Origin of the sequence: Bradyrhizobium sp. BR 1432 (genome assembly GCF_051547705.1) — a bacterium.
Classification (GTDB): domain Bacteria; phylum Pseudomonadota; class Alphaproteobacteria; order Rhizobiales; family Xanthobacteraceae; genus Bradyrhizobium; species Bradyrhizobium zhanjiangense.
Map to the genome: position 1 here is coordinate 230,687 of NZ_JBPUGF010000003.1, position 115,343 is coordinate 346,029.

Below are 115,343 nucleotides of genomic sequence, written 5' to 3' on the forward strand. Positions count from 1 at the left end.
GCCTCAAAGCAGAATCTCATCGCTTCCGGTGCGACGTGACCGAGCACGCCGATCTCGAGGCAGACGGCCTTCACCTTCGAGAACGGACGGTTGCGCGCCTCCTCCTCGACGATCCCGATGATGCCCTCGCATAGCGCCATTTCATGCATGGCGGACCTCGCGGAAGGTCAGATTGAAGCCGACGCAAGGGTCAAACGACCCGACGAGGGTACGAACCGCGACCTCTCCGGGCCGGCCGGCGGCGAGCAGTGAGCCCTTGAGGCTCCGGACCAGTGGTCCGCGGGCGTGAAAATTCCATTCGGTTGGCGCCAAGTATTCGAAGCGCACGATACGGTCGTCGTCGTCGAGCTCGACGGCATGGTAAAGCCGGCCGCGTGCAGATTCGACCGCGGCCGCCCCCCGCCGTGGGCCGAGGCCATAGCTTGCGATAACGCCGCCTTCAAACTCCCGCTCGCCGTCATCGAGCCAGGCCAAGAGACGAGCCACTTCGGCGATCCGGGCCTTGAGGCGCCCGGCTGGACCTGAGTGCGGCGGCAGCATCGGCGCGCGGTCGGCCCTGCGTGCCCAGACGCCGGTCTCCGGAATCCGACCGTGAAGTTCGGGCGCGTCGGAAAAGCTCACGCCCTCGGTGAGCAACTTGACAACGACGTCCAGGTCGTCAGCAGCCGACAGGAATGATTGCTCTGCGGCCGGAAGTGACAACGCCTTACCATTTAAGTTCGCGAGATGCGCAGCCAGTGCACTGCCTGGCCGAGGAGGTTGATCTTCACGAATGATCCCGAGCGCACTCAGCGCGGAGCTGATCTGCGACACCGCCTCACGCCCCGCTATTCCCCATGCGCCTTCGCTGGCAACACCGGCAAGAATGGTGACTGCTTGCATCAGGACGCGCACGGCCACGGCGCTGGTGCCGTCGGACGCAAGCCGCCCTACGAACAGGCCTCGTAACAATTCAGCCAATCGTTCCGCGATGACCACCATGACGCGGCGCTGCACCGTATCTGCAGCGGCGCCTTCACCCCGCGCAGCTTCGACCGCCGACAGATAGGCCACCTGGTGGGCGACCGAGCAAAGCGAGAACAGCCGGGGCAGCACCGAGCGCAGCGACGAGGCCGGCTTGCCCGCAAACAGGCGTATAACGGGCGGCCGGCTGCGTGGCAAGATCGCGACGTCGGCGATGGTGCGCCCGGCGAGCCACACTGTGATGTCGATCTCGTTGCGAAAAACCAAGCTCATGCGCGCAGCTCCGTCAGGACACCGCGCAGGAAGTTACGCCCTACGATCCGACCTATCGCGGGCGCACGGCAACAGACGGCTTCCTCACAGTCGGCCGGCAGGCTCAGCTCGGCCCGCCCACCCTCCGCCGCCCGCGCGACGGCCAAGTCCGCATAGTCGAACATCGGGGAGAACAGCGAGCAGCTCGCGATAAGCGCGACCTCGCTGAGCGCGAGCTCGATGGTTCCGGTCGGCAGATGCACGAGCAGGCTCGATCCGGAAGCTGCACGTGTGATCTCATCCCGCGGCATTACGGCGTTCGTGTAACCGGGCGCCACCATGATGCCAATGATAGTAGTGCTGAACGGGCGGAAGCCGACCGCCTCCACACCCAGTGCGTCATAGCGGATCGATGCATCGCGCATCGCGCGCAGGCCGGTCGCGCGATAGGCGTCAGCAACTCGCTCGCGCCGGGGATCGGCGTCAGCCGTGAGCGTTTGCGTGTCAGGCACCATGACTCAGATCGCCATAAATTTCGATTTCGAGGCATCGCAATTCGGGCAGCGCCAATCCTCCGGCAGCGCGGAAAACGGCGTGCCGGGCGCGATCCGCGCCACATCATCGCCATTGACGGGATCGTAAACGATCCAGCAGATGCCGCACTCTAGCCGCGTGACTTCAGTGACATTCTGGCGCAAGCCAACATTCTCGAATCCGCTCATTTGAAATAGGCCTCGATGATCTCCGTGAGTCGTTCGGCTGAGTCCTCGAAATCCTCATCGGCCGCGACCGCAACCGTCGGCACACCGCCGATCTCGATCGTGTCGAGGATGATCGCGTCCATCGCATTGAAGAACTGCACCGACCAGACATTGCGGATTCCGGTCGCAAGCACGCGGCAGGTGCCGTAACCGCGCGAGACGAGCTGGATTGGTCCGTTTCTGATCGTCTCATGCAGGAAGCTTAAGTCGACCGGACTCATCGGCAGAAGCGTGAAATTGATGATCTGCGAGGGGATACCGGGCCGCCAGGCGAGCGCATGCTCGCGTATCTCGGCTAGCACCGGCAGCACGTTCATGGCGCCCTCCGGCGGCCGGCTGATCTCAATGTCCGCGGCTGTCAGGTCCGTGGCCGCGCGCTTGATGATCTCCGGAATCGCGCCGACCTCAAGATATTCGTGCAGAGTGTCGGTCTTGATCCGCACACGCCAGAGGCCTGCAAGCGCCGCTTCCTGGATCTGCACCACCGATCCATCCGGCAGGGCGACGAGGCCGGTCACCTCGCCTTCGCCGATCACGTCAGCGACGAGCTTGCGTTCGAGAGCTTCCAGATCGCCAAGCCGGAACAACCGCGTCGGCGCGTCTGCCTTCTGGCTCGCGATGGCGTCAGCCATCTTCGACAGGAGCTCGACCCCATTCGAGCAGCTCTTCGCGAGCTCGGCACTGTCGAGCATTGCAAGTTTTGCCAAGGCGCCAGCGGCGCTCCGGGCGCCAGCAGCCGCATCGGGATTCATCTGGGCCCAAATTGGCTGCTCCTTGTCTTCAGCCGTTGTCCGGAAACTCGTCTTCATGGCCCGATATCCTGTGACCTTTGGTATGTGACGACGGTTGCTACGACTGCGTCGCGGGGGCGGCTGATCGGCGTCGACGTGCGGTCGATCGCACCCGCCTCACCGGGCGCGGCTTGAGAACGACCGGCGGGGCTCTTATCGAGCACGGAAGGGCTGCGTCGTGAGAGATCCGGCGTCCCGTGCTCAAATTCCATCAATCCTCCAGATCTGAGCCAGATTAGTTATGCTACGAAGCTCTCGAGATGGAACATTCGCGCTCATGAACAGCTGACAGTTTGGATCAGAGCTTGTTTTGGAGCTTCGCTGGTCGTTTCACCAGTACTTGTCACGCGGTCTGTCATGGAATGTCGAAGCTGGTCAGGCCTTGTGGAGCCGGAGATGCTCAGGCAATGTCGGCTCGCGGTCGATCAGGTCGGCGAAGAAGCGATCGCAATCCTCGCCGTTGATCGCTGCGCCGATGGCTTCAATAGCATTGCCAATTTGCTGCGCTTCCTCATCATCCAAAAGGCGGATCGCAGTGTCGACATGGACAAGTACCTTGGTGCGGGGAGACGGACTGGAGAGCAAGAGCACCGAGACACGCCGCCGTTTGCCGCGAAATTCGCAAAGCGCAGAGATACCGTCGGTTTCGATAATCGTCATTGGCAAACCAAGACACATCTGCCATGTCTCCGACACCTTGATGGCCATTCAGGTCCGCACTCTCATCTCGTAATGCAGGTGATCGATACCATTGGCGAGCAACCACTCGGATTCCCGTAACGGTGTGCTGCGCGGCGTCACCTGAATTCCCCACGCTGCTAAAATGGAGCTGGCAAGCTCGACCGCAGGGTCGATCTGATTACGCACGGCCGGTGTCAGGGGCCCACCCCAGTCCTCGAGATCAAGCGGCTGGCAGCCGATCAACACGAGATGTTTCGGGCAATGTCCGAGCAGGTCACATGCACTGACAACTTCCTGAAAACCGGTATGATGTAGGCTCATCTTCCTAACGCCGGTGAAGCGTGGCACGTCCTCGTCGCGCACGAGCTTCAACTGTCCAGGCTCCAGGCCATAATCGATCGCGTCGAATACGATCACGCAGTCAGATTCCTGAAGATAATTCACAAGCTGGAGCCCCTGCGTGCCCCCGTCCAGGATGATGACGTTATGGGGCACGGCATAGCGGCGATGAAATTCTTCCACCGCTCGCACCCCAAAGCCTTCATCTGCCCAAAGAATATTACCGATTCCGAGCACCAGGACACGCCTTGACTGTAAACATGTCGGCATAAGCCTGCTGCCCTCCGGGTCCCGGCACTGACGCGCACCCGAGATCATGGAGGAGATGATGCCCTCGCGCGTCATGACGTCTTCGCGAACGACGGCGTAAATGTGGAACATCAAAAATATGATCAGCCCCCACATGCCAAGATGGTGCCAAGTGCGCACATCCTGGCTGTTGGGCCAGATCGCGAACACCTGGCCAAACAGCTGGTGCTGCCAGCTGTCGATCCCGGCGCCTTCCGAATAGAGGGCAAAGCCCGTGACGATCATGAAGGCCCCCATCAACGTAAAGCCCGTGAAAATCGCGGTCTGCGCCAGCGGATTGTAGCCGCCATACATCTTCGGCTCTCGCTCCAGGAAGGCGTACCAGCGGATCTCGTGCAGCATCCCCTTCCAGAACTGCTTGCGATGCACCGGAACGTAGAATATCTGCCGGGAGTGGTAGTTCCCGGCCAACGCCCACAGGATGCGCGCAAGGAAGAACACTGCAAGCACCTGCGCCGCCGCGAGATGGGCAAACCGGATGTCGCCCATCACGAAGTTTTCGGACGCCGCGACCGTCGGCAGCGGCGTGCCAATCAGATAACCGCTCACAATAAGCACCAGGATCGTCAACGCATTCACCCAGTGGCAGATCCGCACCGGCGCTTCGTAGACATAGACGGTGGGCTGAGCGGCGGCGTGTTCGCCGGCGGCATCGACCGCGATTGCGGCGGGAGCCGGCTCGGTTTCTGCCGGATGCGCTACGACATCAATCATGGCGTTCCTCCCTCATTACCTGACCTTGGCGGTTGCCATTTCTTGGCCTTCGGGGCTCATCACGTGGGTCGAGCACGCGAGGCAGGGATCGAAGGAGTGGATCGTGCGCAGGATCTCCAAAGGCTTTTCCGGGTCCGCCATCGGCGTATCCATTAGCGACGCTTCAAAGGCGCCGCCGTTGCCGTTGGGATCCCTTGGCGACCCATTCCAGGTGGTTGGCACCACACACTGGTAGTTGTCGATCTTGGTCTCCTTGATCTTGATCCAGTGCGCGAGCGCGCCGCGAGGCGCCTCGGTGAAGCCGTAGCCCTTGGCCTCCTTCGGCCAGCTCTCCGGCTTCCACTTGTTGGTATTGGCAGTCGAGGAGTCGCCGGCTTTGATGCGCGCGACCAGCTTGTCTTGGAAGTAGCGCATCTGGTGCGCCGCCCATTCGCATTCCAACGCGCGTGCCGCGGTGCGGCCGAGCGTGGAAAACAATGCGGAAACCGGCAGGCCTAGCGTCTTGAGCAACTTTTCGGCCGGTTCCTTGAATTCCGGCTTGTTCTGTGCGCAGCCGATGATGTAGCGCGCCAGTGGCCCGACCTCGACGGCATTTCCGCGCCATCGCGGAGCCTTGATCCAGGAGTACTTGCCGCCTTCGTCGAGCTCCTTGATGTCCGTCTTGGTGCCCTTGGCATTCGGACCAAGCACGTAATTCGGTTCGGTGATGCCGTCCCAGGGATGCCGGCCCCTGGAACTCGTCAGCATATTTGTACCAGGAGTGAGTGACGAACTCCTGTATCTGCTCGGAATCGGCATGGTCGACGGGCAGCACCTCGTTGAGATTGCCGTTGATGATCACGCCGCGCGGCAGTTTCAGGTTCTTCGCAGAATAGTCGTTGGCGTCCTCCGGAATGTCGCCATAGGCCATCACGCTTCTGCCAGAGAGCCCGCCGCCATAGAGCCAGTCCTTGTAAAACGAGCCGATCGCAACGATGTCGGGCAGGTAGACCTTTTCGGTGAACTCGATGCAGCGATCGATGACAGAGGAGACGAGGTTCAGCCGCTCCATGTTGATGGCGCCCACCGCGCCGGTGCCATCGATATTGATTGCGCAGGGCACGCCTCCGACCAGCCAGTTCGGATGGGGGTTCTTGCCGCCATAGACGGCGTGAATCTTGACGATGTCCTTCTGAAAATCGAGCGCCTCCAAATAATGCGCAACCACCATCAGATTCGCTTCGGGCGGCAGCTTATAGGCGGCGTGGCCCCAATAGCCGTTTTTGAACGGTCCGAGCTGACCGGACTCGACGAACCTCGTCAGCCGGATCAGGAGGTCCTTGAAATAGCCGGGAGAGGACAACGGCCAGGACGAGATCGATTGCGCCAGCGCCGAGGTCGCCTTCGGATCAGCCTTCAGCGCCGAGACCACATCAACCCAGTCCAGGGCATGAAGGTGGTAGAAATGCACCAGATGATCGTGCACCTGGAGACAGAGCTGCATGATGTTTCGGATCGAGTTGGCATTCTCCGGAATAGAGATGCTTAGCGCGTTCTCGACCGCACGAACCGAGGTGAGCGCATGCGTTCCGGTGCAGACGCCGCAGATCCGCTCGGTGAAGGCCCAGGCGTCGCGCGGATCGCGGCCCTTCAGAATGATCTCGATGCCCCGCCACATCGTGCCCGAGGAGACCGCATTGCGGATTACGTTGTCGGAGTCGACATTGACCTCGACCCGCATGTGCCCCTCGATCCGGGTCAGCGGATCGACGACAATACGCTTGCCAGAATTTTTAGGCATGACGTCTTTGGATGTGCGGAGGCCCACTCTTGTCTTACCTCAGAACGCTCAGTGGCTTCGGTTCGCATCTTTACGTTTGCCGGCGAGGCGCTTCAGCGCCGTCACCGTCGCATGTGCCGCGACCACTGCGCCGACCGCGCCTGCCGCCGCCATGCCGATCTGATCGGCATTCTTCTCAATTCCGTACTGCTTGATGTTGGTCAGGCGATCGTAGAACGAGCCCTTGTCCCAGAAGCCATCTTCTGAGCAGCCGATGCAGCCGTTGCCCGACTGGATCGGAAACGAGATACCGCCGTTCCAGCGCACCGACGAACAGGCGTTGTATGTGGTCGGCCCCTTACAGCCTATCTTGTATAGGCAATATCCTTTGCGTGCAGCCTCATCGTCCCAATCCTCGACGAACTGGCCTGCGTCGAAATGCGCCCGTCGGTAGCATTTGTCGTGAATGCGCTGCGAGTAGAACATCTTCGGCCGACCGTGCCGGTCGAGCTCGGGGCACTTACCAAAGGTCGTAATGAAGGTCACCACGCCCGTCATCACTTCCGCGATCGGCGGGCAACCCGGTACCTTGATGATCGGCTTGCTGGTGATAACTTTGTCGATGGGCGTTGCCTGCGTCGGATTGGGCGCTGCCGCTTGAACGCAACCCCATGAAGCGCAGGAGCCCCAGGCGATGATGGCCATCGCATCCTCGGCCATCATCCTCAACTTCTTTACGAACGGCTTGCCACCCTGGATGCAGAACATGCCGCCCTCGTTCAGCGGCGGATTGCCCTCCACCGCGAGCAGATACTGCCCCTTATATTTGGCGCGGGTCTCTTCGAGGATCGCTTCGGCCTGATGGCCAGCAGCGGCCATGATGGTGTCGTCATAATCGAGCGAGATCATGGACAGCATCGTATCCTTCACCAGGGGATGGGCTGAGCGGATGAAGCTCTCGGAACAGCATGTGCATTCGAGCCCGTGCATCCAGATCACCGGTATGCGTGGCTTTGTTTCGAGCGCATTTGCAATTCGGCTCGCCGCCAGAGGCCCTAGCCCGAGGCTCGTCGCCGTCAGGCTGCAGAATTTATGAAAGTTTCGACGGGTGATGCCTTGCCGCCTGATCACCCCATAAAACGTTTCCGTCGTCGCGGCCATGAGCCTCCCCACCGACTGTGCCGGTTGATGAGTTATCGATGACGAGAACAGCAAGAAACAGGCCAATGGATCCGTGCGTTCACAAATGGAGAATTCGGCAGGATTCCGATCGACCATAATCCCGCGACGACGTTGGAATCGTGACAAACCGGCACAGCAATTGGCAATTGGCCGACTCCGAGCATTGGTTCTACGCGGTGCAGACATTGCAAACGATGCAAGGATATCTTGGCGCAGGAACGTCGGACTCTTCCGTATCAATAGCGGCTTCGCTTCACGTCCCTTGGTCTCAAATTGGGCGGTTGAGCGTACGTGTGGAGCAGGACCTCAGGCGCCCGAAAGCTGTGACGGTTTTTCGACAACAATCTGGCCTTGGCGATGCGAACTGGTATCGCCCTCGGCGTGTCGTTGATATATGCGCTTGCCGACTGCGCCCGCGCTGCGGGACTTCGCGATCGATGTTGTCTCAAGAAACCCTACTCGCCAGCCCTGGACGACGCCTCGTCTGGCTTAAGGTGCCGTTTGCGAATATTGTAACTGATCAGCCAGATCACGCCGACGGCGATCGGGACGAAAGCCGCCGTTACGGACGCAGGCTCTACGTGCAGTCCGACATCCTGCGCGCCTTTGGCAAGATAGGCAAATAGGCTGACCACATAATATCCGATGGCCCCGACTGACAATCCCTCGACTGTGGACTGCAGGCGAAGCTGTTGCCTCGTTCGTTCGTTGATCGAGCGCAACAGGTCGCGATTCTGTTGCTCGATTTCAACGTCTACACGTGTTCGCAATAGATCCGCAGCGCGTGCCAGCTTATCCGATAGATTTGCTTGACGCTCCTCCATCGTTGCACAAGTTCGTATCGCAGGCGCCATTCGGCGCGCCAGGAAGGACGACCAAGTCGGATAATCTGCGATGCCGTCGCCTTCAACGATCGACAATCGCGATTGCACTAGCTCATTGTATGCTCTGCTGGCACCGAAACGGAACAAACTTCCGGCCACGTCTCTTTCAAAAGAGACTGCCAGCTCTGTCAGTTCTTCAAGGAGATGGTTGCTGACCTTTAGCCCTTGTGCGCCCTGCATCTCCTCGAGCACCTCGACGAGACGGCGATCTATTCGATCGACCGGTGGCGCAAGCTCCAACGCGGTCGATAGACCAAGCAGCGCCAGGGATCGGTAGGTCTCGATTTCTAACAAACGCTGCACCAGCGCACCGAGATCGTGTGGCGTCAATCCGCGATCGTGGACCAGAATTCTCGTGAAACCCTTATCGTCAGCGCGAAAGTCGGAGGCCACAACACCCGCCCCGCCTTTGACGTTGACCATCGCCAGGCTGCTTTCATCAAAGATCTCCTCGGCCCGCTCGGCCGGACAAGTGCCCCGCTCTACCTCTAACTTGATCGCGGCGAGCAATTCTCCAGTCTGCGGTAGTGCACGGATGAGTGAATGCGCGGAGTTATGGACGTCGCCGAATTGACGAGCGGCTGGACTGTTCGTGGTTCTCCAGATCCAAGTGAAGGTTGCAAATTCCGAATGCTGCTCCCAGCGTAGCACCACCGGCCCGAGCCCGATCTGATGATGCTTCGCGGATGGACCGGGCGGGGTTACCTTGTGCGCCGACAGAAGTCTATAAACCGACGGCGATCGTTTGTCGCATCGTCGCCCTTCGCAAGGAATACAAAACGCACCATGCCGAGGGACGAAACTATGCCGGTAAACGGTCGCGCATGCACTTCGCCAAGGACAGCTTCCCGCTCGGGGTGCAGTTTGAATAATGCCAAATCCATTTGATCGCCCATCGAGGCCTCCCGAGCCAGCAACACTCGCATCACTGCGAGCGGCATGGTCGGCGCCGCCAAGTCGGTGCGCCCGCCAGCAAGGAATCAATGTCGGATCGACGGCCGTCTCGCAAACGAGACCTTGCGCGAGCCAGATCGCCCGCCGATTGTCCTCGAACGAGGTCATCGAGGCTTCTGCTGAAGTTGTCGGGACGATGCGCCTTGCGTCCTCCAGGCTTTTGGGCAAATTGCCACCATGTTTCACCAGCAGTGGAGACACATCCGCAGCGTCGCTTTACTACATCGAATTTCAAATGGGCCTCCGCTCCGTAAGCCTTGGGCGTCGCTTTTTTGTGCGGTGCAGGATTTGGGCCAGTGGGACGCAGGCACGCGTGTTGCCTTTCCGACAAATGTCAGTTCTCGCGACAACTTGGTCACTGCTTGACATCGGCACCTATGGTCGGACATCAGACGCACGACATCGAGCAGAACGGTCTGTACGATTATTACCCAGCCACGTGGTCTCGAACCGGCTCATCAAGTCCTGGCATAGCTGCGCTTCATCGGATGATTAATCACGCATCGCGGATTGTGCGCCCCAGAGAGCTCGGTCAGCTAATCGCCGACGATTCCGCCCTGCAATCTCTTGCTTCGATCTCAGCTTGTTCGAGGCGCAGGAGCGAGTAACGATTACACCGCACACCGAGACAAGCCCCCAGGCCGCGGAAGCTTTCCTGTTGACGAACTGAGACTGATCGGCCGCGCCAAGGGGCGTCACGTTCCTAGAAGGCACGGCTCGTGCGTTTCGAGCTGCACTCGAACGAACTGGGGAATGCGATCGTCGATGGCCCACACACGGTCATGGCCATTTTGATGTCTAAAAGACGCGTGCAATATCGGCGCTTTGCAGCGGAGCTGGCCTTACATTCGCCTCCCATATGCCGCGCACAGAACGCCCCCGGGTCGATAGCTTGCTCGGGACTACTCAATTAGCGGGTCTCGCAACGACGGTAGATAGGCATCGCCTCCGGCGCATGCATAACTGACAGATCAATACCAGGAACATAGGTGTCGCACCACACCACTAAACCGCTGCGGCTTCCTTTCTAAGGGGGACGCATTTGTCGTGTGCCGCTTCTGCGCCGCAAAGCTTTGCGGCGACAGGTCAAGTTGATCAAGAGGACAAGGTCAGGAGCGTTTTGCCACCTGGAGCGCCGTTTCCACGCAGCACGGATGGCTTCAGTTGACGAACGACTCAGTCTGTAAACTCAAGCTTGAATTGACCAAAACCGGCTGGCTTTGCTTTGAAGTTGACCGTCTTGTCTGTGAGACACTCCAAGGTACCCAATGCGAATTTAAACGACGTCTTACCGTATGCCTCGACTCCAACTGCGTTGTCGTCTTCTAGGACAATGTTCCCCACGCCTTCCAAAAGCTGCTCGGCTGCAAAACCATGGGGCGAGCGGTGAAGACCGAAGGAAGCCAAAAGGTTTCCCTCCTCGTTTTCAAGTTCGACGACAGCGATTGCTGTCACTACGGCTTCTTTGAATACCCCATCAACGCCAGTGCACGTATATTGAAAGCTGACAACGTCGTGTTCATTGCGATCACCGACTGGATATCGAGTTGAAGCGACTATGGTGCAATCGTAGCGTCCGATTGTGCCAGCGAGCGTGGCTCCGCCCATCCCAATCAAGCCGAATGCGGAACATAGTATAGTAGCAAGGAAGGTTCGTGTCATCTTGGTTAGGTCTTCTGATACGCGTTTCTCGCATCCCATGTACAACTTGACGCAACGTCCGATTCAACCCTTTTCGGAAGGGATTCTCCTCCTCACGTTCGCGCGGTCACGACCGACGACTTACGTCAGGCACTTATCACTGTCGTGCCGACTATTTCGACACAGAATGGCTCAGAGACGAGAACTTTTCGAGAGCGGTGGCGCTTGCCGCCGGTTGAGATGCAGCTCGGCATACTGCTTGCTTCTTGAGGCACAAACCGCCAACTCCCGTCTAGTTGGATTCGCGCATCTCCGGGCCGGTATCAGGCCGCCGCTAGCCTCAGTTTCTTCGATCAATCAGCACGGAGGCAACGTGAAACACTGTATTCGGGCAGCCGCAGCCGCTGTCGCTTTGGCTCACAATCTCGGGCGCCTTGTCATTAGGGTTTACGACCACGAGACCAACGCCTACAACAGGATCAGCGTCTCCGTACGGGACGGCAGAGTGAGCGGATATGACTACATCAGCCATTGTTACGTCAGTGGCGAGTTAGCGAACGTCTACCACCATGGTGAGAGATCGCGTTTTAAGCTCACGCCGAACGGCTCCGGGGCGTACAGCGGCTTTGATCGGGACACGTCGTCCCGTTTCTCCGTGAAAGTTACGCGTCGTGACGCCCATCTTTTCGACTACAACGACGACTCGTACTTCGCATACAGCGTTTAATCGTCTCTGGCAGCATCTCTGATTTCACTGAACGCGAGCGAGGCGCCGCAGGCGCCATACTCAGAACTATATAGGCTTGTAAGCTAGCTGGTGACGGGGACCCCGTTGCAAAACGAACAAAACTCACAACGTTTGGATGCGACAACTGATAGTCGTTGCCGCAGAAGAGAACGGCATTGAGGCGGCAGCGGTCCTGGCGCCTTTGGTCAAAGGATAGCGCCCTGCGCCGCTGCTGAAACAGACGTCTGTCGGTCAGCGAGATGTTGGGTTTCGAACACTAGCGGAAAGCTACAGGCCACCAAGGCGTCGAAAGCACTACGCTCATCGCCAAACCGTCGCTCGAGATATAGACGCTCGGGCCCATTTGGCTGGGCCTTTAGCAAACGGCGATATCGATGGATCCGGTTACGGTGAGTGCGCAGGGCAGCAAATTCTTCGCTCATCATCCTTTTCACGCTTTCGTCTTTGCGTACTTGAATTTGTGCAACGCGCTGGTGAGCGGACGCTGACGAGCCTTTCGTAGCGCCTCCTTTGCTGCGGATTGCTGGCAGTGCGCCCGGCAACGGACGGTCCAGCAGCACTCCCAACGTCATGCACTGACGAACCATCATCATGCGTTCTCAAACCATCGTGAAGCCTCGTTTGAAATACCAAGCGACAGGCTGCACTTTCACCGCCTCCGTCCCCACGCTTGGAAGATACGCGGTAGCCCGACAGTCGTGTCAGGTCGATCAAGGAAGGCTTCGAGCTCAGACGTAATGGTCCCGATCTCCTCGATGCTGGTAAGTCCGAGCTGCATCAGCGCGTCGCGAAGAGCTGCGAAAGTCAGCAATGGAACGCGTTTGATGTCACCGTTGCGACCGTACGGCTGAACCACTGAAGAATGAACGTCAGAGAAGCCTGCCGCTTCGAGGAGGCCGACAAGGCTGCGGCCAATCAACGGATCTCCGCCGCGCCGACGCACGGCTTCAATGAAGAGCTCGCCTTTGCGACGAAATGCAGCCGACGCCGGATCGCAGAACTCGCCTTCGCAATCGATCTCCTGCACCACGACGATGCCCCCCGGGCTAAGTGCCTCGTATGCTCGTTTGAGCGCATCGGCAGGATTGGCGAGATGGGTAAGAACGAACCGCACGCTCACCAGGGATACCCCGCTCTCCGGCCAATGATGCGTGATGTTTGCGCAGCGGAATTCCACATTTGGGACACCGCGTCGCTTGGCCTCTGCTCGCGCCAGGAGGATCTTGTCTTCGTCGAAATCCAGACCGATGACTCGACCGGCATTACCAACCCTCTTTGCCAGATCGAACGTGACATCGCCACCGCCGCACCCTGCATCGATGGCCATGCGCCCCTCGAGCGGTTCCGATTGATCGAGCAGCAAGCGTGTCGGCTCGGCCAGCACGCGGGCGAGTACTGCAAGACGTGCCCGCCCCTCTTCTCCACCCTTTAAAACGTAGGAGGGGAGATGTTCGGCCCTCATCGAAATCCTCCGCGATGCTCGAAATAGGTCTGCTCTGATCGCACGCCGAGAGCCTGCTTTCGCCCGAAAGCTCGTCATCCTCGGACAGTTTCACGGCCCCCTGGGGCCCTCGATCGGAACTTGATAACTGCTGAATCTCGCCGTTCATTTTTGTCTTAGCCGAATTTGAACAGCACGCCGTAACCGCCTCGAGGATAGCTCCATTCAATGTCGCCGCCCTCCTCGCAAATTATTCGGCAAGTACCGCATTCGATGCAGCCATCGACGGTTGCCTCAACCTGGCCATGTTCGTTGAGCTCATAGCAACGCGCTGGGCAGGCCTTGAGCATTGATAAAAGCTGCGGCGATGGCTTGGCATGGGGACGCACCTTGATATGGGGGCGGCCCGTATCGACGAGATAGCGATTATTGAATAGCTTGTCCTCGACGCGCGTGGATAGCTCGATCGACATAGTTCAGTCTCCGTCTTTGACGTCGCGGTCTTCCATTCACCGCCATGCGCGCACGAGGCGAAAGGCGTCGCCAAACAGGCCGCTCCGCGAGCGCGCGTTTGTAAACGACTTGAGTGCGAGCTTCTCCTTGTCGATCTTAGGCGTGCCATCGACGCGCAGAAAGTTCTGCATAGCCTTGGATACGAGCTGCGGATAGGTCAGGAAGAAGTTTTGCGAGCGGGTGTGCATCAGCGCCGGCATATCCTTGTACTTCCTTAGATCCTTTATCACGAAGGATTCATCGAGCATCTTCTTGTACAGCGCGAGGTTCTGCGGGATCAGCGGTTGATTCCGCGACTTGATCTTAAGAATCGCTTCCGCTGCAATCCGGCCCGAGGTCATCGCGAGGTTTGATCCTTCGCGATGAATTGTGTTGTTTAGCTGAGCGGCGTCGCCGACCACTACCCAGCCCTTGCCGTAGAGTTGCGGTATCGCCTTGAACCCTCCCTCTGGAATGAGATGGGCGGAGTATTCCTTCACCTCGGAGCTTTCTATCAGTGGGGCGACCGAAGGATGACGCTTGAAACGATCAAGCAAGTCATAAGGCGCCTCGCCGGTCCGCTGGAAATCGGCGACCAGGCAGCCGATGCCCAGCGAGATGCATTCCTTGTTGGCATAGATAAAGCCCATGCCGGTCATCCCGCGAGAAATGGTACCTACGGCCTCGATCACGACGCCTTCGTCACCCCTAAGATTGAAACGCGCCTCAATAGTCTCGCGCGGCAGGAAGTGCATTTCCTTGACTGCGAGCGCAACCTTCTCGGGCTTCGGCCGCTCACGCAGGCCAGCTCGCGTACCGAGCATGCCATTCACGCCCTCCGCCAGTACGACGACGTCGCCGTGGATTTCCCCATCGCGGCGATCGGTCTTCACGCCGATGACCTTGCCGGAGGCGTCTCGCGCGAGGTCGGTGACCGTCGTTTCGCATAATACCGTGGCGCCGGCCTCGCGAACCTTGTGCGAAAACCATTTGTCGAATTGGGCTCGGATGATGGTGTAACGGTTCGGCTTCTCCTCGTTAAAATCCTCGGACCGGTAATGCAAGCCGGTGTGCGAACGATCATCCATCATCCAGAAGCGCTGCTCGACCAAGTGTCGCTCAAGCGGAGCGTCCTCACGGAAATCGGGGATCAGCTTTTCGAGCATGTCAGCGTAGAGGATCGCTCCCTGCACATTCTTCGAGCCCGAATACTCACCGCGTTCGAGCTGCAGCACCTTCATGCCACCCTCGGCCATGGTGAGCGCGGCCGCATTGCCGGCCATGCCTGCGCCAACGACGATGGCATCGAATTTTTCCTCGATCATGGTCGTACTCCTTTAACCTGCTATCCGATCGCGGGAATACGGCGACAGCCGCTCGCGGAACGCAGCGATGAGGGGCGGCAAGAAATGAATGGCGTCGGTAACGATGCCTATATGAGCGAAGTCGAAGATTGGCGCGTTCTTATCGGTGTTGATAGCGACGATAAGATCGGCCCCCTCGACGCCGACTCGGTGCTGGATTGCTCCCGAAATGCCGGCGGCGATATAGAGTTTTGGTCGGATCGTCTTGCCCGTCTGGCCGATCTGACGATCGGAGGTGACCCAGCCCTTCTGCACCAGCGGCCGCGAACTGCCGTATTCGGCACCGAGCGCGGTCGCCAGTTGGTGTACCAGCTGAAAATTCTCGGGTGATCCGAGCCCAAGGCCGCCGGCGACGACGGCGTCTGCATAAGCGAGGTTGGATTTTGCTGAGTTGCGGTCGGGCAGGAAATCGAGAACTTTTGTAATGATGTCGTGTTCGACGAGACCGAGTGAGTGCGTGATAATGCGACCGACAGGGCGCGTGATGCGCTTTGGCATCGGCATCACACGTGGGCGGACGGTTGCCATCTGCGGGCGAAAGTTCAGCGTATAGATCGTGCAGAGTAAAGAGCCGCCGAAGGTCGGCCGCGTCGCGGCGAGCGATCCGTCGGCGTCGACGTCGAGCTCTGTGCAATCGGCAGTAAGTCCCGTGAGCAGCGTGGTTGCGACGGAGCCTGCGAGATCCCGGCCGAGCGTAGTGGCACCCAAGAGCAGGATCTCCGGCTTGTAGCCGTTGACGAGGTCAGTCAGAGCCTTCGTGTAGGACTCGTTGCGATAGTCGGCCAAAAGATTGTCTGGAACCATGTAAACGAGGTCAGCGCCGTAGCAGAAAGACTCGGAAGCCGCCTGCTGTGTCGCCTCGCCTTCTGGTCCGATGATCACTGCCGCGAGATCCACCTTGAGCTTATCGGCAAGCCTACGGCCGGCCCCCATGAGTTCCCACGACACGGGGTGCACAATTCCGCGTTCCTGTTCGATAAAGACCCAGACGTGCTTGTAGGCCTTAAAGCGCTCAGGCAACTCCTTCTTGGTCGCGGCGCGTCCAGAAGCAGCGGCCGGAGCGCGGCTTTTAGAGGTGGTGCTCATGGTATTGGTTTTCCTTGCTGTACGAGCCACGCGCCAACGCCGCGAAATCGGCTTTCGAGTTCGTCTGGCCCGCGAGGATCACCCCTTTAAGCGCCGCGGCCGGGTTGCTCGCCGAACTTCGATTAGAAATATCCCACTGCGTGACCCAGGCCCGAATAGGCGCTCGGCATAGACGCCGAGCGGCGGAGGCCGCATTCCAGGAGTGCAAACGGGTCGTCGAGGTTGGCCCTCTCAGTCTGTGGTATGATCGTCTTCTTCACAGGGTGCACTCGCATCTGCGCGGAAACAGGGACTTGCTTAGTGCAGACTACGATGTGCATGCGCTTCTCCAAGGCTTCGCTGCGAATAGAGACAGCAAGTGTCGTACCAACTGGGCACACAATCGAATTCGGTGTTAATATAGAGACTTACAAGATCCGCGGCGTGCCCTTCTTCCGTCAGAGGCCCGAGGCCTGACAAAGATAGGCGGACGACGCGTCGGAAACCGAACAGAGGCACTGGAGCCGTTCTGATGCTCGTCGCAGGCGAACATCGCCACGACCAGGAGTGTTAGCATGATGTCGCAAACCGAACGTTCGCCTCAAGAGCTTTCAAGCAAATCCGGGCTCCCGCACCCTGTGCCTCCCAGGACGAGCAGCGAATGGAAGCGAGGTGAGGTGACGTAAAGTACTGTCACTTCAACCTTTCAGTTGCACGAAGGGTCCTTTCTTCGGCTGTGGCGCGACAGCTTCCTTGAGAACTTTGAAAACGCGTTGATCGATTGGAGAGGAAGTCACGAAGTCGGCGTAGGCCCGTTCCAGCACCGCCTTACACCGTTCCGCGACTTCCGCATCGTTTTCTGCAGTCAAGTCTTCGCCTGCGAGATACTGCCCCATGCGCCGCAGAATATGGAGCCGCGCCACATTCACGATTTTAGGATCGTACTTGACACCCAGCAGTTCAAAAAACTCTTCGGCCGCAGCGGCCTTGCTCAATTGAAAAAGGATTCCGCTAGCCATCGTTTCCCTCCGCGCCTCTAGCGTTGTGCAGTGCTGGGTACGGCCAGCACGCGGGTCATCAAGGCGCCAACATCCTGGCGTGCTGACTTAACCACCTGTTCAAGGACCGAGATGACGCGATTCGTGACATGCCGGCCTTACGTTCCGTTAAGCAGCGAGCGCTCGCGGACCTCCCGCCAGATCGTCATCACAGTCTCGCGCGCAACCCCGCCCTTGTGCTCAATGGCATGCTTCCGGACGCGCGCAAGTATCGCCCTGCTTTCCTCCTTGGTGACCGAAAGCTGCAGTTCGGACAGCAACGCCGTGATAGCAGACAGCCCGGAGTGTTTACCTATCACAAAGCGGTTTGAGCGACCGAGCAGTCGTGGATCGAGTGCCTGATAGCTCCGCTGATCCTTCCGCAGACCATCGACATGAATGCCGGACTCGTGGGTAAAGACATGCTCGCCGACGATCGCCTTGTTGAGCGGAATGGCGCGGGCGGCGGCACCCGCGACGAGGGCCGCAACAGTCTCGAGCTCCGACAGCGCGACGCCCGTATCGCATCCATACAGCTGTTTGAGCGCGACGGCGACCTCTTCCAACGGCGCATTGCCAGCACGTTCACCGAGGCCGATCACGGTGACTGACGCGTGAGTTGCGCCGGCCTTGATTGCGGCGAGCGTGTTAGCGGTTGCGAGGCCCAGATCGTCGTGGCCGTGGAATTCGATCTCAAGATCGGTGGTTGCACATAACTCCGATACCAGCGCAAAGCTTGCATCTGGATCGAGTACGCTGAGCGTATCGGCGACACGAAAGCGCCGGGCGCCGGCACTTTTCGCCGCGGCAATTAGCTCGACTAGGAAGTCGACATCCGCACGCGAGGAGTCTTCGCCTCCAACTGCGACATCGAGCTCCCTGTCGCGAGCGTAGCCCACGACCCGCTTCAATTGCTCGAGCGCGGCGACCCGACCGGTACCGAGCTTGGCAGCTAGTTGCAGGTCAGAGGATGGGACGGAGACATTCACCATAGAGACGCCGGAATCGATTGCCGCGTCGACATCTGACGTTTTCAGCCTACACCAGCCGATGATTGTCGCTGCCAGGCCGGCTTCGACAATTGCGCGGATTGCGCTGACTTCTTCATGGCCCATCGCTGGCGTGCCGGCCTCGATCTCGGTGATCCCAGCCTTTGCGAGCACACGTGCAATGGATACCTTTTCCGCTGTTGTGAAGGCCACGCCGGGGGCCTGCTCACCGTCGCGCAACGTGGTGTCATTTAGGACTATCTGTCTTGTCTGCAACCAGCCAGACACAGTCGTTCCAAAGGCCATGCGCGGATCCCGTCTCCCCGCTCAATCGTGAGCAACGGCTGTGCCAGCGAAATGGATGACGCAGGCTCCTGAAATTGAAGTACTTATGGGCAGCAACCGGTTGGTCGCAAATACAACAATGTAGGAGACCTGACGCATCAGATGTCGGGGCGCCTACGGCGGATGTGGACGACGATGTCGAGCCGGGAAATCTCATAGCCCGGTAAGGCCGTCGGCGTCCGCGCGAACAGAAGCTTTTCGGGGATATCGATCAAGGTGCCTTCGCCGATGAGATAGAAATGCGGATGTATGCTGGTGTCGGTGTCAAAGAATGATTTTGAGCGGTTGGGCATGATTCGGCGTAATAAGCCAGCTTCCGTGAACTGGCTTAGCGTGTTGTATACGGTCGCAATCGCGACTTCGATGTGGGCTTCGATCGCCTCGTTGAAGAGCATTTCGGTTGTGACGTGGCGCTTGCCCCTTGCGAAGAGTAACTGAGCCAGCAGTACGCGCCGGCGCGTCTGCCGCATGCCCGCCGCACGCAGTCGGTGCATACACGGTTTCGCTGAATTTTCGGTGCAATGCGATCGCGCAAGTTCAGGCTGCGCAGCCTCCGGGGCTCCTGCGAGTTTGTTGGCGGAGCGCCCGTCCATAATCTTCACTCAGCCTTGTGAATTGCTGGCGGCACCGACATGCCTTCATCTCCGCGCAGCTAGTCGCGGCGGCGCGGCCATCCGGCTCTCGCCGCCCTCCTCACCGAAACAGTGATTGAAATCATTGCATTGCGTACATACAGGCGTCGTGCACATGACCAAACCATCGTCCTCACACAATCTGCGATAGAAGAAACGCTTCCAGCGCATGTTCTTGGTATTTTGCGCTGCCAAGGGAGCAAAATGGCGGGCCAACAGGCGCGACAACTCGGGCCGCTCGCGCAATCCGAGATCTTCCCACAAATGATTCGGCTCCATCGCTCGCCGTGCGATCATGGCCGCCAACCAGCGGCTGATGTCGCCTTCCGTCGATCGCTGTGCAAGCAGAAGATCACGCACCATGATCTCCTCGTCGCTGGTCGAACCGGCATTCTCCATTGCAACGACGGTGGGAACGGGCGCCGATGAGAAACACTGCGCCAGCAATTCATTGAGATCCTCCGCGGTCAGGCCCGCTCGCTCGGGGAGCGGCCCGCCATCCATCACAGCGGCACAAAGGACGGAGGCGAGTACATGCCGGTCAAAATCTCGGTCGTCTCTTACGTCGGCATCCGCCGGATCGCAGCCAGTTAAAAGATTGTAGAGTTCAATTCCGGCCTGCCGTGTACCCGCAGGGAGGCCGCCTAACGGAGCTGACATCAAATCGATTGGCCTATGTTCTACAACCACGAACAACTCCAGCGCGTTAGGCTTTCAATTTCGATGCCGGCCTTTGCTCGCAAGGTCTCGGCAGAGGCGCCGGCATGCCCAGCGCTGCTGCAGCATCCAATTAGCAACTGGCGTGCCATTCGCGGCGCGTGCGTTAGGTGCTTGATCACGCTCAAAGAACTGTTGAAGTTCACGGCTGCCAGGCGCCCCGACCGATAACGGCCCCGTTAATAGCGGTCCTGTTAGAAGCAGGACAAAGCCGGTCGCGAAAGTGGAATTCTGCTGCGGATCCAACCGTCAACCGCGCGGAACAGAAATTGCTGGCCCTTGCCAAGCGGCGATATGAGGACAACCTCGACATACAGATCGCGTCTCGGGGCAACCAGAGCAGTTGACCAGCGGTGCGTCTCGTGATCGCTGAGCACGAGATCACGCACGGCATTGCAATAGGGAGCTCATGACAAGTTCAGCACCATCAACTCGCTCGCCCCATACGCCTGCTCGGCTCTCCTTACTGAAAAGCGGCGAGTTGGACCCAATCGGCAATTCGCCGGGAACCTGGAAGCTGTCTGCATTTTGATCGCCTAGACAAATCCGACGAGATGATCGCACCGACGGGAACAACAGCTGCGGTGATCAACCCAAACGCTCGACGCATCCGAAAAACGGATCGACACGGCGCCACTGATCCAGCTCAGCGCAATGGAATAGGGATTTTGGACATGGCTACTGTTCTGATTTGGGAGAAGCCTGGTTGCGGCACGAACGCGCGCCAGATTCGCGCGCTGGAGTCGGCGGGCCATCAGGTCATTGCAAAGAACTTGATGACCGAGCTCTGGACCGCGCCAACTCTGCTCTCTTTCTTTGGTGACTCGCCGGTTCGATCATGGTTCAATCCCGCCGCGCCGCGGGTGAAATCGGGTGCCGTTGACCCGGCGGCCATCAATGCAATCGACGCGATCGCCTTATTGCTTGAGGATCCGCTGCTGATCCGGCGTCCACTGATCGAGGCCATTAACCTGAAATGTGCCGGATTTGACCGGGAGCCGGTACTGTCACTCCTAGGCGCAAGCCCGAAGCGGGAGCTTCAGGGCTGCACGCGCACAGAGACGTCACCGCCTTGTAAGACCGAATGAAAGCAGCATTTCTGGGCAGCGGAAAGACGCGCAGCATCGTTCCAGCAGGCCGCCGCTGAAGTGCGAGGAGAGGGGTTTCCTCCCCGCGCCAACGCAGCGGCGTCCGTCTTTATACCACACGGGGCGCTAACTTCGCGTGAGCACGATCACGAGGCGGTCAACGCGGTGGCCATGCGTCAGATGCGAGTCAACAATCTCGTCAATGTCTTCCGGGGTACGCGGACGATACCAGACACCGTCAGGATAGACGACCATCAGTGGACCGGAGCTGCAGAAGCCGAGACAGCTGGTTGCAGTGAAACCGACATCGGTGAGGCCTCTCGTCTCGATCGCTTTGCCGAGCCGCTCCCACAACGGTCCACCGCCCGCCGTCCCACAGCTACCATGTGGATGGTCGGGTGGGCGTTCAGTGTGGCAGGCAAAAACGTGATGCCGGTAGAGCTGGGGGATTTCACACTCGTTCATGTTGCTGCTCATACTGCTGTTACCCTAATCCACCATCGTCAGACGTGTTAGGCTGACCTCTCTGGACATCTTGGGATCACTCTCGCAGCCGCCGAGAGTTTCTGTGTTAACGTAGAGCGGCAGGATAATCGGCCAGTTCGAAACACTTTTGATGTCGCCTCCAGCACTGACGTGTTTAATGCATTGATGAGTTAGGTCACCCATTAAGTCTTTCCTTGCAAGTGGCTCATTGGAACGGCGGTTTCGAGCACGAGCGGGTGGACCGTATCGGTTATCTTTCCCTTTAGCGCCTCATAGATCATCTGATGCTGTTCGATGCGACTCTTGCCGGCAAAGGCCTGCGACACGATTCGTACCCCACAATGGCGCCCGGTGCCTGCGAGCTTGGTCACAATCACATCTGCGTCCGGAAACGCTTCGCGGATCAACGTCTCAATCGCCGGTCCTTCCATCGCCATGGTCGTTCACTCCTGCTCTCGCACGGCTCCATGCAAGCTCCGAACCAACTTCAACGACCGTCATTCGACGAGATGGCCGATGGTGCCGGTCAGTACCGCAACGGCATGCTTGCGCGCGAGATAGGCGGCGAATTGCGCTTTCCATTTTACCGTGAACACGCCATCCGAGAGCGCTTGTGAGCGCAACACGCGATCGACTGCCGCGATTTCGGCCTGGGTAAATGACGACGGAGCCTTCGGGTCTCCTTGAACCCAACTCTTCGTCCGCCTCTATAGCGTAGCCGTAAGCTAGGCGTGGTCCGTCACGGCCCGGCCACCCTCTTGGCCAGAACAATCCCGGTCGCACGTCTCGGGTCGTCCGTGATCCGCACACAATGATCAGCGCTATCGAGCAAATGCAGGTCGAATTGCCTGATACTGCAGAAGGGTGTTTCGGTGAGGTCGGAGGAGTCGCAGCGGACCCAAGCCAGATGCGGGTATCTCTGTCGCAAAGCCGCGTAGGCTTGAGACACATCATCGAATGACTCGAGTTCCTGCTCGATACTTGCGATTTCAACTGCCGCCAAAGCCATCGATTGTCTCCTTACTGCCAGAACAGCCGTTCCGGATCGGCGTTCAAGAGATCGGTAACCGCTGCCAAGCGCCGGTGCGTCGAGTGCAGCTTCCAGACGCATTGCTTATGATCCTTTCGGAACACCTTCCACCAACCGCTTGCGCTGTCGTGGCGCAGCAGGGCCACCTCAATGATGCCGCCTTCGGTGTCGATGTTACGCGAGCAGCATGGGCTTTTGATCAAGTAGCCGCCGGCAACCAAGGTGATACTCGCTGAAACATACCGGTAGCGGTCTCTCGACTTCAGCGCACGCTCGATTCGCCTGCGATCGATGTCGTTAGGGTGCGCCGGTCGCCTTGGATTTACGCCTGAGCCGACGATCATGCGCCCTCTTCCTCGATCAGGCCGATTTCTCTTTCGAGGCAGCCGACGACCAATTTATTACGGAACTCGACCAGATAGATCGGCAGGTTCGCCTCGCTGCGCCGGAGAACTCGGACGATCTTGCCAATGTCGCGGAGACTGACCAGGACGCCTTGGGGTCGAGCATCGGAAAAGGACCCGTCATTGATCAGATCGAACATCGCCTTGACGCGCTGGCCCCGCTGATATTTTGGCGGTTTGGCTTCGATCATCGTGATTCAGCTCCCGCGCAAGAGCAGGTCTTCGGCCCCGTCGCGTGGTACGACCCGATCAAGTTCCTTACGCTTCATGCCGACTCTCGTTGCCGGATTCGATGAATTCGACTCCGTAGATGTAGAACTGCTGCAGGAAAGTGCCTATCGATACGACGTAGCCGACCTCGCCCTTCTTGGCCAGGATGTCGCCGATCTCCTTGCCAGCATAGGTCCCGTCATTGCGGATGGTACGATTGGCCCGCACCTTCTCGCCGAAGTCGAACGCGGGTGCAGCGATCAGCTCGACGAGGTCATTATCAGGAACACCACTGCTCATGCCGGTGCCCCCGGTCCTCGTCCTGGCTCGAGGACAAGTCGCGAGCGCGCGACGTCACGCACTAGGCTGTATGGGTCATCGATAAGGCCTATGAGTTCGGAGGGTGCGATCCGGCTCGCCACCTCGTGCCGGATGCGCCAGTCTTGGTCGTGGCGCAGAAGCGACAATAACTGCGGCGACAGTCGTTGGGCTATCGTCAGCCTCACCGACGCGTCGCGGTCGTCGACCATGCGAAGCAGCCATTCATCCGGGATCCGTCGCGCTACCACACGACGAACCTCGGCTTCCTCATCGTGGACCAATCCGCCGAGCAGCGATGGCGCGATCCGCCGCGCTACCACAAGGCGGACGTAATATTCTTTATCCGAAACGACCAGCAGTAGATCATCGCCTTCGATCCGAGTTGCGACCCACATCCTGACTTCATCACAAGGATCATTGCGTAGTTGCAGGGCGTAGCGTCCAGGCAGGCGGCGGACAGCGCTTGAACGTACGGTTTCATCGTCATCGGCGAGCAATGGAGGCAAAAGAAAGAGACTGGCGAATTTCGCCGCGGTCGCGCGCACCTCAAAATACGGGTGAGCTAGGTACGTGTCCGCGAGTTCTGGATTCCAGTCGAAGAAGCGATCGACCCGTTGAGTATAGCGGTCGTCCACGCAAGCGTGCTTTGGCTGACAGCGGCCAGAGGCCTTCAGATCGGCATGCGCGCAGCGCGCACAATCGACCTGTTTGTCCTGCCAATTTCGGGCCTCGTCGATGTCGTCACTCATCGTATTGCCCCATGCGTTGCAGCACATGCAGGAGGACCTTGGCACCAATCTTATCGCTGGGATCGAGCTCCAAGAGCTTTTGAATAGCTGTGCGCCCTTCCTCGGTTTCACCGAGGCGCATTTGTAAATAGGCATATCCTTTCAGAGAAAATAGAAAAAAGCGCGGCAGAATGCTTTCATATCGCCCGAACTCCGCGTCACCCGCTCGCACAAGGCGCCAGTCTGTCGAAAGACTATTCACCTCGGCCGCCTTGGTTATGCAGCGCTGAGCGACCTGCAGCGCCTCGGGAAGGCGCGCCTTGTAGAAATAAAAGCGAAAGAGGCCAATCAGCACCGCCGCGTGCCCTGGTGCGAGCGCCTCCGCCTGGCGCAAGTGGCTTTCGGCAATGTCATCGAGATGATAGAAAAGGCTCGCCTCCCAAAGGTGATGCTCAGCTTCGCTGGGCAACCCATGTCCGAGTAAGGTGCTGGTGAGAAGCGCATCATTGATTTCGGATTGTGGGCTGAACGGAGCATCTGGCATCGCTGGCAGCCTCCTCCAATCAATCGTTCGCGCAGGAGACTTTCCGGCGCTCTGATAATGCGGACCAGGTAGGCTTCAGCTTATCGGCGTCGACCGTCCCACCGCCGCGCAGCACAGCGGTCTCTTCCGGCCCATGAAGAGCCTGACGTGATCAGGCTCGGCCCCGGCGTCAAAGACGCGCGGCTCCTGAGCACGCGACAGGCAAGCCCGGAGCATCCGCTAGGGCTAATCGCAAGACAAGAGTCGCAGCCGGCGAGCCCATTGGAGTGGAGAATCATGCGGACCATTCGTCGTACAGCTTCTATAAGCCTGCGCTTCATATGCTGTCTCCTGCTCATGCGGGCACCTGGTAGCGCGCAAGCGTCGTGTCGATGACACAAGTGTTGTCGACTGGACAGACCGCCGCGCATTGCGGCTCATCGAAATGGCCGATGCATTCAGTACACTTTTTTGGATCAATCACGAACGTTCCGCCCTTCTCTGTGATCGCGACGTTCGGACATTCTGGCGCGCACGCGGAGCAGCCCGTGCACTGAGAGGCAATAATCTTGAATGGCATTGTTTCTCCTATCTCACGCCGCGGAGATTGGCGTGCGTCGGCAGATCGCAGGATCGCCGTGTTCTACATGTTTGATCGCGCCGCTGCTCACCCTGTTGAGATAGGCTTCGAACCAAGCGCTCGTCGACTTATCGATTGGCTCATGAGCGTATTGATCGACTGGCTCAACGCCGGCCCTAGTCAATTCGGCTTTAGGGCAGCCGCCGATCTTGGCGATGAATACCGCGTGGCAATCGTTGATGCTGCGGATGATGGTCCCGAGGCTTCCTTCCTCGGCATAGCCACCCTGGCAATACACATCGACGCGGCGATGGCCAACGAATTTGGCGCCGCCTGTGGAGAGCTCATATATCTGGAATTCCTTGGCATGACCAAAGTGCTCGTTGATCAGACCTGACCCCTTGGTCGCGACTGCCACCAGCACTTTAATGTCGTTACCGCTCTCTGCGCGTTTCGTAAGCTCCGCGCCCTCGGCAACAGTCTTAGCGGAACGCCCCTCCTCGATCTTGATCTGGTAGCCCTTCCGGCTCTCGACATCGTATTTGACATCCATCTGCATGATCTTCTCGGTGGTGAACTCCGCTCTGCGGTCTTCCCCGAGAAGGCCGACCGCGTCGGCGCGGCACTGACGGCAATGGCGCATCATCTGCATCTCACCCTCGCAGCTATCCTGCAGCGCCTTCAGTTCCCGTGTGGTCGGGCCACGCTGGCCATTCAGGCCGAACACGGTTCCGTGTTCGGGCGAGGAAATCAGCGGCACGATGTTGTGCAGGAAAGCACCGCGGGATTTCACGGCCTTGTTGACCTCGATGAGGTGCCGATCATTTATCCCGGGGATCATGACCGAGTTGATTTTGCAGAGGATTGCGCGCTCTGCGAGCATCTCAAGCCCTTGGAGCTGGCGATCGCTGAGAATTCTTGCGGCTTGGATGCCGGTGTAGCGTTTGTGCTTATAGAAGATCCAGGGATAGATCTTTGCGCCGATCTCGGGATCGACCATATTGATCGTAATCGTGACGTGCTCGACATTTAATTTTGTGATGGCGTCGATGTGATCGGGTAACGCCAGACCGTTCGTCGACAGACACAGCTTGAGATCGGGTGCTACTTCATGCACGAGCTCGATCGTCTTGAAGGTCTTTTCGGAGTTGGCGAGCGGATCGCCAGGACCGGCGATGCCGACCACGGTCATCTGCGGAATGGTAGAAGCAACCGCCATCACTTTCCTAGCGGCCTGCTCGGGCGTCAGCCTCTCGCTCACCACACCCGGACGCGATTCATTGGCACAATCATATTTGCGGTTGCAGTAATTGCACTGGATATTGCACGCTGGTGCGACCCCGACATGCATGCGCGCGTAGTGATGATGCGCTTGTTCACTGTAGCACGGGTGGTTTTTTACTTTCTCCCATGTCTCGGCCGGCAGATCGCCACGGCCCGCTCGCGAACCGCAACCAGCCGTGCCGCAGCCCTTTTGCCCGCCAAACAGTTGCCTGATCTCGCCGATCTCATGATCGCTGCTCGATGCTTCCTGTAGCGTTGGAGCATCCATATGCCCAGTTCTCCCTTCAGGCCTGAAACTCATGGTGTAGCCAGATCTTAGCAACCGGCATGCCATGGCACCGGCAGGCGCTTTTTTGTCGTCGTGTTCAAAGAGTTAGAAAACGCAGGGATAGAGGGTTGCCGAGGCATGTCGGAAAGCCGACATGCTTTGTGGCGACGGCGTGAGCAGAGATGTTGACAGACCCATCGCCTCATTCGTCTCTATTTTTCCTGGAGGGATGCCTCGCCAGGTGGCGGCCATGCAGTGACGACGATTCCTTGCGAACTGCCGAAAAGAATGATTGCGCGATGCGTCCGCTAACTGGCCGAGAGGATCTCCACGGCCTGGGTGAGCGGAATTGCGATTGGCGTCACGCCCTGCTCAAGCAAGAAACGGCGTTCATTCTTGGAGAGCGTGCCTGGCTCGACCACCGCGTAGTGTACATCGGATGAGCGCTTCGACAGCTGCCGCGCATAGGTCCGTAGAAGCTGGTCATTGAAACGGCAGCCAAGAAATAGGAAGCTGCGATCGGTACGGCGAGCCATCACCTCTTCCGGAATCGGCGTCTGTATGTCGATTTCGGTTAGCACCTCAACATAATCGGCGTCGGAGACCAGAAAATTCTTGGCCGGGGCGACGCTGCCGTGCGGCTTGTAGAGGATGGTTTTCCAATTCCTTGCCGAAGAGCGATCGACTTCGGTACCTGGGGCATCATAGAACCGATACCAGCGGCGCTCACCGAGACCGGCGCGGCTGATTCCCTGGATCTCGCCCCAATTGCTATACCCAGTCAGGGCATTTCTCATCGCGCCATCGTACCAACTATCCACGATGAGCGGCAGCGGCAGCATTGCAAGATATTGGTGCAACTGCGTTGGTTCGACCGGCCTGCTAAAGGCGTCCGCCATCATCGCTGTCAATGTCGTACGGTGCCTCGTTCTTTCGATGTACTGCGCAGACGCCCAGGCGTTCCCTCGCGCGCGCCTTGGCAAGGCCACCTTGGCCGCGAAGAATACCGCTAGGTCCTCCGGATTCATCGGCACACTCGGATTCGACAACTTCGCTAAGCCGGGCCCCAGATAGGGAACAACATTGCCATGACGAAGCCCCTCACTAACCTTGCGGAGCATGGCTTCGGCAGCCCGCAGATGAACGAACGCGATGCATGGATCGGGAACGTTCATGCTTCCTCTCGGTCCCCGCCGCGCTTCTTTGCGTTGACCGTAATCGGCAACGTTGTGTCGCTCCTCATCTGCGGCAGATCGAGCACCCAGCCGTTGGCAATTCTGATCCAGCCGCCCCACAGCGTCTCGTATTCGGATTCAACAATCGGCTCTTCAAGATCCTTCTTGGGGACGTAAATCGAAAGACCACTTTCAGGGGAACGACGAATAATAATTTTCATAGAATAGACTCATTGTATCGTGAGGTCGCTCTTGTACGCTCCAGCCATCCGGGAGATGCCTCTCTCAGTTTCGTAATGATCTTCCGGAGCGCAACCAGGACATGATCGATCTCGTCGCTGGTGGTCTCGCGAGAGAGTGAGAAGCGGATCGCGCCGCGCAGCCGGGCCGACGGTACGTTCATCGCGCGTAGCACATGCGATGGCTCCATAGAGCCAGACCTGCACGCTGATCCCAGGGACGCGGCAACGCCAGCGCGATTCAAATGGTGAGTGATTGCTTCACCTTCCATATGTTCAAAGGCAATGTTTGATGTGTTTGGCAGGCGGTTCTCTTCGTCCCCGAGCACCACGCAATTGCCGAGATCAAGGACGCCTTGCTCAAACCGATCGCGCAGCGCGGCAATTTCCATCCGCTCCCGTCCGAGCTCCACCGCAACGAGCTCCGCAGCCCTACCCAGCCCAATGATGCCGGGCACATTCTCGGTGCCAGGACGTCGGCGACGCTCCTGCGGTCCGCCGTAGATCAGCCGCCTAAATTTAGTGTCTTTGCGCACATAGAGCGCGCCAATGCCTTTTGGACCATGCAGCTTGTGACCAGAAAGCGACAGCATGTCGACCGCGGTCGTCTTCACGTCGATTGGAATTCGACCCACAGCCTGCACGGCATCAGTGTGGAAGAGCGCGCCGGCAGCGCGCGCCATCTTGGCGAGGATTTTGACTGGAAAGATCGTGCCGGTCTCATTATTGGCCCACATGACGGAAGCAACCGCGGTACGCTGAGACAAGGCGCGGCCATAGGCATCAATGTCCAGTCGTCCGGCGCAATCGACAGGAATTAGATGGCATTTGTTGCCGCGGCGGCCGAGCTCGTCTACGAGCGAGAGCACGGCGGGGTGTTCTACAGCCGTGGTGACGATCTCGTCGCGTTGTTCCTGTATAGCGAGCGCCGAGAGGATCGCGGTATTGTCCGATTCGGTACCGCCTGAGGTAAAGACGACCTCGTGATCAAAGGCGGCACCGATCAGCGTCTGCACGCTCCTGCGAGCCGCCCTTATGCTTTCCGCGACTTTCCTGCCGACCGCATGCGCTGAGGAGGCATTGCCGAACTGCTCGGAAAAAAATGGCAGCATGGCCGCGACGACCGACGGATCCGTGCGTGTGGTTGCGTTGTTGTCGAGGTAGATCGGCCGCACCGTTCGTCTTCCTTAGTTTCCATTTCTGGCAGAACCCGCGACCGGGATCAGGCGGACGAACTCGCCCAGCCGCTCGATCAATCGCGCCCGAATGCCTTCGAGGGTCGCATTTGCGAGCTTGCAGAAAACGCACGCACCTGTGAGCTTGACCATGATCTTATCGCCGTCGATCCCGACAAGCTCGCAATCTCCGCCGTCACGCTTCAGCCTAGGCCGGATTTCGTCAAGCACGGCACGGACGATCCGCTCACGCCCCGAAGGCTCGTCGGCTCTCAGTTGTCTCGATTGTTCGGACTCAACGAGCATTTGTCGGCTCTCTGTCGTGTTCTTCGCAAGTCAGCCCTAGCTAAATGACTTTCCACATGAGCAGTTCGACTTTGCGTTTGGATTGTCAAAGGTGAAACCTGAGCTATCGAACGCCACCACAAAATCGATCGTGGTTCCGGCAAGATGCTCGTGACTATCGTTGTCGATAAACAGCTTGATGCCGCCTCGTTCGATCACAGTGTCGTCGGGCTTCGGTGCCGCGGCAAGTCCCATCGTGTATTTGAAGCCCGCACAGCCGCCCCCTTCGACCATTATCCGCAAGCCGCTCACTGGCTGCGCTGCCGCGGAGATTGCGCTCTTCAGCGCATTTTGCGCGCTCTCTGTCAGGTTGATCATCGGTTTCCCTCTGCGCTCTTTGGCGAAAATGTTGGCAAGTCCCATGCCAAGGATCGCGCTCCTGACAGCGCTTGGCTTCTGCCGCCTGAAGGCGTTGCAAGGGATGTCGGGCTTCCGACACAAGGCTTTGCAGCCTGGGACGGCTCTGCCACGATTGTCGCGCTAGGAAACACATGTCTGGCTAAGCACAGACAAAGGGCCGCTTTTCTAGCGTTCGCTGCACACTTTCGAAGCGGCAAACAATTTGCATGCAGGCCAAGGCGATTTCACGCGGTGCGACATTTGCACCGGCTACATCAAACGAGGGGATTCATGACGTCCATTAACAACACCGTTCTCGGTCGGCTCGACAAGGAAGGCCGTCTACTAAATGCGGTGCTAAAGGGCGAAACCACAAAACCCGGCCGCTTCGGCTTCCGCGGCGATATCGCCCTGAAGTTCCAGGCTCAGGTTGCCGACGAGAAGCGTCCGCCCGACTATTCGCTCGAGCAAGTACTGACTATCGCAGACGAGGGAGAGGCAACGATCCCCGTGCTCGCCGGCTACCTGCATTCTTTTGCTTATCTTTCCGATGTCGCAAAAGTGCTGGATGGTGCCTTGAGCCAGAAGGGTAGCTACTTCATTTTCTGCAACAACATCGACTTATTGGCGAGATATCGTACCAAGATCGGTGATATCACATTCCGCGTGCTGCCATGTGACGAATCGACGGTATGGAAGGAGATGATGGATCTCGCCCGTGTCGACAAGAACGACATCAAGAAGCTAGATACCGGAGGCAAGCTCGATTATGTGCTCGATGCCGCCAAAAACGTCGACGCCTGTTATGCCGAAATCTCCTACGAGGAAGGTCTCGCTAAGATGAAGCCCGTGAAGAATCGTAACGAGAACCGCCCTGTTTAGCGTTTCGCGTCAGAATTGTTCGCTGTTCTCGTGCCGCCAGGCTCGTTTGCTTGACAATGAACTTCTACGCTGGGGCCAGCCAAGCACGAGTCGGAAGTTGCGGAAGTCTTCTTGCATGCAAGATGCGCTGCTGAAGATTGGGGTCTTTCAATCATCACTGAGGACGGCTGGAATGGCCCGACAACGACAATGTCCGCCAACTCCGGGCTTCGCCAGGCCGATATTTCTGCCGCGTCCAAGGAGCGGGTGCGAAGATGGGTGAAGCGCCAAAAGGTGTCGGTTTGACGCGACGGGATTCGAGTTGCTGGCCTCGACAAAGCTGCCCGATTCTGCGCTGCGGTCCAACGCAGCCTCCCATTGTGGATCTGCCCCCCGGATACCTCATGCTTTCAACCGAGTTGCCGCGCGGTCTGACAGACCACCGCGCTTCGAGCTCCGGCCGTGCCTTGACGCCACCTCTGGGAACGCCTGGCTATATCTGGTTTGCAGCGCTGGAGACCGAACAGAAATGGCAACGCTGATCAAGACCACGCAGGACGGCCGCAAGCTCGAGGTTGTGGGGCTCGCAATCATGCTTGGGGGCAGGCTTGAAGCTAGCGAGCTCATCGAAGTCAAGGATCACCCATACCGCCGAGCGATTCGGGCCATGGTGCCAGAGGCCACCCACATGGCTGGCCGCGTCCCGCTAACGCGCGAGGAAGCGGAGATCGTTCTCGCCGCTTTCAACAAGGCGCAGGCCGATATGCTCGGCAATCGCCTCGCTATCCACGAACGGTTTCGCATTGCTGCGATGACGAAGGCCCGTGAACAGGGGATCGAGTAGCAAGAGTTGAATGCCTCGGAGCTAGCACTAAGTACCTAACTGCCGAGTTGCCTGCTGCATGCCGAACCGCCGCGGACTAAGCGCCGATCTCCTACCCTTTGTTAGAATTATTCCAAGCCGCCGGCGAGAGGAGGAAATGTCACTCGTACTCTCGTTAAGAGCCTTCCGGGCTAACAGCGCTTGGCCCACTTCCGAAGAACCTAAGCGATCATCGCTTCGCCTGTCGCGATGGCTACATTCAAGCGGCTGGAGAGTGGGTCTGGCAATTGGCCGGGCACACCCGTGCACAGGCGCCGCAGCCGATGCACGCTCCTTGATCCTTCAGCACCATGACCTTCTTTTCGATCTCGTCATCATCATCTTCTAGATCGATAATCTCGCCGGCCTCATTGAGGCCCTTCAGCATCATGACTTCGCGCCCGCATACTTTGTAGCAACGGCCACAGCCAATGCACTTCTTGGGGTCGATGGAAATCAGATACTCGGGCGTCCAATTGCGACCGTCGCGCGTTGCAAATGACATGTCACGATCCGTATTCTTGTTCCTGCGCCTTGAGATCCTCTCGCTTGCGCTCGAGCTCGTCGAAGGCATCGTGAACCTGTTGGGCAACGCTAAGGATCGACGTCCAGTTTGCGGGCAGTTCCTCAGCCAGGTCGTGGAGATCCATCTTTGCCTGAGTAGCCTTGGCCGAGAGCTTCTTGATCTCGGCTTCCAGTGCTTCCAGGTTGCTCATCCATCACCTCAGTAGTTTGCAACTTCCGGGAACTTTCGTATCATCTCGATTCCGCTGTCGACATGTCTGTCAGCTTCCGTAACGAGCTTTGAGAGATTGTCAAAACCGAAACGATGCACGTCGCGCAGCTGCTTATTTACGACAATCAGTCGACCGCCTATCAGCACTATGCGGCCAAAGCCTTCGTGGTGCATTTTCAGCATCGGCGAAATCATGACGCCGGTAGCCTTCTCGATGGATATCGCAACAGCGTTGAAGAACAATTCCAATCGCCAGATCGTGTCCGGATCGGGATCGCCCACAATCGGCAAGGCGCGGCGCTTCTCCCTGTCGAGAATATAGGGCTCGAGCAGCTCGAGGTCCCTTTTGCCCTCCCAAGCGCCGTGGCCGTCCTCGGCGCGCCAGATCTTGACGAGCTCCTTCACAAAGGGTGCCCCCTCCGCAGGGCCGGTTTGACTCAATTCACCCGCCTCGTTCATAGTCGTTTTCCCTCAGTCCTCGAAATCAAACGAGCGATCCTGGCCTTTGGCCAGCACCTTGCGCAACCAGGGTGGCGGCGAGCCTTTCAACACACCTTCGAGCTTGATACAGAGATCGTCGATCGCTTCGGGTTGGGTCACTTTCATCGGATGGATATTGTTTGCCACGACACGTGCGGCACCAGAGCCGCCGATCGCGGCAACGTAGAGGATGGCGCAGTCTTTGATGGCCTCGATCTTCGGCGCAAGCTTGTCCTCATTGCCGTCCTCCTTAAGATCGCCGTCGAACTGGATGGCCTCGATCAAGCGGTGCCCTTCCGGCCTGACGTCGTAGATGGCGATGTTTTTGGCCCAGCCAAAATGTGCATCGACGCGCTTTAGATCCTGGGTGGCGAATGCAACCTTCATCGGCTCTGATTCCTATTTCGCGTCAATTTAGTTGTGGCGGAACGACATGCAGACCGGTGTCTGCGATCCGCCACGTTGTCGGCGTGGGCTGGCGGTTGTCCTCGCGGTCAGCAATGATGAGGTTCGCGAGATCAAAGATAAGATCGCGCGTACCGCGATAGCCCACGCTCATCCGGTGACCTGCGCCTAGGCGATCGAACATCGGAAAGCCGGCGCGGTAGAACGGAATTTCTAACCGTGCGGCCGCTTGCCGGCCGTGCGAATGAGAGATCAGCAGGTCGCACTGCCGCGCCTTGGCAAGATCCTCCAAATCTCCGAGATCGCCGATGACGACTTCTTGCGCCTTGACCTGTTCGAGCACCGGAGATGCCGTTGTCGTCACCGCCGCGGTCACCTGCGCACCCATCTCGTACAGCATGCTCGAGATATCGAACAAGAGGTCCGGCTCGGCCCCAATGGCGAGCTTTCGACCTCCGATATGGAAATGCGCATCCAGCATGGCGTCCGCGAGCTGGCAACGTTGCCGGCGATATTTTTTCGGCACCGCCTTGCCGCTGATCTCGCTCAAGAAAGTGATAAATTCATCATTGGGAATGAGGCCACAGAGCCGTTCGAATAGCCGGAACGGCACGCCAGTACTGGCCTGCATCGCCTCGGCCGCACGCCTCATCTGCGCTCCGATAGCAATCGTCCAGGCCGCCTGCCCCATAGTCGCGATCTCGTCGACCCCGATCCCGCCGATCGTAGTCGGCGTGAATTCGTCGGGGATGTGACCGTCGAGCGAACCTGAGATATCCGGCAAGAAGGACGGTCTCAGCCCGAAGTCCTCAAAGATCGTCCGTAGCTCGTCCAGGTCGCCAGGGGTGAGGTGGCAGCCAGGTAGGACATTAACGCGCGAGGAATCACGCGGCGCGGCCACATCAACGGGATCAACAAGCACTTCGACCACTCGGGCTACAGTTTTTTCCCAGCCATCCTGAAAGGCATCCTTGAAATCGGGCGTCGAAACGTAGACGAGCGGCAACTTTTTGAGATGCGGGTGATTCTGCCGAATAAGGCGGATGAACGCCTCCACGTCGTCGCCCTTGGTCTCCGTGACACCTGTCGAATTGATGCCGATGATCTCCGGCTTGACGCGCTTGTGGATATTGAGAATTGCCTGCTCGACATTCTCGTAGCCACCGAGCACGGTCGACACCTCGCTCATCGCGGTGGTCTGCAGCGGTACCGCTTCCTTGAAATGTCGGACAAACAGGGTTAACCCGAAGGACGTGCAGCCCTGAGGACCATGTAAGAGTGGCATCGCCCCCCGAAGTCCCAAGAAGGCGAAGGAGCCGCCGATCGGTTGGCTCATCTTGAGCGGGTTGATCGTGCAGGCCTTGTCGGAACACGTAACGATAGCCATGGCTTGCACTCTGCTTGTCGCCCTACTCCGCCGCCTGCAGTCCGAACGTCGGCTGGGCCGGCATGTTGTCAACGGTCTGACGCATACAGGCGGTGGAAGCCTTGGCATCATGGCCGATGGCATCGGTAGCGGTCGAGCCGTGAGCGGTAATGCGATCCTTGATGATGCTGGGATCGACCGTTTTGCACGACTCGGTTTTCTTGCCGCGCGCGGCCTTCTCGGCACCGAGCGAATTCAGCCCGCCTCGAGCGACGGGCACATCCATTTGCCCAAGCGCTTCAGCTTGCCAGTTGACCTCAGCGACATCCCACGGCGCTGGCCTACGGAGCTGATCCCACATCGGATTGTAAAGCGCCTTATCGATCTCTTCCATGAGCTTGACGATGCCCACATAGCCCATGTAGGCGTGGCAGCGCTCTTGATTGATGTCGAGCCATGGCATGGCCGTTTTCAGAGCGACAAATTGCGACTTGCCGCCCGAGAGCATGATGTCCGCTTTAGCCTCTCTGAGCATCTTGTACATTTCAAGTGGCGTAAGATCGTCGATCATGTGGGCATCATGCCCCATCAACTTCTGAATGCGCTCCTTGTCCTGGCTCGTGGATTTCTTGACAGAAGTGCCGACGATCTCGAGCCCTGCTTCCTGCAGAGCCGCGACCACCGACCATGACTTCACGCCCCCGGTGACGAGCAGCACCTTCTTGCCGGCAAACCGCGGCTTGAAGCGCTCGATCGCCGCCCAAGCCTTCGCTTCCTCACGAGCGATTGCTGCCTCAGTGCGCTCCATTAACTGGGGCGGCGCACCGCGCTCGATCAGCATACGCGCGATGGTTCGCAGAGCCTCGCTCGTGTCCTGGATGCCGTAGAATGATCCTTCGAAGAATGGGATACCGAAGCGCTCTTTCATACTACTCGCAACGTTAATCATGGCCTTGGAGCACACCAGCATGGCCCCGCGCGCACGATGTGAGGAGGCGACCTCGCGATATTTGCCATCGCCGGAGATGCAGGACAGGACGCGGATGCCGATTTCGTCCAGCAGCGGCTTGATCTGCCAGAGCTCGCCTGACAAATTGTATTCGCCGATGAGATTGATATCGTAGGGTGTTGTGCAATCGGGCTCCTGCGTGCCAATCACGTACTCTAGCAGCGCTTCACCGGCGAGCTTATTGCCGAGGTTTTTCGAACCAACAAAGCCCGGCGAGTTGACGGGAATGACGGGCTTGCCGAATTTCGCTGCCGCGATCTTGCAGACCGCATTGATATCGTCACCGATCATGGACGGCACGCAGGTCTGGTACACGAAGATCGCGGGAGGATCATACTTCTCGATGATTTCCTTGATGGCCTTGTACAGCCGCTTTTCGCCGCCGAACACGACATCAATCTCATGCATATCCGTCGTGAAGCTTCTGCGCCACAGATCAGACCCTGAGGAGACAGAGCCGCGATTGTCCCAGGAATTGCCTTCGCACGCGATCGGGCCATGAACGAGATGAGCGACATCCGTAAATGGCTGCAGAGCAATCTTGGCGCCATCAAAAGAACACCCTCCGGCCGCCCCGCCCGGCTGCAGCTGCTTGGTGCAGCCTTTCTTTCGTTCAGCCTGCGATTTACTGGCGTTCTTGGCGCAGTCCGCCTCGTTGAAGACGTGTTGGATCGTGGCTGACAGCGAAGTCACGGTTGTCTCCTTCCGCAGACGCCTTTTGTCTGCATGAATGGTAGCGGGTGTGTAGATCCCCACCTCAAGGCTGCGACATGCGGCGATGAGGTGGAGAGACGCTCGCATTAACGGATGATGTCAAAGCTGTAGTCGGTTTTACCCACGACGTTGGTGCTCTTGTCTATCTCCTCGAATATCTTATCGAGTATCTTCACCAGCACATTCATGCCGCCCTGATAGCCCCATACTGGATAGCGGTGATGGTGGTGCCGATCGAACACGGGAAAGCCGATGCGGATCAGCGGCGTGCCGGTGTCGCGCTCCAGGTACTTGCCGTAGGTGTTGCCGATCAGAAAATCGACCGGCTCGGTGAACAGCAGCGAACGCATGTGCCAAAGGTCTTTCCCCGGATAGGCATGGCAGTCCTTGCCGAACTGCGAATTGGCAAACAACGCCTGCATCTTGTCTTCCCACGCCTTGTTGCCGTTGGTTGACAGGACGTGGGTGGGTTCGGCGCCGAGCTCGAGCAGGAAGGCCGCTAGGCCATAGCAGAGGTCGGGATCGCCATAGATTGCGAACTTTTTACCGTGAATGTGCGCACTGGAGTTGGCCATGGCATCGACGAGACGGCCCCGCTCCTGTTCTAGGACCTTCGGGATTGTTTTGCCCGTAATGCGCGACAGCGTCATCAGAAAGTCGTCGGTCGCGCTGACGCCGACCGGATGATTAAACGAAACGACCTGTTGGCCATGACTCTCGATGAAAGCTAGCGTTTTCTCTGTACAAGACTGCTGCATTGAGATGGTCGCCTTGGCGTGGATGGCATTTGCGGCGTCCGCCAGCGTTGTCCCTCCATCATACATTCGAAACTCACCGTCCGTCGGCGTGTCGAACACGTCACTGTTATCAGCGAGAATCGTGTACTCGACGCCCATCAATTCGAAAATGCGCTTTATCTCACGGATGTTGCCTACGGTGTAGCCGTCGAAGCCGCCAATGAAGTTGATACTTTCGTTCGGTTGGCGCTCGAGCTTTGGCTCAGAACCCGCTTTGCCGTCCCAGAAATGCTCGATGATGCCTTTTAGGGCGTTGTCATAGCCCGTGACATGGCTGCCGACGAAGGCGGGCGTGTGGGCGAAGGGAACGTCAAACTCGGCGGGAACCGAGCCTTTTTCCTTTGACGTCTTGATGAAGGCGTTGAGATCATCGCCGATTACTTCCGCCATGCAGGTGGTCGAGACCGCAATCATCTTCGGCTTGTACATATTGTAGCTGTTGGCGAGCCCGTCGATCATGTTATTGAGACCGCCGAATACAGCTGCATCTTCGGTCATTGACGAGGAAACGCAGGAGGTCGGCTCCTTGAAGTGGCGCGACAGGTGGCTTCGATAATAGGCGACGCAGCCCTGTGAGCCGTGCACGAAAGGCAACGTGCTCTCGAAACCGACGGAAGCAAACACGGCACCCAACGGCTGGCAAGCCTTGGCCGGATTGATGGTCAGCTCCTCGCGCGCGAAGTTCTTCTCGCGATATTCGGGTGTTTTGGCCCATTCGCGGATACGTTCGACCTCCGCAGGATCATGCGCATTCTCGAAGAGCGCCCGTTTGTTCGCCAGCATTTGCTGGTATTCCGGGCCTCGGAACAGCTCGAGATGATCGAGCACGTTTTCGGCATTCTGTGTCATCGTGGCGTCCTTATTGGATTCGTGTTCGATCGTCTGGCCCTGCTCGTTTATTCCGCCGCCATCAGGCTCGGCCGCGGAGCGTCCTTCCACGGCGGCCTGGTCTTCTTCCAGACCGGAGAATTGACTGCCATATCCATGTCGCGGGCGAAGATCGCGAACCCATCATAGCCATGATAGGGGCCCGAATAGTCCCAGGAGTGCATCTGCCGGAACGGCACGCCCATCTTCTGGAAGACGTACTTCTCCTTAATGCCAGAACCAACGAGATCGGGCTGGATCTTCTCGACGAAGCGCTCGAATTCGTAGCCAGTGACGTCGTCGTATATTAATGTGCCGTCCTTGACGTAATGCTGGGCCGTACGCTGATAATCGTCGTTGTGACCGAATTCGTAGCCGGTCCCGATAACCTCCATACCGAGATCTTCATACGCGCCAATCACGTGCCGAGGTCGCAAACCACCAACGAAGAGCATCACGGACTTGCCTTCTAGACGTGGCCGGTACTTGGCGATGACAGCATCGACCAAAGGCTGGTATTTCAGCTATGACTCGCTCGGCCCCTTCGCTAATCTTCTCATCGAAGAAGCTCGCGATCTTACGCAGCGACTCCGCGATCTTGGATGGGCCGAAGAAGTTATATTCGCACCAGGGAATTCCGAACTTTTCCTCCATATGGCGAGAGATGTAATTCATTGAGCGATAGCAGTGCAGGATATTCAGCTTCGCTTTCGGCGTCGCTTCAAGCTCGGCGAGGCTGCCATCGCCCGACCACTGCGCGATCACGCGCAGGCCCATCTCCTCCAGTAGGATGCGAGATGACCAGGCGTCGCCACCGATGTTGTAGTCGCCGATGATGGCAACGTCATAGGGCGTGGATTCGAACCGCCGCTCGGCTTCCGGACTGATCTTGTCGAAAATCCAGTCGCGTACAGCGTCATTGGCGATGTGGTGGCCAAGCGACTGCGATACGCCGCGGAACCCTTCGCAGCGCACCGGCACGATTGTCTTGCCATCATATTCCTTCGACTTTGCCCTCGACACTGCTTCTATGTCATCGCCTATGAGGCCGATCGGACATTCCGACTGGACGGTGATTCCGCGGTTGAGCGGAAACAAGCCCTGGATCTCGTCAATCACCTTGGCGAGCTTCTTATCGCCGCCGAAGACAATATCCTTCTCCTGGAAGTCGGAAGTGAACTGCATGGTCCCGAAGGCATCGATGCCGGTGGTGCCGACATAATAGTTGCGTCGCGATCCCCAGGAATACTGGCCACAACCGACCGGGCCGTGGCTAATGTGGATCATGTCCTTGATCGGACCCCACACGACCCCTTTCGAGCCGGCGTAGGCGCAGCCTCGGATGGTCATTACACCAGGGATCGATTTGAGATTCGATTTAACACCGCAGTCAGGCTTGCCAGCCTCGTGGACATTAAGGTGCTTGGCACGCCGTTTAGCGGTCTTCTCGGGGTAGACCTTCAAGACCTCGTCGATCAATTCCTTGTTGCGGGCCTTGATCTCTGCAACGCTCTGGGTGGATGCCAGACTCATGCGAATGTCCTTATTGCTCTCTGCGCCTTTGGACCGACGCTTTCTTGTGCTGAATGTGAGGTATCGGTTCAGGCCGAAACGGCGGCGAGTTCGGAAGCAGTCTTGCCGACCTGGCTTTCGTCGATCGGCTTCATGATCCCGTGCTCCATCAGCATGTCCTCAAGTTCGTCCATGCTGATCGGCGTCGGGATGATACCCTTGCCGCCGTTGTTGTGGATTTTGGTCGCGAGGTTGCGATAGTGTTCCGCCTGCTTGGAGTCCGGCGCATATTCCAGCACCGTCATTCGGCGTAGTTCGGCGTGCTGGACGACGTTGTCCCGGGGAACAAAGTAGATTAGCTGAGTGCCGAGCTTCTTGGCCAGCGCCTCCGCCAGCTCCAGCTCCTTGTCGGTCTGCCGCTCGTTGCAAATCAAGCCGCCGAGCCGCACGCCACCGGAGTTGGCATATTTCAAAATGCCTTTTGAGATGTTATTGGCGGCGTACATCGCCATCATCTCGCCGGACATGACGATGTAGATCTCTTGCGCCTTATTCTCCCGTATCGGCATCGCAAAGCCGCCGCAGACGACGTCGCCGAGCACGTCGTAGGATACGTAATCAATGTCCTCGTAGGCGCCGTTTTCTTCCAAGAAGTTAATCGATGTAATGACGCCCCTGCCGGCGCACCCGACGCCCGGCTCCGGACCACCGGATTCAACGCAGCGAATATCCTTATAGCCCACCTTCAAGACATCCTCGATCTCGAGGTCCTCGACGCTGCCGGCGTCGGCCGCGAGACTCAAGATCGTGTCCTGGGCCTTGGCATGCAGGATCAAGCGGGTCGAGTCGGCCTTCGGATCACAGCCGACGATCAGGATTTTGTGGCCCATCTCGGCAAGAGCTGCCAGCGTGTTCTGTGACGTCGTGGATTTTCCGATACCACCCTTGCCGTAAAACGCGATTTGTCTCAGCGAAGCCATGTTGTTCTCCATCAATCGATTGACGATCTGCGTCTGCGCTCTCTCGTAATCCCATCACTCGGCTCGCCGCATTCGCAGCTCGGTGAGCTACAAAGGCCGACAACCGCGCCCCTGCACAACGACTTTTGCAACGAGCGTGCCAGCGCTCGCCTAAGACAAATAGCAGTGCAAGAGTAGATACATACCGGTTCAGAGGGTGGTGCTGTCGCAAGTCCGACATCGGAACTTCTCGACATGAGCGGTCGCATTCGCTTGTCTGAAACAAGGCAATGCTTTGCTTTACCTCCTCCGAAAACGACAGCTTTCGTCCGCACACAGCTGGAGAGGCGACGGTACGGAGCTTGCTTGATGCGTTCCGATCAATGCACGGAGGCAATTATGCTGTTCGACACCGAGGCTTATACGAGTAGCGAGCGTCCGACCATTTTCCTGATCGAACCTGATCAGGTCGTGCGTTCCGCGCTCGATTACATCCTACGTGAAGGGTACCAGACACATGCTTTTGCCAATGTGGATGAGGCCATGACGTCGCCAATTAAGACTCCCGACGTAATCCTAGTCGGCATTGCTATTCTGCGCGACCGAGGAGAGGCAGTCGTGGGAGAGCTCGCCAGGGTATTCGTGCGCACCAAGATCCTGCTCGTAGCGGAGCGGAAATCCGATCCTCTGGTGCAGACTGGGCTTGAACGAGGTGCACACGGGTACACCAGCAATCCAATCTCCTTCAATTCTGTTTGCGGAGCCGTCAGGACAGCGTTGGGTGCACCAGTCTTTCCAAACCGCCCCCCATTCTGATTCCACCTAGGTTCGATTGAGGAGTTCCTTGCGCAGTTTCGGATGGTGCAGTCCCAGCTCGGGATACTCTCGGATGCCCTCCCAATTGCCATAAGCTTCACGCGGGCTCAGCGTATGAGGGTCCGGGCCATAAACACCGTCTGAAGACTGCTTCCACCGTGATTTCACAGGACTTATCGCCAGCATCGCGACGTCGCGCAGAGTAATAGCAGCTTTCTCGTCGGTCTTCCGGATCTCAATCGGTCGTGCCGAGGCGAGACGCCCGAGGCCTTCGATCTCAGTGTCACCAAGCAATGGATCTGCCGAACTTCCGATCTCGGAATGGACGCGCACCTGGACACGGTCATCATCAGCGAGCGGCAATAGCCCTCCAGCTGCCATTGCTAGCACCTTGGCGAGCTCACTTCTTCTCTGGCAGCTTTCGTTCCTTCAGGACCTTCTTGTGGTGCATCAGGGCTAACGATCGATCGACATCGAAACCGCTTCCTCCGCTCGACTTTTTGTGAGCCCTGGCTATCCATTACTCCGCTTGTCAACCGACGTATCGCGTCCTACTTCGACCACGCGATCTGGCTACAGTGACGACGCCACGCAATTTCAAGATTGATCACGCCGCTCCGGTGGACGCGCGCCGACGATCGACCGATTGAACCCATCGGCGCCAGAATCTTGCTCGGCATTGTCAGGCAGGAACGCATGTGCCCTCGATCGGACAGACGATCGCGCATTGCGGCGAATCGCAATGCCCCTCGCACTCTGTGCACTTTTCCGGATCGATCACATAGATGTCGCGCTTTAGGCTGATCGCGCCGTTCGGACACTCGAACTCACATGCACCGCAAACCGAGCATTGCGAGGCGACGATCTTGTAGGCCATGGATTGCGACTCCTAGGGTTGGGCGGTACGTTCGACATCTCCCTTCAAGCCTCATGCCACACGCCGAGACTAGAACTCTCGACACCGACTTTCCCGGTCGTCGCCAGCGATACAGCACTTGCACCTGTGCCTGTCCCATCATCAGCGCTCGAATTCGGCGACAAATGTCTTCCGCGTGTCGTCGATCTGCGAGCGGCCATTCGCGGGGCTGCTGGCTTGGCTCGGCGGGTCTGCTCGCAGCGCCAGCTGTCACCTTCGGAAAGGAATGTCCGACGAGACTAGACTTTCCCTGCTTCGTGCTGCGCTACGCTGGAAGGCCACATTCACGTTATCGGCCTACCGTAAACCTCTTGTCGCCTTCGTACTTGGCCAGTTTGCAACACTAGAGTTGACATTGCACGACGGACACCGACATCTTGTCTTGATTAGCGCAGCAACCCGCCACTAGCCACTCCGGCAGTATCAAACGTGTTGTCCGCCATTGATCGGCACTTCCGCACCTGTGACGTAACTCGCGGCGCTCGAGCAAAGGAAAAAAATAACCTTCGCGACTTCGTCCGGAGTGCCGACACGGTGTAGCGGTATGACCGGCGCCAACTTCGCTTCAGTTTCAGGTGACAGAATGTCGGTCTTGATCTCGCCCGGCGCGATCGCGTTGACCCGAATACCATACGGAGCGTAGTCATGCGCCATCTCGCGCGTGAGGCAGGCCAGCGCCGCCTTGGAGGTCGCATAGGCAGTTCCTGCGAAAGGATGCACACGAGTGCCAACGATTGAGGTGACATTGACGATCGAGCCGGATGCCACTTTCAATTCTTCGAATAGACCTTGGGCAAGTAAAATCGGAGCGACCAAATTGACGTGAAACACCCTCATCCACGTTTCGACAGATGTTGTTAGCGAACTCAGCCGACTGCCGTCTGGTGCCTTGGGAGAAATCCCAGCATTGTTGACTAGGGCGTGAAGCGGGTCTCCGTCGAGTTGCGCTCTGATCTCGGTAATCGCCCGCGGCAATGCGGCATGATCGCTTAGTTCCACCTGCACGTGATTGTTGATTCCGGAATCCCATGGACATCGACTGCTATCGAAAGGCTGTCGAGAGCAGGAGATAATTCGCCAACCGGCTTCGGAGAACAATCTACCTGTAGCGTGACCAATGCCGCGCGAGGCACCGGTCAGTACAACAGTCTTCCGTTCGCCAAGTCGCGCGTGCGACTTATCGTCGTGAAATGGACACAGCGCCAGATTCGGCGCGGAGGTCGGACCAGTAACACTGTTTCCATCTAACCTATGAAGAGGCAAGCGAGCTCCCTAAAACATGATGAGATAAGCAACGTTGGCATCTTTGGCAGGAAGGTTTGCAAAAATTGGACCATGGCAGGTAATGCGCGAAACCATTCTGTCTTTTCGGATACTTTCTCGGTTTGAAGCAAAGAGCTCCATCTGCCTTTCACACTACATTCAGTGCCAGAACTCGGCGCTCTTCGAAGCACCTGAAAAGGCGCGTTTACTCCAAAGCTGCTTAAATTTCATGGCATGCTGCTAGAGGCAGCACTCAAATCCCATCAAACGCCCTATGAGAATGCGATCGATAGGACATCCACACATCGGCTCGCAGCCAACCGAGGCGCCCGGCGCACTTTTACCATTCGTAAAATGCGCCGGGTCCCGCCTCTGCACCACCAGTACATCCGTGATGATGCTGCTCTGACTGACGCGAGCAGCGTGGCGAAACTGAGGCTACTAGACCGGCTCTACAGCGCTGAGAGACAATTTGAGATAACACTTCGAAAGAGCTTGAATCGCACGTAGCGTAAATTGGTACAATCTCAGATTCTGCGTTTGCACGCCAACAAGACTGGCTAGGGGCAAAGATCAGGCTGACGTACGTCAACGAATCCACTGATCGAGCTAGAAAGATCCGTCGCTACTTTCGGATCGACGACGCTAGCGCAACGAGCAAGTTTGAGATCACCGTCAATCCGACGTTCACCGCGATCCGGCGCTGCAAAGTCATGAGATCGCATCTGGCGGTGTCGCCTATTTTCTGTCGAGCACCACGACGATTGACGCACTCTGGGAATTCCACGATTGCCGATACGAAAGCGTGCGACCGCTTGTGAGTGGCCTCACTATCATTCGGTACATGCGGCGCATGGATTTGGCTAGCACTGTGCGGGTGCATGCTTTGGCTCCGAGGTCGTCGAGCCAACTGTCTTCCGGCATTACGCGCCGACCTATGGAACGTGGGCTCCCGACGACACGATCGAATATCTGATCCGGCAGCCAGTGCCCACAAGGAGACCACCTCCCTAACCGCAAGGTGTCCAGGACGTGGAGAAAATTACGGCGCTATGACTTCATGGCGCCGTGCGTTCGCACCCAACTTGCGAACGCGACGAAGGAAAGCAGGCACCACATCACAATGGCCAGCGGCCATAGGGAAGAATGGGTCGTTGCGACTTGTTCTGTTTGCGCCTCTGGCTCTCTGTCTCCTCTCCAAGCTTTCCACGACCGCAAGGCTTGAGGCGACATCGCTTCATCAAAGTCACGAAGGCTAGTTTCGTCCACGGCTAAATTCCCTTTTGTCGCCAAACCTGATCAGAGTCGTGAAGCCTGTCTTCGGCTATAGGTGATGTAAAGGCCGCCTCACGCATTTGCGTACCCGGCAAGACGGCTTGAGCCGCCTTGTTGATTCTTTGTGCGAGCAACGGCTGGGCAATCAGAGGCCACGCGAGCATACAAGATCCACCATTGCTACAGAGGCAGGAGCGAGGGCGATTGGCAAAGTTCAGCGAGCCCGGAGGATAACCCTCATGAACGCGTACGAGGGACTTGCGGCTCCTTGCCTTTACCAGCACTTTCCGCCACGAATTCGGTGTATGCACCCCGATCTACTCTGAGCTTGCCGCTGAGTGACAGGAGAAGCATCCGTTACTCAGAGGTCCATCGATGGCTTATCGGCTATCGCACCTACGGCACCCAGAAAATGGACGTTGGGAGGATATCAGACGACGCCCCCATTCCGGCACGGCAGAGGTCTTCCGAAGCTAATCCAGAAGAAGGAACTCAGACGGAGGAGAAACCGCTTTCCCGTCTAGGGCGAGCAGCAAACGCAACCCACCCGCGACGCATGCGCGGCTTGATTCGCGCCCCCGCACACTGTGAGAAATCATATCTTGCTCACCTTTCGCCAAGTCCGAACCGCCTACGGCAGGTTATACAACGTGACGTTACGTGAGATTCAAGCTCCATTAGGTCTGCGCGCAAATGCTGCAGAGGCGGCTTTGACAGACGAGCGTCGCCTCAGATTCGCCATGCTGCTTGATTCATTGGAGACGACGTTGCCATGAATGCATTGGCAATGTCTCGCGGACCGGCGCACTTTCATCCTGGCGAGGTGCGACGGTCCGCTTCGACGTTTTGCTCCTGCGGCACCTTCTCGCGTCGCACGGACTGACCGTGATGCTGGCTCCGTGTCGACGAGCGTGATCGGTAAGTTGGTCCAGCAAGCTGGCTGTGCGATCGGCGTTCGCGTCGCGCCGCACGACCACTCGCCTATCGCTGTCGTTAAGAGCGGATCCTGGAGGAGAAAAGCTGAGAAACGCTCGTAAGAGACAGGTTTATGCTCAACGTCCGTCATATTCGGCCCAGGCATCAGACGTTTCATAGACCCGGACGCACGAGATCTGGGGAAATTTGCGATGCAATCTTTCCCAGATCCAAACAGCAAGGTTTTCTGCCGTAGGATTATACAATCCTTCGACCTCATTCAGATATCGATGATCAAGTGCATTTACGATTTCGACAAAGGACTCCTCCAGGTCAAAAAAAATCGACGATGAATCCGGTGACCGGGTCCACGGGCCCATCTAGTTGCACCTCAATTCGATAGGAGTGCCCGTGCATGCGGCTGCACCTGTGCGTGGCCGGCACGTTGGGGAGGCAGTGGGCTGCCTCAAACTTGAACGCTTGTGATATCCTCATTGGTTCTCAGATGCGACACGCACTGTCGCGCCATCAATCACCACCGGTGGCACCATGCAACCCGACTTTTCGGGTCACTTCACACTGATTGGCACAGCTCTTGTCCCCACAAGCGGTGCTGCACTGCCCCGCTGTTCAAGCTGACGAGAAGCCGAACTTGTCAGAGCATGGCCCGGACCAGCCGGTGAGTTTTTCATCTGAACTCACCGCCAGCGACTGCAACAAGGCTATTGTCGTTGACGGGCTCTTGCCGTCTACGAGCAATGGGCGTGCCATGCCCTGCAAGCAGCCGATTGGAAGAAAAACGCAACGATTTTCGTCGACCAGCGAAGGAGTTTCACCCTAATGTCGTGTTTCCGACATGAACATCCGGCGCGATCATGCATTCACGAAGCTGCTAGGAAGATGCGGGTACATAAGGTTTGAATGAGCATCGCGTCCAGATCAATCCTAAGCGCCCACAGTAGAACGCTTAGCCTTACGAAGAGAGAGCGTTGTGCGACTTTTCTTGATGTACGTCGCCGTTCTGGCCAGCTGGTTCCACGTTTCGGACGCACATGCTGAGCGACTTTTGGTTTCGCAAACCGGCCACGTGGGCTATCGCTCCGTTCAGGAGGCGGTAGACGCGTTGCCGCCTCGAGGCGGCGACATTTTAATCGCGCCGGGCATCTATCGCGAGAAGGTCAAGGTTGCCAAGCCTGGTGTTCACATCAGAGGCGGCGGCGACGAGCCGGAGGACACGGTGGTCGTCTACGGTGACGGCGCCATTAAAGTGGGTGGAACCGTTCATTCAGCCACCATGGAAGCATCAGGCGATGACTTCCGGCTCGACAATGTGACGATACAAAACGAATACTCCTTGGATCCGGCGAATCCGCCGTCGCAGGCGGTGGCGTTGTCTCTTACCGGCGACAAGGACGTTATCACCCGCGTCCGGCTGCTCGGCGCACAGGATACACTGTTCGCCAACAAAGGGCCGCACGGCCGCCCTACACGGCAATACTTTTCGGACTGCTACATTGAGGGACATGTCGACTACATATTTGGCAACTCCAAAGCCTATTTCCAGCGTTGTGAGCTGCACGGCATCGCCAACCAGGCTGTGGTGTATACAGCACAAAGCAAAGACTCGCCGGGCGAAGACAGCGCCTACGTTTTCGACCATTGCATCCTGACCGCCGATCGCGCCGCACACAGCATCGCCCTTGGCCGGCCTTGGCGCTCTTACGCTACAGTGATCTTTTTATCCACCCGGATGAATGCGCCGGTCATCGCCGAGGGCTGGAGCGAGTGGGATCGCACCAAGACCAACAGGCTGAAGACCGCTTACTATGCCGAATACAAATCCACCGGTATCGGCGCCAATCCCAAAGGACGGGAACCTTATTCCCATCAGCTGACCGACGATGAAGCCAAGCAATGGTCGCTCAGAGCGTTCTTTGCTGATGACACGACCTGGCTGCCGAACCCACCATCAAGATAGGGAAGCTATGAGGCGTTCGTGGAATTCTGGTCCATCTACACTGGATCTGCCGCACACACCTGTGCACCGCTCCCCTCGTGAACTTCGTCAGCTAATCGGAAGCGCCGATCATATCCGATGAGACGATCGGGCCGGGACGGTATCAGATAGCCCAGCTACCTTTAGAGCCCTGCTACTCTGGTTGGTCCAGTGCACCGAAGCAACAGGTTCTATGGGGGGCGTTGCCGATCGTGCGTTTGCTGGCTGTTTTGAAGAATGCCTTTGCACAGCCTTTCCATGCGCTAAACGATACTTGGCCTTGGCCACCCCGCAAGGGCGGCCAAACGTCTGAACCTACCACATTTGCATTTTCCACCTGCCAAGTCGCGCTATCGGAAAATCGCACATCATCGAGCTCAATCTCGAGCGGATGGTCTCCATCGAGTTCCGTGCATCACCAGCGCACCAGCCCCGCCACGCACGTGGCGCAGAGCGATTTGTCGATAGACCGGAATTTCGTCGCCGTGCGCCTGGGGATCATAGCGTGTATCGAAATAAATAGGCCATCGGTTCTTCCGCAGGCACACGTCTTCATAGGTGACCCTCTCCACCAGGCCACCCCGGCTGACATCACTCTTAATGCGCAGGCCAGATGTCGTGCCGTCCAGGGTCAGGCCGTGCACCAGTATGTCGCTGACACCTGAGTTAACCTCGCTACCGATGGACATACCATGCCCCCAGCCGAAGTAGTTGTCGATGATGGAAATATAGCGGGCGGGACCATTGCTTCCGGCTTTGATAGCGACATTGTCGTCTCCAGTACGGATCTGACAGTGGGCAATTGTCACATCCTGGCTGGCGCCAGGATCGATGCCGTCTGTGTTGCGGGCATCCGCCGGTGTATCGATTGTCACGCCCCAAAAGGTCGCGCCTTCGACCCGGTTCATCGCCACATGGAAATTGGGCGCATTACGCAGTGTGATGCCATGGAAAGTAATGTCCTGGGCATGGTCGATCTGGATGAGGCGCGGGACGTTCTGTTTGCCACCTTCAGTTTGTGCGCGCCGTGCCAGCTGCCACCAACTCTCGCCCGCGCCGGCCATGAGCGCGCCGCCCTGGCCGTCGATGATGCCATCGCCATAGATGCCGCCTCCCTGCGTTTTGAAGAAGCTAATGAATGGCCGGCAGCCGTCGCCCTTGCCTCCGATGCGACCACAATTTCCCAAGCCTCTGTCATAGGCCTTCGGCTGAGCGAGAGCGATAAGCGTGGCGTTACGCTCGATCCATAGCATCACTCCGGATTTCATCTCGAGGGGGCCCGACAGGAAGATACCGCCCGCCAAATAAACCGCCGATCCAGAGGGACAGTGAGCAATGGCATCTTGCAGTCTATCAGTGACGCTTTCGTTCGATGGCGCCAGCCGAGTGCAGATATGGCTAGGTGCGATGGGCTCGGCGACAGTGCGCCTATCCTTGGCTTGTGCAAGACCCATGACGGCAAGCATCGACAGGAAAGCCCAAGAGTGCAAACGGCCCAACATAAGAACTCTCATCTTGCGGACTCTGCCTACGTCGTCGATCTACTCCGAATGCCGAACCCACAGCTGCCGTAGCCTTCCGTCTGAAGAGCTAGAACGGACGAACGTGTGGCACGTCCACGCGACACAGAAACAAAAGGCGGGTCTGCGTCAGGCGGCGCCCGCCAGCAACTTAAACTTCTGTCGCCCTCAAACGATGTGAAATGCGCAGTCATGAGGGTCCACAAATTTGAAGACCAGGAAGAATCGGCCCGATCTGTCGGCTTATTCGACGGTCACGGATTTGGCGAGATTACGCGGCTGGTCGACGTCGGTGCCCATCACAACGGCCGTGTGGTAAGCGAGTAGTTGCACCGGGATGGCATAGACCATCGGCGTGACGGCGTCCGCCATATCAGGCATGATGATGGTGGCGAGCGAATCCACCGTCGCCTCCGCTGCGCCCTTGGAGTCCGTCATCAGGATGATGTTGCCGCCGCGGGCGGCGACTTCCTGCATGTTGGAGACGGTCTTCTCGAATACGCGATCGTGGGGCGCTATCACCACGACCGGCACGGTCTCGTCGATCAGCGCGATCGGTCCGTGCTTGAGCTCGCCGGCGGCGTAGCCCTCGGCATGGATGTAGGAGATCTCCTTCAACTTCAGGGCGCCTTCGAGCGCCAGCGGGAAGCTGGTGCCGCGGCCAAGATAGAGCACGTCGCGCGACTTGGCGATCCTGTGCGAAAGCTTCTCGATCTGCAGCTCTGTGGTGAGCGCGTCCGCCATCAGGCGCGGAACCTCGACCAGGCCGTGCACCAGCTTGGTCTCGTCTTCCTCGGACAATTCGCCGCGCGCCTTGCCGGCCGCGACGGCGAGCGAGGCGAGCACCATGAGCTGGCAGGTGAAGGCTTTTGTCGAGGCAACGCCTATCTCGGGACCAGCGAGCGTCTGGAGCACCGTCTCGCTCTCACGCGCGATCGTCGAGGTCGGCACGTTGACGACTGCGAGCGTGTGCACGCCTTCGGCCTTGGCGTAGCGGAGCGCGGCGAGCGTGTCGGCGGTCTCGCCCGACTGCGAAATGAAGATCGCCAGATCGCCCTTGCGCAAGGGGGACTCGCGGTAGCGGAACTCGGACGCGACGTCGACCTCGACCGGCAGGCGGGCCGTGTGCTCAAACCAGTACTTTGCGACATAGCCAGCGTAGCTCGCGGTGCCGCAGGCCGTGATCGTGACGCGCTGGATGTCGCGGAAGTCGAATGGCAGCTTCACCGGCAGCGACACGCGCTCGGTGGCCATGTCCACATAGCGGGCCAGAGTATGGCCAACAACCTCGGGCTGCTCGTGGATTTCCTTCGCCATGAAGTGCCGGTAGTTGGCCTTGTCGACCAGCGAGGTCGAGGCCACATGCTTAATCTTGTCGCGCTGGACGGCGCAGCCCCCCTTGTCGAAGATGACAACGCTGTTGCGAGTCGGCACGACCCAGTCGCCGTCCTCGAGATAGCTGATCGTGTCGGTGAACGGGCCGAGCGCGATTGCGTCCGAGCCCAGGAACATCTCGCCATCGCCGTAGCCGACCGCGAGTGGCGGTCCGTTGCGAGCGCCGATCATCAGGTCGCCCTCGCCCGCGAAAATGAAGCCGAGCGCGAAGGCGCCGCGCAGCCGGCTCAAGGCGAACTTCACCGCCTCGACCGGCTTGTTGCCGTGCGCGAGCAGATCGTCGACCAGATGCAGCACGACCTCGGTGTCGGTCTCGGTGCGAAATACCGTACCCTTTGCTTCGAGATCCTCGCGCAACTCGCGGAAATTCTCGATGATGCCGTTATGGACCACCGCGACGCGCACGGTGGCGTGCGGATGGGCATTATGCTCGGTCGGCTTGCCGTGGGTGGCCCAGCGGGTGTGACCGATGCCGGTCGTCCCCTTCAGCGGCATCTCGCGCAGCCTTGCCTCGAGGTTCTTCAGCTTGCCTTCGGCGCGGCGGCGCTCCAGGTGGTCGCTTTCGAGCGTGGCAACACCTGCAGAGTCGTAGCCGCGATATTCAAGCCGCTTGAGCGAAGCCACCAGTTGCTCTGCAACCGGTTCGCGACCGAGAATGCCGACAATCCCGCACATGCGGATCAATTTCCTCCGACCTTTGACAAGATAATTCTCAACTCCGCGTCGCCGTTTTGCGACACTGGATTGCGCTCGCTAACAGACAAGTTTGACGCGCTCGCTGTCGGACCGTTATTCTCATAGGGGTCTATTCATTAGTTTCGGCTCGCCGAACCGCAGCGCCGCCTTGACGAACATGACCGAATACCAGCACGCAACTGTCGCAAATGAAACGACAGTTTCGAGGTAGATCAAATAGCCAAGTGCGAGCCCATCGATGCTCCATTTGGTCGCGAGCCGATGCACGCATGGTCTCTTCTCCCGATAATGACGATAGCAATTGTAGTCGCAATAGGGTTGCCGCGTGGACATCTCTCGCAAGTAACCGATCCCTAGCGGTCGATGACAGTCGACACAGGTCGACCCGCTGCTAGGAGTCCTATGATTTACGAGTATGAACTTCACGAATTGCCGATCGCGCCGAGGATCGTTCATGATGCACCAGCCCCGTTTTCAAAAGAGGTGCACCGCGCCTGCCGGAATGAAGCGAATAGCTGATTGGGGCCTCCGCCTTCATGCTCTCGCTCATACTCGGCCCGCAAAAGAAGCCCGGCCCCTTTCGGTGGCCGGGCAGAAGTCAGTCTCGGAGGAGCGACGCTGCTACACATCGCACCAGCTTCCACCGGCAGAGGGAGGGCTGCTACCGGCGGTCCATTTGCGGCAAGGGCATTCGCCGCTAACCTTAGCCACAGAAGGCCGATATCCGCTTCCAACGTAATGTTGTATTTCTTTCTTCTGTTCCATTAGACCGTTTAAGGAACTCGACCTCATGCTCGCCAGCACGCAGCTCTTGTGACAATGCTCAGTTCTTGCGCTACGGCCCGTCGTATCGAACAGTGAGAGACACCGAACGAGATAGACCGCACGAGCGCTTAGGTTATGCGCGCTCGCTACTGAACGTTCTCGCGCGCCGCCGAAGATCGATGACCATTCAGATTAGACCGAAAGCTCTTCCAACGAGGCTTTTGTTATGCAAGATCCGACAGGATTGGTAAAATCGATTGTGTTGATGGACCGCATCCACGCTATGGATAGTGCAGCTACTCTCATTCGGCTCTCTGAGATCGCCCGGCTACAGCATCTGACAACCATCGGGCCGGCGCGCACTCTGGCCTAAGCTCGGCTCTACTCGCAGACTTGCGCGAACAGCAATGACACGCACCATCTAAAGCCGCTCGACGCCCCCGAATCCCGTTTTCAGGACGCGGAAGAGCATAATCACAAGTTGCTGACTACAGGCCCTGCGAATTCAGTCTTAGGGATACCGAGGCGTTTTCTTGCATGGCAACCCCAGACATCCGCCGCAATAAATCCCGTTTAGCCGTTGCGGTGTACACCTTTCCACGTTCAGGATTGACAAAGGACCCATTGCTATGAGAGCCCGTCTGCCAGTATCCGGAGAACCAGAAATGCTATGAAAGCGTTCTGCTGCCTCTGTCGCTGCTCGCAAGAGCCGCGGTCATCTTCGTTGATGAATGGAACCGGCAACGACGCGCGCATGGAACGAATAGTTAGAACTTTGATGCCTGATCAAACACCCACAGCCGTAACAGAACGCAAATCGACTTCACCCGACAGAGACCTGCGCTTTGATTTCGCTAAAGGAGTTCTCATTCTTTTGGTGATCCTCGGCCATCTATTACAATACATCATCTACAGAGATAATGAGTATTGGTATTCGCCATACTTCAAATCAATCTACATGTTTCACATGCCTCTCTTTATGGGAATAAGCGGATATCTCTCCTCGGGCGCACTTCTGCGAAAAACGTTCACTCGGGGCCTCAAGGAGCGCGCGACCCAGTTACTGTTGCCTGTGCTTTTCTGGTGCACGCTCATGGAAGCAGTTAAGTTGGCCGCATTTTCGCCCGCCGCAGCAAGCGGTCTGCTGGGCCTTCCAAGCGAGTTCGCAGGCGCATACTGGTTCGTTTGGGCAAACTTTGCTTCTTTTCTTCTCATTGGGCTTCTCACCGCCGCCGGTCTGGGTTCGACAAGGATCATATCCATATCTGCAGTCCTGGTCGCGTTCGCGCCCGTCACACTTTCGATAGCTCCGTTGATTAGGTACACCTATCCATTTTTTTGCCTCGGGTTCTTGCTCGCCAGGTCTTCCGACTGGCGGACGAGCGCTCTTCTACGTCACAGATCGATTCTATTCTTCTTACTCTCTGGTCTGGCTCTCGTATGCTTCCTTGCTTGGGGCAAGGAGACCTACGTCTACAACAATCTCGTCCTGATTCACGATGCGCAGTCGGCCAAACAAGTATTGCTGATGTTCATTGGCTCTGCAGCTGCCTCTGCTGTCGCCGTTGAGATGGTGCTGCGATGCTGGCAAATTGGCCGTTCAAGTCGGATTGCTCGCTTTATCGCGGTGGAGCTGGGTCAGAGCACCCTGGTTCTTTACCTGGTTCAAGCAAGCCTCTTTCGTCTCATGGACCTCGTCCAATTTGGAGAACTCTGGGATCTTCCGACTAGAATTGCTGTCGCAATTGTGCTTGGCATGGCGATCGTTATCATCGCGATAATTGTTCGCTGGAGTGTGGACGACCTTGGCTTCATGTCGCGACTGGTCCTCGGAGCGAGGCCACGCTCAACTCTGCCAAACACTCAATCTGCTATGCCGAACGGTACGAACTAATGCTCGCCCGTTGATTTTTTCCATGGACACTTGGCGAAAGCCTTGCGCAACTTACAAGCGATAGCTGACACAAGCGCAAGACTCGGCGTCCTCGCGCAAGCGCAACCCTGACTTTTCTCGACGTCGGCTGTCGCGGCTCGGGTTCTCGTGAAGCTTGTCTCTACAATTAAGTTGGACGTGAGATACGCGAATGGGCGTGATCACCGACGACGCGTTGGAAAGCGCGTTGTAGACCTACGATAGCGATCGTACCCCGGCAGCGACAAGATGCCGTCCGTGTAAGCCCTCCGTTTCCCGCAACGAGTTGAAACGGGCAACTCCTGTTGCAGCAATCTGTCGGACCTGATCGGCAGCGCAACGAAGTTGGTCGCGCTGCAGTAACTGCTAGCAGCAACTCGGTTTTGTCCCCTGCCGCGAAACGCGGCCTCAGCTTGTCTCAAGATGCAATGCGCGCATGGCGGATTAAGATGAATTATGCGAGACCAGCAGCAAGGGCCGCCTTGAATCGCACGCTGCGTCAGCTTGTAGGATCAAACAATGACTCGCAGCCCCTCCTCGTCGCGGCCGGAATTGGGCAGGCGAACTCTCAGAACGCGTTCACCGGAGAAATCTTGTTCCTACGTGTAAGGCTTGTCATTAGGTCAGAGGGAGGCCGGGAGACTCAATGGCCGCTGTGTTCTATCCATGAGGTGAATGGCCTCCATCATAACAATCTATTTTACCAACCCTGATGAAGGCTGCTAGTCAAAGCGGCGATTGAGCTGGGGGATAGTGCAGGTCGGGAGGATTAACCGTCGACTGTTGAGGTCCGTTGCTCTAGGTGGCCTAGTTTGTCTCCTGCGCGACGAAGGCTCAAGAATGGTTTTCGAACGGTTGCCAGCAGTGTCTTGTCAAGCCGCAACTACGCCGCGCTGAGGTCACCGCGGTGAAGGTCGATTCGTGTGCCAGAACGATGCATGAGGCAGCCATGACTATGAGTGTGTACGGGTCCAGTAAATCCAGGACGGTGGAGCCATTAAATCAAGCCTATCGCGAGATGACGTTTGGCTTTTTTGCGCAACTCCTTCGATATTTCGTCCTTCCCCTCCGCGTTTTCGCCAACTTATCTTCCGTTCGACGGAAGGCTGATGCTACCCCACATACGTCACCCTCAGGAGAATGTACTCGTCACTCTGATCGCTGCAATTCGCATCTTCAATATCTTAAGCAAACCATCGATTCGCAAATCGAAGAGGTTGCAAGACTGATCTGTGAGGACGAGAGCGCGCTCGAAGCGACCCGACATCTCAATGCGCTTACAAGCGAGCTGGTAAAGGCGAAGCTCGGCATGTGTTCACAGCTCGACGAGCAAGCTGGTAGTGCGTTTAACGCAGGCGAGGCCAACCGTCTCGAACAGGAACACGGAAAACTGTACGAGCCGGAACAGCTTTCCACTCTAGGACGGCTTTTTGACGGGGCAGTCTTGGCATTACCTGCAAGCATGCGAACGCCTTCCAACCGTATCGAGATCGCCAAACTCATTTTAGAACGTGCATCTATTGATCATGTTGAACCGCGACTTCTTATTAAGTTGATTACCGCCCTGGTCGATGCCGCTTGAGATGGCTGATCCACCTCTTTCGCCGCACCATCAAGCGATACAGACAGAGTACTGATTCCAACAAAGAGGAGCGTCGAGCGCCTTCGCCTCCGTGCGGACGGCTCGACAATCCCGAGGGACGCGATCTCGAGCACATCGCAAATGTCGAATCCTCCTCGACCGCCGAATTCACGGCAGGGCGAACCAACTTCCGGTTTGGCTAGATCTTCACCGAAGCCGCTGCTTCGTCTAACCGGGCCTCAGCCCGATGATCCACTGAGATCACCTGGTCCACTGTTGGCACGTGATCGCGTCGGATTCGCGAACGCTCGCAAGCCTTCTCGCGCTCTGGATCGGAGCCCATTCACTAAGGCTGTTTGCTCTTATCTTCGCGAGCCTGCCCAAACGTTCAACTGGCTGCGCGAATCACCGCAAGGGCAATAGCTATCCACGTTGCGACGCAGAACAATAAGGCGATGCGCCATGCCCTTACCCTGAATTGACGGCGCCAGTTGACTAGATCCGATGCGCAGCCGGTAAAGCAGCGCCCCCGAACGACGTCGACCATCTGACGGTAGTCGTGAAATTCAAACTGTGGACGATTTTTGCGGATGTACTTGATTCGATCCTGAGGTGAGAAGCAGCAGGCCCATAGGTTTAATGCTCTCTCCTGCTCGTCCTTAGACCAGCCGCATTTGACGACTAGGGCATCATGGGCTCCCGGCGTGATGTCGCTATGCTCTGTGCCGAGCGTGTAAATGGGAAGCATGTGAAGCATGGCGCGCACCTTTCGTGTTCCGCGACCCACGCCTACAATGTCACGTTACGTGAGTTTCAAGCTGTTCTTCCGACCCTCACCAGATCTAGTGGGTCTCGGCCGCAAACTTGCTCTCATTCCCCACCTGAGTGCCTTCAGCGGGCGACACGTGATCATCAGCACCGGCCAGGTGTCCTGCAGCGACGAGACTCCGGAGCTCGGGTCGGCCAACAGCAGCTCGGCACAATCCGAAGGGCCGCTTCTTTGGCGACAGAACAGCCCTAACTTTTGCCCAGCGCGTTCGCAGAATCGGCACGATGCGCCGCCGGAGCATTCAGGTTGTGTTGTCCGTCTAGCCCGACGCCCTACTTTGTAGACGGTTGCACGAGAGGAGCTGCCGCCGACATAAGAATTCACAGATTTTGTCGGATCAGCCGCTCGGAGGGGTTGAATTGTACGTAGCGTCAAATTGTACGATCTCGAACAAGTAGCGGTGGTCTCCGTCGGGACCGACGCCTCTGACTAGTTCAAGGATCGCCAGTGTCTCAGCCTGCTCAAATCTACACCGCACGACACTATGAGGATCCAGGGCTCCCATTTACGTGGAATCGCCTGCGGTTTTCGACCCATCTTGGGCGAACGACAGCGACGTCAAAGTTGAGCCCAACTTGCTTTGCCAATCGCGAGAGAGTTCGGCCCCGTTCAGACACTCGAGGTCGCATTGTGCCGCGTACTCTTCCTCACAAACTAACTTGGTACGATAAAGCACCAGCCCTATGCGCCACGAGGCTGTCCGACATAGAACAGCTATGTCTCTTACCAGTCTCACCATCGAATGCATTTTCCATCGCGCTCATCCTGCAGTGAACGGACCGATGGATCGGACCCAAGCTCCGGCAGCGGGTTCAACTGCCCCGGCTAATCCGAGCCTTTAGCCGACTTCCCCAAATGCACCGCTTGAGCCTCGCAGGACGGCCAATGCGGCGCCAAGCACTCTTAAAGAGGATATCGTGGACCGAAGGCAGCATCTCTTTTCTCGTCAAAGCTACCGAGCAGGTTGGCATGTAACCGCTTTCATTGCTTTTGCGGCAATGAGTTCTCTAAGCGCTGTGGCCCGAGATCGCGGAGCAACGGAGGAAGAGCAAAGAGCGTGCACCCCGGATGTGTTTCGGTTGTGTAGCAGCGCCATCCCGGATGTCGCTGCAATCACTGCTTGCCTCAGAACGAAGCTCAACAGCTTAAGTGACCAGTGTCGCTACGTGATGTCGGCACATGACAGCAAAAAGGTAAAAGCAGACTCGAAATGAGGACCGCATCAAGTGTCCGAACGGTCGTGGCCCTGGATGTCCTGATCCAGAGCGGCATCGTTAGCATGTCGTAGTTACGAATAGCCTCGACAGTTCCTCGTAGACCCGGCAGCTCTCGAACGCCGAAGACCCGATCTGTGCTTGAGCGAATAGGCGAATGCAGAAACTACCATTCGATACAGTTCTGATCGCCAATAGGGGCGAGATAGCCGTCCGCATCATCAAGACCTTGCGAAAGCTGGGCTTGCGCTCAGCTATCGTCTACCACGATGTGGATGCGGCCACACCAGCGGTTTCCATGGCGGATACAGCAATCGCGCTCGAGGGCTGTTCCCCAGTTGCTGCCTATCTCGACGCCGAGCAAATCATCGCCTCCGCCCGCAGAGCTAACGTCGACGCGTTGCATCCTGGCTATGGATTTCTGTCGGAGAGCGCCGCATTTGCGAGGGCCGTTGCAGGGGCTGGCATTGCATTCGTCGGGCCAAGCCCCGAAAGCATCGAACTGATGGGTGATAAAATCCGCGCGCGGAAATTTGCTCAGAAGATCGGATTTCCGGTCGCCCTCTCAGCTATCGAAGAAGACGAACCCGCAACCTTCGCATCCAGAGCCCGGGCCCTTGGCTTACCTTTGCTGGTGAAACCTTCGGCAGGCGGTGGTGGCAAGGGCATGCGGATTGCACGCGATCTCGACACTCTCGATGACGCGATTGCTCAAGCGCGTCGCGAGGGACTGCGCCACTTCGGGGATGGCCGGCTCTACGTGGAGCGATATGTTGATAAACCACGCCACATCGAAGTGCAGGTGCTAGGCGATCTCTTCGGAAATGTGGTCCACTTCTTCGAACGCGAGTGCTCTGTGCAGCGCCGCTTCCAGAAGATCATCGAGGAGACGCCTTCGCCTGTCCTGTCCGCAGAATTGCGGGAACGGATCTGTGAAATGGCGGTCGGAATCGCTCGTAGCGCCAATTATCGAAATGCAGGAACCGTCGAGTTTATCTTCGATGGGCATGAGTTTTATTTCCTTGAGATGAATACTCGGCTTCAAGTCGAGCATCCCGTGACCGAAATGGTCACCGGCGTCGATCTTGTTGCCGAACAACTCCATGTCGCCGCGGGGCACGAACTCACATTCTCGCAAGCCGACATCGTCTCCAAAGGTCACGCGATTGAAGCGAGGCTATACGCCGAAGCCCCCGAACGCGAATACGCGCCGACAAGTGGGAAGATTCTCATGTTGGAGTACCCGGAGTGCGACGGTGTGCGTATCGATAGCGGTATCGTCCAAGGTCAGCAGATCACGGCCGCATTTGATCCGATGCTCGCAAAGGTCGTGGTACATTCGGCCACTCGCCGTGAAGCGGCATTGAAGGCGGCACATGTGATGCGTCAGCTGGTGCTTCTTGGCTGCGAGACAAACGCCGATTTTCTCGCGCGACTGCTCATGGACGACACATTTTTGAGCGGACATATTCATACGGGTTATCTCGATGAACATCCGCACCTGGCCATTGGCCCACGTGGAAGCGACCTATCCGCCATCTTGGCAGCCGGTGCACTCCTGACCAGGAGCGTTCGAGATTCGGCAGACGCCGTGCCCAGGCTTCACGCGGAGCTGGGCAACTGGAGAAACTGACGTGAAGCACTGTTTTGAGTTTAATGTCGAAAACTATGAATTGTGGCTTTCACCTGGCCAACGCGACTATCGCCTTCACTTGGCCGATGAGGTAGTTGCGCCGGTGGCACTCTCACATCATTTCGACGGAAGCGGCCTCCTTGTCATTGCGGGCGAGACTCTCCCGATCAGATTTGCAATCGACGGTGACGCACTCCACCTGCATATCCGCGGCAGGACACATGTCCTGCGATACCGCGATCAATTGCAAGAACTTGCATGCTCCGACGAGCAGGCAAGTCACCTTGTAACCCGCGCGCCAATGCCCGGTGTCGTGATTGCGACCAAGGTATGCCAAGGTGATGTGGTTAGCGCAGGCGCGACGCTGATGTTGGTCGAGAGCATGAAATTGGAGTTTGTAGTGCGTGCGCCTCGTGGCGGGGTGGTCGAGCGTATTCACTTTGGTGTAGGCGAAAGCTTTGAACGAGGCGTCCCTTTGGTCACGTTTTCCGAGGAAAGGCGCTGACATGCAGAGGATTGTCTCTCGGGTGGACACCACCTCGCAGGAATTTCGCCTCAACGAGCTCCATAACCGACGGCTTGCAGCCGAACTGAAGGAGCGACAGCGTTCCGCTCGCTTCGATCGACCGGCGCGAGACATTGAACGTCTGCGCCGGCAAAACAAGCTCTTTGTTCGCGATCGGATCGATGCGCTGCTTGATCCAGGAACTCCATTTCTCGAACTATCGACGCTCGCCGCCAACAAGGCCTACGATGGTGAGGTACCATGCGCAGGGCAGATTGTCGGCATCGGCGTTGTTGCGGGTCGCGAGGTCATCGTTCATGCGGATGACGCCAGCGTGAAGGGCGGCGCTTGGTATCCACTATCCGTAAAGAAGATTGTACGGGCGTTGGATATTGCAATTGAGAACCGCCTTATGGTGGTCCATCTTTGCGACTGCGCCGGCGGCTTCTTGCCTCTGCAAGCGGAATTCTTCGCTGATCGCTACCACGCGGGTCGAATCCTGCGCAACCAATCAATTCTCTCTAAGATGGGAGTGCCGCAGGTCGCCATCGTGATGGGCCACTGTACTGCAGGAGGGGCCTACGTTCCGGCGCTGAGCGATTACAACATCATCGTGCAAGGGAATGGAGCCATCTTTCTCGGCGGACCGCCGGTCGGTAAAGGCCGCCACCGGCGAGGTGGTATCAGCCGAAGAGCTTGGTGGCGCCGAAATTCATACGAGCATGTCGGGGACGAGTGACTACCTCGCGACGTGCGAAATGCATGCGATTGCCATCGCGCGGGACATTGTCGCTAACATGACGCGTCAAACAAAAGAAGCCGTTGATCGATCCGCGCCGGAGCCTCCCGTCTACGACGCATCCGAACTATATGGCATCATTCCAAAAGATCCCCGCGTTCAATTCGACATTCGGGAGATCATCGCTCGCCTTGTGGATGGTAGCCGGCTCCATGAGTACCAGCCGAGCTATGGCCAAACCCTGATATGCGGTTTCGCGCGTCTTCAGGGACATCAGATCGGGATTATTGCAAACAATGGCGTGCTACAGAACCACAGTGTTTTGAAAGGCGCTCACTTCATCCAACTCTGCGATAAGAACCGGACACCCTTGCTGTTCCTGCAGAATACCACTGGCTTTATGGTTGGACGAGAATACGAACATGATGGCATCACCAAGAGTGGCGCCAACCTCATCATGGCCGTTTCCGCAGCGTCGGTCCCAAAGCTTACAGTGATTTGCAACGGCTCTCACGGAGCAGGAACATACGCCATGGCGGGGCGAGCATTCGACCCCCGTTTTATGTTTACTTGGCCACAATCGCAGATTTCGGCGATGGGAGCGGAGCAAGCGGCAGGCGTTCTCACCCATGTCAAAGCAAGGCAATTGGCTCGTGACGGGGGGCGCTTGTCCGACCAAGAACTGGCAGCCATTCGAGAACCGATTATGAGGGAGTATCGGGCGCGATCCAGCGCCTATTACGCAACTTCGGAGCTGTGGGATGACGGTATTCTTGATCCCGTAGATACCCGAAACGCACTCTCAATCGCTTTAAGCGCCTCGCTTAATGCTCCAATCGAAGCCCCTCACTACGGTGTCTTCCGAATGTAGCCCGCAGGTGACGTGGAAGACTGTCACATCTGTCACGCTGACGCACACGTCCTACGTAAGAGAGCTCCAGCTCCGGTCTGGCTTGCCGCTCCCCGCGAGGCGCTACTCTCTTTCACCGGTATGCAGTTCTTTCCACCCACCCGAGATCAGTTGCAAGCTGACACATGCTGACCATGCAATGCCCGAAATGTCGTGCCAATGATCAAAGCACGTCACACGACCCTTGGAGCGGTCGCCCTGTGATCGCTTGCAACGCCTGCGGCGACTTTGTTGAGAAGGAGTTGGTCGTGCGCGAAAGGGCATATGCAATAGTCGCTGAAGTCGTGGCATCACACTTGGTTGGCGAACACAAGAGTGGCGCTCAGCGCGTTGCAGGCGAGATCCTCGACGCTCTCGAGAACGCCCACCTGATTATCTATCGCGCCTGACGCTGCAGGAGTTCGCTGTGGGCGGCGATGTTCATCAACTTAGCCGCTCTACCAGGGTGGTTTCCATCATGGTGTGCCCCACGATTATAAAATGCCGCATCTATCACTTGTTGACGAATGGAAGTGTTGCGACAAGCCCGTTTCTCTCACCCATCGGCCTTTTCGCTCTGGTCGGTCCGATGATGCTGCCACGGATTCGCGCAACGTAGATCGAGGATCTCACGGCGACGGCTGCCGCATTCAGCCCAAACCGAAGAGTCTATCAAAACATGTAAACTCCGACACAAACCGAAATGCACTCGCTTCCGGGACCGTAATAGACGGCGCCCCTCCGCAACTATAACGCCGGTCTATGTCTCGCAGATCGGACGATCTTCTCCTTTGGCCAACATAGTGTCGAAGGCAGGACTGGAAACACGCAGACCGCACGCTTCGCGGTCGCGTGAATTGAAGAACAAACAACTTGAGAGGACTTCTATGGCAAAGCCAGTTGTAATTGTGGTCGGCGCGGACAAGGGCGGCGTCGGAAAAACGACCGTCTCTCGCACGCTTTTGGACTATTTCAGCGCGAATAACGTGCAAACCCGCGCATTCGACACCGAGTTCGCCCCGCGGGACGCTGAAGCGCTTTCACCCTGCGATCACCGAAATAGTGGACATGACGAGAACCGCGGACCAGATGAAGATCTTCGATACGCTGAATTCAGGCCTGTCCGTCACCGTCATCGACGTTCGAGCCGGACTGATGTCACCAGCGCTCGCGTCCCTACGAGACATAGGCTTTTTGGACGCCGCCCGGTCAGGCCAACTCACCTTCGCCGTGTTTCATGTATTGGGGTCGTCGATCGCCTCGCTAGATGAGATCGCAGAAACAAGCGATTTCATGGGTGGCGCAAAATACTTCCTGGTCAAGAACTTCATCAATGACACCCAGTTCTTTCAGTGGGATCAGTCGACCTACAATTCTTATTTCAACCGGATCAAAGACGCCACTGATCTGACCATCCCGAAACTCAACGAGATGGCCTATGAGCAGGTCGAGGTCGCCTCTGTTCCGTTCGTCAATTTTGTCGCGAACAAGGGACAACACGATGACGCGGCGAACTTCTCGTTTGTGCTGCGCGGCTACGTAAGGCACTGGCTCGCCAACGTCTGGAGCGAGTATGACCGCATCAATCTAACAGACCTCGCCGGCGCCAAGTCGGTGACCCGTGCGGGCGAAAGATAGCCGCTTGCGGACCTATGCGCACTGGTTTGGCGATTTTGCCCACCCCCGTCTACATCATCTGCTCTGCAAGCCCGCAGGTCGGAAAGACCCTAATTGCTCGGCTCTTGAGCGAATTTTTGCTGCTGAAGAACGGTGCGGTGGTCTCCTTCGACATCAACCTGAGGGAGCCGTCCTTGCTCGACTATCTCCCATCCATCACAGAGACAGCAGATGTCACTGATACCTATGGAAAAATGCAGCTAGTTGATCGACTTGTTTTCAACGATGGAGTGGCCAAGGTGATCGACCTTGGCTTCCACGCTTTTGACGAGTTCTTCAAGATGTGCGGAGAGATCGGCTTCCTGAGCGAGGCCATACAACAAAAGGTCGTGCCAATCGTGCTATTCGTGGCAGATACTGACAGGGTCTCGGCGCGCGCGCATGAAATGTTGCGGCGGCTGATTCCGAGGCAGATTCTGATCACCGTCCACAACGAATTCTTCGTCCGGGGCGAATTGTTTGAAGCCATGAGCCAGGGCCGCGTGGTCCGTTTGGCGGCACTGCCGGTGTTTCTACATAACTACATCTGCCGACTAGGCTTGTCTTTCACCGGCTATCTACGCCATGAGAGGGACTCTTCGTCGGAACTTCATCAGTGGATTCGGCGGAATTACACGATTTTTCGCGATATCGAGCTGAGCGTGATCCCGCAATGGTCGTTTTGACGCAGAACACAGGTGGTCCGACACGGGAACTGGAGTTCGATCGGTTGCGACGATGTCGCAAATGTAGTTGTGCCGAACGCCCCTGATCCCAACACGGCCGCCTCAGCCTCACACAGGCCTTCAGGAGAGTGCGGCCAACTGCACTCGCATCATTGCGCCTCAGCTCGAACCGTTTGGCGTGCAGCTTAGCTGCATTCGCCTGGACGGTGTAACACGCGATCACGACCTTTAAACAATGCTGACACGCGTTGGCTCCGCCAAGTTGGGTGCGAGCCATGTGGACCCAACAACACAGGATCACGGACAGGTGAATCTCTCCACATTGATAGAGCGTAACGCAGCGTTCGCTCCTAACAAGCCTGCGATCAATTTTGAGGGCGCCACCTTGAGTTACGCCGACCTTGATGGACGCATCGGCCGGGCAGCAAGCGCTCTGCAAACTGCGTTTGGCGTCAAGAGAGGCGATCGCGTCGCTCTCCTGAGCCTCAACCGCCCTGATTACCTAGTTCTCCTCTACGCTTGTGCCCGGCTCGGGGCGATACTGGTTCCGTTGAATTGGCGACTAGCGGTGTCCGAGCAGCTTTTCATCCTGTCCGACGTTGGTGCTAAGGTGCTGGTCCTTGAGCAGGCTTTTGAAGCAGTTCTGCCGATTCTATTAGAGGCGCTGCCCGAAATCGCAACTGTTGGCTTCGGCTTTGCGTCTTGCGGTGCGTGCACGTGGGAAGGCTTGTTGGATCAGACGCACGGAGACAGCTACGACCTCTGCGCACAGCTGGCCGACCCGCTTCTGATCGTCTACACTTCGGGAACCACTGGCCGACCGAAGGGAGCAGTGCTGCGGCAGGAGGCCTTGCTATGGAATGGCGTCATGAGTCAACACATGCATGCCCTGACATCGGACGATCACGTTCTGACCGTACTGCCGCTATTTCACGTCGGCGGCCTCAACATTCAAACGACCCCTGCACTACAACTCGGCGCGACTGTCACGATCCATTCACGCTTTACGACTGAGGCTACCCTTGCTTCGGTCGAGGATGATCGGCCCACTTTGACGGTCCTGGTGCCTGCGACCATCCAGGCCTTGACCGACCACCTCAGGTGGTCCAGTACCGATCTATCATCATTGAAGGCGGTTTCCGTCGGCTCAACGACCGTGCCGCAGTATCTGGTTGATCGCTTGGTTGCGCGCTGCGTGCCGGTGCTCCAGGTTTACGGCTCCACCGAAACGAGCCCCATTGCGATTTATACGAGGCTCGGCGGAGACCTTTCGCGGAAGGGGTCGACCGGGCTGCCTGGGCTATGCTGTGAAGCGGTTGTCATGGATGATGCCGGTAACGAGACGCCCGCAGGGACGCCGGGAGAGATCGTTGTACGCGGGCCCAACGTCTTGCAGGAGTATTGGCGCAATCTTCCGGCCACGTGCGAGGCGCTTCATGACGGGTGGTACCGTACGGGTGACATCGCACGTCGCGACGCCGACGGATATTTTTGGGTTCAGGACCGTAAGAAAAACCTGATCATTTCCGGTGGAGAAAACATCTATCCGGCGGAGGTCGAGCGCGTACTCTTGGAGCATCCTGATGTTGCGGAATGCGCGGTCATCGGCCGGCCCGATCCGCAATGGGATGAGGTACCGGTTGCGTATGTGATCAGGCGGCCCGGAGCCCAGATAGAGGCCGGGACACTTGTAGCGCATGTGCAATCGCATCTTGCACGTTTCAAAGCTCCGCGCGAAATCATTTTCACGGAGGTATTACCGAGAACGGCACTGGGCAAGGTTCAGCACGCTGTACTCAGAAAGCTCGATTCTCGCTCAGAAGAACACGATTTGAACGATTGACGACCCTACTCTGGGCCTCGTCGCAAGTTCCCCCGCCGTCACGCTCATGCGCTTCATCCGCGCGTGGCAGTTGCGCCATGGCCAGAAATTCAGCAGAGCATCTCAGTTAGGCTGAGATCGCGTTTCCTGCGGGATAGAGCGAGATTCCGGGCAGCTGTCGCTCGGGCATCTCGGATAGCCGCGAATTAATCATCGTTCAGCCAACGGCCAGACGGAGTGCAGTTGTCCGCAACACATCCTCGGCGAGTTTTCGGGAGGAAAAGCTGACACATCCGCGAAAGATGTCAGGTCTTGTCGATTTGTCGCTTCGGCAAGCGCGCGAAGGCGCCACACTTGCCCCGTATGAAGGCGGCTGAGGTTGTTCGACGAATTGCAGCGCAGAATGCACATCAGACCGCTGGAAAAACGATACCTGTTCAGAACATCAACTGTTTCGATATAGCTCGCCGAAGGCAAGCAAAGAAACGGACGCTCCGCAGCTTTCTAGGTGCAGTGAAAGATCGTCATTGCGACCGGGATCGATCTGAACAAGTTAAATTTTAAGAAAGTGAGTTCGAGCTGAAAGACTGACGTGCAAGCCCCGATCCCCTCTCACCCTCGGTCTTTCGAACTATCGTTGGCATTTTGGCTGGCCGGACATCCACGAACTCGGGCTGTGTCGATGACTACGGACTCGGGCGCAAGCGTCCGTAGCCGCGGCAGATGACGGGCCGCATATCTCAACATCGCGGTAGCCTCTGCACCCCGTGCCAAATCGAAGCAGCGGGCTGCTGAGGCTGCAAATGCTTTGAGTTTTGCTGCAGCACTTCCGAATAGCGCCCGGTCGCCTTCTCACCGAGGCCCCTTACCTAACCCTGAAAGATCCACGTGATTCAAATTGCACCGCCTAAGCGGCCCGCCATCCCGCACTGCTCGTCCGATCGCAAGTCGCCTTCCGCCCCCGCTCTACTGTCTTACGCAAGCGAGTTGCGGGAATTATGCTATCGCTACTCGAGGTTTATTGACGGTATCTCTTTCGGCCGGTGGCAACGCTGGCTCCTTCTCGAACCTGCTTCCGAAGCCCTGACCCTCGCTTTGGGCGGATTGCTCCTGTTGTTGGCGTTCGCGAACCCGACTACTCGCGCCCGCTCTCAAGAGGATTGCGCGAAGGCTTCCGATGTCACGGTCTGCCTTCTGAGCCAGTTCGCCGATGCGACGGTTGGCGGGCGGATTGCGGTACCTCTCGGAGACTTTCCGGACACGCTAATCAAGGCCACGCTCGCAACCGAGGACCGCCATTTTTATGATCACTTCGGGCGCGATTTCCCAGGCGCTCTTCATGCGCTGCTGGTAAGCGCGAAGAACGGCGGCCGCCACCAAGACGGCTCCTCGATAAGCCAGCAACTCGCCCGGACTCTGCTTTTGAACGACGGGCGCGGCATCGGACACACCATCAAACAGGCATTGCTTGCGGTCTGGCTCGAATGGCATATGACTAAAGATGAAATTCTGAGACTTTATCTCAACTGTGTTGATATGGGCGCCGACACTCTCGGCGTTGATGGTGCGGCACGGTTTTACTTCAACAAGCCCGCGCGCGATATGAGTCTCGCCGAAGCTGCGATGCTGGTCGGCCTGATCAACGCACCGACCGCTCACATCGATCTGACGGCCGCGCATGCTCGCGCTAACGCGGTGCTGGACAACTTGGTCGAAACCGGATTCATGACTGAAGACCAAGTGCTCGGAGCACGCCATAACGCGGCCAGAGTAGTCGTGAGAGGTAAGGAAACTCCGCCGAACTAGAAGTACAACTTAGAATCGTTGACAGACCTCCGATGTGCCAAGATCGACCGACGTGCGGCGTTCCATCGCAAGATCCAACTCACCTTGCGTCTTCGGCGAAGACTCTCAACTGAGTTCATTCCGGAGTTGATATCCGGTGATACCTCTCATCGTGGTCAGCTGTTATTGCGCGCTCAATTACATGTCGAATTGCGCCAAACGACGTCGCCGATCAAGCTTCAAGGCTGCGTATATGTGTACATAAACTTACGGGGCTTGCTTCAAACATAGCCGCTCCCGGGCAAAGATTCTCCGGCCTTCTCGCTCTTTCCCGATGAAGGTGTTGCTTGAACCCGTTATAAAGGTGGGTGAGTGCTCAGCCCATACAAGCTGCCGCCGCCTCCCGAAGGGGACCGACCGGCGCGTCTGCCCTGCAAAACGCATCAATCTCACATCTAGAATACTAAAATACCGAATTCCGCGAGGATAGTCATCATGGCTTCAACAATCGCATGTATAGGCTCGGATCAACGCATCGACATGCGTTATATGAGCTGAATGACTGCGACTCTTCCAGCGTTCAAGCGTCAGCTTTCGACCTCCCAATTCTGGCAGCAGCGCGCTGTTGCTGAAAGGATCTTCTGCTGGAGCTTCCATTCATGGATCAAACTTCTTCACAACAGAAGCAAACATTTGATGCTCTCATGAGCGTTGCATTTGAGAAGTCATGGCGTTTCGTAGAGAAGGACCCATTCCTGACCCATAATGCGGAGACATTGTTGCGCGCTCGGCTGCGCCTTCACCTTGAACGTTCATTGAAGAACGGCGAGAAAAATGTACTTCATCTGGCAAACAACGCTATCTGGAATTTGCGTACAGAACTTGGACGGCAGCCCCAACTATAACGGACTATAGTGTCGGCTCACTGGAGGCCGCGAAGTCGGCCGCAAGTGCCGACTGCCGCGGCGGGCCGCTCTCGACGGTAACCGCTGATCATTGCATCACCTGCGCGCCTGCTGTCACAGCTCGCGATCGTCCCATATACTCCGGCTTTAAGTATAGCTGGTAAGCATATAGATCGCAGTCGCTGTGCGCCCGGTTGGCACTTTAGCACCGCTGGCCCGGCGAGCGTCAGTCCGAGCATATAGATGCTGAGGTTACTCTGCGGCCGGTGCTGGTTGGTCTACGAAGGACTTGCAGAGCGCCGCCGGGTCCTTGGCCTACTATGCCCTCCCCTAATCTAGCGAAAGATCTAATATGACTGCGTTTGAATGCGAGAACCGACAAATTCATATCTTGACCAGGTTCAGCAACCACTCACAGGCGCTTAATTTCGATACAATATTTCCTGAGCGCGTAGCCGATTTGGCGCGGCGTTAGTCCGAGTAGTCGCGCCGCCTTTGCCTGCACCCAGCCAGTTTTCTCCATGGCGGCAATGAGGCGCTCGCGATCCGTCAGCTTCGCACCGCTTACAATGGCACCATCGACCGGCTCAGCCACGACAGGCGGGCTCAGAACCGCAACCGGCGCTGCTGCGTCGGGGATTGGCGTAGCTGCCTTGGCTGGCAGCTCACCGATCGGTGCGGCCCGCGGTTTCGCTTCATCTAATCCGCTCTTCCACAGTAGGGCGGAAAGGCATTGACCATGGCAGCAAGCAAAATCGTTCCTGACAATGAATGGCCCGGGCGCCAGTGTAGCCGTCCGCTGCACGCAATTCTCGAGTTCACGTACGTTGCCGGGAAACCCGCAATTCATCAGCACGTCTACGGCACTCGGATCAAGCGTTAATGTACGGCTGTTCTCGCAGTTGAAGTTCTTCAGAAACTCAGCGGCAAGCAGCGGAATATCGCTGCGCCTTTCGCGCAACGGAGGCAGCATCAATGGAACTACGCTAATACGATAATAGAGATCAGCGCGAAACTCGTTCTTTGTGACCGCCCCTTCCAGATCCTTGTTGGTTGCGGCAATCACTCGGACGTCAACTTTCATCGTGTGGCCGCTACCGACACGTTCGAACTCCTGCTCCTGAAGAACCCGCAACAACTTTGCCTGAAACGAGCCTGAGATCTCGCCAATCTCGTCCAGAAATAGGGTTCCCTTGTCGGCAAGTTCGAAGCGGCCTTTGCGCGAATTAAGGGCGCCGGTAAAGGCTCCTTTTTCATGACCGAACAATTCGGATTCCAACACGGTCTCCGGCAGCGCTGCGCAGTTCATCTTGATGAACGGCCGTTTTGCACGCGGGGATAGCTCGTGAATTGCCTTGGCCACCAGCTCCTTGCCGGTGCCTGATTCACCTCGCAACAGAACCGTAGCATTCGACTTGGCTACCACCGCGATCTTGTCGAGCAGCCCGCGCAGCGCCGGACTGTTACCGATAATACCGTCAATGTGAACCTTTTTACGCTCTCGCGCTGGCTGCTTAAAGTCGAGCAGCTCCTTCTGCCACCGATAGCTCTCCGCCATGAGGCGCTTGCGGTCGCGCGCAACCAAGCGATGGAGCTTCACCGCCTGTCCAATCAAGTTGGCGATCATGGTGAGTAGCCTGACATCGGAATCGAGCGGGAACATCGAGTCCAGGTCGGGCACACGCTCGATGGACAGGGTGCCAACGACCTTTCCATCGATGCTTATAGGAACCCCGATGAACGATAGTCGCATGTGATCGGACGCGCCGATCACATCCAGGTCAGCTGCGCTAAATGCGGGATGCTTGGCGATGTCTTCAGCGACAAACGGCAGGCCCGTCGTCACAATCTCCTCAATCGCCTTTTGCGGCAGGCGCATGCGGTAGCGCTCATCGCTTCCTTCGCTCCAGCCAGCGCCAACCGCAATCTCGGGCATGTCATCGTCGGCTAGGAGGGACACGACACCATGCCGCATCTGCAAGGACGACTGCAGCAAGTCGATCACGCTTGCCAGCGCGACTTCGAGTTCGCGACGGGCTGGCGAGCATGTTCGAGATTTCGAACACTCCTCTGAGCGCAATTTCGTTCACCGGCAAGACCACGGGATGCTTCGAGCCGTCTTCCGGGCCGTGCCATTCGCATTCGGACTCAATCTGCACCTTAACAAGGTCGGCGCCGCCCTTGCTTTCTTTGCTTGCAGTTAGTTCGCCCTTCGAATCATCGTCCTGCATCTCACTCTCGATCTCGCGCCTACTCTAACGGCACCAGGAGATAACACTTTTTCATGGCGCGACGATAAATAAGAGACCTTCATTCGTTCAATCTCCTTCAAAACATCGCGCGGGAACTCTGTTGGAATAGCACCGGCGTCAATCCAGCAAAAGCAGGGCAGCAATTTCTCCCAGGTCTACGCATCCGACCACATATGTTCTACGCCACGAATTGAGATCTTGCGTGATTTGGTTTTAACTCGAGGACAAGATCAGCTTTCCTTCACTGACGCAGGATCTTCGAGCCGTGATCTTCAGATCTTCGCACTCTGCCCCACACTCATGGCCGCCGAACAGATGTCGACGTCCATTGCCAACAATTAACGCCAGAGCGCATCGTCGTCTGACATGTCAACAAATGAACGACTCTCTTTTTGCCCTTCCGCATTCACTCAGTCCTAGTGCGTGCAGGATTTGGACCAGTGCTATGCGGGGGAATTTGACACGATTTCGACGCAGTGTCGCGCCGCGCAAACATCTATGCACCTTCCGGATATCTTGTTCGCGCCGTTTCTGAGAGTAGAACGCGCGGTGTACCCGCTCTTTGTTCGAGAGGTCGCACCAGGGACACGTGCCCCGCCATCTTTTCGAATTGGCGTAACCGCGACAGCAACCGCACAATCGCGCCTCGTTTGTCGGAAATGCTTCAATGCCTCCTAAGGCGGACAATTTGTTTGCGAGCCGACGAGCGTTACGTCCGCTATTTGGATCGCTGGCAGAGAGCCTTCAATGCCTAGGAAAGAGCATTGTGAGCTCTTGCCGCGGTGTTCTGACAATGAGGCGCGGCCGGTTTCCTTTCAATCTACCCTCTCTCTGGTCCAAACCGGCCCCCGACTGTCGGGCCCGTGGACATCGAGAACAGCAGCTTACATGTCAGCGCGCACATCAGCGCCAACGGCGTTAATTGTCTTGGCGCGCTTCGCTAAAATCGGGAATCAGACGTGGCAGCCTTATACGTCCGATTTGTCCGCTAAGCCGTCCCACAGGCGACACAATATGAGCACGATTAGCTCCGGCGGCTTTGCACCCTTCTTGACTTGGATGATGTGATCTAGAGGCGTCCTCAGGGCTCCCTGCCCGTCACTAACAAGCTCGTTCGTCGACGCGAAGATGTAAGTCTTCCCATGCGGCAGCCGACACGGCTCTGCGGGACGCTTCATCGACGAAGCGCCAACGAGCACATGCGACATCGCCGGATCGGCGAGAATGTGCTATGCGGTTCAGGAGACCGTGTGATGCTTGGGCGCCTCGTCGATCAGGATTAAGCGGCTCGGATCATTCAAATCGAACTCGATAATGCGCGGAACAACAAGTCGCGCATAGCGCGTAAATGCACTGGTCGGCGGAAAGCGAATCACGGTATCGCATCGTCCGAGAAGGTACATCTCGATGAGAGCCGACGATCCGCCGTCCGCTCCCAGTTCGGAACTGTGTAACGGGCCCGCTTGATCCGCCTGAAAGCGTTTTGGGATCGTAAACACGTCTGGGAACCTAGCCGAGACCTGATCCAGAACCTTCGGGCTGTCTGTGCACAAAAAGACTCTCGTAGGTTTTGCATGGGGCAATGCTTTGGCCTTTTGGATAGCAGTGCATACCTGCCGCAAGGCAAGATCTGGATCGGCCCAGTAGGGCCTGTGCGCCATGATATCCTCGCCATTTCCGTGTCGAACATGAACGCCGATTACGCTCCGACTCTCAAAGTGCTCGTGATATATCGCGTCGATCCGAGCTTGAATTTCAGCCCGCACTTTGATGCTACGAAATATTTGTCGCTCGGCCTCCTGATCGCAAGCCCACATCAAACAAGCATCACACACTACCGTATTGGCATGAGTATCATCTTTGGCCTCGAAGAGCTGCCTCAGCTCGTCGCGTTCTCGGAATATCTGTTCATCAGGTCGATAAACGCAGTCGATGGGCGGGCGATTCCACCAGGTTGGAAAAAACGGTCCTGGAAGTGAGAGAGAGTTGACCTGATCATCGCAGATCACGCGTACGCCGGCGATGTCATGGATTTGTTCGAAGAAGACCCGAAAAGCATTAGTAAAGGGTTGGTCGAGATAGCAAGAGCCGCGCCAATCGATAACCAGTGTACGTCCTGTCCGCTTGGCGTACTGCCAAGCTGCCGCGAGCGACCACAGGCAATCGCCGAGACCGGTGCGGCGTCGAGAAACGACGAACCTTTCCTTTGCTACTCCAACATGCATTTTAACTTTCCTCGTCACAACGTACCGGGTTGGTCAGCAGGTCGCGTAAACCTTAGGCTCGAGCCCATCGCATTCTTCGACGCCCCGCAATGCTCTTTGAAGCTGCTTAGGACCTAGTGGCCATCTGCTCGAATGCTATGGTGTTTTGACACAGCATTTGAATAGGTCGGTCGGCTCCTCCGCCTGGAGGGTCTATCGCCGGAATACGCTCTCCTTTCGAGCCCTGAACTTATATTTGCGAGATTCTCCGACTATATTGAGCCCGCTTGTGCTTGCTCTGTCATCTGATGGGGCGCACTCTTCAAGTGAGTAGCGCGTGAGGGAGGATGTAGGCGAACCCGGCGTTGCTCCCACAGTCCTCTCAGTTCTTCGACCAGAGTTGCACGCTCAGCCTGGTCCATCATCAAAGAATCGAAGAGGTCGCGGAGAACGGATTCGCCCTTGATCCGCATCAACAGATCGAACAACACACCTGAGATGCGCACTGCCCCACCGCCGGAGAACGCCGTGCGGATCTCGCATACCGTCTCTTGCCGATCTCGTGCTGTATGAGCGCGGACGCGATGCAGGGATACATACGGCGGCAATGAAACCGCGAGCGAAGTCCAATCCTCAAGCGTTACCGCCCGCTTTTTCACTAGAAACGGACCGACAACAAGGGCATCGAGCTCGGTGGTCAGAAATGTGGCGACGGCGTCTGCGACCGAATCTGACGATCGGTTCGGCATTATTGTTAAATGAGGTATTGAGCAGAACTGGAATGCCTGTTCGTTTCTTGAACTCATGGATTAGGCCCCAGTAGGTCGGATTTGACTTCCGAGAGACTGTCTGCAGCCGTGCAGTGCCATCAACATGCGTAATGGCGCCCAGCAAGTCGCGCTTGGACTCGCGCACACGAACTACGAAGTTCATGAATGGCAATTCTCTCGGACCCGCCGGTAGATCGAAGTATTCTGGTGCATCCTCCCCCAGCACGGAAGGCGCAAATGGTCGATAGCCCTCGCGCTTCTTGACCATCGCGTTTATGCGATCCTTGTTAGCTGCAGGTCGGGGGTCGGCGAGAATACTGCGGTTACCCAGGGCACGTGGTCCGAACTCCGATCGACCCTGCACCCAGCCGATCACTGAGCCGTTTGCCATCCAATCGGCCGCTCTGCCCGCCACGTCATCACTGCGCTCAATGTGGAGGTGCCCGGCCCACGCATTCAGTTCCTGTTCCATGGCATGCTCGGTACCGAGATCGGGTCCCCAATAGACATCCTGGAGCCGCTCGCGCGGCGCGGGCCGACCACCCTCATCAGACGCCATGAGTGCGGCCCCTAATGCGCAACCAGCATCGTGGGCCGCCGGCTGCACGAAAATATCGTCGAAGAGCCCTGAATAGAGTAGCTTACCATTCACGGTGCAGTTGTGGGCTACGCCGCCAGCCAAGCATAGCCGCTTCATGCCTGTGATTTCTCGATAATGTCGAAGTACATGGAACACGATCCGCTCAAGCGCTTCTTGCAATGACGCGCTGACATCTCGATGCTGTTGGGTGAATGGCATTCCTTTTCGTCGGACCTGAATATTGCGGACCAACGCTGGACCGATACGATCGAGGTAGAGCCGGTAGCACCCGTTCTCAGAGAGCTCGTAGAACTGCTCAAACAGCTTGCGATAGGGCGCGGGATCACCGTAAGGCGCAAGTCCCATGACCTTGTACTCATCGAACAAGCTATAGCCGAGATACCGGATCGTCTCGAGATAAAACAACCCCAATGAGTTGCTTTCCGGGAAGCTCTCGAGCAGGTTGACTTCGGTTCCGGACCCGATGGCCACGAGACCAGAAAGGAAATCACCACCGCCATCGATTGCAAGTACCAGACTTTGCTCAAATCCAGACATTGCGAATGCACTCACAGCGTGCGCCTGATGGTGACTTACGAATGAGATTCTGGACGGATCGACTTCGGTGCCGAACTCTTGCCCCAGCATCATCCTCAGTAAGAGCCTGGCATCCATAGGGATAGCGTCGGACGGCTGCGAAACAAACAGGCGCTCCAGCATAGCATTGCAGTACGCTTCGGTCGCATAGAACGCGATTCGATCGACGTCCTTCAGTTGAACACCTGCAGTTTCGAGGCAGTATTGGATCGAGTGGCTTGGGAATTTATTAGAATGTTTGACCCGATTGAGTCGTTCTTCTTCGACGGCCGCTATCACACGTCCGTCGCGCACGAGCACCGCGGCGCCATCGTGAAGAAATGTGCTAGGAAGCTCGGGCCGGCATTCATAAACCTTGTCCAGTCCACCGCTCACGCCGAGACACAGCATCATACTCTCCATTCATTGTAAGAAAGCCACCTTGAGACCAGCGGCCTCTCAGCTGTTCGCCGCTGCATGCACCAGCCCGCCATCACTAGGCTAAGAGACCTAGCAAGCTTCTCGGATCTCGAAATTATGGACCGTGCGTTCGTTAAAGTTGCCACTGCGGCCTCTCAGCGCATAAGGCGTCGGAGAAGCAGCGCAATCGACAATAAGAACGGCGCCACCGCGTAAATGCAAAGTGCGCCAATATGTATGCCGGCTCCGCTGACTGGCCGGCCCAGCATCGCCGGGCGAATGAGTTCAATCGAGTGTTCCAAGGGCAACAGGCCTGCTGCGAGCTGGAAGCCGGAGGGCAACTGGGTGATCGGGAACACTGCGCCGCAGAGGAACACCATCGGTGTCAGGACTAGCGTCTGGTAAAACACGAAATAGTCGTAGCTCGGCGCTAGTGACACGATGACCATCGCCAAGCTCGCGAAGACGAACCCAGTGAGGGCAATTGCGGGTAGTGCGTAGAGCATGGATGGCCATGCAGCATAACCCATCCCCGCCGCCACGATTGTAATTCCTGTGCCGGCCAACAAGGCCTTGCTGGCTGCCCATGCCACTTCACCGAGCAGGATGTCGCCGAGCGTAAGCTGTGTGCACAGCATCGCCTCCCAAGTCCGTTGACTGTGCATGCGGGCGAATGTGGCGTAAATGGTTTCGAAGCTCGCGGAAGTCATTGCGCTCGTGGCGACCATGCCTCCCACCAGAAAATCGATATAGGAAGTCCCGTTTACACGACCAACGATTAGTCCGAGGCCGAAGCCAAGACCAAGCAGATTCGTCATCGGATCGGCGAGGTTGCCAAGAAGCGATGCAAGCGCAACTTTTCTCCATGCCAAGTAGTTGCGACGCCAAACTGCGATCCAGTTAACCGCATTGGCGGGCATGGCCGCGCTATAACTCGTTCTCATCATATCTCTATCTCGCGTCCGGTGAGTCGCAAGAACACATCCTCGAGATTCGGCGGACGTTCCAGAAGGCGCACGCCCGCACGCCCCCGCAACTTCTTCCGCACCTGCTCCAGATCCGGCGCATAGCAAAAAATGGTCTCGCCACTCTGTTCGATGCGCTGCGCGTAAGGCGCTATCAGCTCAATAGATTCCTGCGGATTGCCGCCATAGATCTCCATGACGTCGCAGCCAATCTGCTCGTTGATTAGCGCGTGAGGCTCGCCTTCGGCGATCTTGCGTCCTTCTTCAAGCACGCACAGCCTGTCGCACAACCGCTCGGCCTCTTCCATAAAGTGAGTCGTCAGCAGGATTGTCTTGCCCCGGGCAAGTAGCGATCGTAGTCGTTCCCAGATCAAATGGCGGGCATGCGGATCGAGCCCGGTCGTTGGCTCGTCCATAACGAGCAGTTGCGGATCGTTGATCAGCGCACGTGCCAGCACCAGCCGCCGCTTCATGCCGCCGGATAGCTCAGAAACGCGCGTATCCGCCTTGCTCTCGAGGCGAGCAAATTCGAGCAGTGATGGAATAACTGCCTCGATTTCACGCGCACTCATGCTGAAATAGCGGCCGAACACCAGTAAGTTCTCGCGTACTGTGAACTCGTTCTCAAGGTTGTCAAACTGCGGGACCACGCCCACGCCTGCACGTGCCAAACGAGCGTGTACTGGTACTTGCTTGCCGAGCACCGCGATCTTCCCAGAGTCCGGCGCCACCATACCGAGGATCATACGCACGATGGTGCTTTTGCCCGCGCCATTGGGTCCAAGCAGCCCGAAGCACTCTCCCGCCGCAACGGTGAACGTTAGCCCGTTGACAACGACTTTGTCGCGGTATGATTTGTTTACAGCGGCAAAGTCGATCGCTACGCCCGGCATGCGTCTATCTCAGCTTGTCGACCGGACGACAACACTTTTGTTGCTGGCGTTTGGGTCCAGAGCAGGCCGTCGCACCAGATGTGTTCGACGCGTCCCCATTCGCAGGCGGATGCGACATCGGGGAAGAAACCACGTCCATGGTGGTTGGCGCTAGTGTTGCAGAGCAGCGGGATGCCTGTGAGTTTTTCGTATTCAATGAGCAGTTCAGCAACCTTATGCTGGGATGTTCTGCCGATCGTCTGCAACCGTGCAGATCCGTCAAGGTGCACAACGGATGGGATTTTGTCTCGCCATTCTGGCCGCGTCTGATGATCGAAGAGCATGTACGGATCCGGCGTTCCAGGATCGAAAATATCCGACGCTCGGTCCTCCAGGCATATCGGGGCAACCGGGCGGAAGTGTTCGCGAAATTTGATGTCGTTGAGATAGTCCTTCATTCCGGGCGATGTCGCCGCGGCAAGGATGCTTCTGCCACCCAAAGCGCGCGGTCCGAGTTCGGCGCGACCGGCGAGGAAGACCACGGGCTTATTACTCGCAAGAAGCGCGGCGAGTTCACTCATGCTGCACGGGGCGGCGTTCCATTCCGCCGAAGCATCGCCGCTTGCGAGTGACGGACCGCTATAGACCGACCACTCCAGTGGCGCGAAACCGTTGTCGGCCACCATTGCCGAACAAGCGGCCCCTATTGCTGAGCCACTGTCATTCGGAAAAGGAGGTAGCCATACAGCATCAAATAGCCCGGTCGCACGTAACGCACTGTTCCACTTAATGTTGAGACCACAACCACCGGCTATGCACAGGTTGCGCGGTCCCGGAAAATTCGAATGCCGCAGGAGAGCAAGGCCCATCTCCCGCACGAGCAGACGCTCTACAAAAACATGAAACGATGCAAGGATGTCTTCGGGGCGCTTCGCGTCCAATCGAAGGGCGCTTTCCGCGAAAAAATCGTGCGTAGCCCCAAGTGACGCTTCGGCGTTGTTTATGTTTGCACGGTAACGCCGAGCAGCCTCAGTGTCGGCCGCAAAGTGCTTCTCATAGCCGTCCTTAAACACCGCTATAATGTCTTCATCAGGGCCCCCAGGCCGATATAGGCCATCAGTTTCCCCGCGACGCCAAGGTCCCAGTGATTCCGGTTCGGTTGCTGGTACGGCCCGAAGCGGTGGCCCGCAACAGCATAAGCATGGCCTATCATCGGGAACAGGGAATCCAGGAAGCGGCCGCCACCGGGTTCCACATAATAGAGCCGTGGAAAGATGCATCCGTCCCACACGAGGCAGAAGGCGGACTCTCCAGCTTTCGCAAAGGGGCTAGTGCAGTATGCGGAGGCAACATGGCCCGTGAGGTGTGCATAGCTTCTGTAAGAGAAACTTTTCCCGTCGAGCACAAGGCCCGGCCTCTCGTGTGCTGAGAGGAGTCCCTCGGGACCTTCAACATACGGCGCACCTTTGAGCGTGAGAAGTTCGGCCCCACTTAAGACCTGGAATTCCGATTCGGTCTCGCCGTCCCAACCGTCGATGACGAACTGATCAATGTCGCCGGGATCCAGCCCGTGCTCCGCCAAAGCAAGAACAACTGCATCGAGATTCTCAATGGTTTGATACCGCCGATTGTTTTCGCGTTTCTCCTGCTCGATGCAAAAGACCAGCTGTCCATCCTCTACAAGAGCGACGGATCCGTCATGCGTCAGCTTGATGCCACAGATGCGCATAATGCCTCAATGCTTAAGATGGATTCTCGAGTAGAACGGAGGATGGGTTCGAATTCCGAAAACGAGCGAGCAAGCAGTCTTCGCTGGCCGAGACACCTTGGCATTGCACCCGCTCGGCCTCGACCAATGTTTCGCTCAACATTGCGATGATCGTCTCCGCACCGGCAGCATGCCCCCAGCCCCGGCAGGTGGCATCGCGCGCTGATCCGAAGACCAGATGACCATCAGGCGCGAGCATTCGCACCAGATTGCTGACGGCCGTACGCATCTCGGCGACATCGCGGAGATAGTAGAACACTTCCGCCGCCACGATCAGATCGAACCGCTCAGCTGTCGAGAACTGTTCAATGTCAGAGACAATCCACGTAATGTGCGACCATTGCATCGTCCGTAGGCTTGCCCGATCGATCGCTCGCGGCACGACGTCGACGACTGTGAGGCGCTCGCAGTGCGGCGCCAGCTTTTCCGTGAACGCGCCGGCTGCGCACCCGACTTCGAGCCCATTCTTGATAGCGCCATTGAAAAGTGAAAGCCGCAGCATTTGCGCGTGACGCTCTCGCTCGAACGGATTGCCGTCCAATTTCCACGGATCATCGGCAGCCAATTCTCGTTCCAACAATTGTCGAATCTCATGCAGGTTCATGGCCAGCTGCCGCTCAGTCCGCACGATCACTGGCCGCGGCGAGTACGGTCGCCTCACCGCCCGAAGGGCGGCGCGAACTATCCCGCTTGCGTGCCGGCACGCCGAGTCCCGACAGCGGGGCGGCGCCCGGTTGAGGCTGCTCGCTCTGCTTACTCACCTTTTTCCGCCAGCACTGGTGGCCTTGGCCGACTTGCGTGAGAGCCAATCGCTGTTGCTTAGCGTACACAAGGCATATGCCTTTACCGGAAGTAGCAGAAAGATATTGATGGGGGTGTGCAGTGAAAACGCGAGAAATCGCAATTGACGAGCACGAAAGGCCGCTACGCCGCATCGGACCATCGTCATTGATGCGATCATGACACATGTCCACCATGGCACTGTGCCCGTGAGTGCGAGTTGCGCGATACCCGTTACAACCGAAAGAGCCAGAAGAAGGGGTCCGACGTTTTGCCCAATAACATCTAATGTCAGGTATGGATCGAGACCCGGCAGAAGCCGCAACGCAAGCAGCGTGTCTCGGAAGGTGCTCCGGGCCCAGCGCAGCTGTTGGCGCAGATACGGGCCAAACTTATCCGGAACGACTGTCGCGGCGTAGGCGTCAGGAACGTACTCAGTTCGAAACCCAGCTTTCAACATGAGAATCGTGAGATGGCGATCCTCACCGAAATCGCTTGGCTTTCCTCGAAAGTATTGCGCCTCGTACTGATCCAGCAGCAAAGCGAGTGCGGATCGTCGGTACATGGCACATGGGCCGCAGCAGCACATGACCGCGCCGAAACGCGCTTGAGCTGCGCGCTCTTCGTTGCACGCCAGCCAGTACTCCATGTCGATCAAGGAAGTTAACCAAGTGGCATTCCGGTTGCTCGCTGTTAACTGACCCATGGCCGCACCGACCTCGGTGTCTTGCATTTTCAATGCAAGCCTTCCGACCATATCGGTCGCCAGTATCGTGTCCGAATCGACATTGAGCACAAGATCTCCGGATGAGCGGCGAATCGCGGCAATCTGCGCCTTCCGCTTTCCAACGTTCTTCTGCAGCAGAATGAAATTGAACCTCACGTCACGCGCAAATTCCTCATGAACGTATGCCACGTCCTCACGATTTGACGAACCGTCATCAACCACATAGACGCGGAGCTGCCCGGCGTAATCTTGGCTTGCGATCGATCCTAGACACGCCGACAGTGTTCGCGGGTCCTCGTTGAAGCATGGCACGATCACATCCACGCTGGGCATGGCTTCAGGGCGAACCGCATGTGTCGACGTCGACGGCGTGTTTTCCGGTGAGGCATGAAATGCCTGCGCGGTCTTGTAGACCGCGGAGAGCAGCGCATAGGACGAGACGACGACAGTGCTGGTTGTGGCAAGCAGGCTCATAGGGCTCAATCTTGTTCAGTGAAGTTGGGGAAGCGGGCAGATCGCAAATCCACGATCACGCAGAGCGGGTATAAGTTGGGAGAGCGCCATCAAGGTCTGGCTACGGAGATCGGCATGACTGCGTCGCCCCACCTCATCGGGAGGGCATCCATCGTGCAGGAGCACAATCGCGCCGGGACGGACAGATGCTAGTACTGCGTCTACGATCGCATCGGCGCCGGGGCAGGACCAATCGCGCGGATCTACCGACCAGTGCAGAGAGGCGAGCCCGGCCTCCGCTGACATCGCGAACACTTGTTCGGTCCAAATGCCATAAGGCGCACGCACGCGACGCACCGCGGCCTGCGGGCACGCGCTTCTGATCGCCCGACTCGCCGCTAGTACTTCATATTGCACTTCCTCTGGTTCGCATCTGGATAGATCCGGATGCGTCATCGTGTGGTTAGCGACCTCGTGGCCTTCAGCGACCATCCGTCGGATTAGCCCCGGCTCATTCGCCACATACATGCCAATGACGCAGAATGTGGCCGGCGCGCGATATTCCGCCAGCACATCGAGAATATCCGGCGTGCAGTATGGATTCGGCCCGTCATCAAACGTCAAATAGACGCTGCGGGTATCCTTGGCGCGGTTGCTGTGCGCTTGGAAAGCGCAATTGGCGTCTTTCATAGCTCTGGCCCGTTACGCTCGATGATTGTACCGGGCGGCCACTCGCTCATCGATCGCGCTATAGGGAAGACGACGAGGAGTGCGTCATCGACGCAGAGTCGGCGGCAAGTTGAGATAGATATCTGGAAGAGTGGACCGCACGCGAACGCCCGAAACAATCGTCGCCAAGCCCGGGCGGCCGAGCAGCCTTGAGATATGTTCTTTGAGTTCATGTCGAACCGTACCGAAGCCGAACGGAACGCCAAGCTGCTGCAGCACAGGATACATCACGCGCATGGAATGGGAAATTCCGAGCCCCTCGAGATCCGGACGCACCGCGTACAGTCCGAGTTCAGCCACCAGCAGATCGATTTCGCCGACCTTGATATACCGGCGCAGCGCGCCGATATGAGCCGCCACGCCACGTTCATCGTAGCCGACTACACGGAGCTCAGGCCTGGCGCCGGCCCAGCTTCGATTGCCTTCAAAGGGTTTTGCATTAAAAGCCCCCGTCGGTCCGTAGGCATTTCGAAAGAACTCGGATATCTCGACGTGGTCGGCGAGTTGTAAGTCATTTTCCCAACACGTCCTCCACTTGAGCTGAGGGCGCATGAAAGATTCTCCTGCTTCTTGCAGTGTACCTGAGGCAAGCATCAGGCTGCCGACGAGCATCGTGACGGTGCTCGTTCCATGGTTTCGTCAGCGACTGTGAATGATGTTGGCTTGTTGACGGCGTTTGCGGTGTCGCGGCAAGCGAGCGTTTGAATACTTTCGATCCAGCGTATGCCGCAGCTAACTGTTGCCGCCGTCTCCGTCAGGCGAGTAGCGGTCGGTGCTTTTAGAACAAATGCTTCATGTACTGCTCTGCATCTCATCTTCTTGCCATTGCGCCCAAACGTCCATTCTGCGCGACGGCTCTGCGGTCCACACAAGCTATCGAAGGAGCACGCATCTACCCATTCATATCGGGGTAGACGCCTTCCATAGAACCGTATGTAGCGACTATACGATGGTTTAAACCACGCTCCTGGACGCGCCATTGAACGGCATTCGGTTGCAACGGAACACGACGGTGATGTAGAACCTTTTTCGCGACGGGTTGTGTTGCGAAGGTGCCGCCACTGCGATGCACCAGGCGTCACGCTTCCCAGCTTGCACAGCGAAACTGCTGCTTGCGTGTCAAGAACACGGAACGGGATGATCTTAGTCGCGGCTTGATTTGCCCAGTTCAATATCTGGTGCTGACGATGGTGCACGCGACGCATTTCGCGCCGTTCAATGAACTTGAGAAGAGTTTGATGGATTTCTACAGGAGCGATCGCAGCTCGTTCGCACGAGTGGCTAGTATTGGAATCGATGCAATGTTTTCGAAGGCTACAATATGATGACGACCGTCGAGCTAAGCTGCGCGCAACTGCGGACGAAATCCCGTCGCCAATTTTTGCGATCCGCGGCGCCACGCTCTGCCTCTCCAAAATCTACCACGTTCTTAACTACTGACAGTTTCCTAACCGGCGCTGCGCGAACTGGTAAAATCGATTGTTTGGATGAGAAACATCTACACTGCGGATAGGTGACAATGCGTTTCAGGGGCCTTGATCTAAATCTTCTCGTCGCGCTCGATGCTCTGATGACAGAGCGCAACCTCACGGCGGCGGCACGCAGCATCAACTTGAGTCAACCGGCCATGAGCGCGGCGGTTGGCCGACTGCGCACGTATTTCCGCGACGAGCTCTTTACGATGAGGGGGCGCGAGCTTATCCCGACTCCACGTGCGGAAGCCCTCGCTGGCCCGACTCGGGAGGCTCTGCTCCACATCCAGTTCTCTATTACGTCCGGAAATACGTTCAAACCGAGCGAATCGAATCGTCGTTTCAGAATCTGCGTGTCGGACTTTGCCACGATCGTACTACTGCGAAACGTGGTGGAGCGTGTCGCGCGAGAGGCTCCCGGCATAAGATTCGAGTTCATGCCTCACGCTGACCCATTCGATCAACCGCTCGAACGCGCGGAAATCGACTTTCTCATCGTGCCAGAGGTGTATATGTCGGACACGCATCCCAGAGTTGCGCTCTTTGATGAAACCGTAGTGTGCGTCGGTTGCCGTTCGAACAAGCAGCTGTCTCGACAGCTTACATTCGAGCGATACATGTCGATGGGGCATGTTGCCGTCAAGTTCGGGCGCTCTCGAGTGCCCTCCATAGACGATTGGTACATGAAAGAGCACGGCCTGAAGAGACGGGTCGAGGTCGTCGTGCAGAGCTTTGGCATGATCCCGCATATGCTCGTGGGCACCAACCGAATAGCTACGATGCCCTTAACGCTGGTGAAGTACTTCGCAAAGACGATGCCACTGCGGACCAACAGACTTCCGCTACCGCTTCCTGGTTTTACCGAGGCGCTCCAGTGGCCTTCGGTCCACAATACAGATCCAGCCAGCATATGGATGCGCGAGGTTTTGTTAGAGGAGGCAGCGCGCCTAGCTCCTGGCCATGCTGGTTCTAAGACGCTCGTAGGCCATCTATCGAACCCCTCTTCGTCAGCTACAGACACGGCTTCAGATGCCTCAGAATGACGGACCGCCACTCGCTCGACGGGAGTGGCCAGGCCACATAGCTCGCTGTGCCAGCGTTTTCTCAAGATCAGCTCAGCCGTTAATTGCTCTTCACAATATAATCCGTCCGGCTGCCAATTGATCGCATGCTCTCTTCCAGCTTTCGTTTGCCCTAGCTTCCATCTTCGGCACTCCGCCCAAAGCATTGGAAATGATTGGTCAGATCAGGTCGCGCCCTCGTCGACCTGAACGGCCCTTAGTCAGCCGATGCTACTCGACCAATTCAATCGTGTTGTCGTGCCAGCGATTAACTACGAAACCGGGAGATGCATTGTCTCCTTTCGCATCGAAATAGACTTGGCCGACTACGGTGTCGACCTCGTGCGACCGGAGGGCTTTCGCCACGCGCAGCGCGTTGAACGAGCCAGCGCGTTTCGCCGCGTCGGCCCATGCTTGCACGGCGGCGTACGCGTAAAGCGTGTAGCCCTCCGCGGACCGCTTTGAGGCTTTCAAGCGAGCTACGACGTCGGCCGCCTCAGGTTTTTTGGTGGCGTCAGGCATGAATGTGAAGAGAGTGCCGTTTGCGGCACCGCTCGCAATCGCCCAAAACTCGCCGGTCATCAAGGGATCGTTCGCCATGACGGTAAGACCGGCTTGTGCGTCAGCGGCTTGCCGTACAATCAGGCCGATCTCCGCGTAGTAGCCGCCGATATAAGCGATCTGAATTCCTTCTCTCTTCAGCCTCGACACCAGGGCCGTGTAATCCTTCTCGCCGGCCATATAGCTCTGCCGCATGAGGTTCTGCAGGCCAGCATCGTGAAGACGAGATGCAACTATATCGGCTATGCCTTTCCCCGCAGTGCTCTTGTCATCAAGGATGGCAATCTTGCTATTGGAATAGTGCCGCAAGATATAGTCGGCGGCGACTACCCCCTGCTGGTCGTCGCGGCCGCAGATTCGAAAAACGGTTTTGAGGCCCCGCTCGGTCAGCTGAGGATTAGTTGATCCAGGTGAAATCTGGATAATTGCGGCTTCAGCGTAAACGTCGGAGGCGGGAATGGATGAAGAGGAACAATAGTGACCAATGACCAACCTGACCTGGTCCGCCGCCAACCGATTCGCGACCGCGACGGCTTGCTTCGGATCGCAGGCGTCGTCGGCAATGATCAATCTGATCTTTGTATCGAGAAGCACTCCGGAAGAATTCAAATCATCCACGGCCGCACTGGCACCATACCGCATCTGCTCACCAACTGCAGCGTTGCTGCCCGTCATGGGACCGGCCACTGCAATATAGACATCGTCAGCGGAAGCGACTGAGATCAATACAGACGTTAGGATCGCAGCGCCGGTAATAGAACGCTTGCTAAAGAATGCCATTTGACGTCCCTGGCTATGTTTTGTCTTAGGACTTGCTGTGGTTTCGAACACCCGCCTCGGTCGCGATATCGGCGGTCGTGCAGAACGTCGCCTTGCCCAGGCGATCGTTCGCGTAGCTCAACGGTTCTTTCCTACCTGCCTATCGATCAGAATCATCCGGAGCGCGTGCGCGCCGGCGGGTACGCCCGCAGCCTTCCTGCGACATCGCATCAAGGCGAGCAGGTAGCTCCTCTACACTCACGTCCAATTCGGCGTTCTGCGTGATATTGCGCAAACGATCGCGCAACTTGGTCGCTCGCGCGACCTGGATCTCCGCTCGTTCCAATTGTTCGCTCAACAAGTTAGGAAGCGAGGATCTGCCCTCCATCGCTTTCCGGATCTCTTGCAAAGACAATCCAAGCTCGCGAAGCGCCAGAATGTGATACACTCTTCTGACGCTTTCACAGTCATAGATCCGGTGACCACCGCCCGTGCGCTGCGACGCTGAGAGCAATCCGGTGTGCTCATAGTGACGCAGAGCGCGCACGGTCACGCCGGTCGCCTCTGCAAGTTCACCGATGCGCCGCCACCGGCGCCTGAATACTGTAGGTCTGGTCATGTTTCTCTTTTTCAAACCTACAACCTAACGTCACGTGAGGTTCAAGCGGTTTCGACAGCCTGCAGATTTTGTTGCCAACTTTCCGTCGGCAATATCGAACCTCGACTTGCGGCAAACGGCTCAGCAGGCTGAGTGACATGCAATATACAAGCAACAGTCTGCTGCAATGGCGTTCGGATAACGCGGTTATAGTTCTGGAATTCAAGTAGAGGCATTCAACCGCTGCTCGACTAAGCGACTGGCGCGATAGCCACCATCAGCCTTCTTAGGAGAGCCAATTCGGCCTCACCAGCGGCCGTACGTTCAAGTACCAGCTTGGCAATCTCTGTTCGATTGACGGGAGTTCGCATACTTGCAGGCAGCGCCGCCACCGCTTCATCATAGATCTTCCCCAACACCGAAAGGACTTCTGCATCGAAGACCTCACCTCGTACCTGCAACACTTGTACCATCTCTCCTGTCGAAACATCGCGCTGGCGGCTCGGCTCCTTGCAAGGGCGTTTGGCTGCGTTAGGGCAAAAACAAGACCGACCTGCGGCGCGCCGGTCAGGAGCATGTCGACCTGTCGATCGATGCGCAGTTAAGCGCACTGGCGTGATGGATGCGGGCAAAGCGACGTCGATCGGATTGTGACTGCGCAATCTTACGGGCGAGACGCAGAACGCCTGAGCAAAACCATCTGGCCATGGTACGGAGGTCAGGAATTGTCGTCGATTCGTGCCTTCCAATTTCCTGCCTTTGTTAACTTCGCTCACGCGAGCGAGCCAAGACTGAGCACCATTCGAGCGTGCGAGGCGCTAAGCAGGCATTGTCCTTCGTAAAACAAGACTGCATACACGGAAACGGCCATTCCGCTCGACTTACGGGCTCAACGGCGCGCCGCGAGTCCGATCGGTCAGACCATTGCTTGTGTTTAGAATTGGACGATCCGTAAGAGTTTAGTCAGCAAGCTCATCCAGATTGACAATTGCATTCGTACTGAATGCTGCTAGTAGCGCAAACTGATCTGTCCGTGGTCCAATCGGGCACTTCGACATCATGCAGGAAGGTGCGCGAACTCACAGTGATTCCGCAGCCGCAAGAGCATGATCAGCATGTAAGACGACCGGTCACAACAGATAACCGCCCCAAAGAAGCGAAAACAAGAATAGATTTTTTGGCCTGCAGAGTTGCGCTGTCGTGGCAGGCCAGTGCGGGGACACGGGCTCACGTGGAGAACCGCCGATAGCGCAGCGAATGAATTGATCGACAAGAGTCTATTCGGTTTTGGAATTCACATGGAGCTTCGTAAACTACGCGCTTTCGTGGAGGTCGTACGGCAGGGCGGGTTCTCCAAGGCCGGCAAAGTCGTATTCGCGACCCAGTCTACGGTCAGCAAGGCGGTCAAGCAGTTGGAGGATGAGATCGGCGTGCCCTTACTTGATCGGATCGGCCATCGCAGCAAACTTACCGCTGCCGGCGAAATTGTTTACCGCCGTGCGATCAGGATTCTGACTGAACGGGACGATCTAATTTCCGAACTCAACGAGCTGCGCGGCCTCAAATGCGGCATTCTCAAGCTCGGTTTGCCACCGGTTGGGATTGGCACACTCTTCGCGAAGCTTTTTGCGATCTTCCGTAAACGTTATCCAGACGTCGACATCCGTCTCGTGGAGTACGGAAGCGAGCGCCTGCAAGACATTTTGCTATTAGGCGAGATCGAACTTGCCGCTTCGCTTCTTCCCGTATCGGACGCCTTTGAATGGCAAGACGTCAAACGCGAGCCCTTTGCTGTGCTGCTACCGGTTGACCATGAGCTTTCGCAGCGTCAATCCCTTAATCTTTCGACATTGCGTGAGATCCGTTCATTCTCTTCGAACCCGGATTTGCATCGAACCACATGATTATGGATGCTTGCCAACGGCACGGCTTTGAGCCGCGCGTCGTAGCACGCAGCAATCAGATTGACTTTATCATCGAGCTTGCTGCGGCGGGCATGGGCGCCGCCTTTCTGCCACGGATGATTGCGGAGCAACGTGCGCATTTCTCGCTCGCGCGGTTGCCTCTCGACGAAGCTGATACAGACCGGCGCATTGCAATGATCTGGCGGCGCGAGGCGTGTCTCTCGCCCGCCGCGAGGGCTTGGCTGGATCTGGTAGCTTGCACACGCGCCGAGGATCATTCCTTCGGCGACTGAATTGCTGTCGAACAATTCATTATCGTCCTATCGCGCGCAATGCGCATTCCACCTCGTGTACCACGTATACCAGCGGGGAGGGGCCGCTGAACGATCGTTAGCGCAGCGGCCTCGAGCCGTCAGGTTCAAAACACGAACACTAGCTGACTATTTGACATTGACTGACGACCTCGCTCGTTTCCGGAGGAACGATGCTGTCAGCTGCAGCTTCGCAGGCGGCGTTCAGTGCCCCATGCATGTCCGCGATCAGCTCGGTCGGACTTTCCATGCCCGCGTGTATGCGAAGCAGCGGTCCTGGAAGCTGAAGCGAGCCTTCCATCCGTTTCGGAGGCTCGACGAGCAACGCGAGACTTTCGTACCCGCCCCAGGACAGACCAATCCCAAAGAGACGCAGGCTGCTGAAGAGAACCGAAAGTTGCGGCCGTGACATAGGCTTCAGAACAATTCCGAAGAGTCCACTGGCGCCCAGAAAATCTCTCTTCCAAATGAGATGGCCGGGATCGTTGGGAAGGGCTGGGTGCAACACCCTGTCGACGGCTGGATGGGTTTGCAGATTCTGCGCCAGGATAAGGCCATTTTCCCAATGGCACTTCATGCGCAAACCTAGAGTACGAAGTCCACGTAGGGCCAGATAAATATCGTCTGGTCCGCCAATTTCGCCAAAATGATGCGCAGTTGACTTCAGGCCGTGCCATGCCGCTTCGTTAGCAGTGGCAACGCCAAGCAACGCATCGGAATGACCAACGATATACTTCGTCGCTGCCTGGATCGAAATGTCGACCCCGTGCTCGAACGGTTTGAAATACAGAGGTGTCGCCCACGTATTGTCCATGATCACAAGTACGTCCGAGCGATGTGCAATCGCCGCGAGCGCTGGCACATCTTGAACTTCGAACGTCATAGACGATGGCGATTCCAAATAGATGGCGCGTGTATTTGCATTGATCTTCGCGGCCAATTCTGACGGCTCGGTTGGACAGAAATACTCCACCTTGATTTGCAGCCTCGCGAGAACATTTTCCGCGAAGGCTCTCACAGGCGCATAAACGCCGTCGCTGATCAGAACCGCGTCGCCCGCCTTCAGACACGCTAGCAGAGAGTGAGTACAAGCCGATTGTCCTGATGGGAAGAGAATTGAACGATAGCCGCCCTCTAACTTACAGATCGCGGCCTCCAGCGCACGCGACAGTGGCGTGCCGAAGCGACCGTAGCTCGGATTGTCTTTGTTCCGGATGTCCCATTCCTCTAAGGTCTCCGATACGATCGTAGATCCGCGGTAGATTGGCACATTAGCCATCCCAGCATGTTCTGCCGGCGCACGACCAAGGTGACAAAGGAGAGTTTCCGTGTCTCTTACGTCGCTTTTATCTTCCAGAGCCTTCATGACAATTTCTCTTCCATCGCATTCCTTCCCGCTCGCGCCATGTTGCCGCGCTGTGAGCCACCTGCCTGCTTCGGCTGCATTGCTGGTGCAACAACAATGCCAATCTCGAGCAATGCGACTGCGATCTCATTTGTGAATCCACTTGAGATGCTGGATTCAATGCGACTTTGAGCCTCGCTGACATTTGCCAGCGGATGATCCGCTGCACGACTTGTCACAATTATTTATGGCTTGGCAATTCAGCTCACTCATATCGAGATCGGCTCTCGTTGTAGGGAGTGAGACATTTTCCGATCATGATCGAAAGCTCTTGAAACGAACGTAAGGTCAAGTTGTAAACTACCAAAACTAGGGAGGCATCGGGGCCTCCGATAGCTGGCGAACGAGGATTGTGAATGTCTCAAACGCAAATGTTTGTGCCGCGACCAACCGTCACTCCCTCTGATCACCTCCAGCAAAATGCCTGCAAGCACCTGCGTGTGCCTGCTAGAGCGCAACCGCATTGCCCCTCCATTGGAGGCTCGACCAGGCCTCCGACGGACATTCGTGCGCGCAACCGTTGTCGAACAGTTCTGGCCAGAGTCTGTGCCGACAGCTTACCGCGCGGTATCGCTGAGGTTTACAAACTCAGCAATGACTATTCACGGCAGTTAAACAACACCCTAGTTGGGACCCCTTCTCTGCTTGATCATGGGGGAGCGCACATCCGACTGGTGCGCTCTTCGCAAATACACGATCCGACTTACGCAAGTTTCGGTTTCGCATTTCGCTTCATGCAACTGTAAGGATCGGTCTCTAAAAACGGGTGAAGCTCCGCGCCGGCCGGCTGTGGAGAGACATGGTCGGCCTGCTGACGCACCAGCTCATGCGCCAAGTACCAGAGTATTCACCCAGATAGGACCATAGCCATGCTCAAAACCCATGCTTTTCGACGGAGCGACCACATGTCAGACGCAAGGCTGCTAAGCGCACTCTCATCCCTTTCGCACGTGGCAAAACAGTTAGACGTTCCGCCACCCGCTCTCCCCGCGCTTGACGCAAATTGCGTCAAACTCAACATGAATGAGAATCGATTTCCATTGCCCGCAGTTGTCAAGGAAAGCGCAATTGCCGCCTTTGAGCGGCACTATTTGTATCCGGAAGATGACAATGTCGGCTTAAGAGAGGCCGCCGCCTGTGCTTACGGCCTTTCCGCCGATCAGGTGATCGCTGGGAACGGATCGTCCGAACTTCTCGGCCTTATCTACAAAGCGTTCCTCGCTCCAGGCGACGCCGTAGCGATGATGTCGCCCGGATTTTCGTTCAACCGCAAGCTCGCCATGTTGCACGAGGCCCAGTTTCTGGAGATTGGGTGGGGTGAGGATCATTCCTTGCCAACGCACGAACTGCTTTTCGGCCCCGCCCGAGCGGCCAAGTTTGTTGTGCTAGCCAATCCGAATAATCCGACGGGAACGTTTGTTCCGATCGCTGATGTCGAAAGGCTCGTAGCACAATCTGATCGGCTGATCGTCCTTGACGAAGCGTATGCCGACTTCGCGCCGGACAATGGACTACGGCTCGTCAACCGCTATTCAAATGTTCTGCTATTGCGCACGTTCTCAAAAAGTTATGCCGCCGCGGGCCTCCGCATCGGCTTCGGCTTCGGTCACCCCGAGCTGATCGGCAGGCTTCGTACCATGCAGAACCTCTTCAACATGAATGTGATTGGCTATGCGGTCGGCATGAGCATCATTGAGCATCGAGCCGCATTCGACGACAACCATCAACATATCATGCTTGAACGGGAGCGAACGAGCGTCGAGCTATCAAAACTCGGGTTTACCGTCTTGCCTTCCCACGCCAACTTCCTGCTAGCCCGCGTGCCCGAAGGCCACGACGGCGCCTGGTGGCAAGCCGCACTCCGGAGGCAGAACGTGCTTGTGGCATTTTTCCCAGAAAGCGATCTTGAGAATTTCATACGCATTACCATCGGTACAGCAGCGCAAATGGATGCGTTTCTTTCAACCGTCAGTGATATTTTTTCCTCGTCAAACTGACTCCAAGCCAATGGCTATGCTGCTTCCACTACATGAGGTGATCGAGTGACAAGTACTTTCCCTTCAAAACTAGCGTTCGGCATCTTCGATCACCTGGACGCGAACGGTCATGACGTAGCCCAACAATACAACGATCGCCTCCTACTTGCTGAGGCATGCGATCGCCTGGGATTCTATGCGTACCATCTAGCAGAGCACCACTGCACTCCGCATGGGAGAAGCCCCGTACCGAATCTGTTCTTGTCGAGCGTCGCACAGCGCACGACACGTCTTCGCGTCGGCCCAATGGTCATGCTGCTTAGCCTTCATCACCCGCTGCGAGCGTTTGAAGAGGCATGTATGCTGGACCAGTTGAGCGGCGGACGACTCGAGCTTGGCATCGGACGCGGCTCACTTCCAGTGGAATTGGGCTATTTCGGGGTCAGTGCCGACGCGGCACCAGGGCGTTATGCAGAGGCCAGTGAAATCCTTGTTAAAGCCATGCGAGGCGGCTCGGTCTGCTACGAGGGGGACCACTTCCGGTTGGATGACGTTCCATTGACGCTAACACCTCATCAGCGACCGCACCCCCCGACATGGATCGCCGTAAATCAACCTGGCTCGGCAAGCTGGGCCGCTGAGATTGGCGCGAACATCGCAAGCATCGGACCTGCATCGTCTGTTCGAAGGGTTACTGATGCGTACCGCTCACGTCGAGAGCTGAGGTTCAGACGCGAATGCCAAATCGCCATTTCTTGGCTTGCTCCGCATGGTTGTGGCCGGCAGCTCTGAAGCAGACGCTTATGCACTCGCTGCGCCGGCTTACGATCATTGGCTCAAGAGCTTCAAGTTCCTTTATGAGCGCAACAACATCCCCACTCCGCCGAACCTCCCCCTGACCTTCGATGCAGCAATCGAGAGCGAGTTGTGCGTTGCCGGGACGGCCGCTTCGATTCGACGCACTCTTCTTAATCATCTTGAAGAGGCGGGCGCCAATTACCTTCTTTGTCAGCTCGCATTTGGGGACCTCTCTCGGATGCTTCATTGAACACGGCGACCATCATTCGGTCGGAAGTCGCCGCGGGAGTTGGTTGAACATGACGGTCCGCTGTACAAGCCTCGTCACGCGCAACGTCAAACGCTGGCGGGATGTCCGTATGCCTTGCAATAGTCGCCGCTGGCATGTTCGAGGCCGACAAGAGCCTCCACGATAGAAGGCGCCATAAGCGGTTGTCGCTCCTGCGTGCGACGCTTCAAGGCTCGCCACGATCGCATGACGATCATCGCGGTTGTCTACGTCACGAGGGCGGCGCAACATTCATTCTGGCAACGTCGGCCCGACGTTCAACAGCTATTCTGACATCCCCTATCTAGCATGCACACTTACTTGTTCCTTGTGGCGCAGGGCTCATCAAGTTAACGCACGTACAGCGCACTCAGAAAAAAAATACAACCGTAGTGCTAAGCCGGTTTTGGAGTGCCTGCCGATCAGCGACGAGTTTGTTGAGGTGCAACGGCTCGTGTTCGGGTCGCTCTCCTTGCGCCAATCGTAGGACCAGCGCTCTCGTACCGTCCACGACAAAGACGCCGCAATCGTAGCTGTTCTGCTGCTGCGCCATGTCAGCTGGCTTTAAGCTGAAGCCAAGCCGTTCTCCGAGCTTTGCTGCGCGCTTGTCGTTGATCCCCGGACGGAGTCGTAGTGATAGGCGACCGGCCGTTGCCTGTCCCTGCGATCGACGAACAGCAGCGACCAATGATTACCGCGCTGGTTAAGACGGTCGGCATCGTTCATTGGCAGAAATAGGAAGTCGGCTGTATCATTACCATTCCGATCGATGAGGAGCTGGAGTGTGCGTCGCGCGTCGCTATCGGTGGCCGCCAAGCGAAGCTGATAATGGGCAACCATGGGATCCACGAGCTGCGTCCGGGCGGCCAGACCCGGATGGTTCGACTGCAACCACTGCTCCAGCAGCTCGTAATCCCTATGGATATGCTCATCGCCCAGCCATTGCGTGTCCTCAAGCACCAGCCCACGGTCCCGGGACAAGGCTGTCGGATCCAGAGCCGCGCTCTGAGCATCCGAAGAGATGGTCGGAAACGGCCGCACAGAATTAACCTCATCGCTTATCCCAGACGGCGTGGGCGTAGTCAGATCAACCAAAGAGAGACCGCGGTAGATGCCGGTTGGAGTCCGGCCGGAGAGCGCGGGCGCAAAGTGAGCATCATCGCGCAGCTCGGACGGCGTCGGCGCATTCAGATCAACAAATGACGCAAGCCCGCCGTAGGTATCTGAGCGACTTCTGGCAGAGGGCGCTGGCCCAAAGTGGGCATCATCGCGCAACTCGGACGGCGTCGGCGGGTTCAGATCAACAAATGACGCAAGCCCGCCGTAGGTGTCTGAACGAGCACTGGCAGAGGGCGCGGGCGCAAAGTGAGCATCATCGCGCAGCTCGGACGGCGTCGGCGCATTCAGATCGACAAGTGACGCAAGTCCGCCGTAGGCGTCTGAATGAGCACTGGCAGAGGGCGCGGGCGCAAAGTGAGCATCATCGCGCAGCTCGGACGGCGTCGGCGCATTCAGATCAACAAATGACGCAAGCCCGCCGTAGGTATCTGAACGAGCTCTGGCACAGGGCGCGGGCGCAAAGTGAGCATCATCGCGCAGCTCGGACGGCGTCGGCGCATTCAGATCAACAAATGACGCAAGCCCGCCGTAGGTATCTGAGCGACTTCTGGCAGGGGGCGCGGGCGCAAAGTGAGCATCATCGCGCAGCTCGGACGGCGTCGGCGCATTCAGATCGACAAGTGACGCAAGTCCGCCGTAGGTGTCTGAACGAGCACTGGCAGAGGGCGCGGGCGCAAAGTGAGCATCATCGCGCAGCTCGGACGGCGTCGGCGCATTCAGATCAACAAGTGACGCAAGTCCGCCGTAGGCGTCTGAATGAGCACTGGCAGAGGGCGCGGGCGCAAAGTGAGCATCATCGCGCAGCTCGGACGGCGTCGGCGCATTCAGATCAACAAATGACGCAAGCCCGCCGTAGGTATCTGAACGAGCTCTGGCACAGGGCGCGGGCGCAAAGTGAGCATCATCGCGCAACTCGGACAGCGTCGGCGCATTCAGATCAACGAATGGCGCAAGATCGCCGTAGATGTCTGAGGCAGCCCTAGCAGCTGATGGCGACGCGCGTTCTCGCATCTCCAGTCGTAACAGGGCCCAAGCTCCCTGGCTCGCGGTGGTTCGGGTTGCGGGAAGCGACTGCGGCGGGCTGGGCCGCACAGCGCATAACCCGGCTGGCAAAGCCGACTGCTCACGGGCTTGCAGCCCAACGGCTTGGTTCGCCTCGACGAGTTTTAAGTAGCTCCGAAGATGCGACAAATCGGGACTATGTAATCTGCGTCCAGCCAGTTGGAACGCTTCCACATCGTTGTGCAGCGTTAACTGCTCCTTGCTAGAGCTGTTAAGTCGGCCAGCTATGCTCTGCTTGCCACCTTCTTTAAGCCACGCACTCAGGGCACGAAGACGTCCAGCCCGCTTCTGCGCAGCTTGCCTTAGCTCCGCAGTCGGAGTTTTAAGATCTTTCAAGGCTTGGCCAAGCGCACCATCGATCAGGGCGGCGTCTTCGGGATGGGGAGCCAGGTAACGAGGGCGACCAATGCCACGGCGTTCGAGTCCTTCGGCTTCTTCACACCCGGGCAAGACCGCCCTGAGATCATTCAGCGCCGATTTAAGCCGTTTCTGAGGATCCCGCCCCAGTCTCCTGTACACCGAAATTTCATCATCTAGTGGACCGCCTCGCAACCGAGAAGCCAAAGTGCCCTTATTGTTAGCTTGGAGCCACCGAGCAAAATTCCTAAATCCGGAAAGAGAGTTACTGATGGCGCCTGAGGTAACCTCGCGTTCCTCGGCCTTAACCCGGAACTTTGCCAAGAGATCCGCGTCTTCGGCAGGGAGGTCCTCCGTCATCTGCTCTAAAGACGGGAGGCTTCCGGGCGCAACCTTGTTCAGCTGTCCAACTACAGCAGGGCGCCCACCATCCCTGAGATAGTCCTGCACATCAGCGACAAAAGAACCATGGCCAGGAGAATCAGGGTTAAACCGGCCGGATATCGGGCTCCGATTTTCTTCGCGCAGCCAGCGGCTCAAATGGTGCAGATCACCTACCATTCTCTTGACGGTCCTCTCGTGCGTCTTCGCATTAAGGGCCGCTTTCTTGAAGGTGGCAACAAGCCTCTTGTCCTCGGCAAAGGGCTCGGAGCGGTCGCGCTTGGCGCCTACGCGGACCTCCGCCGGCTGCTGTCCTCTACTGTTCGGCCGTGGGCCCGGTCCGCGCGCCGCCGCCTCCGCGCCACCCAACGGGACGCACCCGGGGCCGCTCCGGATCTCTCCGCCGTGCTGCTCAGACGAAGTGTGTTGCAATTGGCCGAAAATGCTGCTCAAAGCTCGCTTGCAGACTTGCGTCGGCGGCCCGTTGCTCTAGCGGCAAATCCGTATTCTGCTCCGGGAAGCCTAGCACAAACGGGTTCAACTGCTGATGATTGAACCGCGAACGATCCATACCGATCTCTATTCCAAAATATAAGCTGCGGAGTGCCCTGACGTTTCGTCTGCTACCCCAAGCGACGATCACCATCCGCATCGGACTTTGTACTAGGTAAACGAGCTTACGAGAGGCTGACCAGTCAGCACGAAAGGGTTTCCTCCAGTTCCATACGCCGGCTTGGCTCGGTGAGGAGGAGAGGTCCGTGGACCGCGATGTTCCTGTTTCTGTTGGATTTCTGAGGGGGTCGAGGTTGCAACCCTGAGCCGGTAGGTTCGGGGTGCTGATTGCAAAAGCAGACCAATGCCCTGACGAGAGATGACATAGTGGCTGCTTGGCCAGCAACCGGGGCTGTGAGGAAGGCTAGGCGGAAATGGAGAGTTTCGTTCGGTTTTGTCTTGCAGCAGGGACGAAAGCATTCCGCACCATCGATGGAGGCGGACGTAACGGCTGCCTGCGGGCCGCGCGGAGATCGCGAGGCGGCCACCGCTGGGGCCGAACGCCTTCATCGAGCCAATTGCCGTGCTGATCGCGACTCCAAACTCCTTGGCCGCTTGATTGCCGGACACCCCACCCCTGATCGCGGCCACGACACGCTTCCAAAGGTCAAAGAATAACGTTTTCCGATCCATGCTGATCTCTGTCCAGATGGTGAACCAGAAACGCACTGATTTGCCGAATCTTGAGGTCCTGTGAGATCACGTGGCAGGCGCGAGCCGTGCTCTCTCGCGCGTGCGATCTCGTAAGCAGGAAACGCTTAAATCGTCCCAGCACCAAAGGGATTTGGATCCCATTTGCAGGTGAGATGCTAGAGTAGCACACAACGGCAACGGCGCCCTGCACTGGCGAAGTACGCGCGTTCTTGGACTTCGGCTCTCGAACATGGGCATCCCCGAGAACCAGCGATGGCGGTGCTTGCGATAGTGTTGTTTGGGAGAGGTAAGACTTGGCTCGGAATGTTAAAGATCGTGATCTGTGCCGGGTCTGAAGACCGAGCCGAGATGAGAAGTGTTAAGCACACGCATACGCGAACGGCTCGCGCGGGAAGTGGAGGCTCTCCGTTTAGATGCCGCTTTCGCGGTCTACTCGGACCGCAATTGCGTGAGGTCGATCCAGGCGCGTTCGCGGGCACCAGCGATCATCTGCCCACAAGCCACGCCCACGCGCGGTCGTCCAGCGGGCGATCAGGCAGTTGGGCCCCCATTGTCTTTGTCAGCGACGGTGATTGCTCCCCGCCCCCCGGCCGGACGCTGCGCGTACCTCTCAAGGCGCGCTTGAACTCACAACTATCGAGCGGCTCCGCAGATGGGCGCCGCTCTCGCGCAAGCAATGTCCGGCAATCGCTTCATCACTGTGTAGAACGCCCGCAGAACAGCGCTCAGTCTGATGGTAATGCTCGAAGTTCGCCACGACAGTTGATGAGCGGATTGCCGTCGCCTGGATACACCGCAATCGTTCGACCGACAAATATTCCATGCGTGCCAATGACCTGATGGTGGTGTAGAACGCATTCGAGAGCGCAGATTGCGCCTTGCAATAAAGGTACATCGAGACTTCCCTGGTCCCAGGGACCCGTGTCGAACCGCTGGACTCCTTTGGAGCCATCCCGGCCGGCGAACCGCAGAGCGATGTCCTGATGATCAATAGCAAGGAGGCTCACGCCAAACCTGCCGTTCGCAAGTATCGCATCATGTGTCCCGGAACTGAGATTAATACCAACCAGCAAACAGGGGGGTTCTATGCATATCGAGGTAATGGAACTCACCGTTAACCCACGCCGTTCAAGCGCCGTTCCTGTCGCCACGATGGCAACGCCGCTGGCCAGATTTCGCATTGCCTGGCGAAACTCGGCTGCCTCGATTGATTGAATCTCACTCATTAGGCAAGACAACCAAGGAACAGCATCCTACCTGTAGGCAAAGTGCAAGTTCGCGCCTTAACTCTGTGCAGACATTGTCTTGCTTGAGTCTCTCGGCGCGCTTGCCGTATCGACGGGCTTGAGACTTTGCGTGTCATTGATGCGCCCCACATGGCTCCAGCTTAGTTTTTTGAAAGCAGCGCGCGAGTTGCTGCCGTGAGGTCGGGCTGCCGCATTAGACTCTCGCCCACAAGGAAGGTTGCGATACCAGCTCGTGAGAGCCGCTCGAGGTCAGTGAACTCACAAATTCCGCTTTCGCTGACGATGAGTCGATCCTGCGGGATGAGTGATGCCAGCGCTTCACTTGTCTTCAGATTTGTCACAAACGTGCGCAGGTTGCGGTTATTGATGCCGATCATCTGCGAGCGTAGTTTTAGGGCGCGATCGAGTTCGGAGCGATCATGGATCTCGATCAACACGTCCATACCGTATGCTAAGGCGGCAGCCTCGAGGTCGTGGGCCGCCCCGTCGTCCAGCGCGGCCATAATCAATAGAATGCAGTCGGCACCACGGGCGCGAGCCTCGACCACCTGGTAAGTGTCGAAAATGAAATCCTTGCGCAAGACTGGTAGGTTTGTGGCGGCGCGCGCCGTCTCCATAAAATCGAGGTCACCCATGAAAGACGGTTTGTCCGTTAAGACTGAAAGGCAAGCCGCACCCCCTGCTTCATACGACCTGGCGAGTGATGGCGGGTGGAAGTTGGTGCGGATGAGCCCCTTTGAGGGCGACGCTCTCTTAATTTCAGCGATCAGGGCATAGCCACCCGACGCGTGCTTTTTGCGGATTGTGCTTAGAAAGCCTCGCGGAGATGGCGCGCACTTTGCGCGCGCGTCGAGTTCGGCACGCGAAAGCGCGCGCCTTGCCGCTGCAATTTCTTCACGCTTATACGTTTCAATTCTCGTCAGAATGTCGGGGTCAGTCATCTTGTCTATTCGGCGTTGGAGATTGCGACCAGATGCTTCAGGCGCGCTGCGGCGGCACCACTGTCAAGTGACTCCTGCCCGATAGCGACCCCTTGCTTCAAAGTTGTGGCCCGACCGGCCAGTATAAAGGCCCCTGCTGCATTCAAGAGAGCGACATCGCGATATGGACCTGGCACGCCCTCGAGTACGTTTCGTAGTGCAATCGCGTTAGTGTGGGGGTCCCCACCCCTCAGTTCCTCCTTTCCGTAACGGGGGAGCCCGGCTTCTTCCGGCGTCACCTCGAAGCTGCGAATCTGACCCTTGTCGAGGGCGCTGACAAAGGTAGGGCCGGTGAGCGTCATCTCGTCGAGCCCATCGCAGCCATGCACCACCCACGCCGATTCCGCGCCGAGCCTCATGCAGACTTCCGCTAAAGGCTGCACCCATTTGCGCGAAAACACGCCAATCATCTGCCGCTTTACCCCCGCAGGATTGCAGAGCGGTCCGACGAGATTAAAGATTGTGCGGGTCGCGAGCTCGACCCGCGTTGCGCTCACGCTTTTCAGTGCCGGATGGTGGTCCGGCGCAAACATGAACCCGATGCCGGCATCCCGAATGCAGCGAGCGACGCCTTCTGGCTTCAAGTCGATCTTCACGCCCAGCGATGTCAGTACATCGGCCGAGCCCGAGCGTGACGAGAGCGCGCGGTTGCCATGCTTGGCGACAGGAATGCCAGCGCCCGCGATAATAAAAGAAGTACATGTCGAGACGTTAACTGACCCCAGACCGTCGCCGCCCGTGCCCGCAATGTCGATCGAGTCGGCGGGCGCATTGACCCGCAGCATTTTGCCGCGCATCGCGGAAGCCGCGCCGGTGATTTCTTCAACCGTCTCGCCGCGCACCCTCAGCGCCAGCAGCAATCCGCCTATCTGCGAGGGCGTCGCCTGGCCCGACATCATAATGTCGAAGGCCAAGGCCATTTCCTGGTGGTCCAATGGGACGCCGCTGGCGACTTTGCCCATGATCAATTTGAGATCCATCACGTGCTCTTGAGCCTGTCGGAGTTGTTATTAGTAGCGCTTACGGAATTAAGCGGCGCGCTTATGCGCGACGTGGAAGACTGACGTTTGGCTCCGCTACAGCCTTCCGTCTGTCCGGCGCCACTTCTGGCCTCCACAAAGGCCGCGCCAATGACTGTTTGGCAACATCCAGTGAAGCGCGGGCCAACTGTAAGATGCTTCAGATCGCGTTTCCGGCACGCCCGCCACCCTCATTTCAGCATTCACGCGCGCGATGAGCCTAGCTGCGCCATTCGCGCGCACCAGTCGCTTTGCCTCACGATCGATCTTTAAAGCTTACAACTTGACACTGCGGCAGGTTCAAGCCATTTCGGCGAACGAGTTCGACGCCCACACACTCACAAACGTAAGCAGACGGGCGCCAACGCCGGCGTGCACGAGCTTAGCAAGCATTTGCTACACTATTCAGCCTCGACGCCATTCCGCCCCGCAATGAGCCTCGCGTACCGGACATTTGTCAGTATCTGCGCCGCGACTATTCCTTCGGGATGGTCACGTCAGCGACTGGCGGCGTAAAGAAACAGTGCTGCACTTCTCATGAGAGGAGAATATTCGCTCCCGGCCAGGATTTTGGATGGAACTACCTAGCGTGGCTCAGCTTAGACTCGTTCGGAATGGAAATCACCGAAAGTGAAGAATGCTTAGGAACCGATCTCGTCGATGGTGCAAAGAAGACGACAGACGCCTTCTCGATCTCGCTTCGAAAAACGAACCGCCGAAGAGAATTTCTATCCTGCTCGAGCGGAGCGAGCCCGCGGTCGCTCTGCGGCTCAAGAAGTTGCGATCGACAGCTTCCAGGTGCCAGCCTTGGCCCGAAGAGTTCGCCTGATTTGACTGCCGCGCGTAGCGGCGAGGTCAATCAGGTGAGATAAAGCGACGAGTAGTATTCGTCACAATCCGCCTCCTCTGGTGCGCGCTCCATTCCTTGTAAGACTTCTGGCGAGCTTCATTCCCTTCGCCCGCATCACGGCTCATGCGGGGACCATCGCGGCGGATATGGCCTTTCGAAACAGCCACCGAGGAGCGGACGATCATCATTCTGGCTGGTCAATTGAGCTGCAACGCGTGCGACGGAATTGAGACACTCCGCCTGCCCAAAGACCAGTGTTAGTGCGGCACATTTCGCTCACGGCAGGGCGATGGCAATTGCCGATGCCCTGACGGTGCATCCTTAAGACGGCAGGCATTCAGAAGAAACCCGCGCCGGTGCACTCGGCGGGGGCTCTGAAAGTCGATCACGCGAGGCTCGCGAACGAGGCGTCGCATCAAGGACCCGCACTCATTGGCCGCTCTGACCACTGGCTGTCTGCACCAGCGCCTTTACGTTCATGATCCGTATGGTCGACAAGATGTGCATCGCTTGCCGAAAGCGACACATCCGCGTTATTCGATGAACCGCAAACTACGCGCGCCTTCCCACTATCGGCCCTTCCCACTAGTCAGTCGGCCTCAGCTCCAATCTCCGTTAGCATGACGCATCAAAACGCTCTGCGCTTAGACAATTCCGTCGGACGTTCAGTAATGCGCGATGTTGGCCGAAGGTGAGCCATGTGCAAACGATACCGCTCACGCCTCGTCCGAGAACGCCATGCATGGGCAGCGTACCCAGCTGCCAAACCCACGAACAAAATCGGAAGAACTAGAAACAGCGTCATTGAGAAGCCTCTCTTTCTAAAGCAATCGCGCCTTTCGAAAAGGACAGCGAGGACATCATGAAACGTCCCTTTTGTTGTTTGTGTCGACACTACTTTGCGATTCTACAACTTGACGCAGGGTCCGGTTCAAGCCCCCGGAGGCTCTCGCCTTGAATATTATGCTGCTGCATTAGCGGCGGCCGATATGCTTCACTCAAGACCTGATCGCCTGAGACGTACTGATGATGTTCGACTGAGTTAGCGTAGCTGCCCAAATCGGAGGGATCAGCTCATTTGCACCACCTTGCTGGCCTGAAAACGAATCAGCTGCGCGGTGAGCTAGCCTTCCTGCTCGTGGAACATCCCATTCCGCCGCTCGTTCCTCGCCCAGCTTCGCTTTTGTGATGGCGCTGAGAGAGCGGATCTTTCCGTAGAGGCCAGATCAATTCCGCCACGGATTAATTATGATAGCCGCCCAAAGCGCCGGGCTGCGTCGAACCTTTGACCACGCCTGCAGCATGCTGCGCGTGGACGCAACAGCAGAGGCGACGGTTGATCGCGATCGGTCGCTTGCAGCTTGACGTGGGGCTTACTGATCCTACAGAAGTCGTAGACGGATACTCCTCGCAACTGCGATCCCAGGGCTGCGAAAATGAAGGTGAAAGAGCTTATTGAACTTCTATCAAGATGCGAGCAGGATGCTGATGTCGTCATCCCGGATTCGTTTTCACCGCGCGGGGCATTCGCTCTGGTGAAAGCCGTCCAGACGGGGTGGACCTATAATCCGCAGCTTGCGATCGATGATATGTCCTTTTGGATCGACGGGGTCGACCATGTTGAGCCGCCGCGCGGTAGCTATATAGCCCGTGGCGTCAGGTTGCTTGGTCCAAAATGTGGACCTGCACTCGCAATCCAATAGATCCACAGAAGCGGCTAACCTCGTTGAGGTAGCCGGCTTTAAGCCATTGCTTGCCTTCCATCGCCCTTAACGACGTTGTGGCGCGACTTAGCAGCCTTTTCTTTGCCGCTCGAGCGCTTTGGGCCGCGAACGCAAACAGATGTGCAATAAGACGGACCAGATCTCTTAGTCAGCGAATGATGCGTGGCACGTTGCTCCGGTGGCTAGCCGATCATTACTCCTCCATTGGAAGATCTTCGGGCCCCGAACAGGCGATGCCGATTGCGTTTATGGAGGAGATTTGTCGAAAGGTCTCTAAACTAAAACCATCGAGCCCTCGCGCGGACAGCGTTGGACGCTCATGTTTGGCTACTGGTGGCCCGGAAGGTGCGGACGCGGAGAGAAGGCACTGACGAGGCTATCGAGCGCCACACGCGTGAAGAGACCCGTAATTGGTCAGAGCCAATAGCTCGAAACAAGAAACAACGATGGTCGCATAAGTCAAATCAGCATTGCTGGCCGGCCTGTCAGGCTTTGTGGCGATGCTTACGCGCAGATCGGTCAATGAGGAACTCATCCAACTTTCGGCCGGCACGAAGTTGCGGGTCGAGCCAGCTGGGCAATTTACCACGCCCTGACCAGGTTTGTGCCGGGTTCTTTGGATTTCGATACTTCGGCCGCACAGGCGGGTAGGGCCGACGCTCAGGGGCGGGCCGTATGGGTTTGTCGACCGCTCCGAGGGTTCGCAGCCGCTCATCGAGTCTGACCTTTTCCGCTGTAATCCGTTGTGTTAGAGCGGCGGACACCTTCTCGTGGAGATTCCACAACTCGTCGACACTCATGGACTTCAGGTCATTCATTTTCATTGCGATCTGCCAGCGCGAGAACTTTCATCAACCAAATAGTCTCGCGCGAATTCATCCGCAAGCGCTATCGCCAGTGAGCGAAACGAATAACCACTTTAAGAAGCATCTGCTTGCCCTGACGCCCTGACCAGAATCGCGCTGTCGCATCACGCAGCCGCGTGATGCGACAGCTGGCCGCAAAGAAGGCGGAGACCGCTAACAGCCCGTATTCCTAAGCAATACATCACCCTCCACTTCGCGGGAAAAGACCCTTACCACTTCGAATGAAGGTAGGAGGTCCAGAATGGCGTGCAGGGTCAGCTGCCCTTCATAAAGCTCGCGGTCGCTATACTCCGTGTAGATGAACCGCGTATTGCTTAAGGTCCGCCTGCCGCCAGTGATGACATCCGACTCCGCCCCCTGGACATCCATCCAGATCAAGTCAACCTTGCTTATATCCGCCTCACTCGCCCAGTCATCCAACCTTCGCGTTTCAACGGAGATTGGTTGATCAAATCGAACCCACTCATACTCAGCAAGGTGGTTCTTTGGCCGGCGTATTGAACCGGAGAGGTCCCATTCGCGCACCTCTCCATCTGCATTGCTGGGGTGGAATTCAATCTGTCCATTGCGATCGCTGATGGCGATCTCAAACAGCCTCACGTTGTTGAGATCCGGTTGCATGTTCTTTTTAAAGCGGGCCAGCGCACGGGGATCCGGCTCAAAACAATAGAACAGCGCCTCGGGGCACAGCTCGAGAAACCGTTTCGTATCAGTTCCATCGTTACAGCCTATATCTAAGATAACAGGGCTTGGATTTCCCAGAAGGGAAACAAGCTGCTGGTGTACATCTAAAGATGAGGTCGATTCTAACATGCGCTGTGGTCCTCGTGCGCGAATTGCGTTATCGCCGCCGGTACACTCTTTCTGAACAATGACCTCATTTCACTGAACCTCTCCTCTACTTAAGGCACGTGCGTTTCTTGCCGTGCGATTGTCAGCCAACGCGCTGGCGCTCTTCGTTCGATCGTCTTTCAATGCGCTGGAAAAGCGGAATCGTTAGGCCAAACGATTTGAGTTTCGGCGTGGTTGACATCCTTATCCCGTTCGCGGCCCAGGAGCGGGCTCAACCGGTGCCCGCACCACGGGATCTCGAAGCTGGCATGCCCATATTAACGGGCGCCCTCGAAGCGTCATTCGGTTTGAGTGTCGATTTGATGCACGCGAGCAGTTCGCTATTGTTGAGCGGCTTACGCAGGAAATGCGACACGCCGGCTTGCATCGCGCCCACACGGCTGTCGTCGTCTGGGGCAGCCACAAGTAGAATGGTGGGAATTACTTTTCCGAATGCGATGAGCTGCTCGTATAGTTCGTGCCCACTTGCGGTCGGTAACTCCATGTCCGCAATCAAACACGACGTGCTGATGTAGCCTTTTGAGCTCAGGAATTCATCGGCACTCTGGAAGAGCTCTGGCACGCAGCCGGCGGAGATGAGCAGGTTCAATAGTGGTTCTTGAACCGATCCATCGTCGCACACGACGGAGACGACATCGAGCTTGTGGGCCATTCGGACGAGATCTAGGAGTGACCTCGTTTGCACTTTCGGCACGATCTGACCGCACGGCACTCGATCCTTCTGAAGCAGCATTTAGACACCTGCAATCGACAGTTCTCGACTTCGCCGCGAGGCTAGGACGGGAGCACCGGAAGGTTCAATCGAACGGAAGTAGGTGGCAGAAGTCGAATTGGTTGGGACATCTATACGAAGGTTTGCTGACGGCGGTCGACCAGGCGCCTCTGGCAAGTTTTTGCGTGAGCCGCCGAGAAGACGTCGCCTTGATGGGCGACCGCCCTCGATGCTCGCGGCGAACCTGAGAATTCTTCTCGGTGCCATCCTGATATACCTGAATTCGTCTTTGAAGTGTTTTTCTTATCCGCCGTTCTCGGTAGCTCGTAAAATCGATTGTATCGATAGAACATATCCGAACAGTGGATGGGTCCGCATCATGGGCAAAAGTGGGCGATGACTACGAGCACGGACCGCGAGCGCGAACGATTACGGATCCATGTCGCAGTTCTTGAGAACCGCGAAATGGATCGAGGTAACCGTCAGTGCTTTCTGCCCACGGACCGCCGTGCGGCGCACCTCCTTTACGGGAAGATGCGCCTCAATTCTTGATCGCGCCCTCTCCCTCAAGACAGGTCCAACGGGTCGGGGTCATCCGACCCGTATTTGTGCAGCGAGCCTAGCCGCTTCGGATGGACCAATCCCGACTATGCCGACGAGCCCCGAGGGTGGCGTTGGGATTTCCTGACTAGTCGGCCTCCAGAGATGCAGACAGTATCGGTTGTTATTCACGTATTCGGAGCGGGGCGGATGAAGCTGCATCACGCACTCTTCCTCATCCCAAAATAGATCCTTGACGAAGCACATCTCTTGCCAATTCGGACAGCGCCGCGGTATCGAAACGGAGACGTGTTCCCAACCCGGGTGGAGCAGTCCAATAATCTTGAGTTCACAGCCGCACGGCCCCTGCACAATGAAGAGACCGCAAGGGCCTGATCCCGGTGCACTGGCGAATTGTCCATATCGTACACGACCGTCCTCGAGCTGGTCCCCTATTTGTGCTCGCATGCTACCTCCTTTGCCGCGCAGATACACTGTTCTGGCGTAGATCACGTTCTGCCCAGGCCTTCGCCTTCAGACGAGCACTGCCGAACAATGCTGTTACGTCCCTTCTAATGTGATGATCTGTAAGCGGATGTGGCAGGGAGCCTTTCCTGGGATGACGCCGTGCAACTTTCCTGACTGACGAGACCATTCTGCTTCCTGATCCGTTCACTCTAAGCATCAATGTGATGCGTCATTATTCCGCGCGTTCAGCTCTGCTCTGGCGTGCCTCGTCCTGATTTGGACCAAGGCGCCATCGCGTCCACACTGGGTAGATACGCCCCAGATGCAACGACAGGGAGCGCCACGCACCACTTCTGTTGGCTTGTTCGATCGATCGATTTGAACGCGCCGATCTCGCTTCGGGGTTCCCAGGCACCAGAACCAACGCGCTAGTTCACCGATAGCGACCAGCGGCGACCTTGACCTCGAGCTCCGTTGTCGTTCGCTGCAATGCTTCGAGCATCCGGGCCGAACGAAACGGTCGCGCCGCGTTCGCCCTCAAAGGCTCCTTCCGCCATTGGCGGCCACGTGCGGGCGCTTCGATACGAACGCTGCGACCATAGCGATCCTGATCTCGCTTGTGCCCTTCATCGCGCATTGATTTGAACGCTCTTTACACGTGTTTGATCCCCCGCGAGGCCGCCAACTCTCTCCGAGCGCCGACGACATCGACCCGCGTGTCGCCGTGAGGTCGATCTCGATTGTCTGCAGTCCTACAACCTGACGTAACGTCAGATTCAAGCCCACGCCAAACCCTTATGCACGACCGGCCATCCCACCAGCTTGGTGAATCCCACGCTTACTCATCAACACACGGTAGCGGCTGCGGAGATGCCAGATACAAGAGCAGGTCTGGCGCGACTTCAAACCGCCAAGCATTTGACCAGCAGTTCCAATTCGGCCACGACATCGCTAAGACATGGCGCGAGCTAAGAAAGGGGACGGCTCATGCAAGCGTGGCGGACGGTCGCCGGAGCAAATCAACTCAGTCGGCCCCGGTGGAGGGTTGCGCACCTTGCACCTGAATAGTGTCGCCTCCAGATACCCCTTGGGCTCCATCGCGAGCTAGCGCCGATGTCCATGAGCTTAAGAAATCGGCTACGTCCGGCTCTCCTAGTATCTAGATATCGAAATCCGCTGGCTTCTTGGCTTGGCAGCGACATTCGAATCTGTAGGTTACCCTCCGGTCATGCCTAGGTCATCAGCCCCCGGATTGCCGCCACGTGCCGATTCGGCTATCCCAATGTCCGGTGCGTAACGCCCCCTAGTCTATCCTGATTTGCTGATGCTCGTGGGATCGATTTTGGCAGACGCGCCCATTGAGCTTCTTCCGGTCGAGCTCGCCCTCCCACCAGGCGACGATCACGCAGGCGACGCCGTTACCGCAGAGATTGGTTAGTGCGCGGCATTCACTCATGAATTTGTCGATGCCGAGCACGATCGCCATACCCGGCACGAGCCGCGGATCGACCACCGCGAGCGTCGCGGCGAGCGTGATGAAGCCTGCGCCCGTGATGCCGGAGGCGCCTTTTGAGGTCAGCATCGCCACCACCAGGATCGTCAGTTGCTGGCCCAAGGTGAGATCGAAGCCAAGCGCCTGCGCAATGAAGAGCGTCGCCAACGTCATGTAGATGTTGGTGCCATCGAGGTTAAACGAGTAGCCGGTGGGCACCACGAGACCGACCACCGATTTGGAGCAGCCGAGGCGTTCCAGCTTTACCATCAAGGATGGCAGCGCGCTTTCCGACGACGAGGTGCCGAGCACGATCAATAGCTCATCCTTGATGTAGGCCAGGAAGCGAAAGATCGAGAAGCCGGCGAATCGCGCGATGGTGCCGAGCACAATGAACACGAACAATGCGGCTGTGACGTAGAACGTCGCGATCAGCCCGAGCAGGTTGAGGATCGCGCCGGTACCAAACTTGCCAATCGTGTAGGCCATCGCGCCGAACGCCCCGATCGGCGCTGCCCGCATCACGATCGAGATGACGCCGAACACAGCATGGGCCGCATCGTCGATGAAGTTGCGGATCGCGTGGCCGCGCTCGCCGAGGCCCATGATGGCGAATCCGAACAGCACCGAGAACAGCAGCACTTGCAGGATCTCGCCTTGTGCAAAGGCCCCGACAACGGTGTCGGGGATGATGTGCAGAATGAGGTCGACGGTCTTCTGCCCCTCGGCCTGCTTGGCGTAGTGGGCGACCGCATTCGCGCTCGCCGCCGCACTGCCAAAGCCGGCACCCGGCTTGACCAGATTGCCGACGATGAGCCCGATCAGGAGTGCGAAGGTCGATACAATCTCGAAATAGACCAGCGCCTTCACGCCGATGCGACCAACCTTCTTTGCGTCCTGGATATGGGCAATGCCGGAGACCACGGTACAGAAGATGATCGGGGCGATCACCATCTTAATCAGCTTGATGAAGCCGTCGCCCATTGCCTTGACCCAGTCGTTGGTGGCGACCGAGGGCCATAGCCAGCCGACGATGGTGCCCAGCACAATGGCGATCAGCACCTGTACGTACAGACTCTTGTACCAAGGCTTCATGGGACGCACCACGACGCGAAAACCGAAAGACATTTCAACGGATCATCGCTCCAACCCCACATCGGAAGAGCGCGCCAGGGCTGCAAGGTCAGTTTCAAGCTTCGGCCGGTGCTTGAAAATTGCGTCGATCAATGCCGACACAGGTTGGTCGGCCCCCTCGACGAGCATCGCCTTCTCCGCGCGCTTGGAGGGGGCGAAAACGCGCTTGACGATAGTCGGCGAGCCCTTAAGACCACATTTCGAGATATCTGCAATACCGGCATCATGTGCATTCCATTTTACGATGTCAGTACGCGCCGCGCGCAGCGCATCCACCATTCCACCTCGCCGGATCTCATTTGTCGCCTCGAGCATGGTGATGAGACATGGAAGCTTTGTACGCAGCACCTGTACGCCGCCTTCCGAACGTCGCTCCACCTCGATTGCGCGGGCCGCCAGATCCAGGCTCGTGATTCCGGCGACGTAGGTGAGCTGAACCACGCCAAGCCGCTTGGCAATACCAGGCCCAACCTGCGCAGTGTCGCCATCGATCGTCTGCTTGCCAGCGAATATGAGGTCTGGCGGGCCGTACTCTTGTCCGATCTTACGAATGGCCGCCGCCAGCGCGTAAGTCGTTGCCAGCGTATCAGCGCCTGCGAAAACACGATCGGTGAGCAATACAGCGCGATCTGCGCCGAAGGTCAGCGCTTTTCGCAGCGAGTCCTCGGCGGCTGGAGGGCCCATGGTGAGAACAGTGATCTCGCCGCCAATCTTGTCGCGCAGCTCCATGGCTGCCTCGAGCGCAAACAAATCGTAAGGATTGACGATTGTCGGTACGCCCTGACGCATAATGGTGTTCGTTACGGGATGGACGCGAATCTGCCGCGGAATCCGGAACCTGCTTTATGCAGACGACGTTGTGCATCGGCTATCTCTCCAATAGCTGTAGGGAATTTGGACTGACGAAACGGCAGATCTCACACCGCGAGACAGGCATCCAGCACCAGAGGATGGTGTGAGTGGATTGGCGTTGTCTCACTGTGGGCGACGTTTTGTGGCTGCAACGCAACAATGCCGACGATGCGCCTCAGATACGACAATGGCCTTCGCATGTTTAGGCCCGCATGCGACAAGCGATACTGCGACTGCGGTTGGTCCAGGCGTTCCATACGACTATCCCTTCGGACGGCCTTCAATATTGGGCCGTCTCAAGTTTTTGAATTGCCGCCAGGCCGATGCAAGTCTGGCTCAGAGAGCGAAACAGGGCGGGCCTGACGCACGAGCGGGGGCGCGCCGGCCCGCCCCCACATCACCAGGCTGGGTGGCGATGCGACGCTGAACAAAGCAAGTGGCGTGCCGCAACTGAGAGCGCTGCATTCACAAGCAATTCGAACGAGAATTCTCGAAGGGACAGCTTTTATGAACAAAAACCCATCCGAACTGTCACTAACGCAACAATGCCCGTCGCCTCCGACGTAGGCTTGGCAACGGCGTGCCGCCACGGCAACCCACTGCGCGTAGTTTTTCATCAGAAATGTTTGCGAGTTCGGAAATCAACGCGCGTGGCGGCGGCCGTGCAATTCGAGCTCAGTCAAAACGTGAATTCCGAGCTGCTTCGCGAGGCGGTGGGCTCGGACTGCGCAGCAATCCGAGCCCATAGCCTCAGCAATCCAAAAAGCGCGGTTGTTCGGCTACAAACGCAGTTTAGATGGAGACGCTCTTAAAGCGCATTGATGTCGCTCAAGAGCTGAGGGTCGGCAGGCCGGAGGGTAAAAACACATCGCAGATATCGGCCCACCGGATCATGCAACAGGATGCCACGTGCATTTCAAGAGTGCGCCTGCGCCCGAACAGCCTTTGGACAATTTCGCACGAACGTTCTTCGGGATTGAATTGTACGTAGGGTCAAGTTGTAGGAATAATTCAATGAGGTCCTTTTCTCCGCGACCTCCGCTAAGCGGTTCAACTTCGCCACCAACTCTACGAACCGGACAGGCAGATCTCCCGCATCCGGCTCTCGGACAAGACCTCACGCCTTCACCCACGGCTGGTCGCGACCAAGCGCGGTTAGACGTACGAGCCCGAAGTGCCCGTAAAGGTGCGAGAGTGGATAGGTCCCGCCCCTGCGTCGCCTGACCTTGTGCTGTAGCAACGCGGACGACGCACATTCCAAGATCGTGACACAAATGACGCTGAAACGGATTGTGCCCTTGGCCTTCTCGACCGGATGACCTTGTTTTCATAGTTGGATATTCGATAGCCCGTCGTGTGGGCGGTCGCATGTTCCCCTTTCTCTGTTTGTCAGAGTGCTGAGCACGGTGGGTCGACGTTGATATTTCGACCTTCCAATCAAGACCCGTAAAGGCTAGTCGCGGCATCGATAACTATGCGCAACCAGCTTTACGTGAAACGAACCGCAACGTTCGAGCTCAAGGCAACTTCTTGAGCGAAGATGCGTAATAACGCCAAACAAGCGAGCCGGAGATACGATGGCAACAGTTGCACGCCTGGTTGAACGGAGCACCTATGGAAGGCATTGATTTGTTTGTAATCGTCATAGCCGGAATAACCTTGGGCGGCTTGGCCGCTGCCATCGCACATGAGATGTCGGAGCGTCGGTTGTATTGGTGGGAACACCTCGCCCTGTGGACCGCCTCAATCGCCCTGCTCTGCTTCATCGTTCGCATAATGGGCGCGACTGAGGCTTGATCGCGAAATACAAGTAGGCAGCGATCGCATGAGCACGACCCGGGCCGAAACAGGGAATGCTTGACCACGAGAGCGGCAAGCCGCCGCGAATCGTTCCCTGTCCTTGATCGTTGGCATCGTCCCACCCGTTTCGGTGCAACCACGCGCCTAGACTCTCGGTCAGAGCCAAGGAGTTGGTCCGAGAGCGTTGGTGCGATCTCTACGTAACGCGCCACATGCGCTCAGCGCAAAGAACGGCCAAATATCGCAGAGGCCGGATAATGGCTTCGATCGCTTTTCCTACTTGTGGCATAAGCCAAGTCCGACGGCCTTTGCTGAGAACGATAAACCTTGAGCGGCACACCATCCTCGTCAGCGGGAAGCAACAAGGCGCGGCGACCAGTCGCAGCCGAAACTATGAGCACAGAGCACGGGACTGAGACATTAAGACGCAACTTTCCGACGCGGCTAAATTCAGCGTTCACCTCGCCTGCACGAATTTCTCGATGCCTGATCGGCCTCTCCTTGCTCGGAGGCCGATTCGTTCGTTTCCGGCGGCAGCTGCGCAACCACCGGTCGGCCTTCCATCAGATCGAGGACGGCACGCCCCTCTTCAGTGATACGCCAGCCACCGTTCACCCGCTCAATGAGCTTCTGGGAAAAAATGTCGAGGTTCTGGACACGGGCGGCCATTCTCGCCGTGCGCTCGGCCCACTCTCGACCGCTCGTCGCTAGAATCGCCATGTCGCGCTTAAGCTCCGCCATCGACGCGAAGCCGTCCGGATAGCTCACAAGGATCTTTAGGACGGTAACTTGGAAATTCACCTGAGTGAGACATCATATTGTCCGCGCCTACCGCCACATGGTCGGTGCTTCGCGAAGCGCTTCGACACCAATCTGTTTAAGGCGGCTGGGCGTCTTTTCACCCCTGGTGGCGGCTTCGAGAAGCCTAGCGGCAACATGTGCACGGACCCCTGTTTCGTAGCGGGAGATGTTCGCGCAGACCTCATCAAGGATAGCGCGCAGAAGCTCGGCGGTAGCCGAATCCAGCATTTGGAGATCCCCCTTGCCCTCATGATCAGATAATCGGATCGCAGGTTCTTAAATTCAAGTGGGATAGATCACGACTTCGCTTCTACTACTGTTTTATCCGCGCGTGCGCCAACTTCTAGGCGGATCGCGCTAGCAATGCCCTGAATTGCCTTCGCTGATTTGGCGTTGGTTTACCGCCTCATTCTCTCTAGCTACCCGCACAAAGGTGCGCCCAACAGTTTGGAGTTGTTATTGCGGGCTGGCCAACGCTTCCATTTGGATCGATGCAAGGAGTCCTATTTCGGCGCATTATTTCCGCGCCTGATCGCCCTTTTTCGACGGATTTCACTTGCTCGCTCTGACCGTCATCCTCACAACTTCGATATCTTCTATCGCCTCTGAGATTGCGACGCCGAAATAACATCGTGACGAGCCTACGATCGCCGACAGTGTGGAAACTGCGGAGCACCTAGGGTTGGATCGGCACGCTCGGAGCGACTGTCCTGAACTTCTGCATGGCCAAAATCTAGAAAGGGGCTAAAAGCTCTGCAAAATCATTGTCGTAAGCGTCCAATATCAGCGTCTATTGTTCTTCAGCGGCCTTTTGTTTATCACCTGGTCGGTTTTGCCCCTCGAACAGAGCTCTGGCCGAATACGTACGACCGGTTGGTGAACGAGGGTACGGAAACTGATCAGTTCGCTTGTATAGGGTACACTTTGACTAACGAGAACTCTCAACGGCGGGTCGCTCTGATCACCGGCGTGACCGGGCAGGATGGCGCCTATCTCACCGAATATCTAATGTCGCTCGGCTATGTCGTGCATGGCATCAAGCGGCGGTCATCTTCCTTCAACACCGCGCGCGTCGATCATCTCTATCATGACCGGCATGCCGGGAATGTGCCGTTTCTCATGCACTACGGCGACATGACCGATTTCGACCAACTTGATCCGCTTGATCCAGCAGATTAGGCCGACCGAAATCTACAATCTGGCCGCCCAGAGTCTATGTCGGTGTTAGCTTTGAAAGCCCGGAATATACCGCAAACGCCGACGCGATTGGCGTGCTGCGCCTGCTCGAGGCGATCCGAATTCTTGGCCTTGAGAAAGAGACGCGCTTCTACCAGGCGTCTACGTCCGAGCTTTACGGCCTTGTTCAGGAAATCCCCCAGAAGGAGACCACTCCGTTTATCCGCGCTCGCCCTATGGTGTGGCAAAACTCTATGGCTACTGGATTACGGTGAACTACCGCGAAGCGTATGGCATGTTCGCAAGTAACGGCATTCTGTTCAATCACGAAAGCCCAATCCGCGGCGAGACCTTTGTTACTCGCAAGATCACCCGCGCCGTCGCCCGCATTGAGGTTGGACTTGAGGATACACTTTATCTTGGCAACCTCGAGGCCAAGCGCGATTGGGGCCATGCACGCGATTACGTCGAGGGCATGCACATGATCCTGCAGGCCGAGAAGCCCGACGATTTCGTGCTCGCAACCGGCGAGACGCGGTCGGTGCGCGAGATGGTCGAACTCGCCTTTGCGGAGGTCGGCCACCGCATCGAATGGCGCGGCAAGGGCGTAGAGGAAACTGGCGTCGATACCAAGAGCGGTAAGACCGTGGTCAGGATCGACCCAACCTATTTCCGGCCGACGGAGGTCGATCTTCTCATAGGAGATGCCAGCAAAGCACGCGAACAACTCGGTTGGAAGCCGAAGCGCAGCTTTGCGCAGCTCGTGCAGGAGATGGTCGCAAGCGATCTTGCCGAGGCGAAGCGGGAAGCGGAAAATGCCAAGCGTACGGTTTGAGCCGAAAGGGAAGGCAGTCTATGTAGCGGGCCGTCGCGGCATGGTCGGCAGGGCGCTCACGCGTCGGCTCGCACAGGAGGAGGTGCGGCTCGTCACGGTGGAGCGGCGCGAGGTCGATCTGCGCGACAAAGGCATTCGGCTGGTTCGCCCAGACGCGGCAACAGTTGGTATTTCTGGCTGCCGCCAAGCTCGGCGGCATCGTCGCCAATAACACGCTGCGCGACGAACTCTTTTACGACAACATCGCGATCGCCCGAACGTCATCCATGCTGCCATCTGAATGGTGCCGAGAAGCTGATGTTCCTGGGCTCGTCCTGCATCTATCCAAAACTTGCTTCCCAGCCGTTGCGCGAACACATGGTGCTGTCCAGCCTGCTTAAGCCGACGAACGAGCCCTATGCGGTCACCAAGATCGCCGGGATCAAGATGGTGGAAGCCTATCGCAGTCAGTACGAAAGCGACTTCATCAGCGTGATGGCGAGCAACCTCTAGGCGACAACTACCACCCCGAATATAGCCATGTGGTCGCAGCTCTGATCCGCCGTCTCTTCACTACGTCAACAAACGGCTACTCTTGATCGCCAAAAATAGTCGATTGGCATCTCAAAAGCTAAGCATCGGGATATTGTAGAGACGTGTTCTGTGCAAGCATCACAGCTTGATCGCTTGGTACCACTTGGACCGCGGAGACCCTTGCGCTGTCACCTCGCAATCTCGTAAGGGGACGTGACATGTCCCGCGAGCATGGGAGTGGCAGCGCAATTGGATTGGCCGGAGACTCTGGGGATCTAATTAATCTTCCCACAACCGAAACGAAATTGTTCTGGCGTTATCAGCGGCCGTGCACGCCAAGGCTACAGTCAATTCGGCTTAAAGACAAACTCACAGGTGAGCTGAATGGCGTCCGCTGTGGCATCGTCTATGGCATGGATCGCCACACAGCAGCGCTATCACAAAGGCTTGCGCTGCTGTGCAACTCAACAATCGTGAGAGAGCGACTTCAGCACAAGCTTATGCTCGAGCCACCCGAAAATGCGATCGTCGGCCGTCAGAAAATTTTCTGACCTCTTCTCCGTCCGTCGTGATCGTCCTCGGTAGGGCCAACTGCAGATCAACGGGCGGGA

Annotated in this window: 90 protein-coding genes and 17 pseudogenes (1 of these 107 cut by a window edge); 26 read left to right on the forward strand and 81 right to left on the reverse strand. The window is 57.4% G+C overall.

All coding sequences use genetic code 11. The annotated features are described in order from the left end of the window. The 22 genes and pseudogenes from hypA to ACSKB8_RS01420 form a co-directional block, all read right to left on the reverse strand. Positions 1 to 149, reverse strand: the 5' portion of a protein-coding gene (gene hypA, locus ACSKB8_RS01315; protein WP_438101974.1) for a hydrogenase maturation nickel metallochaperone HypA. 193 nt of this gene lie to the left of the window's left edge; the window shows 149 of its 342 coding nt (coding positions 1–149); the start codon lies at positions 147 to 149; the stop codon falls past the left edge of the window. Then, positions 142 to 1,236 (reverse strand): hypothetical protein, encoded by a 1,095-nt coding sequence (locus tag ACSKB8_RS01320; protein ID WP_438101976.1) that lies wholly within the window; start codon positions 1,234 to 1,236, stop codon positions 142 to 144. The genes hypA and ACSKB8_RS01320 overlap by 8 nt, the downstream gene beginning before the upstream one ends. Continuing rightward, positions 1,233 to 1,730: a [NiFe]-hydrogenase assembly chaperone HybE gene (gene hybE / locus ACSKB8_RS01325; RefSeq protein WP_438101977.1), complete on the reverse strand. Its 498-nt coding sequence runs from the start codon at positions 1,728 to 1,730 to the stop codon at positions 1,233 to 1,235. Before hybE ends, ACSKB8_RS01320 begins: the two co-directional genes overlap by 4 nt. A 3-nt stretch (positions 1,731 to 1,733) precedes the next feature. Then, positions 1,734 to 1,937: a rubredoxin gene (locus ACSKB8_RS01330; protein WP_438101979.1), complete on the reverse strand. Its 204-nt coding sequence runs from the start codon at positions 1,935 to 1,937 to the stop codon at positions 1,734 to 1,736. Beyond that, the gene (locus ACSKB8_RS01335) at positions 1,934 to 2,785 is read right to left on the reverse strand and encodes a hydrogenase expression/formation C-terminal domain-containing protein (RefSeq protein WP_438101981.1); all 852 of its coding nucleotides are present in this window, start codon (positions 2,783 to 2,785) and stop codon (positions 1,934 to 1,936) included. Before ACSKB8_RS01335 ends, ACSKB8_RS01330 begins: the two co-directional genes overlap by 4 nt. Positions 2,786 to 3,142: 357 nt before the next feature. Then, complete coding sequence (locus ACSKB8_RS01340; protein ID WP_438110310.1) at positions 3,143 to 3,445, reverse strand: HypC/HybG/HupF family hydrogenase formation chaperone; 303 nt, start codon at positions 3,443 to 3,445, stop codon at positions 3,143 to 3,145. Between the two features lie 30 nt (positions 3,446 to 3,475). Then, a complete protein-coding gene (locus tag ACSKB8_RS01345) occupies positions 3,476 to 4,057 on the reverse strand; it encodes a HyaD/HybD family hydrogenase maturation endopeptidase (protein WP_438110312.1) in 582 nt (193 codons plus the stop codon). A gap of 18 nt (positions 4,058 to 4,075) precedes the next feature. After that, a pseudogene (cybH, locus tag ACSKB8_RS01350) lies at positions 4,076 to 4,810 on the reverse strand (Ni/Fe-hydrogenase, b-type cytochrome subunit); the annotation flags it as partial. A gap of 15 nt (positions 4,811 to 4,825) precedes the next feature. Next, positions 4,826 to 6,590, reverse strand: a pseudogene (locus ACSKB8_RS01355) (nickel-dependent hydrogenase large subunit). A 48-nt stretch (positions 6,591 to 6,638) separates the two neighbouring features. Further along, entirely contained in the window at positions 6,639 to 7,730 is a 1,092-nt protein-coding gene (locus tag ACSKB8_RS01360) for a hydrogenase small subunit (RefSeq protein WP_438101983.1), read from the reverse strand. Positions 7,731 to 8,206: 476 nt separating this feature from the next. Continuing rightward, a pseudogene (locus ACSKB8_RS01365) lies at positions 8,207 to 9,531 on the reverse strand (DUF3422 family protein). A gap of 1,234 nt (positions 9,532 to 10,765) precedes the next feature. After that, positions 10,766 to 11,197 (reverse strand): hypothetical protein, encoded by a 432-nt coding sequence (locus ACSKB8_RS01370; protein ID WP_438101984.1) that lies wholly within the window; start codon positions 11,195 to 11,197, stop codon positions 10,766 to 10,768. Positions 11,198 to 12,163: 966 nt separating this feature from the next. Then, positions 12,164 to 12,571 carry a hypothetical protein gene (locus ACSKB8_RS01375; protein WP_438101986.1) on the reverse strand — a complete coding sequence of 136 codons (408 nt, stop codon included), beginning with the start codon at positions 12,569 to 12,571 and terminating at the stop codon, positions 12,164 to 12,166. Between the two features lie 56 nt (positions 12,572 to 12,627). Next, positions 12,628 to 13,440, reverse strand: a complete 813-nt coding sequence (locus tag ACSKB8_RS01380; protein WP_438101988.1) for a class I SAM-dependent methyltransferase — start codon at positions 13,438 to 13,440, stop codon at positions 12,628 to 12,630. Between the two features lie 155 nt (positions 13,441 to 13,595). After that, the gene (locus tag ACSKB8_RS01385; protein ID WP_438101990.1) at positions 13,596 to 13,892 is read right to left on the reverse strand and encodes a ferredoxin family protein; all 297 of its coding nucleotides are present in this window, start codon (positions 13,890 to 13,892) and stop codon (positions 13,596 to 13,598) included. 36 nt (positions 13,893 to 13,928) lie between these two features. Further along, the gene (locus ACSKB8_RS01390; RefSeq protein ID WP_438101991.1) at positions 13,929 to 15,236 is read right to left on the reverse strand and encodes an FAD-dependent oxidoreductase; all 1,308 of its coding nucleotides are present in this window, start codon (positions 15,234 to 15,236) and stop codon (positions 13,929 to 13,931) included. 12 nt (positions 15,237 to 15,248) lie between these two features. Continuing rightward, positions 15,249 to 16,361 carry an electron transfer flavoprotein subunit alpha/FixB family protein gene (locus ACSKB8_RS01395; protein ID WP_438101993.1) on the reverse strand — a complete coding sequence of 371 codons (1,113 nt, stop codon included), beginning with the start codon at positions 16,359 to 16,361 and terminating at the stop codon, positions 15,249 to 15,251. 236 nt (positions 16,362 to 16,597) lie between these two features. Next, a pseudogene (locus ACSKB8_RS01400) lies at positions 16,598 to 16,681 on the reverse strand (nitrogen fixation protein FixA); the annotation flags it as partial. Positions 16,682 to 17,038: 357 nt separating this feature from the next. Then, entirely contained in the window at positions 17,039 to 17,359 is a 321-nt protein-coding gene (nifW, locus tag ACSKB8_RS01405; protein ID WP_438101995.1) for a nitrogenase stabilizing/protective protein NifW, read from the reverse strand. A gap of 137 nt (positions 17,360 to 17,496) precedes the next feature. Beyond that, positions 17,497 to 18,672 (reverse strand): homocitrate synthase, encoded by a 1,176-nt coding sequence (nifV, locus tag ACSKB8_RS01410; RefSeq protein ID WP_438101997.1) that lies wholly within the window; start codon positions 18,670 to 18,672, stop codon positions 17,497 to 17,499. A gap of 137 nt (positions 18,673 to 18,809) precedes the next feature. Beyond that, positions 18,810 to 19,304, reverse strand: a complete 495-nt coding sequence (gene irrA / locus ACSKB8_RS01415) for an iron response transcriptional regulator IrrA (protein WP_438101999.1) — start codon at positions 19,302 to 19,304, stop codon at positions 18,810 to 18,812. 45 nt (positions 19,305 to 19,349) lie between these two features. Then, a complete protein-coding gene (locus tag ACSKB8_RS01420) occupies positions 19,350 to 20,003 on the reverse strand; it encodes a nitrogen fixation protein NifQ (protein ID WP_438110314.1) in 654 nt (217 codons plus the stop codon). A gap of 731 nt (positions 20,004 to 20,734) precedes the next feature. On the opposite strand from ACSKB8_RS01420, the gene ACSKB8_RS01425 reads away from it, so the two are divergent. Then, positions 20,735 to 21,148, forward strand: a complete 414-nt coding sequence (locus tag ACSKB8_RS01425) for an ArsC/Spx/MgsR family protein (RefSeq protein ID WP_438110316.1) — start codon at positions 20,735 to 20,737, stop codon at positions 21,146 to 21,148. A 126-nt stretch (positions 21,149 to 21,274) separates the two neighbouring features. On the opposite strand, the gene ACSKB8_RS01430 is transcribed toward ACSKB8_RS01425, so the two are convergent. The 16 genes and pseudogenes from ACSKB8_RS01430 to ACSKB8_RS01505 all read right to left on the reverse strand — a co-directional run bounded on the left by ACSKB8_RS01430 (position 21,275) and on the right by ACSKB8_RS01505 (position 30,234). Further along, on the reverse strand, positions 21,275 to 21,625 hold the full coding sequence (locus ACSKB8_RS01430; RefSeq protein WP_438102001.1) for a (2Fe-2S) ferredoxin domain-containing protein: 351 nt from the start codon (positions 21,623 to 21,625) through the stop codon (positions 21,275 to 21,277). A 191-nt stretch (positions 21,626 to 21,816) separates the two neighbouring features. Continuing rightward, positions 21,817 to 22,071: a BolA/IbaG family iron-sulfur metabolism protein gene (locus ACSKB8_RS01435; protein ID WP_438102003.1), complete on the reverse strand. Its 255-nt coding sequence runs from the start codon at positions 22,069 to 22,071 to the stop codon at positions 21,817 to 21,819. 60 nt (positions 22,072 to 22,131) lie between these two features. After that, positions 22,132 to 22,278 (reverse strand): DegT/DnrJ/EryC1/StrS family aminotransferase, encoded by a 147-nt coding sequence (locus tag ACSKB8_RS01440; protein ID WP_438110318.1) that lies wholly within the window; start codon positions 22,276 to 22,278, stop codon positions 22,132 to 22,134. Between the two features lie 95 nt (positions 22,279 to 22,373). After that, positions 22,374 to 22,643, reverse strand: coding sequence for a DUF6129 family protein (locus ACSKB8_RS01445; RefSeq protein ID WP_438102004.1), 270 nt, complete (start codon positions 22,641 to 22,643; stop codon positions 22,374 to 22,376). Positions 22,644 to 22,654: 11 nt separating this feature from the next. Beyond that, positions 22,655 to 23,008: a DUF3024 domain-containing protein gene (locus tag ACSKB8_RS01450; RefSeq protein WP_438102006.1), complete on the reverse strand. Its 354-nt coding sequence runs from the start codon at positions 23,006 to 23,008 to the stop codon at positions 22,655 to 22,657. Next, entirely contained in the window at positions 23,005 to 23,259 is a 255-nt protein-coding gene (locus ACSKB8_RS01455) for a nitrogen fixation protein NifZ (protein ID WP_438102008.1), read from the reverse strand. Before ACSKB8_RS01455 ends, ACSKB8_RS01450 begins: the two co-directional genes overlap by 4 nt. A 6-nt stretch (positions 23,260 to 23,265) precedes the next feature. Continuing rightward, positions 23,266 to 23,578 (reverse strand): annotated as a pseudogene (locus ACSKB8_RS01460) (nitrogen fixation protein NifZ). Beyond that, positions 23,575 to 24,348 (reverse strand): 4Fe4S-binding leucine-rich repeat protein, encoded by a 774-nt coding sequence (locus ACSKB8_RS01465; protein ID WP_438102010.1) that lies wholly within the window; start codon positions 24,346 to 24,348, stop codon positions 23,575 to 23,577. The pseudogene ACSKB8_RS01460 and the gene ACSKB8_RS01465 overlap by 4 nt, the downstream one beginning before the upstream one ends. Continuing rightward, complete coding sequence (locus ACSKB8_RS01470) at positions 24,341 to 24,871, reverse strand: hypothetical protein (protein ID WP_438102011.1); 531 nt, start codon at positions 24,869 to 24,871, stop codon at positions 24,341 to 24,343. The genes ACSKB8_RS01465 and ACSKB8_RS01470 overlap by 8 nt, the downstream gene beginning before the upstream one ends. A 334-nt stretch (positions 24,872 to 25,205) precedes the next feature. Beyond that, entirely contained in the window at positions 25,206 to 25,430 is a 225-nt protein-coding gene (locus ACSKB8_RS01475; RefSeq protein WP_438102013.1) for a 4Fe-4S binding protein, read from the reverse strand. 13 nt (positions 25,431 to 25,443) lie between these two features. After that, on the reverse strand, positions 25,444 to 26,982 hold the full coding sequence (nifB, locus tag ACSKB8_RS01480) for a nitrogenase cofactor biosynthesis protein NifB (RefSeq protein ID WP_438102015.1): 1,539 nt from the start codon (positions 26,980 to 26,982) through the stop codon (positions 25,444 to 25,446). A 308-nt stretch (positions 26,983 to 27,290) separates the two neighbouring features. Continuing rightward, positions 27,291 to 28,157 carry an SIR2 family NAD-dependent protein deacylase gene (locus ACSKB8_RS01485; RefSeq protein WP_438102016.1) on the reverse strand — a complete coding sequence of 289 codons (867 nt, stop codon included), beginning with the start codon at positions 28,155 to 28,157 and terminating at the stop codon, positions 27,291 to 27,293. Beyond that, complete coding sequence (gene nifT, locus ACSKB8_RS01490) at positions 28,154 to 28,378, reverse strand: putative nitrogen fixation protein NifT (protein WP_438102018.1); 225 nt, start codon at positions 28,376 to 28,378, stop codon at positions 28,154 to 28,156. Before nifT ends, ACSKB8_RS01485 begins: the two co-directional genes overlap by 4 nt. Next, on the reverse strand, positions 28,375 to 29,571 hold the full coding sequence (gene nifS, locus ACSKB8_RS01495) for a cysteine desulfurase NifS (protein ID WP_438102020.1): 1,197 nt from the start codon (positions 29,569 to 29,571) through the stop codon (positions 28,375 to 28,377). Before nifS ends, nifT begins: the two co-directional genes overlap by 4 nt. Before the next feature lie 12 nt (positions 29,572 to 29,583). After that, complete coding sequence (locus ACSKB8_RS01500) at positions 29,584 to 29,877, reverse strand: NifU family protein (protein ID WP_438102021.1); 294 nt, start codon at positions 29,875 to 29,877, stop codon at positions 29,584 to 29,586. A gap of 36 nt (positions 29,878 to 29,913) precedes the next feature. After that, positions 29,914 to 30,234: a HesB/IscA family protein gene (locus ACSKB8_RS01505; protein ID WP_438110320.1), complete on the reverse strand. Its 321-nt coding sequence runs from the start codon at positions 30,232 to 30,234 to the stop codon at positions 29,914 to 29,916. A 312-nt stretch (positions 30,235 to 30,546) separates the two neighbouring features. Here ACSKB8_RS01505 and ACSKB8_RS01510 point away from each other — a divergent pair, with 312 nt between their 5' ends. Together ACSKB8_RS01510 and ACSKB8_RS01515 are read left to right on the forward strand one after the other, a co-directional pair. Continuing rightward, positions 30,547 to 31,137: a hypothetical protein gene (locus tag ACSKB8_RS01510; protein WP_438102023.1), complete on the forward strand. Its 591-nt coding sequence runs from the start codon at positions 30,547 to 30,549 to the stop codon at positions 31,135 to 31,137. A gap of 508 nt (positions 31,138 to 31,645) precedes the next feature. Further along, positions 31,646 to 31,960 carry a hypothetical protein gene (locus ACSKB8_RS01515; RefSeq protein ID WP_438102025.1) on the forward strand — a complete coding sequence of 105 codons (315 nt, stop codon included), beginning with the start codon at positions 31,646 to 31,648 and terminating at the stop codon, positions 31,958 to 31,960. Between the two features lie 238 nt (positions 31,961 to 32,198). On the opposite strand, the gene fdxB is transcribed toward ACSKB8_RS01515, so the two are convergent. The 9 genes and pseudogenes from fdxB to nifH all read right to left on the reverse strand — a co-directional run bounded on the left by fdxB (position 32,199) and on the right by nifH (position 40,844). Further along, positions 32,199 to 32,483: a ferredoxin III, nif-specific gene (fdxB, locus tag ACSKB8_RS01520; protein ID WP_438102027.1), complete on the reverse strand. Its 285-nt coding sequence runs from the start codon at positions 32,481 to 32,483 to the stop codon at positions 32,199 to 32,201. Between the two features lies 1 nt (position 32,484). Beyond that, the gene (locus ACSKB8_RS01525; RefSeq protein ID WP_438102029.1) at positions 32,485 to 32,694 is read right to left on the reverse strand and encodes a CCE_0567 family metalloprotein; all 210 of its coding nucleotides are present in this window, start codon (positions 32,692 to 32,694) and stop codon (positions 32,485 to 32,487) included. 8 nt (positions 32,695 to 32,702) lie between these two features. Beyond that, positions 32,703 to 33,173: a NifX-associated nitrogen fixation protein gene (locus ACSKB8_RS01530; RefSeq protein ID WP_438102030.1), complete on the reverse strand. Its 471-nt coding sequence runs from the start codon at positions 33,171 to 33,173 to the stop codon at positions 32,703 to 32,705. Between the two features lie 12 nt (positions 33,174 to 33,185). Further along, positions 33,186 to 33,581, reverse strand: a complete 396-nt coding sequence (gene nifX / locus ACSKB8_RS01535) for a nitrogen fixation protein NifX (protein ID WP_438102032.1) — start codon at positions 33,579 to 33,581, stop codon at positions 33,186 to 33,188. Between the two features lie 22 nt (positions 33,582 to 33,603). Further along, positions 33,604 to 34,986: a nitrogenase iron-molybdenum cofactor biosynthesis protein NifN gene (nifN, locus tag ACSKB8_RS01540; RefSeq protein ID WP_438102034.1), complete on the reverse strand. Its 1,383-nt coding sequence runs from the start codon at positions 34,984 to 34,986 to the stop codon at positions 33,604 to 33,606. Positions 34,987 to 35,008: 22 nt separating this feature from the next. Continuing rightward, positions 35,009 to 36,667: a nitrogenase iron-molybdenum cofactor biosynthesis protein NifE gene (gene nifE / locus ACSKB8_RS01545; RefSeq protein WP_438102035.1), complete on the reverse strand. Its 1,659-nt coding sequence runs from the start codon at positions 36,665 to 36,667 to the stop codon at positions 35,009 to 35,011. Positions 36,668 to 36,774: 107 nt separating this feature from the next. After that, complete coding sequence (gene nifK / locus ACSKB8_RS01550; protein ID WP_438110322.1) at positions 36,775 to 38,334, reverse strand: nitrogenase molybdenum-iron protein subunit beta; 1,560 nt, start codon at positions 38,332 to 38,334, stop codon at positions 36,775 to 36,777. A gap of 47 nt (positions 38,335 to 38,381) precedes the next feature. Beyond that, positions 38,382 to 39,885 (reverse strand): annotated as a pseudogene (gene nifD / locus ACSKB8_RS01555) (nitrogenase molybdenum-iron protein alpha chain). Positions 39,886 to 39,953: 68 nt separating this feature from the next. After that, entirely contained in the window at positions 39,954 to 40,844 is an 891-nt protein-coding gene (gene nifH / locus ACSKB8_RS01560) for a nitrogenase iron protein (RefSeq protein WP_438102037.1), read from the reverse strand. A gap of 378 nt (positions 40,845 to 41,222) precedes the next feature. Between nifH and ACSKB8_RS01565 the strand changes: the two genes are divergently transcribed. Further along, positions 41,223 to 41,639 (forward strand): response regulator, encoded by a 417-nt coding sequence (locus tag ACSKB8_RS01565; protein WP_438102038.1) that lies wholly within the window; start codon positions 41,223 to 41,225, stop codon positions 41,637 to 41,639. Between the two features lie 6 nt (positions 41,640 to 41,645). Here the strand turns inward: ACSKB8_RS01565 and ACSKB8_RS01570 are convergent, their stop codons facing one another. From ACSKB8_RS01570 to queD, 4 genes and pseudogenes are all read right to left on the reverse strand, one after another. Then, positions 41,646 to 42,002: a hypothetical protein gene (locus ACSKB8_RS01570; RefSeq protein WP_438102040.1), complete on the reverse strand. Its 357-nt coding sequence runs from the start codon at positions 42,000 to 42,002 to the stop codon at positions 41,646 to 41,648. A gap of 319 nt (positions 42,003 to 42,321) precedes the next feature. Next, positions 42,322 to 42,516: a 4Fe-4S binding protein gene (locus ACSKB8_RS01575; RefSeq protein WP_438102041.1), complete on the reverse strand. Its 195-nt coding sequence runs from the start codon at positions 42,514 to 42,516 to the stop codon at positions 42,322 to 42,324. A 462-nt stretch (positions 42,517 to 42,978) separates the two neighbouring features. Continuing rightward, the gene (locus ACSKB8_RS01580) at positions 42,979 to 43,761 is read right to left on the reverse strand and encodes an SDR family NAD(P)-dependent oxidoreductase (protein ID WP_438110324.1); all 783 of its coding nucleotides are present in this window, start codon (positions 43,759 to 43,761) and stop codon (positions 42,979 to 42,981) included. Between the two features lie 2,384 nt (positions 43,762 to 46,145). Next, a pseudogene (gene queD, locus ACSKB8_RS01585) lies at positions 46,146 to 46,503 on the reverse strand (6-carboxytetrahydropterin synthase QueD). 511 nt (positions 46,504 to 47,014) lie between these two features. Between queD and ACSKB8_RS01590 the strand changes: the two are divergent. Further along, positions 47,015 to 47,986, forward strand: a complete 972-nt coding sequence (locus tag ACSKB8_RS01590; RefSeq protein WP_438110326.1) for a pectinesterase family protein — start codon at positions 47,015 to 47,017, stop codon at positions 47,984 to 47,986. A gap of 395 nt (positions 47,987 to 48,381) precedes the next feature. Here the strand turns inward: ACSKB8_RS01590 and ACSKB8_RS01595 are convergent, their stop codons facing one another. Beyond that, positions 48,382 to 49,518, reverse strand: a complete 1,137-nt coding sequence (locus tag ACSKB8_RS01595; RefSeq protein ID WP_438102042.1) for a glycoside hydrolase family 28 protein — start codon at positions 49,516 to 49,518, stop codon at positions 48,382 to 48,384. A 249-nt stretch (positions 49,519 to 49,767) separates the two neighbouring features. Then, the gene (gene glmS / locus ACSKB8_RS01600) at positions 49,768 to 51,594 is read right to left on the reverse strand and encodes a glutamine--fructose-6-phosphate transaminase (isomerizing) (protein ID WP_438102044.1); all 1,827 of its coding nucleotides are present in this window, start codon (positions 51,592 to 51,594) and stop codon (positions 49,768 to 49,770) included. Positions 51,595 to 53,158: 1,564 nt separating this feature from the next. Between glmS and nolL the strand changes: the two genes are divergently transcribed. Both nolL and ACSKB8_RS01610 read left to right on the forward strand, forming a co-directional pair. After that, positions 53,159 to 54,274, forward strand: coding sequence for a nodulation factor fucose acetyltransferase NolL (nolL, locus tag ACSKB8_RS01605; protein WP_438102046.1), 1,116 nt, complete (start codon positions 53,159 to 53,161; stop codon positions 54,272 to 54,274). Positions 54,275 to 55,199: 925 nt separating this feature from the next. Continuing rightward, entirely contained in the window at positions 55,200 to 55,874 is a 675-nt protein-coding gene (locus tag ACSKB8_RS01610; RefSeq protein ID WP_438102048.1) for a hypothetical protein, read from the forward strand. 388 nt (positions 55,875 to 56,262) lie between these two features. On the opposite strand, the gene ACSKB8_RS01615 is transcribed toward ACSKB8_RS01610, so the two are convergent. Then, positions 56,263 to 56,631 (reverse strand): hypothetical protein, encoded by a 369-nt coding sequence (locus ACSKB8_RS01615; protein WP_438102050.1) that lies wholly within the window; start codon positions 56,629 to 56,631, stop codon positions 56,263 to 56,265. A 1,443-nt stretch (positions 56,632 to 58,074) separates the two neighbouring features. Here ACSKB8_RS01615 and ACSKB8_RS01620 point away from each other — a divergent pair. The 9 genes and pseudogenes from ACSKB8_RS01620 to ACSKB8_RS01660 all read left to right on the forward strand — a co-directional run bounded on the left by ACSKB8_RS01620 (position 58,075) and on the right by ACSKB8_RS01660 (position 68,537). After that, positions 58,075 to 59,550, forward strand: coding sequence for an acetyl-CoA carboxylase biotin carboxylase subunit (locus ACSKB8_RS01620; protein WP_438102052.1), 1,476 nt, complete (start codon positions 58,075 to 58,077; stop codon positions 59,548 to 59,550). 1 nt (position 59,551) lies between these two features. Then, complete coding sequence (locus ACSKB8_RS01625) at positions 59,552 to 60,055, forward strand: acetyl-CoA carboxylase biotin carboxyl carrier protein subunit (RefSeq protein WP_438102054.1); 504 nt, start codon at positions 59,552 to 59,554, stop codon at positions 60,053 to 60,055. A gap of 1 nt (position 60,056) precedes the next feature. After that, a pseudogene (locus tag ACSKB8_RS01630) lies at positions 60,057 to 61,665 on the forward strand (acyl-CoA carboxylase subunit beta). 164 nt (positions 61,666 to 61,829) lie between these two features. Beyond that, positions 61,830 to 62,093 (forward strand): hypothetical protein, encoded by a 264-nt coding sequence (locus tag ACSKB8_RS01635; RefSeq protein WP_438102056.1) that lies wholly within the window; start codon positions 61,830 to 61,832, stop codon positions 62,091 to 62,093. A 477-nt stretch (positions 62,094 to 62,570) separates the two neighbouring features. Then, positions 62,571 to 63,321 (forward strand): annotated as a pseudogene (locus ACSKB8_RS01640) (hypothetical protein). A 14-nt stretch (positions 63,322 to 63,335) separates the two neighbouring features. Beyond that, the gene (locus ACSKB8_RS01645; RefSeq protein WP_438102058.1) at positions 63,336 to 64,025 is read left to right on the forward strand and encodes a hypothetical protein; all 690 of its coding nucleotides are present in this window, start codon (positions 63,336 to 63,338) and stop codon (positions 64,023 to 64,025) included. Between the two features lie 307 nt (positions 64,026 to 64,332). Then, positions 64,333 to 65,868 (forward strand): class I adenylate-forming enzyme family protein, encoded by a 1,536-nt coding sequence (locus ACSKB8_RS01650; RefSeq protein ID WP_438110328.1) that lies wholly within the window; start codon positions 64,333 to 64,335, stop codon positions 65,866 to 65,868. An 867-nt stretch (positions 65,869 to 66,735) separates the two neighbouring features. Then, complete coding sequence (locus tag ACSKB8_RS01655; RefSeq protein WP_438102059.1) at positions 66,736 to 67,653, forward strand: transglycosylase domain-containing protein; 918 nt, start codon at positions 66,736 to 66,738, stop codon at positions 67,651 to 67,653. Between the two features lie 638 nt (positions 67,654 to 68,291). Continuing rightward, the gene (locus tag ACSKB8_RS01660) at positions 68,292 to 68,537 is read left to right on the forward strand and encodes a hypothetical protein (RefSeq protein ID WP_438102061.1); all 246 of its coding nucleotides are present in this window, start codon (positions 68,292 to 68,294) and stop codon (positions 68,535 to 68,537) included. Between the two features lie 412 nt (positions 68,538 to 68,949). On the opposite strand, the gene nifA is transcribed toward ACSKB8_RS01660, so the two are convergent. The 11 genes and pseudogenes from nifA to ACSKB8_RS01715 form a co-directional block, all read right to left on the reverse strand. After that, positions 68,950 to 70,512 (reverse strand): nif-specific transcriptional activator NifA, encoded by a 1,563-nt coding sequence (gene nifA / locus ACSKB8_RS01665; protein ID WP_438110329.1) that lies wholly within the window; start codon positions 70,510 to 70,512, stop codon positions 68,950 to 68,952. After that, positions 70,475 to 70,768, reverse strand: coding sequence for a hypothetical protein (locus ACSKB8_RS01670; RefSeq protein ID WP_438102063.1), 294 nt, complete (start codon positions 70,766 to 70,768; stop codon positions 70,475 to 70,477). The genes nifA and ACSKB8_RS01670 overlap by 38 nt, the downstream gene beginning before the upstream one ends. Before the next feature lie 1,259 nt (positions 70,769 to 72,027). Beyond that, positions 72,028 to 73,014 carry a nodulation protein NodZ gene (locus ACSKB8_RS01675; protein WP_438102065.1) on the reverse strand — a complete coding sequence of 329 codons (987 nt, stop codon included), beginning with the start codon at positions 73,012 to 73,014 and terminating at the stop codon, positions 72,028 to 72,030. A gap of 251 nt (positions 73,015 to 73,265) precedes the next feature. Then, a pseudogene (locus ACSKB8_RS01680) lies at positions 73,266 to 75,330 on the reverse strand (carbamoyltransferase family protein). A 164-nt stretch (positions 75,331 to 75,494) separates the two neighbouring features. Then, positions 75,495 to 76,283, reverse strand: a complete 789-nt coding sequence (locus tag ACSKB8_RS01685; RefSeq protein WP_438110331.1) for an ABC transporter permease — start codon at positions 76,281 to 76,283, stop codon at positions 75,495 to 75,497. Then, positions 76,283 to 77,197 (reverse strand): nodulation factor ABC transporter ATP-binding protein NodI, encoded by a 915-nt coding sequence (nodI, locus tag ACSKB8_RS01690; RefSeq protein ID WP_438102066.1) that lies wholly within the window; start codon positions 77,195 to 77,197, stop codon positions 76,283 to 76,285. The genes ACSKB8_RS01685 and nodI overlap by 1 nt, the downstream gene beginning before the upstream one ends. Next, a pseudogene (gene nodU / locus ACSKB8_RS01695) lies at positions 77,185 to 78,905 on the reverse strand (nodulation protein NodU). Before nodU ends, nodI begins: the two are co-directional and overlap by 13 nt. Positions 78,906 to 78,918: 13 nt before the next feature. After that, positions 78,919 to 79,548: a nodulation methyltransferase NodS gene (nodS, locus tag ACSKB8_RS01700; RefSeq protein ID WP_438102068.1), complete on the reverse strand. Its 630-nt coding sequence runs from the start codon at positions 79,546 to 79,548 to the stop codon at positions 78,919 to 78,921. Between the two features lie 153 nt (positions 79,549 to 79,701). After that, the gene (nodC, locus tag ACSKB8_RS01705) at positions 79,702 to 80,925 is read right to left on the reverse strand and encodes a chitooligosaccharide synthase NodC (protein ID WP_438102069.1); all 1,224 of its coding nucleotides are present in this window, start codon (positions 80,923 to 80,925) and stop codon (positions 79,702 to 79,704) included. 15 nt (positions 80,926 to 80,940) lie between these two features. Then, entirely contained in the window at positions 80,941 to 81,594 is a 654-nt protein-coding gene (gene nodB / locus ACSKB8_RS01710) for a chitooligosaccharide deacetylase NodB (RefSeq protein ID WP_438102071.1), read from the reverse strand. Then, positions 81,591 to 82,185: pseudogene (locus ACSKB8_RS01715) on the reverse strand (NodA family N-acyltransferase). Before ACSKB8_RS01715 ends, nodB begins: the two are co-directional and overlap by 4 nt. A 967-nt stretch (positions 82,186 to 83,152) precedes the next feature. Between ACSKB8_RS01715 and ACSKB8_RS01720 the strand changes: the two are divergent. After that, complete coding sequence (locus ACSKB8_RS01720; RefSeq protein ID WP_438102072.1) at positions 83,153 to 84,148, forward strand: LysR family transcriptional regulator; 996 nt, start codon at positions 83,153 to 83,155, stop codon at positions 84,146 to 84,148. Positions 84,149 to 84,397: 249 nt separating this feature from the next. Here ACSKB8_RS01720 and ACSKB8_RS01725 read toward each other — a convergent pair whose 3' ends face one another. The 3 genes from ACSKB8_RS01725 to ACSKB8_RS01735 form a co-directional block, all read right to left on the reverse strand. Continuing rightward, positions 84,398 to 85,507 carry a branched-chain amino acid ABC transporter substrate-binding protein gene (locus ACSKB8_RS01725; RefSeq protein ID WP_438102074.1) on the reverse strand — a complete coding sequence of 370 codons (1,110 nt, stop codon included), beginning with the start codon at positions 85,505 to 85,507 and terminating at the stop codon, positions 84,398 to 84,400. Positions 85,508 to 85,646: 139 nt separating this feature from the next. Then, positions 85,647 to 86,105 (reverse strand): MerR family transcriptional regulator, encoded by a 459-nt coding sequence (locus ACSKB8_RS01730; RefSeq protein WP_438102076.1) that lies wholly within the window; start codon positions 86,103 to 86,105, stop codon positions 85,647 to 85,649. Between the two features lie 230 nt (positions 86,106 to 86,335). After that, positions 86,336 to 86,860: a hypothetical protein gene (locus tag ACSKB8_RS01735; RefSeq protein ID WP_438102078.1), complete on the reverse strand. Its 525-nt coding sequence runs from the start codon at positions 86,858 to 86,860 to the stop codon at positions 86,336 to 86,338. A gap of 522 nt (positions 86,861 to 87,382) precedes the next feature. On the opposite strand from ACSKB8_RS01735, the pseudogene ACSKB8_RS01740 reads away from it, so the two are divergent. Beyond that, positions 87,383 to 88,281, forward strand: a pseudogene (locus ACSKB8_RS01740) (LysR family transcriptional regulator). 139 nt (positions 88,282 to 88,420) lie between these two features. On the opposite strand, the gene metC reads toward ACSKB8_RS01740, so the two are convergent. Then, the gene (metC, locus tag ACSKB8_RS01745; RefSeq protein ID WP_438102079.1) at positions 88,421 to 89,665 is read right to left on the reverse strand and encodes a cystathionine beta-lyase; all 1,245 of its coding nucleotides are present in this window, start codon (positions 89,663 to 89,665) and stop codon (positions 88,421 to 88,423) included. 944 nt (positions 89,666 to 90,609) lie between these two features. On the opposite strand from metC, the gene ACSKB8_RS01750 reads away from it, so the two are divergent. From ACSKB8_RS01750 to ACSKB8_RS01760, 3 genes are read left to right on the forward strand one after another with little or no spacing between them, the layout of a single operon-like run. Next, positions 90,610 to 91,701: a pyridoxal phosphate-dependent aminotransferase gene (locus tag ACSKB8_RS01750; RefSeq protein ID WP_438110333.1), complete on the forward strand. Its 1,092-nt coding sequence runs from the start codon at positions 90,610 to 90,612 to the stop codon at positions 91,699 to 91,701. Positions 91,702 to 91,746: 45 nt separating this feature from the next. Continuing rightward, positions 91,747 to 92,472 (forward strand): LLM class flavin-dependent oxidoreductase, encoded by a 726-nt coding sequence (locus tag ACSKB8_RS01755; protein WP_438102081.1) that lies wholly within the window; start codon positions 91,747 to 91,749, stop codon positions 92,470 to 92,472. Then, positions 92,450 to 92,728, forward strand: a complete 279-nt coding sequence (locus ACSKB8_RS01760) for a hypothetical protein (RefSeq protein WP_438102083.1) — start codon at positions 92,450 to 92,452, stop codon at positions 92,726 to 92,728. The genes ACSKB8_RS01755 and ACSKB8_RS01760 overlap by 23 nt, the downstream gene beginning before the upstream one ends. Before the next feature lie 582 nt (positions 92,729 to 93,310). Here ACSKB8_RS01760 and ACSKB8_RS01765 read toward each other — a convergent pair. Next, positions 93,311 to 95,845 (reverse strand): Ulp1 family isopeptidase, encoded by a 2,535-nt coding sequence (locus tag ACSKB8_RS01765; protein ID WP_438102085.1) that lies wholly within the window; start codon positions 95,843 to 95,845, stop codon positions 93,311 to 93,313. A 681-nt stretch (positions 95,846 to 96,526) separates the two neighbouring features. Between ACSKB8_RS01765 and ACSKB8_RS01770 the strand changes: the two are divergent. After that, positions 96,527 to 96,730: pseudogene (locus tag ACSKB8_RS01770) on the forward strand (IS256 family transposase); the annotation flags it as partial. A gap of 866 nt (positions 96,731 to 97,596) precedes the next feature. Here the strand turns inward: ACSKB8_RS01770 and ACSKB8_RS01775 are convergent. The 3 genes from ACSKB8_RS01775 to trpD form a co-directional block, all read right to left on the reverse strand. Further along, complete coding sequence (locus tag ACSKB8_RS01775; protein ID WP_438102087.1) at positions 97,597 to 98,097, reverse strand: flavin reductase family protein; 501 nt, start codon at positions 98,095 to 98,097, stop codon at positions 97,597 to 97,599. Positions 98,098 to 98,258: 161 nt separating this feature from the next. Continuing rightward, positions 98,259 to 99,059 (reverse strand): indole-3-glycerol phosphate synthase TrpC, encoded by an 801-nt coding sequence (trpC, locus tag ACSKB8_RS01780; protein WP_438102088.1) that lies wholly within the window; start codon positions 99,057 to 99,059, stop codon positions 98,259 to 98,261. Positions 99,060 to 99,064: 5 nt separating this feature from the next. Beyond that, the gene (gene trpD / locus ACSKB8_RS01785) at positions 99,065 to 100,081 is read right to left on the reverse strand and encodes an anthranilate phosphoribosyltransferase (RefSeq protein ID WP_438102089.1); all 1,017 of its coding nucleotides are present in this window, start codon (positions 100,079 to 100,081) and stop codon (positions 99,065 to 99,067) included. Between the two features lie 2,322 nt (positions 100,082 to 102,403). Between trpD and ACSKB8_RS01790 the strand changes: the two genes are divergently transcribed. Next, positions 102,404 to 102,670: a hypothetical protein gene (locus ACSKB8_RS01790; RefSeq protein WP_438102091.1), complete on the forward strand. Its 267-nt coding sequence runs from the start codon at positions 102,404 to 102,406 to the stop codon at positions 102,668 to 102,670. A gap of 506 nt (positions 102,671 to 103,176) precedes the next feature. On the opposite strand, the gene ACSKB8_RS01795 is transcribed toward ACSKB8_RS01790, so the two are convergent. The 8 genes and pseudogenes from ACSKB8_RS01795 to ACSKB8_RS01830 form a co-directional block, all read right to left on the reverse strand. Next, positions 103,177 to 103,515 (reverse strand): H-NS histone family protein, encoded by a 339-nt coding sequence (locus ACSKB8_RS01795; protein ID WP_438102093.1) that lies wholly within the window; start codon positions 103,513 to 103,515, stop codon positions 103,177 to 103,179. A gap of 195 nt (positions 103,516 to 103,710) precedes the next feature. Continuing rightward, on the reverse strand, positions 103,711 to 104,370 hold the full coding sequence (locus ACSKB8_RS01800) for an FkbM family methyltransferase (protein ID WP_438102095.1): 660 nt from the start codon (positions 104,368 to 104,370) through the stop codon (positions 103,711 to 103,713). A 250-nt stretch (positions 104,371 to 104,620) separates the two neighbouring features. Then, complete coding sequence (locus tag ACSKB8_RS01805; RefSeq protein WP_438102097.1) at positions 104,621 to 105,061, reverse strand: response regulator; 441 nt, start codon at positions 105,059 to 105,061, stop codon at positions 104,621 to 104,623. Positions 105,062 to 105,712: 651 nt separating this feature from the next. Beyond that, positions 105,713 to 106,129, reverse strand: coding sequence for a DUF7694 domain-containing protein (locus ACSKB8_RS01810; RefSeq protein ID WP_438110335.1), 417 nt, complete (start codon positions 106,127 to 106,129; stop codon positions 105,713 to 105,715). A 1,303-nt stretch (positions 106,130 to 107,432) separates the two neighbouring features. Beyond that, on the reverse strand, positions 107,433 to 108,749 hold the full coding sequence (locus tag ACSKB8_RS01815) for a dicarboxylate/amino acid:cation symporter (protein WP_438102098.1): 1,317 nt from the start codon (positions 108,747 to 108,749) through the stop codon (positions 107,433 to 107,435). 9 nt (positions 108,750 to 108,758) lie between these two features. Then, positions 108,759 to 109,620, reverse strand: a pseudogene (locus ACSKB8_RS01820) (electron transfer flavoprotein subunit beta/FixA family protein). A gap of 2,237 nt (positions 109,621 to 111,857) precedes the next feature. Then, positions 111,858 to 112,208 (reverse strand): hypothetical protein, encoded by a 351-nt coding sequence (locus ACSKB8_RS01825; protein WP_438102100.1) that lies wholly within the window; start codon positions 112,206 to 112,208, stop codon positions 111,858 to 111,860. 27 nt (positions 112,209 to 112,235) lie between these two features. Further along, positions 112,236 to 112,436, reverse strand: coding sequence for a hypothetical protein (locus ACSKB8_RS01830; RefSeq protein WP_438102101.1), 201 nt, complete (start codon positions 112,434 to 112,436; stop codon positions 112,236 to 112,238). Positions 112,437 to 113,216: 780 nt separating this feature from the next. Here ACSKB8_RS01830 and gmd point away from each other — a divergent pair. From gmd to ACSKB8_RS01845, 3 genes and pseudogenes are all read left to right on the forward strand, one after another. Next, positions 113,217 to 114,219 (forward strand): annotated as a pseudogene (gene gmd / locus ACSKB8_RS01835) (GDP-mannose 4,6-dehydratase). Continuing rightward, positions 114,200 to 114,788, forward strand: a pseudogene (locus ACSKB8_RS01840) (NAD-dependent epimerase/dehydratase family protein); the annotation flags it as partial. The pseudogenes gmd and ACSKB8_RS01840, both read left to right, overlap by 20 nt. A 162-nt stretch (positions 114,789 to 114,950) precedes the next feature. Next, the gene (locus ACSKB8_RS01845) at positions 114,951 to 115,283 is read left to right on the forward strand and encodes a hypothetical protein (protein WP_438102102.1); all 333 of its coding nucleotides are present in this window, start codon (positions 114,951 to 114,953) and stop codon (positions 115,281 to 115,283) included. Positions 115,284 to 115,343 lie beyond the last annotated feature (60 nt).

Coding starts and splice junctions, on each gene's coding strand:
- nifH (WP_438102037.1), bottom strand. CDS start 40,844: ATGGCTTCGCTGAGACAAATCGCGTTTTACGGCAAGGGTGGTATCGGA.
- ACSKB8_RS01845 (WP_438102102.1), top strand. CDS start 114,951: ATGTCCCGCGAGCATGGGAGTGGCAGCGCAATTGGATTGGCCGGAGAC.
- ACSKB8_RS01795 (WP_438102093.1), bottom strand. CDS start 103,515: ATGAAAATGAATGACCTGAAGTCCATGAGTGTCGACGAGTTGTGGAAT.
- ACSKB8_RS01750 (WP_438110333.1), top strand. CDS start 90,610: ATGTCAGACGCAAGGCTGCTAAGCGCACTCTCATCCCTTTCGCACGTG.
- nodI (WP_438102066.1), bottom strand. CDS start 77,197: ATGCCGGGCGTAGCGATCGACTTTGCCGCTGTAAACAAATCATACCGC.
- ACSKB8_RS01425 (WP_438110316.1), top strand. CDS start 20,735: ATGGCTACTGTTCTGATTTGGGAGAAGCCTGGTTGCGGCACGAACGCG.
- ACSKB8_RS01775 (WP_438102087.1), bottom strand. CDS start 98,097: ATGAGTGAGATTCAATCAATCGAGGCAGCCGAGTTTCGCCAGGCAATG.
- ACSKB8_RS01390 (WP_438101991.1), bottom strand. CDS start 15,236: ATGATCGAGGAAAAATTCGATGCCATCGTCGTTGGCGCAGGCATGGCC.
- ACSKB8_RS01450 (WP_438102006.1), bottom strand. CDS start 23,008: ATGATCGTCGGCTCAGGCGTAAATCCAAGGCGACCGGCGCACCCTAAC.
- ACSKB8_RS01485 (WP_438102016.1), bottom strand. CDS start 28,157: ATGAACGTTCCCGATCCATGCATCGCGTTCGTTCATCTGCGGGCTGCC.
- ACSKB8_RS01575 (WP_438102041.1), bottom strand. CDS start 42,516: ATGGCCTACAAGATCGTCGCCTCGCAATGCTCGGTTTGCGGTGCATGT.
- ACSKB8_RS01360 (WP_438101983.1), bottom strand. CDS start 7,730: ATGGCCGCGACGACGGAAACGTTTTATGGGGTGATCAGGCGGCAAGGC.
- ACSKB8_RS01725 (WP_438102074.1), bottom strand. CDS start 85,507: ATGGCATTCTTTAGCAAGCGTTCTATTACCGGCGCTGCGATCCTAACG.
- ACSKB8_RS01720 (WP_438102072.1), top strand. CDS start 83,153: ATGCGTTTCAGGGGCCTTGATCTAAATCTTCTCGTCGCGCTCGATGCT.
- ACSKB8_RS01810 (WP_438110335.1), bottom strand. CDS start 106,129: ATGCGAGCACAAATAGGGGACCAGCTCGAGGACGGTCGTGTACGATAT.
- ACSKB8_RS01505 (WP_438110320.1), bottom strand. CDS start 30,234: ATGATCAACCTGACAGAGAGCGCGCAAAATGCGCTGAAGAGCGCAATC.
- ACSKB8_RS01445 (WP_438102004.1), bottom strand. CDS start 22,643: ATGGCTTTGGCGGCAGTTGAAATCGCAAGTATCGAGCAGGAACTCGAG.
- ACSKB8_RS01510 (WP_438102023.1), top strand. CDS start 30,547: ATGACGTCCATTAACAACACCGTTCTCGGTCGGCTCGACAAGGAAGGC.
- ACSKB8_RS01500 (WP_438102021.1), bottom strand. CDS start 29,877: ATGCTCGTTGAGTCCGAACAATCGAGACAACTGAGAGCCGACGAGCCT.
- ACSKB8_RS01380 (WP_438101988.1), bottom strand. CDS start 13,440: ATGAGGGCCGAACATCTCCCCTCCTACGTTTTAAAGGGTGGAGAAGAG.
- nifK (WP_438110322.1), bottom strand. CDS start 38,334: ATGACACAGAATGCCGAAAACGTGCTCGATCATCTCGAGCTGTTCCGA.
- ACSKB8_RS01830 (WP_438102101.1), bottom strand. CDS start 112,436: ATGCTGGATTCGGCTACCGCCGAGCTTCTGCGCGCTATCCTTGATGAG.
- ACSKB8_RS01760 (WP_438102083.1), top strand. CDS start 92,450: ATGGTTGTGGCCGGCAGCTCTGAAGCAGACGCTTATGCACTCGCTGCG.
- ACSKB8_RS01730 (WP_438102076.1), bottom strand. CDS start 86,105: ATGACCAGACCTACAGTATTCAGGCGCCGGTGGCGGCGCATCGGTGAA.
- nifN (WP_438102034.1), bottom strand. CDS start 34,986: ATGGCTATCGTTACGTGTTCCGACAAGGCCTGCACGATCAACCCGCTC.
- ACSKB8_RS01660 (WP_438102061.1), top strand. CDS start 68,292: ATGGATCAAACTTCTTCACAACAGAAGCAAACATTTGATGCTCTCATG.
- ACSKB8_RS01790 (WP_438102091.1), top strand. CDS start 102,404: ATGAAGGTGAAAGAGCTTATTGAACTTCTATCAAGATGCGAGCAGGAT.
- nifA (WP_438110329.1), bottom strand. CDS start 70,512: ATGCGGCATGGTGTCGTGTCCCTCCTAGCCGACGATGACATGCCCGAG.
- ACSKB8_RS01465 (WP_438102010.1), bottom strand. CDS start 24,348: ATGAGTGACGACATCGACGAGGCCCGAAATTGGCAGGACAAACAGGTC.
- ACSKB8_RS01595 (WP_438102042.1), bottom strand. CDS start 49,518: ATGAGAGTTCTTATGTTGGGCCGTTTGCACTCTTGGGCTTTCCTGTCG.
- nodC (WP_438102069.1), bottom strand. CDS start 80,925: ATGAGCCTGCTTGCCACAACCAGCACTGTCGTCGTCTCGTCCTATGCG.
- fdxB (WP_438102027.1), bottom strand. CDS start 32,483: ATGTCATTTGCAACGCGCGACGGTCGCAATTGGACGCCCGAGTATCTG.
- ACSKB8_RS01455 (WP_438102008.1), bottom strand. CDS start 23,259: ATGATCGAAGCCAAACCGCCAAAATATCAGCGGGGCCAGCGCGTCAAG.
- ACSKB8_RS01620 (WP_438102052.1), top strand. CDS start 58,075: ATGCAGAAACTACCATTCGATACAGTTCTGATCGCCAATAGGGGCGAG.
- ACSKB8_RS01615 (WP_438102050.1), bottom strand. CDS start 56,631: ATGCTTCACATGCTTCCCATTTACACGCTCGGCACAGAGCATAGCGAC.
- nifW (WP_438101995.1), bottom strand. CDS start 17,359: ATGGCTAGCGGAATCCTTTTTCAATTGAGCAAGGCCGCTGCGGCCGAA.
- ACSKB8_RS01645 (WP_438102058.1), top strand. CDS start 63,336: ATGCGCACTGGTTTGGCGATTTTGCCCACCCCCGTCTACATCATCTGC.
- nodB (WP_438102071.1), bottom strand. CDS start 81,594: ATGAAAGACGCCAATTGCGCTTTCCAAGCGCACAGCAACCGCGCCAAG.
- irrA (WP_438101999.1), bottom strand. CDS start 19,304: ATGGACGGGCGCTCCGCCAACAAACTCGCAGGAGCCCCGGAGGCTGCG.
- nodS (WP_438102068.1), bottom strand. CDS start 79,548: ATGAACCTGCATGAGATTCGACAATTGTTGGAACGAGAATTGGCTGCC.
- nifT (WP_438102018.1), bottom strand. CDS start 28,378: ATGAAAATTATTATTCGTCGTTCCCCTGAAAGTGGTCTTTCGATTTAC.
- ACSKB8_RS01340 (WP_438110310.1), bottom strand. CDS start 3,445: ATGTGTCTTGGTTTGCCAATGACGATTATCGAAACCGACGGTATCTCT.
- ACSKB8_RS01470 (WP_438102011.1), bottom strand. CDS start 24,871: ATGCCAGATGCTCCGTTCAGCCCACAATCCGAAATCAATGATGCGCTT.
- ACSKB8_RS01765 (WP_438102085.1), bottom strand. CDS start 95,845: ATGGTAGGTGATCTGCACCATTTGAGCCGCTGGCTGCGCGAAGAAAAT.
- ACSKB8_RS01375 (WP_438101986.1), bottom strand. CDS start 12,571: ATGATGATGGTTCGTCAGTGCATGACGTTGGGAGTGCTGCTGGACCGT.
- ACSKB8_RS01685 (WP_438110331.1), bottom strand. CDS start 76,283: ATGAGAACGAGTTATAGCGCGGCCATGCCCGCCAATGCGGTTAACTGG.
- ACSKB8_RS01670 (WP_438102063.1), bottom strand. CDS start 70,768: ATGCAGGACGATGATTCGAAGGGCGAACTAACTGCAAGCAAAGAAAGC.
- ACSKB8_RS01385 (WP_438101990.1), bottom strand. CDS start 13,892: ATGTCGATCGAGCTATCCACGCGCGTCGAGGACAAGCTATTCAATAAT.
- nifX (WP_438102032.1), bottom strand. CDS start 33,581: ATGAAGGTTGCATTCGCCACCCAGGATCTAAAGCGCGTCGATGCACAT.
- ACSKB8_RS01395 (WP_438101993.1), bottom strand. CDS start 16,361: ATGAGCACCACCTCTAAAAGCCGCGCTCCGGCCGCTGCTTCTGGACGC.
- ACSKB8_RS01435 (WP_438102003.1), bottom strand. CDS start 22,071: ATGGCGATGGAAGGACCGGCGATTGAGACGTTGATCCGCGAAGCGTTT.
- ACSKB8_RS01335 (WP_438101981.1), bottom strand. CDS start 2,785: ATGAAGACGAGTTTCCGGACAACGGCTGAAGACAAGGAGCAGCCAATT.
- hybE (WP_438101977.1), bottom strand. CDS start 1,730: ATGGTGCCTGACACGCAAACGCTCACGGCTGACGCCGATCCCCGGCGC.
- nifB (WP_438102015.1), bottom strand. CDS start 26,982: ATGGATGCTCCAACGCTACAGGAAGCATCGAGCAGCGATCATGAGATC.
- ACSKB8_RS01420 (WP_438110314.1), bottom strand. CDS start 20,003: ATGTCAGCTCCGTTAGGCGGCCTCCCTGCGGGTACACGGCAGGCCGGA.
- ACSKB8_RS01430 (WP_438102001.1), bottom strand. CDS start 21,625: ATGAGCAGCAACATGAACGAGTGTGAAATCCCCCAGCTCTACCGGCAT.
- ACSKB8_RS01805 (WP_438102097.1), bottom strand. CDS start 105,061: ATGGCCCACAAGCTCGATGTCGTCTCCGTCGTGTGCGACGATGGATCG.
- ACSKB8_RS01530 (WP_438102030.1), bottom strand. CDS start 33,173: ATGAACGAGGCGGGTGAATTGAGTCAAACCGGCCCTGCGGAGGGGGCA.
- nolL (WP_438102046.1), top strand. CDS start 53,159: ATGCCTGATCAAACACCCACAGCCGTAACAGAACGCAAATCGACTTCA.
- ACSKB8_RS01320 (WP_438101976.1), bottom strand. CDS start 1,236: ATGAGCTTGGTTTTTCGCAACGAGATCGACATCACAGTGTGGCTCGCC.
- ACSKB8_RS01345 (WP_438110312.1), bottom strand. CDS start 4,057: ATGCCGACATGTTTACAGTCAAGGCGTGTCCTGGTGCTCGGAATCGGT.
- trpC (WP_438102088.1), bottom strand. CDS start 99,059: ATGACTGACCCCGACATTCTGACGAGAATTGAAACGTATAAGCGTGAA.
- ACSKB8_RS01370 (WP_438101984.1), bottom strand. CDS start 11,197: ATGGGCGGAGCCACGCTCGCTGGCACAATCGGACGCTACGATTGCACC.
- metC (WP_438102079.1), bottom strand. CDS start 89,665: ATGAAGGCTCTGGAAGATAAAAGCGACGTAAGAGACACGGAAACTCTC.
- glmS (WP_438102044.1), bottom strand. CDS start 51,594: ATGTGCGGGATTGTCGGCATTCTCGGTCGCGAACCGGTTGCAGAGCAA.
- ACSKB8_RS01565 (WP_438102038.1), top strand. CDS start 41,223: ATGCTGTTCGACACCGAGGCTTATACGAGTAGCGAGCGTCCGACCATT.
- ACSKB8_RS01475 (WP_438102013.1), bottom strand. CDS start 25,430: ATGCCATTCAAGATTATTGCCTCTCAGTGCACGGGCTGCTCCGCGTGC.
- nifV (WP_438101997.1), bottom strand. CDS start 18,672: ATGGCCTTTGGAACGACTGTGTCTGGCTGGTTGCAGACAAGACAGATA.
- ACSKB8_RS01590 (WP_438110326.1), top strand. CDS start 47,015: ATGTACGTCGCCGTTCTGGCCAGCTGGTTCCACGTTTCGGACGCACAT.
- ACSKB8_RS01800 (WP_438102095.1), bottom strand. CDS start 104,370: ATGTTAGAATCGACCTCATCTTTAGATGTACACCAGCAGCTTGTTTCC.
- ACSKB8_RS01525 (WP_438102029.1), bottom strand. CDS start 32,694: ATGAGCAACCTGGAAGCACTGGAAGCCGAGATCAAGAAGCTCTCGGCC.
- ACSKB8_RS01675 (WP_438102065.1), bottom strand. CDS start 73,014: ATGCATGTTGGAGTAGCAAAGGAAAGGTTCGTCGTTTCTCGACGCCGC.
- ACSKB8_RS01330 (WP_438101979.1), bottom strand. CDS start 1,937: ATGAGCGGATTCGAGAATGTTGGCTTGCGCCAGAATGTCACTGAAGTC.
- ACSKB8_RS01515 (WP_438102025.1), top strand. CDS start 31,646: ATGGCAACGCTGATCAAGACCACGCAGGACGGCCGCAAGCTCGAGGTT.
- ACSKB8_RS01815 (WP_438102098.1), bottom strand. CDS start 108,749: ATGTCTTTCGGTTTTCGCGTCGTGGTGCGTCCCATGAAGCCTTGGTAC.
- ACSKB8_RS01635 (WP_438102056.1), top strand. CDS start 61,830: ATGCTGACCATGCAATGCCCGAAATGTCGTGCCAATGATCAAAGCACG.